Source organism: Clostridioides sp. ES-S-0054-01 (assembly GCA_021561035.1).
Taxonomy (GTDB): Bacteria; Bacillota; Clostridia; order Peptostreptococcales; family Peptostreptococcaceae; genus Clostridioides.
In genome coordinates this window covers 57,672-152,500 of the sequence record CP067346.1, presented here as the reverse complement: position 1 = coordinate 152,500, position 94,829 = coordinate 57,672, and the positions used below count along the sequence as shown (strand labels likewise).

The window sequence follows — 94,829 nt, the reverse complement described above, 5'->3', positions numbered from 1 at the left end:
CGATTTTCATCCTTGCTCGACCTGTATGTCTTGCAATCAAGCTCTCTTTTGCCTTTACACTCTACGTACGATTTCCGACCGTACTGAGAGAACCTTTGAGCGCCTCCGTTACCTTTTGGGAGGCGACCGCCCCAGTCAAACTGCCCACCTGACAGTGTCCCAAGACCAGATTCATGGCCTATGGTTAGAGTCCCAGTACTACAAGGGTGGTATCCCAAGGATGGCTCCGCCAAAACTGGCGTCCTGGTTTCAAAGCCTCCCACCTATCCTGTACATGTAGTACCAAGACCCAATGTCAAGCTACAGTAAAGCTCCATGGGGTCTTTCCGTCCTGTCGCAGGTATCCGGCATCTTCACCGGAATTACAATTTCACCGAGTCTGTTGTTGAGACAGTGCCCAAATCGTTACGCCTTTCGTGCGGGTCGGAACTTACCCGACAAGGAATTTCGCTACCTTAGGACCGTTATAGTTACGGCCGCCGTTTACTGGGGCTTAAGTTCACTGCTTCGATTGCTCTAACAGATCCCCTTAACCTTCCAGCACCGGGCAGGCGTCAGCTCCTATACATCGTCTTGCGACTTAGCAGAAACCTATGTTTTTGGTAAACAGTCGCTTGGGCCTATTCTCTGCGGCCACCGGATGGTGGCACCCCTTATCCCTAAGTTACGGGGTCATTTTGCCGAGTTCCTTAACAACAGTTCTCTCGCTGGCCTTAGGATACTCTCCTCACCCACCTGTGTCGGTTTGCGGTACGGGTACCTTTAACCTCGATAGAGACTTTTCTTGACAGTGTGAAATCAGCTACTTCGCTACTAAATTTCGCTCCCCATCACATCCCAGCATTATCAAAGCGGATTTACCTACTCTGACTGCCTCAATGCTTGGGCACACATAACCAACAGTGTGCTTAGCTTATCCTACTGTGTCATCCCATCTCTCAAACGGTTATCGGTAGTACAGGAATATCAACCTGTTGTCCATCACCTACGCCTTTCGGCCTCAGCTTAGGTCCCGACTAACCCAGGGCGGACGAACCTTCCCCTGGAAACCTTGGGTTTACGGCCTGTGGGATTCTCACCCACATCTCGCTACTCATGCCAACATTCTCACTCCCATACTGTCCACATGTCCTTACGGTCATGCTTCAACCCGTATGGGAAGCTCCCCTACCCATCATAATGATGCCGTAGCTTCGGTAGTAAGTTTTAGCCCCGGAAATCTTCGGCGCAGGATCACTCGACCAGTGAGCTATTACGCACTCTTTGAATGAGTGGCTGCTTCTAAGCCAACATCCTGGTTGTCTGTGCAATCCCACATCCTTTACCACTTAACTTACATTTAGGGACCTTAGCTGACGATCTGGGCTGTTGCCCTTTCGACTATGAATCTTATCACCCACAGTCTGACTCCCAAGTATAAGATGACGGCATTCGGAGTTTGATAGTCTTCGGTAGGTGCAATACCCCCTAGGACATTCAGTGCTCTACCTCCGTATCTCTCACCTTGAGGCTAGCCCTAAAGCTATTTCGGGGAGAACCAGCTATCTCCGGGCTCGATTGGAATTTCACCGCTACCCACAAGTCATCCCCGAGCTTTTCAACGCTCGTGGGTTCGGACCTCCACGAAATTTTACTTTCGCTTCATCCTGCTCATGGGTAGGTCGCCCGGTTTCGGGTCTACGTCAAGTAACTGAACGCTCAGTTAAAACTCGCTTTCGCTACGGCTCCACACCTTAAGTGCTTAACCTTGCTACTTAACGTAACTCGTTGGCCCGTTCTACAAAAAGTACGCGGTCACACAAGAAATGTGCTTCCACAGCTTGTAAGTGCAGGGTTTCAGGTTCTATTTCACTCCCCTCCCGGGGTTCTTTTCACCTTTCCCTCACGGTACTATACGCTATCGGTCACTAGGTAGTATTTAGCCTTGGAGGGTGGTCCCTCCTGCTTCCCACAGGGTTTCACGTGTCCCGTGGTACTCTGGATCATATCTGAAGTCTTCTCGTTTAACATACAGGACTATTACCTTCTGTGGTGGGTCTTTCCAAACCTCTTCAATTACGATACCTCTTCGTTATGATATGTCCACAACCCCAATAAAGAAAACTTTATTGGTTTGGGCTAATCCGCGTTCGCTCGCCACTACTTACGGAATCGAATTTCTTTCTCTTCCTTCAGGTACTTAGATGTTTCAGTTCCCTGAGTTCCCCTCATTAAGCTATGTATTCACTCAATGATACTTAGACATTACTCTAAGTGAGTTTCCTCATTCGGAAATCTTCGGATCAAAGTTTACGTGCAACTCCCCGAAGCTTATCGCAGCTTATCACGTCCTTCATCGGCTCCTAGTGCCAAGGCATCCGCCCTGCACCCTTAATAACTTGACCAGTTAAAAAGGTTTGATAGATTAAAGTCTATCAACTTGATAATTTTAAAAAGTTATCAGCTTTATATATTACAAATTAGATGTCATATCACTAAATATATATGCAGTTTTCAAAGTGCTAAAGCACAGCGTCAACGAACAAATCCCGTTGCTTAAAGTGCTAACGCACGTCGCCAACAAACAAACTTCACATGCGTTCAGTTTATTCTGTTGCTTAAAGTGCTAACGCACAAAGCTTGTATAAAGTTAAGCTATAAGTGCATGTAAGAGGCTACTAGATAAATCAAAGATTTAGGTAATATACTCTTAAATGGTGGAGATGAGGAGAGTCGAACTCCTGACCCCTTGCTTGCAAGGCAAGTGCTCTCCCAACTGAGCTACACCCCCATATATGAAGTTCATAAAGAACTCTCAAAATTAAACAGTAGGTAATTCTCCTTAGAAAGGAGGTGATCCAGCCGCACCTTCCGATACGGCTACCTTGTTACGACTTCACCCCAGTTATTGATTCCACCTTCGACGACTTCTTCCAAAAGGTTAGATAATCGGCTTCGGGCGTCTCCAACTCCCGTGGTGTGACGGGCGGTGTGTACAAGACCCGGGAACGCATTCACCGCAGCATTCTGATCTGCGATTACTAGTAACTCCAGCTTCATGTAGGCGAGTTTCAGCCTACAATCCGAACTGAGAGTAGCTTTAAGGGATTAGCTCCACCTTACGGCTTGGCAACCCTCTGTACTACCCATTGTAGCACGTGTGTAGCCCTAAGCATAAGGGGCATGATGATTTGACGTCATCCCCACCTTCCTCCAGGTTATCCCTGGCAGTCTCTCTAGAGTGCCCAACTTAATGATGGCAACTAAAGACAAGGGTTGCGCTCGTTGCGGGACTTAACCCAACATCTCACGACACGAGCTGACGACAACCATGCACCACCTGTCACCAATGTCCCCGAAGGGAACTCTCCGATTAAGGAGATGTCATTGGGATGTCAAGCTTAGGTAAGGTTCTTCGCGTTGCTTCGAATTAAACCACATGCTCCGCTACTTGTGCGGGTCCCCGTCAATTCCTTTGAGTTTCACTCTTGCGAGCGTACTTCCCAGGCGGAGTACTTAATGCGTTAGCTGCGGCACCGAAGGGGGTAACCCCCGACACCTAGTACTCATCGTTTACAGCGTGGACTACCAGGGTATCTAATCCTGTTTGCTCCCCACGCTTTCGTGCCTCAGCGTCAGTTACAGTCCAGAGAGCCGCCTTCGCAACTGGTGTTCCTCCTAATATCTACGCATTTCACCGCTACACTAGGAATTCCACTCTCCTCTCCTGCACTCAAGTCTCCCAGTTTCAAGAGCTTACTACGGTTGAGCCGTAGCCTTTCACTCCTGACTTGAAAGACCGCCTACGCACCCTTTACGCCCAGTAAATCCGGATAACGCTAGCCCCCTACGTATTACCGCGGCTGCTGGCACGTAGTTAGCCGGGGCTTCCTCCTCAAGTACCGTCATTATCTTCCTTGAGGACAGAGTTTTACGACCCGAAGGCCTTCATCACTCACGCGGCGTTGCTGCATCAGGCTTTCGCCCATTGTGCAATATTCCCCACTGCTGCCTCCCGTAGGAGTTTGGACCGTGTCTCAGTTCCAATGTGGCCGATCACCCTCTCAGGTCGGCTACTGATCGTCGCCTTGGTAAGCCGTTACCTTACCAACTAGCTAATCAGACGCGGGTCCATCCTGTACTGGCTCACCTTTGATATTCAAGAGATGCCTCTTAAATATGTTATCCCGTATTAGCATACCTTTCGGTATGTTATCCGTGTGTACAGGGTAGGTTACCCACGCGTTACTCACCCGTCCGCCGCTCTTTACCTAAGTAAATCGCTCAACTTGCATGTGTTAGGCACGCCGCCAGCGTTCATCCTGAGCCAGGATCAAACTCTCAAATAAAAGTTTATCAGGCTCAGATACTATTGTTATCAAAATATCTGGCTTTATGGTTTGTTTCTTGTTTATAAATTAACCTACTGTTTAATTTTCAAAGTTCTTTATGCTTTATGTGTTTGCCCTTTTCTTGAGGACAAGTATTACTATACCAACTTTTTCTTTTAGAGTCAACAACTTTTTTAATATTTTTTATTTTTAAATGTTCCACTCATCTATACATTTATAATATTATCCACATTATAAACAGCTGGTTCATATTGTTTTAACTTATTACATTAAATATTATCCACATTATAAACATATTTATCCACAAATTACAAAGTTTAATATTTTTTTACAAAGATAGATATTACATAATTATGACTTATTTATCTAATTTGTATTATAAAATTTGTTTATATGTTAAATTAACACTTATGTATTTATTTAAAACACCTATTTTAAATCTTTTATATTTTTTAGACTACTTAATATCAACATCTATAATAATAGATTAATGAACTTTCTAAATTACTTATCAGTATTTTATATATTTATCCAAATATTTATATTATAATAATTAAAAATTTTTCTAAGTCAATTGGATACTTGTTTCCTAGCAAAGAATCAATTAGATAATATCTGATATATCCTTTAGAAGCCATATAAAACAACCTAAACTATAAAAGACTTAAGTTCAAATATACAATAAGTGTTTTAGTTTAATTGTTATATTTTATATTTAGAAATTTGAAATATCGCATAAAAATAGACGAAAGTAAATATATCCTTATATTTACTCCCATCTACTTATCTGCTTATTCTGCTATAGATAAATCATCCTTCATATATTGCCCAACTAAAAATACTTTTTTATATTTCAAACTTTTTTGAACATCAATTATCCTTTGATTTGATGAACCTCTAAATTTTAAACTTATATCTTTTTTTTCAGCCATAAATTTGCCATCTACTAAAACATCAATTTGTTTTAGTAAATTTAAACTTTTAAAATACGTGCTATTTTTTTTATCTAACAGTTGTTCAAATGTAAACCCAGTATATGACCATACATCCAATCCATTTCTTTTAGCCTCTCTTGCTATTTCTTCTAATGGTTCTGGCTGTAAAAATGGTTCTCCTCCTGATAATGTAATGCCCCTTTGTAATTTCAATGACTTTACCTTATTTATAATTTCTTCTGTATCCATATAAAATCCCCCACATAAATCATGTGTCTGAGGATTATGGCATTCTTTACAATTATGAATACATCCTTGAGTCCATATTACCATTCTTAATCCTGGTCCATCAACTATACTGTCATAACTTATAGTAGATGACATTCTTATTTTCATAACTTATTCCCCCAAATAAAACTATCTATGTTTTACTCTATCTCTTACTTCTGCTTTTTTGGCATTATTAAATCGATCAACTGTACCAACTAAGTATCCTGTTATTCTTCTTATTCTTTCAAATTTGATATCACTTTCATCTTCATTTCTTCCACATACAGGACATATATTACTTGTTATTACACCTGAAAAGCCACATATTGGATCTCTATCTACAGGATGATTTATACTTCCATATCCTATACCCAAATCCTTCATAGCTTTTATAACAGTTTCAAAAGCTTCTAGATTGTCAGATGGATCTCCATCTAGCTCTACATATGTTATATGACCTGCATTAGTCAATTCATGGTATGGAGCTTCTACCTCAATTTTATCATATGCACTTATATTATAATAAACTGGTACATGGAATGAATTAGTATAATATTCTTTATCTGTAATACCTTTGATTTCTCCATAGACTTTTTTATCTATTTTAGTAAATCTACCTGAAAGACCTTCTGCTGGAGTACCCATTAAAGAAAAATTTAATTTGTATTTGTCTGTTGCTTCATCCATTTTATCTCTCATATGTGACACTATTTTTAATCCTAACTCTTGAGCTTCTTTACTTTCTCCATGATGTTTACCTATAAGAGCAATAAGACACTCTGCTAAACCTATAAATCCAATTGTCAATGTTCCTTGTTTTATTACTTCTTTTAATGTATCTTCTGGTCCTAAATCATCAGAACCTTTCCATACGCTTTGCCCCATCAAGAATGGGAAGTTCTTCATCTTTTTATTTCCTTGAACCTCAAGACGCTCTAATAATTGTTCTATAATTAAGTTTATCTTCTCATCTAATTCTTCAAAAAAATCATTTAAATTAGCTTTTTCACTATTTACAATACCATGTTTTATACCCAATCTTGGTAAGTTTACTGTAGTGAAAGATATATTTCCTCTACCACTAACTGTTTCTGAACCACACACATTACTAAGTACTCTTGTTCTACAACCCATATATGTAGCTTCTGTATCTGGTTCACCTTTTTTATAATATTTTGCATTAAAAGGCGCATCTAAAAAACTAAAATTAGGGAATAGTCTTTTAGCTGATACTCTGCATGATAATTTAAATAAATCATAATTAGGATCTTCAGGATTTAAATTTATACCTTCTTTGACCTTAAATATTAAAATTGGAAAAATTGGTGTCTCTCCATTACCTAAACCTCTTTCTTGAGATAATAGAAGATTCTTAGTCACCATTCTTCCTTCTTCAGAAGTATCTGTTCCGAAGTTTACACTTGAGAATGGTACCTGTGCACCTGCTCTAGAATGCATTGTGTTTAGATTGTGTATAAATGCTTCCATAGATTGATATGTTTTTTTGTCAGTTTCTCTATATGATTCCTCAAATGCAAATTTTTGCATGTTATTTACAAGTTCCTCATCTATATCAAAAGTCTGTATTAATTTCTCTTTTTCTAAATTTAGATATAATTCATCTCTCTTAAGACCAACCTTTTGATTTGTTTCTTTCTCTGTATTATATACTATGTTCTTTATTGCATCATTATTTTCAATTCCTTTAAATAACTTCAACGCTTTAGCTAAATTTCCTATGTAGAATTTCTTAAATGTCTTATATACACCTTCAGCCAATCCATAATCGAAAAATGGTATACTTTGACCTCCATGTTGATCATTTTGATTGCTCTGTATAGCAATTGCAGCTAATGCTCCATAACTTATTATGTCTTGTGGTTCTCTTAAAAAACCATGTCCTGTTGAAAATCCACCATTAAATAGTTTTTTAACATCTATTTGACAGCAAGTTAATGTTCCCATATTTAAAAAGTCCATATCATGTATGTGTATATCTCCATTATCATGAGCAAAAGAATGTTCTGGTTTTAATATATGAGTCTTACAAAATTCTTTAGATACAGTACTTCCATATTGTAACATAGTTCCCATGGCTGTATTGCCATTAATATTTGCATTTTCTCTTTTTATATCAGCATCTTCTGCATCCTCAAAAGTAATTTCCTCTATTGCCTTCATCAATCTTGTTTTTGAATTTCTTATTCTACTTCTTTCAGTTCTGTATATTATATATTCTTCGCTAGTTTTTGCATGGCCAGTTTCTATAAGAACCTTAACTACAGAATCTTGAATATCTTCAACACTTGGAACTGATTCTGAGTATTTATGATTTAAAAATTTTATTACTTCTTGAGTTAATTGCTCAGATAATTTATAATCAGGTACTATTCCTTCCCTTTCTGCAACATTCGTCGCTGCTAAAAATATAGCTCTTGTTATTCTATCTTCATTAAATGGGATTACTCTTCCATCTCTTTTTTTTACGAATTCAACCAATTAAAAAAACCTCCTATTACTATATATTGTATTTTGTTAATCTACATACCACTATATGTAGTATATTAAGTCTAAAAAAATCCCCTTCAACTAAGTTAAAGGGATTATCTTAATAATTGCTATATTAAGATTACCAAATTTGTACATAATAGTCAAACTTACGCAAATCATTGCAAATACTATGTGGATATTTTGAACAGTAGCGTTTCTAACAACTCTAAGAGTCAAAAACTTTTTCTCTTTTTTTTACACTAATTTTAGGCAAAAACCATATATTTTTATATATATTAATGTATATATCTACAAATTTCCTTATGTAAATTCTTTGAAATTGTCGTATAATATAAATAATAATTTAAAAGGAGGCATTTTATGTTATCAAAAAGACTAAACTTTATAACACCATCCTACACAATAGGTATTAGTTCTAAAGTTAAAGAAATGGAAAATAACGGAATTAAAGTAATAAATCTTAGTATAGGAGAACCTGATTTTAATGTACCTAATAACGCAAAATCTTACGGTATTGATTCTTTAAATAAAGATTGCACTAAATATGATTTAGTTCCAGGATTAAAAATACTTAGAGAGGAAATATGTAAAAAACTTATTGAAGAAAATAATTGTAACTATTCAATAGACGAAATAGTTGTATCAAGTGGAGCAAAAAACTCAATAACAAATACTTTACTAGCTTTAACAGATGAAGGAGATGAAGTATTATTACCAAAACCTTATTGGGTTAGTTATCCTGAAATGGTTAAGTTGGTTAATGCTGTTCCAGTTTTCATTGATACGAAAAAAGAAAATGGATTCAAGTTAACAAAAGAAGAGCTTGAAAAATCTATAACAGATAAAACAAAACTTCTTATAATAAACAACCCTTCAAATCCTACTGGTAGTGTTTATACAAAAGATGAATTAATAGAAATAGCAGATGTATGTATACAAAATAAAATATATATTTTAGCAGATGAAATATATGAAAAAATATGCTATGATAAAGAGTTTACATCAATTGCATCCTTAAGCAAAGAAGCTAAAGATATAACAATAACTATAAATGGTTTTTCTAAGTCAGCTGCAATGACTGGATTAAGATTAGGATATACTGCATCTAATAAAACGATTGCTAAAGCAATGAGTTCTATACAAGGACATCTCATATCTCACCCAAGTTTGACAGCACAATACATAGCATATGGAGCCTTAAAAGATTGCTCAACTGACATAGACAATATGGTTAAAACCTATAAATCTAGAAGAGATTTAATTAAATCAAAACTAGACTCTATAGAGAATGTAGGATACGTAAATCCAAATGGTGCATTCTATGCATTTATAGACCTTTCTAAAGTATCTGAGAAATTTGAATATAAAGATAGTTTTTCTATAAAATTCTGTAATCAGTTTTTAGAAGAATATAATGTTGCAGTTGTTCCTGGTATAGCATTTGGTATGGATAAATATATTCGTATATCTTATGCTTGCAGTGAAAATACTTTCTTATCTGGATTAGATAAATTAAAAGAATTTGTATATAAAATAATGGCATAATAAGAATTTAGATTAAATAGTGCTTGGATATAATGTATTAATGATAGTTAACATATCAAGTAAGTATATAAGATATATTCAATAACTTAATTAAAGTACTAAATAAAAAATAAAAGACTTACTGATTTTTAAATCTATAAGTCTTTTATTTTATCCATTAAAATATTAAACTAAACTACATAAGTTAAATTCTAAATTTATAATAACAAAAAAAATTACGTGGCTACGTCCTACTCTCCCAGGTAGTTTCCCACCAAGTACCATCAGCGCTAGAGAGCTTAACTTCTGTGTTCGGAATGGGAACAGGTGTATCCTCTCTGCTATTGTAACCACATAATCTTTATGCTTAATATTTCTATTAAGTTTTAGTAAGTTTTTAGAATCTAGTAATACTAGTTTCTTTAGAGTTAACACTCTAAAAACTACATATATACCTTAATTAATGAACATCAAATAAATATTGGTCAAGTCCTCGACCTATTAGTATCGATAAGCTAAATACATTGCTGCACTTACACTTTCGACCTATCAACCAGATAGTCTTTCTGGGGTCTTACCCTTGTGGTGGGAAATCTTATCTTGAAGTTGGCTTCGCGCTTAGATGCTTTCAGCGCTTATCCATTCCGTACATAGCTACCCAGCCATGCCCTTGGCAGGACAACTGGTACACCAGAGGTACGTCCATCCCGGTCCTCTCGTACTAAGGACAGGTCTTCTCAAATTTCCTACGCCTGCGACGGATAGGGACCGAACTGTCTCACGACGTTCTGAACCCAGCTCGCGTACCACTTTAATGGGCGAACAGCCCAACCCTTGGGACCTACTACAGCCCCAGGATGTGATGAGCCGACATCGAGGTGCCAAACCTCCCCGTCGATGTGGACTCTTGGGGGAGATAAGCCTGTTATCCCCAGGGTAGCTTTTATCCGTTGAGCGATGGCCCTTCCACGCAGAACCACCGGATCACTAAGTCCGATTTTCATCCTTGCTCGACCTGTATGTCTTGCAATCAAGCTCTCTTTTGCCTTTACACTCTACGTACGATTTCCGACCGTACTGAGAGAACCTTTGAGCGCCTCCGTTACCTTTTGGGAGGCGACCGCCCCAGTCAAACTGCCCACCTGACAGTGTCCCAAGACCAGATTCATGGCCTATGGTTAGAGTCCCAGTACTACAAGGGTGGTATCCCAAGGATGGCTCCGCCAAAACTGGCGTCCTGGTTTCAAAGCCTCCCACCTATCCTGTACATGTAGTACCAAGACCCAATGTCAAGCTACAGTAAAGCTCCATGGGGTCTTTCCGTCCTGTCGCAGGTATCCGGCATCTTCACCGGAATTACAATTTCACCGAGTCTGTTGTTGAGACAGTGCCCAAATCGTTACGCCTTTCGTGCGGGTCGGAACTTACCCGACAAGGAATTTCGCTACCTTAGGACCGTTATAGTTACGGCCGCCGTTTACTGGGGCTTAAGTTCACTGCTTCGATTGCTCTAACAGATCCCCTTAACCTTCCAGCACCGGGCAGGCGTCAGCTCCTATACATCGTCTTGCGACTTAGCAGAAACCTATGTTTTTGGTAAACAGTCGCTTGGGCCTATTCTCTGCGGCCACCGGATGGTGGCACCCCTTATCCCTAAGTTACGGGGTCATTTTGCCGAGTTCCTTAACAACAGTTCTCTCGCTGGCCTTAGGATACTCTCCTCACCCACCTGTGTCGGTTTGCGGTACGGGTACCTTTAACCTCGATAGAGACTTTTCTTGACAGTGTGAAATCAGCTACTTCGCTACTAAATTTCGCTCCCCATCACATCCCAGCATTATCAAAGCGGATTTACCTACTCTGACTGCCTCAATGCTTGGGCACACATAACCAACAGTGTGCTTAGCTTATCCTACTGTGTCATCCCATCTCTCAAACGGTTATCGGTAGTACAGGAATATCAACCTGTTGTCCATCACCTACGCCTTTCGGCCTCAGCTTAGGTCCCGACTAACCCAGGGCGGACGAACCTTCCCCTGGAAACCTTGGGTTTACGGCCTGTGGGATTCTCACCCACATCTCGCTACTCATGCCAACATTCTCACTCCCATACTGTCCACATGTCCTTACGGTCATGCTTCAACCCGTATGGGAAGCTCCCCTACCCATCATAATGATGCCGTAGCTTCGGTAGTAAGTTTTAGCCCCGGAAATCTTCGGCGCAGGATCACTCGACCAGTGAGCTATTACGCACTCTTTGAATGAGTGGCTGCTTCTAAGCCAACATCCTGGTTGTCTGTGCAATCCCACATCCTTTACCACTTAACTTACATTTAGGGACCTTAGCTGACGATCTGGGCTGTTGCCCTTTCGACTATGAATCTTATCACCCACAGTCTGACTCCCAAGTATAAGATGACGGCATTCGGAGTTTGATAGTCTTCGGTAGGTGCAATACCCCCTAGGACATTCAGTGCTCTACCTCCGTATCTCTCACCTTGAGGCTAGCCCTAAAGCTATTTCGGGGAGAACCAGCTATCTCCGGGCTCGATTGGAATTTCACCGCTACCCACAAGTCATCCCCGAGCTTTTCAACGCTCGTGGGTTCGGACCTCCACGAAATTTTACTTTCGCTTCATCCTGCTCATGGGTAGGTCGCCCGGTTTCGGGTCTACGTCAAGTAACTGAACGCTCAGTTAAAACTCGCTTTCGCTACGGCTCCACACCTTAAGTGCTTAACCTTGCTACTTAACGTAACTCGTTGGCCCGTTCTACAAAAAGTACGCGGTCACACAAGAAATGTGCTTCCACAGCTTGTAAGTGCAGGGTTTCAGGTTCTATTTCACTCCCCTCCCGGGGTTCTTTTCACCTTTCCCTCACGGTACTATACGCTATCGGTCACTAGGTAGTATTTAGCCTTGGAGGGTGGTCCCTCCTGCTTCCCACAGGGTTTCACGTGTCCCGTGGTACTCTGGATCATATCTGAAGTCTTCTCGTTTAACATACAGGACTATTACCTTCTGTGGTGGGTCTTTCCAAACCTCTTCAATTACGATACCTCTTCGTTATGATATGTCCGCAACCCCAATAAAGAAAACTTTATTGGTTTGGGCTAATCCGCGTTCGCTCGCCGCTACTTACGGAATCGAATTTCTTTCTCTTCCTTCAGGTACTTAGATGTTTCAGTTCCCTGAGTTCCCCTCATTAAGCTATGTATTCACTCAATGATACTTAGACATTACTCTAAGTGAGTTTCCTCATTCGGAAATCTTCGGATCAAAGTTTACGTGCAACTCCCCGAAGCTTATCGCAGCTTATCACGTCCTTCATCGGCTCCTAGTGCCAAGGCATCCGCCCTGCACCCTTAATAACTTGACCAGTTAAAAAGGTTTGATAGATTAAAGTCTATCAACTTGATAATTTTAAAAAGTTATCAGCTTTATATATTACAAATTAGATGTCATATCACTAAATATATATGCAGTTTTCAAAGTGCTAAAGCACAGCGTCAACGAACAAATCCCGTTGCTTAAAGTGCTAACGCACGTCGCCAACAAACAAACTTCACATGCGTTCAGTTTATTCTGTTGCTTAAAGTGCTAACGCACAAAGCTTGTATAAAGTTAAGCTATAAGTGCATGTAAGAGGCTACTAGATAAATCAAAGATTTAGGTAATATACTCTTAAATGGTGGAGATGAGGAGAGTCGAACTCCTGACCCCTTGCTTGCAAGGCAAGTGCTCTCCCAACTGAGCTACACCCCCATATATGAAGTTCATAAAGAACCCTCAAAATTAAACAGTAGGTAATTCTCCTTAGAAAGGAGGTGATCCAGCCGCACCTTCCGATACGGCTACCTTGTTACGACTTCACCCCAGTTATTGATTCCACCTTCGACGACTTCTTCCAAAAGGTTAGATAATCGGCTTCGGGCGTCTCCAACTCCCGTGGTGTGACGGGCGGTGTGTACAAGACCCGGGAACGCATTCACCGCAGCATTCTGATCTGCGATTACTAGTAACTCCAGCTTCATGTAGGCGAGTTTCAGCCTACAATCCGAACTGAGAGTAGCTTTAAGGGATTAGCTCCACCTTACGGCTTGGCAACCCTCTGTACTACCCATTGTAGCACGTGTGTAGCCCTAAGCATAAGGGGCATGATGATTTGACGTCATCCCCACCTTCCTCCAGGTTATCCCTGGCAGTCTCTCTAGAGTGCCCAACTTAATGATGGCAACTAAAGACAAGGGTTGCGCTCGTTGCGGGACTTAACCCAACATCTCACGACACGAGCTGACGACAACCATGCACCACCTGTCACCAATGTCCCCGAAGGGAACTCTCCGATTAAGGAGATGTCATTGGGATGTCAAGCTTAGGTAAGGTTCTTCGCGTTGCTTCGAATTAAACCACATGCTCCGCTACTTGTGCGGGTCCCCGTCAATTCCTTTGAGTTTCACTCTTGCGAGCGTACTTCCCAGGCGGAGTACTTAATGCGTTAGCTGCGGCACCGAAGGGGGTAACCCCCGACACCTAGTACTCATCGTTTACAGCGTGGACTACCAGGGTATCTAATCCTGTTTGCTCCCCACGCTTTCGTGCCTCAGCGTCAGTTACAGTCCAGAGAGCCGCCTTCGCAACTGGTGTTCCTCCTAATATCTACGCATTTCACCGCTACACTAGGAATTCCACTCTCCTCTCCTGCACTCAAGTCTCCCAGTTTCAAGAGCTTACTACGGTTGAGCCGTAGCCTTTCACTCCTGACTTGAAAGACCGCCTACGCACCCTTTACGCCCAGTAAATCCGGATAACGCTAGCCCCCTACGTATTACCGCGGCTGCTGGCACGTAGTTAGCCGGGGCTTCCTCCTCAAGTACCGTCATTATCTTCCTTGAGGACAGAGTTTTACGACCCGAAGGCCTTCATCACTCACGCGGCGTTGCTGCATCAGGCTTTCGCCCATTGTGCAATATTCCCCACTGCTGCCTCCCGTAGGAGTTTGGACCGTGTCTCAGTTCCAATGTGGCCGATCACCCTCTCAGGTCGGCTACTGATCGTCGCCTTGGTAAGCCGTTACCTTACCAACTAGCTAATCAGACGCGGGTCCATCCTGTACTGGCTCACCTTTGATATTCAAGAGATGCCTCTCAAATATGTTATCCCGTATTAGCATACCTTTCGGTATGTTATCCGTGTGTACAGGGTAGGTTACCCACGCGTTACTCACCCGTCCGCCGCTCTTTACCTAAGTAAATCGCTCAACTTGCATGTGTTAGGCACGCCGCCAGCGTTCATCCTGAGCCAGGATCAAACTCTCAAATAAAAGTTTATCAGGCTCAGATACTATTGTTATCAAAATATCTGGCTTTATGGTTTGTTTCTTAATATAAATTAACCTACTGTTTAATTTTCAAAGTTCTTTATTGATATAGTTAGATGGTAGCGGTAATAGGAGTCGAACCTATGACCTTTCGGGTATGAACCGAACGCTCTAGCCAACTAAGCTATACCGCCGTATTTCTGGTGCCCAGAGGCGGAATCGAACCACCGACACGGGGATTTTCAGTCCCCTGCTCTACCGACTGAGCTATCTGGGCAAATGGTGGGCCTAGCTGGACTCGAACCAGCGACCTCACGCTTATCAGGCGTGCGCTCTAACCACCTGAGCTATAGGCCCTTTTCTTGGTCGAGGTGAAGGGACTCGAACCCCCGGCCCCATGGTCCCAAACCATGTGCGCTACCAAACTGCGCTACACCTCGAAATCTTATTTACTATATTATACTACTCTAAAATTTAATTTTTTTCAAGCCCTTTTTATTTGGCAGGGGTGGAGGGACTCGAACCCACGGCGCACGGTTTTGGAGACCGACGCTCTACCAACTGAGCTACACCCCTATGAAGAATAGTAAACCTTCATGAACTCGAACTCCAGACTTACTGGTTATGAGTTGGGAACTCTAACCAACCTAGCTAAAAATCTAAGTTGGTCGAGGTGAAGGGACTCGAACCCCCGGCCCCATGGTCCCAAACCATGTGCGCTACCAAACTGCGCTACACCTCGTTTTAAATGGCGGAGAAGGAGGGATTCGAACCCTCGCACCGGTTACCCAGCCTAATCCCTTAGCAGGGGATCCTCTTGAGCCACTTGAGTACTTCTCCAAATTAAGTCTTATTTTTTGGCGGAGAGGGTGGGATTCGAACCCACGGCCCCTTTCGAAGTCACTGGTTTTCAAGACCAGCTCCTTAAACCACTCGGACACCTCTCCACTGGTGATCTATCCGCGACTCGAACGCGGGACACCCTGATTAAAAGTCAGGTGCTCTACCGACTGAGCTAATAGACCATACTATTTGGCTGGGGATGCAGGACTCGAACCTACGCATACATGAGTCAAAGTCATGTGCCTTACCGACTTGGCTAATCCCCAATATATATGTGGTGAGCGCACAGGGATTCGAACCCCGGACACACGCCTTAGAAGGGCGTTGCTCTATCCAGCTGAGCTATGCACCCACGCTTTTTTGGAGCGGGTGAAGGGGATCGAACCCTCACAGCTGGCTTGGAAGGCCAGAACTCTACCATTGAGCTACACCCGCATATTTAATTGGTGGAGGATGGTGGATTCGAACCACCGAAGTCGATGACAACAGATTTACAGTCTGCCCCCTTTGGCCGCTCGGGAAATCCTCCGTATTGTTTCATATGGAGCTGGTGATAGAAATCGAACCTACAACCTGCTGATTACAAGTCAGCTGCTCTACCGTTGAGCCACACCAGCATTTTTTAATTTGGCGACCTGGAAGGGGCTCGAACCCTCGACCTCCAGCGTGACAGGCTGGCATTCTAACCAACTGAACTACCAGGCCGCAAATGGTGGGACCAACAGGGCTCGAACCTGTGACCCCCTGCTTGTAAGGCAGGTGCTCTCCCAGCTGAGCTATGATCCCACAAATGGTGACTCGTAGGGGAATTGAACCCCTGTTACCGCCGTGAAAGGGCGGTGTCTTAACCTCTTGACCAACGAGCCATAATGGCTCCAAGGGTGGGGCTCGAACCCACAGCCTACCGGTTAACAGCCGGTTGCTCCACCGTTGAGCTACCTTGGAATATCCAACGTGGCTATGTCCTACTCTTCCAGGCAGTTTCCCACCAAGTACCATCAGCGCTAGAGAACTTAACTTCTGTGTTCGGAATGGGAACAGGTGTATCTTCTCTGCTATTATAACCACATTTTTTTCTTGTTGTTAGGACAAGTATAATATTAACATTTTTTGTCATTTTTATCAACACTTTTTTAAACTTTTTAGAGTTAACACTCTAAAAACTACATATATATCTTAATTAATGAACATCAAATAAATATTGGTCAAGTCCTCGACCTATTAGTATCGATAAGCTAAATACATTGCTGCACTTACACCTTCGACCTATCAACCAGATAGTCTTTCTGGGGTCTTACCCTTGCGGTGGGAAATCTTATCTTGAAGTTGGCTTCGCGCTTAGATGCTTTCAGCGCTTATCCATTCCGTACATAGCTACCCAGCCATGCCCTTGGCAGGACAACTGGTACACCAGAGGTACGTCCATCCCGGTCCTCTCGTACTAAGGACAGGTCTTCTCAAATTTCCTACGCCTGCGACGGATAGGGACCGAACTGTCTCACGACGTTCTGAACCCAGCTCGCGTACCACTTTAATGGGCGAACAGCCCAACCCTTGGGACCTACTACAGCCCCAGGATGTGATGAGCCGACATCGAGGTGCCAAACCTCCCCGTCGATGTGGACTCTTGGGGGAGATAAGCCTGTTATCCCCAGGGTAGCTTTTATCCGTTGAGCGATGGCCCTTCCACGCAGAACCACCGGATCACTAAGTCCGATTTTCATCCTTGCTCGACCTGTATGTCTTGCAATCAAGCTCTCTTTTGCCTTTACACTCTACGTACGATTTCCGACCGTACTGAGAGAACCTTTGAGCGCCTCCGTTACCTTTTGGGAGGCGACCGCCCCAGTCAAACTGCCCACCTGACAGTGTCCCAAGACCAGATTCATGGCCTATGGTTAGAGTCCCAGTACTACAAGGGTGGTATCCCAAGGATGGCTCCGCCAAAACTGGCGTCCTGGTTTCAAAGCCTCCCACCTATCCTGTACATGTAGTACCAAGACCCAATGTCAAGCTACAGTAAAGCTCCATGGGGTCTTTCCGTCCTGTCGCAGGTATCCGGCATCTTCACCGGAATTACAATTTCACCGAGTCTGTTGTTGAGACAGTGCCCAAATCGTTACGCCTTTCGTGCGGGTCGGAACTTACCCGACAAGGAATTTCGCTACCTTAGGACCGTTATAGTTACGGCCGCCGTTTACTGGGGCTTAAGTTCACTGCTTCGATTGCTCTAACAGATCCCCTTAACCTTCCAGCACCGGGCAGGCGTCAGCTCCTATACATCGTCTTGCGACTTAGCAGAAACCTATGTTTTTGGTAAACAGTCGCTTGGGCCTATTCTCTGCGGCCACCGGATGGTGGCACCCCTTATCCCTAAGTTACGGGGTCATTTTGCCGAGTTCCTTAACAACAGTTCTCTCGCTGGCCTTAGGATACTCTCCTCACCCACCTGTGTCGGTTTGCGGTACGGGTACCTTTAACCTCGATAGAGACTTTTCTTGACAGTGTGAAATCAGCTACTTCGCTACTAAATTTCGCTCCCCATCACATCCCAGCATTATCAAAGCGGATTTACCTACTCTGACTGCCTCAATGCTTGGGCACACATAACCAACAGTGTGCTTAGCTTATCCTACTGTGTCATCCCATCTCTCAAACGGTTATCGGTAGTACAGGAATATCAACCTGTTGTCCATCACCTACGCCTTTCGGCCTCAGCTTAGGTCCCGACTAACCCAGGGCGGACGAACCTTCCCCTGGAAACCTTGGGTTTACGGCCTGTGGGATTCTCACCCACATCTCGCTACTCATGCCAACATTCTCACTCCCATACTGTCCACATGTCCTTACGGTCATGCTTCAACCCGTATGGGAAGCTCCCCTACCCATCATAATGATGCCGTAGCTTCGGTAGTAAGTTTTAGCCCCGGAAATCTTCGGCGCAGGATCACTCGACCAGTGAGCTATTACGCACTCTTTGAATGAGTGGCTGCTTCTAAGCCAACATCCTGGTTGTCTGTGCAATCCCACATCCTTTACCACTTAACTTACATTTAGGGACCTTAGCTGACGATCTGGGCTGTTGCCCTTTCGACTATGAATCTTATCACCCACAGTCTGACTCCCAAGTATAAGATGACGGCATTCGGAGTTTGATAGTCTTCGGTAGGTGCAATACCCCCTAGGACATTCAGTGCTCTACCTCCGTATCTCTCACCTTGAGGCTAGCCCTAAAGCTATTTCGGGGAGAACCAGCTATCTCCGGGCTCGATTGGAATTTCACCGCTACCCACAAGTCATCCCCGAGCTTTTCAACGCTCGTGGGTTCGGACCTCCACGAAATTTTACTTTCGCTTCATCCTGCTCATGGGTAGGTCGCCCGGTTTCGGGTCTACGTCAAGTAACTGAACGCTCAGTTAAAACTCGCTTTCGCTACGGCTCCACACCTTAAGTGCTTAACCTTGCTACTTAACGTAACTCGTTGGCCCGTTCTACAAAAAGTACGCGGTCACACAAGAAATGTGCTTCCACAGCTTGTAAGTGCAGGGTTTCAGGTTCTATTTCACTCCCCTCCCGGGGTTCTTTTCACCTTTCCCTCACGGTACTATACGCTATCGGTCACTAGGTAGTATTTAGCCTTGGAGGGTGGTCCCTCCTGCTTCCCACAGGGTTTCACGTGTCCCGTGGTACTCTGGATCATATCTGAAGTCTTCTCGTTTAACATACAGGACTATTACCTTCTGTGGTGGGTCTTTCCAAACCTCTTCAATTACGATACCTCTTCGTTATGATATGTCCACAACCCCAATAAAGAAAACTTTATTGGTTTGGGCTAATCCGCGTTCGCTCGCCACTACTTACGGAATCGAATTTCTTTCTCTTCCTTCAGGTACTTAGATGTTTCAGTTCCCTGAGTTCCCCTCATTAAGCTATGTATTCACTTAATGATACTTAGACATTACTCTAAGTGAGTTTCCTCATTCGGAAATCTTCGGATCAAAGTTTACGTGCAACTCCCCGAAGCTTATCGCAGCTTATCACGTCCTTCATCGGCTCCTAGTGCCAAGGCATCCGCCCTGCACCCTTAATAACTTGACCAGTTAAAAAGGTTTGATAGATTAAATTCTATCAACTTGATAATTTTAAAAAGTTATCAGCTTTATATATTACAAATTAGATGTCATATCACTAAATATATATGCAGTTTTCAAAGTGCTAAAGCACAGCGTCAACGAATAAATTCCGTTACTTGAAGTGCTAACGCACAACGCCAACGAATAAATCCCATTGCTTAAAGTGCTAATGCACGTCGCCAACAAACAAACTTCACATGCGTTCAGTTTATTCTGTTGCTTAAAGTGCTAACGCACAAAGCTTGTATAAAGTTAAGCTATAAGTGCATGTAAGAGGCTACTAGATAAATCAAAGATTTAGGTAATACACTCTTAAATGGTGGAGATGAGGAGAGTCGAACTCCTGACCCCTTGCTTGCAAGGCAAGTGCTCTCCCAACTGAGCTACACCCCCATGTATGAAGTTCATAAAGAACTCTCAAAATTAAACAGTAGGTAATTCTCCTTAGAAAGGAGGTGATCCAGCCGCACCTTCCGATACGGCTACCTTGTTACGACTTCACCCCAGTTATTGATTCCACCTTCGACGACTTCTTCCAAAAGGTTAGATAATCGGCTTCGGGCGTCTCCAACTCCCGTGGTGTGACGGGCGGTGTGTACAAGACCCGGGAACGCATTCACCGCAGCATTCTGATCTGCGATTACTAGTAACTCCAGCTTCATGTAGGCGAGTTTCAGCCTACAATCCGAACTGAGAGTAGCTTTAAGGGATTAGCTCCACCTTACGACTTGGCAACCCTCTGTACTACCCATTGTAGCACGTGTGTAGCCCTAAGCATAAGGGGCATGATGATTTGACGTCATCCCCACCTTCCTCCAGGTTATCCCTGGCAGTCTCTCTAGAGTGCCCAACTTAATGATGGCAACTAAAGACAAGGGTTGCGCTCGTTGCGGGACTTAACCCAACATCTCACGACACGAGCTGACGACAACCATGCACCACCTGTCACCAATGTCCCCGAAGGGAACTCTCCGATTAAGGAGATGTCATTGGGATGTCAAGCTTAGGTAAGGTTCTTCGCGTTGCTTCGAATTAAACCACATGCTCCGCTACTTGTGCGGGTCCCCGTCAATTCCTTTGAGTTTCACTCTTGCGAGCGTACTTCCCAGGCGGAGTACTTAATGCGTTAGCTGCGGCACCGAAGGGGGTAACCCCCGACACCTAGTACTCATCGTTTACAGCGTGGACTACCAGGGTATCTAATCCTGTTTGCTCCCCACGCTTTCGTGCCTCAGCGTCAGTTACAGTCCAGAGAGCCGCCTTCGCAACTGGTGTTCCTCCTAATATCTACGCATTTCACCGCTACACTAGGAATTCCACTCTCCTCTCCTGCACTCAAGTCTCCCAGTTTCAAGAGCTTACTACGGTTGAGCCGTAGCCTTTCACTCCTGACTTGAAAGACCGCCTACGCACCCTTTACGCCCAGTAAATCCGGATAACGCTAGCCCCCTACGTATTACCGCGGCTGCTGGCACGTAGTTAGCCGGGGCTTCCTCCTCAAGTACCGTCATTATCTTCCTTGAGGACAGAGTTTTACGACCCGAAGGCCTTCATCACTCACGCGGCGTTGCTGCATCAGGCTTTCGCCCATTGTGCAATATTCCCCACTGCTGCCTCCCGTAGGAGTTTGGACCGTGTCTCAGTTCCAATGTGGCCGATCACCCTCTCAGGTCGGCTACTGATCGTCGCCTTGGTAAGCCGTTACCTTACCAACTAGCTAATCAGACGCGGGTCCATCCTGTACTGGCTCACCTTTGATATTCAAGAGATGCCTCTCAAATATGTTATCCCGTATTAGCATACCTTTCGGTATGTTATCCGTGTGTACAGGGTAGGTTACCCACGCGTTACTCACCCGTCCGCCGCTCTTTACCTAAGTAAATCGCTCAACTTGCATGTGTTAGGCACGCCGCCAGCGTTCATCCTGAGCCAGGATCAAACTCTCAAATAAAAGTTTATCAGGCTCAGATACTATTGTTATCAAAATATCTGGCTTTATGGTTTGTTTCTTAATATAAATTAACCTACTGTTTAATTTTCAAAGTTCTTTTGTCTTATTTTGGTGCTCCTTTTGGGCACTCATATATAATATCATCTATATCATCCGAAGTCAATAATTTTTTAACTTTTATTTTAAATATTTTTTTGTCAAAACAAAAATAGCCTATATTAATGCATTTTAACCGCTTTAATACAAGCTATTTACATATTCAGACCTATTTTTATAGTTACTTTAACTTAAATATTTTTGTATTCCTATGTAGATTGCCCATGCTATTTTTTCTTGATATGTTTCATCAGTTAAAAGTTTACACTCTTTTTCATTCGATAAAAAACCACATTCTATTAATACTGATGGAATATTATTTTCTTTCAAAAGATATATATCATCTCTTGGTTTAACTTCTCTGTTGTTTGTTTTATCTACCACTCTTTTAAGTTCTTCTTGAATACATTTTGATAATTCTTTACTATCTTGCTTATCTTTAGGATAAAAAGTTTGAGCCCCATAGTATTTTGACTGTTCAAATGCATTGAGATGTATGGAGACAAACATATTGGCATTAGAGCTAGATATTATTTCTTTTCTATTTTTCAAATTCTCATTATATTTTTGTCTTGTAGTTTTATTATTTTCTTCTTTATAAAGGCTACTATCATCCTCTCGAGTTAATATTACAAGACCCCCACTTGATTCTATAAGCTCTCTAAGCTTAAGTGTTATTGCTAGGTTAATATCTTTTTCAGATGTGCTCTTATCCTTATTTAATGCGCCTGGATCAATTCCTCCATGACCAGCATCGAGAATTATAGTTTTGTTTGTTACTGGCATATACTTGATAACATCTTCAGAAATATTTTTAACTTCAAATATAGATACTACTACTAGACATACCATCACAAAACTAAAAATTATATGTTTTATGTACTTTCTCACAACATCACCCTGTATATGTATACTTATAAAAACACTATAATATTCCAGATATTAGTACAAACACTTAAGTTTTCTTTTAATATTTATATATCTTTATTTATTAGTATTAATATATTATTATGTAATGGTGCTATATTCCTCCCCCCTTTTTAATTCACTATGCTTATCTAACATTCAATATTGCATAATAAATTATATTTAGTTTATATTGTAAACTATGATAATGTATATTCAGAATTTATATTTTTATACAAGACTTGCAGATACACCATCTTTTGTAAATCTTCAAACCGTATTTTTATAAAAATTCGGTTTGATTATTGTTAGCATATATTTTTTGTTAAATAGTTAAAATAAAAAAGGATACTCTTCTTACTGAAAAGCATCCTAATAAGATCTTATTATTTTATTATATATCAATAATTAACTTAACCCAACATTTTTAACATACCAATACTTTCTGATTGACAGTAAATAAAGGATTTTGTTTTTCCAAAAAAATAAATAATTATCTTTTTGAGAATTGTGGAGCTCTTCTTGCTGCTTTTAATCCGTATTTCTTTCTTTCCTTCATTCTTGCATCTCTAGTTAAGAAACCTTCTTTCTTTAAAGCAGGTCTTAAATCTAAATCAGCTTTTAATAAAGCTCTAGATATACCATGTCTTATAGCTCCAGCTTGTCCAGTGAATCCTCCACCTTCAACTTTTACTATAACATCATATTTATTTTCATTTCCAGTTAAAACTAATGGTTGTTTAACATCTCTTATTAATGTTTCATAGTTAAAATAATTTTCTAATGCTCTTCCATTTACTAATATATTTCCTTCACCTGCAACTAGTCTTACTCTAGCAACAGAACTTTTTCTTCTTCCAGTTCCATAATATTGAACGTTAGCCATTATAAACTCCTCCTTTCACCTATTAATCTTACTTAAAATTTAAAACTTCTGGATTTTGAGCTGCATGAGTGTGTTCAGCACCTGCGAATACTCTTAATCTAGTCATCATTCTGCTTCTTAATTTGTTTTTAGGTAACATACCACTTACAGCATGTGCTATAACTTCTTCTGGTTTCTTATCCATCATATCTCTGTAAGATATTTCTTTTAATCCACCTACATAACCAGTATGGTATCTGTAATATTTTTGATCTAATTTTTTACCACTTAAAACTATTTTTCCTGCATTTACTACAACAACAAAATCTCCACCATCAACGTGAGGAGTAAATGTTGGTTTATGTTTACCTCTCAATACTGTCGCAATTTCTGTTGCTAAACGACCTAATGTTTTTCCTTCAGCATCAACTAAGTACCATTTTCTTTGTACATCAGCTGGCTTAGCTATATAACTTTTCATAACTGTCCCTCCTTAACTACTTTTCATAAAATTTTTCTACCGTTTATGTCAAGTCCGGGGCAAGTGGACTTATTAACACATTCTCATATATTTTAATACATGTAGCCTGGTGTGTCAAGTTAATAATGAACTTTTTTAAGAAATAATCCTTGTGCTGGAGCTGTATGTCCACACCTTGACCTAGTTTTTGATTGTATTATGTCTAAAAATGGTTCATTAATTCTACCACGACCTATATCAACAAGTGTTCCAACAATAATTCTTACCATGTTGTACAAAAAACCATTACCACTAATCTCCAAAGTAATCAAATCATCTTTTTTATTTATATCAATATCATATATAGTTCTAACTGTATCTCTTACAGATGAACCAGAACTCATAAAACCTTTAAAGTCATGTGTACCTAATAAACTTTTTGATTCCAAACACATTTTATCAAAATCAAGTTTATATTTTACTTGATATGACATATCACTAAGTATTGGATTTCTAAACCTACTATTATATATTAAATATTTATATGTTTTACCCTTTGCACTATATCTTGAATGAAAATTATCATTTACTTCACATGCTTTTATAACCGATATATCTTTTGGTAACTTAGCATTTAACGCCATTGGTATAGTTTCTATACTTATACCTGAACTAAGTATAAAATTTGCAGTTTGCCCAAGAGCATGAACCCCTGAATCAGTTCTACCTGACCCTATGAGTTTGACTTCTTCTTTTGTTATATCATATATAGCTTTTTCAATTGTACCCTGTATTCCTAAAGAATCAGGTTGCTTTTGCCATCCACAATAATTTTTACCATTATATTGGATTGTAATTTTTATATTTCTCATACTTTACCTCATTTATATCTATCTCTTCTTAATTAGATTGCTATAAATCTAGTAGCTATAATTGCACCTAGATAGACCACTTGAAATACACATGCTATATAATCTCCTCTTGCTATAACAGACTCTCTCATTTTAGTTCTATTGTGTCCTCCTCTATAGCATCTGGCTTCCATAGCCATGGCCAATTCATCTGCCCTTCTAAATGCACTCACAAATAAAGGTACCAAAAGTGGTACTAGATTCTTTGCTCTATTTATAAGATTCTTACTTTCAAAATCTGCACCTCTGGACATCTGAGCCTTCATTATTTTGTCTGTCTCATCTAACAATGTAGGAATAAAACGTAAAGCAATTGTCATCATCATTGCAAGTTCATGAACTGGCAAACCAATTTTTTTAAATGGATTCAATAATCTTTCTATTCCATCAGTTAATTCTATTGGTGAAGTTGTTAAAGTAAGTAATGATGTACCAACTACTAAAAATATTAATCTTATAGCCATAAAAATTGCTTGTCTTAAACCTTGTCTTGTAATAGCTAAAAATCCAAATGACCATATCTTATCACCTGGTAAGAAAAAAATATTTATAACAAATGTAAACAGAATAATCCATTTAAGAGGTTTTACACCCTTAACAATATATTTAACTGGTATATTAGCTAACTTTATCATACCTAGTAAACATAATAAAACTATTATATAAGGCCAAAATTTATTTACTACAAATATAGATACCATAAATACAATTGTTGCTACAAGTTTTATCCTTGGATCTAACTTATGAATAGCAGAACTCGTTGGGTAGTATTGCCCTATAGTTATATCTTTTAACATAATCCTCGTCCTCTCACAACTTTTAATATTTCCTGTTTTGCTTCTTCTAAAGTCAATATATCTTCACTGATGTCAAAACCTTTTTGTCTCAATTTCAATGCAAGTTCTAAAACTTGCGGAATATCTAATCCTATCTCTTTCAATTTGCTCGCATTTGATTTAAATACTTCCCTAGGAGACCCCATAAATTCGATTCTTCCATGATTCATAACAATTAAATTTTTGGCTAATTTTGCCATATCATCCATGCTATGTGATGATAGTATTATAGTCATATTATTGTTTTCATGTAAGTTTTTTATTAAACTAAAAATTTCATCTCTTCCACCAGGGTCAAGACCAGCAGTTGGTTCATCCAATATAAGAACTTCTGGATTCATTGCTATAACTCCGGCAATGGCTACTCTACGCTTTTGACCTCCCGATAATTCAAAAGGAGATTTATCTTTAAATTCCTCATAATCAAGTCCTACAGCTTCCATTGATACTTTTACCCTACTATGTATCTCAGACTCCTCTAGGCCCAAATTAGCAGGTCCAAAAGCTATATCTTTATCAATTGTTTCTTCAAATAACTGATATTCTGGATATTGAAATACAACACCTACTCTTTTTCTAATCTCAGTTAGGTTCAAATTTTTATCTGTTATATTAAAATCATTTATAAATATTTCTCCTGAAGAAGGCTTTAATAATCCATTTAAATGTTGTATTAATGTAGATTTTCCTGACCCTGTATGACCTATGAGACCAACAAAATCTCTATCTTTAATCTCAAAAGAAACATCATCAAGTGCCTTACTTGCAAAAGGCATCCCTTCATTATATATATGTGTTAAATTCTTTACTATAATTGACATAATTCCATCACCATCTCATCCACAGTTAATATATCACTGCTAATATTCATACCTTCTTCTATTAATAAACTAGATAACTCTGTCATACAAGGTACATCTAAACCGATTTCCTTTAACATCTTTATTTTACTGAATACTTCTCTAGGAGTTCCCTCTAAGATTTTCTTTCCTTTTTCCATAACTACAACTCTATCAGCCTCTACTGCTTCTTCCATAAAGTGTGTTATATGTATAACAGTTATATTTTCTTCCTTATTAAGTCTTTTTATTGTTTTCATAACTTCTTTTCTTCCAGATGGATCTAGCATTGCTGTTGCTTCATCAAATATTATACATTTAGGCCTCATAGCAATAATTCCTGCTATTGCAACTCTTTGCTTTTGACCACCTGATAACAAGTGAGGTTGTCTACCTCTTAAATCATACATACCTACACTCTTTAAAGACTCATCTACAATTCGTCTTATTTCTTTTGGCTCTATACCCAAGTTCTCCGGACCAAATGCAACATCTTCTTCTACTATAGTGGCAACTATTTGATTATCTGGATTTTGAAATACCATGCCTGCAGTTTGTCTTATATTCCATAATCTTTCTTCTTCTTTAGTATCCATACCATCAATAAGAATATTTCCTTCAGTAGGCATAAGAATAGCATTTAAGTTTTTAGATAAAGTAGACTTACCAGAACCATTATGTCCTATTATCGCAACAAATTCTCCTTTTTTAACATCTAGGCTTAAATTATCTATTGCTTTAAGTTTTGCTTCATCTGTAATATACTCAAACGAAATATTATTTACCTTTACTATATTATCCATTAATTCATACTCCTTTTAATAAGCAATAACTTATAAAAATCATTTTACACATTATTATATCACACCTTAGTCAAAAAAATAAAAAAAAGATTAAGCCATCAAGCCTAATCCTTTCCTTACTATACTAATTCTATAAAAGCCATTTCAGCAGCATCGCCTTTTCTTGGCCCTATTTTTATTATTCTAGTGTATCCACCATTTCTCTCAGCATATTTTGGAGCTAAATCTGTGAATAAGTTATTAACTACTGTTTCATCCATAACATAAGCTAAAACTTGTCTTCTAGCATGAAGATCCCCTCTCTTAGCAAGAGTTATCATCTTTTCAGCCATTCTACGAGTTTCTTTCGCTCTAGTCACTGTAGTTTCTATTCTTCCACTTCTTAGTAAGCAAGTTACTAAGTTTCTTAACATAAGGTTTCTGTGAGCTGTTTCACGTCCTAATTTACGGTACTTAGCCATTCTTATCCCTCCTTTGCTCGCTATTCTTCACTTGGTTTTAATCCCAATCCAAGTTCTTCTAGTTTTTGTATTACCTCTTCTAATGACTTCTTACCTAGGTTTCTAACCTTCATCATATCATCCTCAGATTTATTAGCTAATTCTTCAACTGTATTAATTCCCGCTCTCTTTAAACAGTTATATGATCTAACTGATAAATCTAATTCTTCTATAGTCATTTCAAGAACTTTTTCTTTTTGATCTTCTTCTTTTTCTACCATGATTTCAACACTACTTACATGTTCAGTTAAGTCTATAAATAAATTTAAATGCTCAACTAATACCTTTGCAGCTAATGATATACCCTCTTGAGGATTTATACTACCATTAGTCCAAACTTCTAGTACTAATTTATCATAATCTGTTTTTTGACCCACTCTTGTGTTTTCCACATGATAACTAACTTTCTCAACAGGAGTATATATTGAATCCACAGGTAAAACACCTATTGGAACATTCTCTGTTTTATTTTCTTCAGCAGAAACATAACCTCTACCTTTATCTACAAATATCTCCATATTAAGTTTAGCATTATCATCTAATGTAGCTATTGCTAAATCTTTACTTAATATTTCAACATCTGGAGGACAGATTATATCTGAACCTGTGATAGAGCATGGTCCTTGAGCTTCTATTTTAAGTGTTCTACTTCCTTCACCATCTATAGTTGCTGAAAGTTCTTTTAAAGTTAATATTATCTCAGTAACATCTTCTTTAACACCAGGTATTGTTGAAAATTCATGAAGAACTCCATCTATTTTTATAGCATTTACTGCTACACCTGGTAGTGATGATAATAATATTCTTCTTAATGCGTTACCTATAGTTATTCCATATCCTCTTTCTAGAGGTTCTATAACAAACTTACCATATCTATAGTCTTCGCTAAGCTCAACTATATCTACTTTTGGCTTTTCTATTTCTATCATGGACAAAACCCTCCTTAAAATTCAGTAATCCACTGAGGGTAAACAAAATTTTAAAATAATTTTTAAAAGTGTTCTTATTATTTAGAGTAAAGTTCTATGATTAAGTGTTCTGCTATCTCAAGATCTATATCTTCTCTTGTTGGAACACCAACTACTTTTGCTGTCATTCCTTCTACATTAGCTTCTAACCATTTAGGAGCTATTCTTGAGTTAACTTCTACTAAATTTTTGAATTTTGCAGAAGATCTTGATTTCTCTTTAACTTCTATAACATCTCCAACCTTAACTATTAATGAAGGTATGTCTACTTTATTTCCATTTAAAGTGAAATGACTATGAGTCACTAATTGTCTAGCTTCTTTTCTAGAAGATGCTAGTCCCATTCTGTAAACTACATTATCTAATCTTCTCTCTAATAAACTTAATAAGTTCTCACCTGCTTTACCAGGCATATTTTCAGCACGTTCATATAAATTTCTAAATTGAGTCTCTAAAACTCCATATATTCTTTTAACTTTTTGTTTTTCTCTTAATTGTAATCCATAGTTAGAAACTTTCTTTCTTCCTTGGCCATGTTGACCTGGAGCATAGTTTCTTTTTACTATAGCACATTTATCTGTATAACATCTATCACCTTTAAGGAATAATTTCATTCCCTCTCTACGGCATTGTCTACATGATGCACCTGTATATCTTGCCATTTATCTACACCTCCTATTGTACTCTTATTAATTACACTCTTCTTCTCTTTGGTGGTCTACATCCGTTATGTGGGATTGGAGTAACATCTTTTATCATAGTTACTTCTAGTCCAGTTGCTTGTAAAGCTCTTATTGCAGCTTCTCTTCCTGAACCTGGCCCCTTTACGAATACCTCAACACTTTTTAGTCCGTGTTCCATCGCAGCTTTTGCAGCTGTTTCAGCAGCCATTTGAGATGCAAATGGAGTTGATTTTCTTGATCCTTTGAATCCTAATTGTCCAGAACTTGCCCAAGATATAGCATTTCCGTGAACGTCAGTTAAAGTTATTATTGTATTATTGAAAGTTGATTGTATATGAGCATGACCACGTTCTATATTTTTACGTTCTCTTCTTCTAATACGTGTAACTTTCTTTTTTGGTTTAGCCATTTTCCTTTTCCCTCCTTCATCTAGTTATTATTTATTTATTTTTTCTTTTTACGAGATACTGTTTTTCTAGGACCTTTTCTAGTTCTAGCATTAGTCTTAGTTCTTTGTCCTCTTAATGGAAGACCTTTAGCGTGTCTTATTCCTCTATAACATTTTATATCTCTTAATCTCTTTATGTTTAAAGCAATTTCTCTTCTTAAGTCACCTTCAACTAAGAAATCGTCATCTATAACTTTTCTTAACTCATTAACTTGATCTTCTGATAAATCTTTTATTCTAGTATCTGGATTTATCTCAGCCTTAGCTAATATTTCGTTAGCAGTCGCTTTACCTATACCATATATATAAGTTAAGCCTATCTCCGCTCTTTTTTCTCTAGGTAAATCTACCCCAGCTATTCTTGCCATGATCGCACCTCCTACACATAGTTTTTAGTGTTTAAAACTTCACATCATATGCCAATCCTACGCCAGATTGTTCAACGATTTTAACGTTCTTTTGTTAACATCACAATATAGTATTATACTATAAAATTTAACAAAATGCTAGTAATAATTTCTTATCCTTGCTTTTGCTTATGCTTTGGATTTTCACAGATAACCATTACTTTTCCTTTTCTTTTTATTACTTTACATTTTTCACATATTGGTTTTACTGATGGTCTAACCTTCATTATTAATCCCTCCTTAGACTAAATATTAATATAGTCTACTTCTTACGCCAAGTAATTCTTCCTCTTGTAAGGTCATATGGAGAAAGTTCAACATTCACCTTGTCACCTTCAAGAATTCTTATGAAGTTCATTCTTAGCTTTCCAGAAATGTGGCATAATATCTCATGTCCATTTTCTAGTTTAACTTTGAACATAGCATTAGGTAAAGCTTCTGAAACTGTACCTTCTAATTCTATAACATCTTTTTTGGCCATTAACTAACCAGCCCTCCATTTCAATAAGTTAAATTATCTAATTTAACTTAGTAAGTTCAGCTCTTAAAAAAGAATCTGTAATCTCTTGTCCAGATACTACTCTTTTTCTAACTTCATCATTAATAAAATTATATTTTTTTAAGTGCTTCACTTTCTTTAACTTAGGTTTGTCAAGTTTCCTTTTTTTTCCATCAGCTATTAATACATATTCATTATTAATTATTTTGACTACAAAGAATAAATTTCCTTTATCTCGTCCTAATGAAACTTTAACAACTTGACCTATACTTAAATTATCTGATAGCACTTTTTTCACCTACTTTTTAAATTACAACTTTGTCAATATCAAAGGTTCATGTTCAGTAATTGCTATCGTATGCTCATAATGAGCTGATTTTTTTCCATCTATTGTAACAGTCGTCCACCCATCTGATAGAGTCTTTACATGATAACGACCTGCATTAACCATTGGCTCTATAGCAATAACCATTCCTTCTCTAAGTCTTGGTCCTTTTCCTGGGAGTCCATAATTAGGTACTTGTGGATCCTCATGAAGATTTGCTCCAACTCCATGACCCACTAAATCTCTAACTACTGAGAAACCATGTTTCTCAACGTGTGTTTGTACTGCGTGTGAGATATCTGAAATTCTATATCCTAATTTAGCAAATTTTATTCCTTCATAGAAGCTTTCTCTAGTTACTTCTATCAATTTCCTATCTTCTTCAGATATCATGCCTACCCCGTGAGTTTTCGCAGAATCACCATGATATCCTTTATAATAGGCTCCTATATCCAAACTTACAATATCTCCTTCTTTTAATATAGTTTCTCCTGGAATACCATGTACTACTTCTCTATTGATAGAAGCACATATACTTCCCGGAAAACCTCCATATCCTTTAAAAGAAGGTTCTGCATTGTATTTTCTTATATTCTCTTCAGCTATTTTATCTAATTCTAAGGTAGATATTCCCGGAGAAATAGCTTTTCTTAAAACTTCATGAGTGTCAGCAACTATTTTGCCTGCTTCTCTTAAAAGTTCTATTTCTTTTTTTGATTTCAAGATAATCATTTATTTTCCACTTCCTAAAGCTGCGACAATATCTTCAAACACTTTATCTATTGATTGGTCACCTTTTATATCTGCTATTATACCTTGTTTGCTATAATAATCTACTAAAGGTTTAGTTTCATCTAGATAAACTTGTATTCTCTTAGATACAGTTTCTTCATTATCATCAGCTCTTTGATATAATTCTCCTTGGCATACATCACATATACCTTCTACTTTAGGAGGATTAAACTCAACATGGTAGGTAGCTCCACAAGACTTACATATTCTTCTACCAACTGCCCTAGACACTAGTATGCTCTTATCAACTTCAATATTGACAACTTTATCTAGTGATATACCAGCATTTTTTAAGAATATGTCTAAATGTTCTCCTTGTGCTACATTTCTTGGAAATCCATCTAACATAAATCCATTTTTACAATCTTCTTGAGATATTCTATCAGTAACTAAACCTACAGTTAACTCATCTGGTACTAATAAACCTTGGTCCATGTATTCTTTAGCTTTTTTTCCAAGTTCTGTTCCCTCTTTTATATTCTTTCTGAATATATCTCCTGTTGATATATGAGGTATATTGTATTTTTCTACTATTCCTGCCGCCTGAGTACCTTTACCAGCACCTGGAGGTCCAAGTAATATTATTCTCATATTATCCATCTCCATTTTATTTTAAGAAACCTTGATAGCTTCTCATAACTAAGTTTGACTCTAACTGTCTCTTAAGCTCCAAAGCAACTCCAACAACGATTAGCAATGAAGTCCCAGCTAGACTCATATTTACTTTCATATAATGTGTTGTAAGAGCTGGCACCATAGCAATTATTGCTAAGAAAGTAGCTCCAGCTAAAGTTAATCTAGTTAAAATTCTATTTAAATAATTCATAGTAGGTTCACCTGGTCTTATACCTGGTATAAATCCACCATTATTTTTCATATTTTTAGATATGTCTTCTGTATTAAATGATACAGTTGTATAAAAATATGAGAAGAAAATTATAAGTAGAATCTCAATTGATCTATATGTCCAAAATCCTTGTTCTGTTGCCATACTTAAGTACTTTTGAACAAAAGCCTGAGCATTTGGCCCCATAAACATAGCTATTGTTTGAGGAAAAGCTAAAAGTGAACTTGCAAAAATTATAGGCATAACTCCTGACTGGTTAACTTTCATTGGTATATGAGAACTTTGTCCTCCATACATTTTTCTTCCAACAACTCTTTTAGCATATTGTACAGGTATCTTTCTAGTCGCTTCTTGTATAAATGTAACTCCTGTTACTGTAAGTAATATAACTACAGCTAGAACTACTATAACCCAAGGTGCAACTTCACCAGATTTAACTTGTTGCGCGATTTTAATAACGTCTGTAGGTATTCTTGATATTATACCTGCAAATATTATTACTGAACTACCATTACCGATTCCTTTTTCAGTAATTTTGTCCCCAATCCACATTACTAACATACTTGCTGAAACTAATGTTATTACAACAGTTGTGATAAAAAACACACTATTTGATATTAAAGCACTTCTTACAATTCCTAATGTAATTCCCAAAGCTTGTACAACTGCTAGAGCTAGTGCTGTATATTTAGTGTACTTATTGATTTTTTTCTTTCCTTCTTCACCAGATTTTTGAAGTTCTGCTAAACTTTCAAAACCTACTGTTAGAAGTTGTATTATGATTGATGCAGTGATATATGGACTTATACCTAAAGCAAATAGTGAAAAATTACTAAATGCTCCACCAGTAAACATATTATACAGAGAAAGTAGACTATTGCCGCCTACCATCTTTTGTATAATACTAGTGTCTATGCCTGGAACTGGTATAGTAGTACCTATTCTGAATATCACGATCATCATAAGTGTATACATTACTTTTTTTCTTACTGCTTTAATCTTCCAAGCTTGTTTTAATTTTGACAGCACGCTAATTCACCCCGCCTGTACTGGCTAGGAGATTAGCAGGTTATTATACTAACTCTGCTTTTCCACCAGCTTTTTCTATTTTTTCTTGAGCTGAAGCTGTAAATTTAGCAGCTTTAACAGTTAAAGCTTTCTCTAAATTACCTTCACCTAAGATTTTAACTCCGTCTTTACCTATTTTGCTTATAGTTTTAGTAGATTTTAATAATTCTGCAGTTACTTCTGTTCCATTTTCAAATCTATTTAAAACTTCAACATTAACTTCTGTGTAAACTTTCTTAAATATGTTATTGAAACCTCTCTTAGGAAGTCTTCTAGCTAGTGGCATTTGTCCACCTTCAAATCCTACTCTTACTCCACCACCAGAACGAGACCATTGACCTTTTTGTCCACGTCCTGCAGTTTTACCTTGTCCAGTTGCAGTACCTCTACCTAATCTTCTCTTAGCTCTTACTGCACCTTCAGCAGGTTTTAACTCATGTAACTTCATGGATTGCACCTCCTTGCACTACTTTATAAAAATTATTCAGCTATTTCAGTTACTTCTAATAAGTGACTTACTTTATTTATCATACCTCTTGTTTGAGCATTGTCTTCTTTTACAACAACTTGTTCTCTTTTTCTTAATCCTAACGCTTCAACATTCTTTTTTTGGTTAGGAGTAGTTCCTATAACACTTCTAACTAACTTTATTTGTAATTTAGCCATTTTACACTACCTCCTTACCCTAGAAGTTCTTCAACTTTTTTACCTCTAAGTTTAGCTATATCTTCAACTGTTTTTAGAGAATTAAGTCCTTCTATTGTAGCATTTACCATATTTCTTGGATTGTTAGACCCTAAAGATTTAGCTCTAACGTCTTTTAGTCCAGCTAGCTCAAGTACGGCTCTAGCAGGTCCTCCAGCTATTACTCCTGTACCTTCTACAGCAGGCATTATTAATATATTTCCAGCACCAAAGTGTCCGCGTACTTCGTGAGGAATTGTAGTCCCAACTATTGGCACTACTATTAGATTTTTCTTAGCATCTTCAACTGCTTTTTTTATAGCGTCTGGTACTTCCATTGCTTTCCCAGCACCTATACCAACGTGTCCGTTTTCATCTCCAACAACTACTAATGCTGCAAATCTAAAGTTTCTACCACCTTTTACAACCTTAGTAACACGTCTTACTTCAACAACTTTTTCTTGTAAGTCAAGTTGTCCTGCATCTATCGGCTTACGACGTAGCATGTATTTTTCCCTCCTTCGTATTAGAACTTAAGACCAGCTTCTCTAGCACCTTCAGCTAATTCTTGAATTCTTCCATGATATAAGTATCCACCTCTGTCAAACACAACTTCAGTGATTCCTTTTTCAACAGCTTTTTTAGCAACTAATTCTCCAACTTTCTTAGCTGCTTCCTTGTTTCCTGTATGATTGACAGCACTCTTAACTTCTGCTTCTAAAGAAGATGCAGCAACTAGAGTTACTCTTTTTGTGTCATCTATTATTTGAGCATATATATTGTTAGCACTTCTAAATACACATAATCTTGGTCTTTGAGAAGTACCGCTTATTTTTCTACGAACTCTCTTATGTCTTTGAAGTCTATTAGCATTTTTATCAGCCTTTTTTAACACCTAGCTCACTCCTTTCTAGCGTTTAAGTTTTGGTATTATTTTTTACCAGTTTTTCCTTCTTTACGTCTGATTACTTCATCAACGTATTTTATACCTTTACCTTTGTATGGCTCTGGCTTTCTCCAAGCTCTTATCTTAGCAGCATAGTTACCTACTAATTGCTTGTCTATACCTTTTACTATTAACTCTGTTTGGTTTGGAGCTTCAACAGTTATTCCTTCTGGATCTTCCATCTCAACTGGATGAGAGAAACCTAAGTTCATAACTAATTTCTTTCCTTGTTTTTGAGCTCTATATCCAACACCTTTTAGTTCTAATTTCTTTTCGAAACCAGTATTTACACCTACAACCATATTATCTAATAAAGTTCTAGTTAGTCCGTGTAAAGATCTATGTTTTTTATTATCAGTTGGTCTTTCAACCATTATTGTATTTTCTTCTTTTTTTATGTTTAACTCAGCACTTAATTGTTTAGTTAAAGTTCCTTTTGGACCTTTTACTGTAACTAAATTTCCTTCAGCTATAGTAACTTCAACACCTGCTGGTATTATTATTGGCTTAACACCTATTCTTGACATGGTCGCACCTCCTTACATTGTTCATATTGATTACCAAACGTAGCAGATTACTTCTCCACCAACATTTTCTTTTCTAGCTTGCTTGTCAGTTAATATTCCTTTTGAAGTAGATATAACTGATATTCCTAATCCGTTTAATACTTTTGGTATCTCATGGTTAGCAGCGTAAACTCTCATTCCAGGCTTAGATATTTTCTTAAGACCTGTTATAACTCTCTCGCCTTCTTGTCCGTACTTTAATTGTATTCTTATGATACCTTGTTTTCCATCTTCTATAACATCATAACCTCTTATGAAACCTTCTTCTAATAAGATTCTAGCTAATTCTTTCTTCATATTAGAAGCTGGAACATCTACAGTTTCATGCTTAACAACATTAGCATTTCTTATACGAGTAAGCATATCTGCAATTGGATCTGTCATTGTCATTTTGTTGCCCTCCTTCCATTCTAATCAAGCTTCTACCAGCTTGCTTTTCTAACACCAGGTATTTGACCTTTATAAGCTAATTCTCTAAAGCATATACGGCATATACCAAATTTTTTCAAAACTGAATGCGGTCTTCCGCATATAGTACATCTAGTGTATTCTCTAGTAGCGTACTTTTGCTTTCTTTGTTGTTTAACAACCATCGCTTTTCTAGCCACGGGAATCCCTCCTTTGCTTACTTAGAAAATGGCATTCCTAATAATTTTAATAATTCACGAGCTTCTTCGTCAGTTTTTGCTGTAGTAACAAATATTATATCCATTCCTCTTACTTTATCTATTTTATCATATTCTATTTCAGGGAATATTAATTGTTCTTTAACTCCTAAAGCATAGTTTCCTCTACCATCAAAAGCATTAGGGTTAACTCCTCTAAAGTCTCTAACTCTTGGTAAAGAAACTGAAACTAATTTGTCCATAAAGTAGAACATTTTGTCAGCTCTTAATGTAACTTTTGTTCCTATTGGCATTCCTTCTCTTAATTTGAAGTTAGCAACAGATTTTCTAGCTTTAGTTATAACAGGCTTTTGTCCTGATATTATTTCTAATTCTTCAACGCCTTTTTCTAATCCTTTTGGATTTTCTCTAGCGTCACCTATACCCATGTTAATAACTATTTTATTTAACTTAGGTATCTCCATTACGTTTTTGTATCCAAATTTCTCCATTAAAGCAGGAGCAACTTCTTTCATGTATTTTTCTTGTAATCTAGAAGCCATTTAAGGTCCCTCCTTTCAAGCAATATTTATTATAATTCTTTTCCGCTCTTTGCTGATACTCTTACTTTGTTCCCATCTTTTACTTCATATCTTACTCTAACGCCTTTTCCTGTTTCAGGATCAAATGGCATTACATTAGATATGTGTATTGGGGCTTCTTTATTTATTATTCCACCTTGTTGGTTCATAGCACTTGGTTTTTGATGTTTAGTTATTACATTTACACCTTCAACTAACACTTTGCTAGTTTTAGGATATACCTTTAAAACTGAACCTTTTTTACCTTTATCTTTACCTGCTATAACTACAACAGTGTCACCTTTTTTAACACGCATCATGTCCTATTGCACCTCCTTAATTATAGTACTTCTGGAGCAAGAGAAACTATTTTCATGAATTCATTGTCTCTTAACTCTCTAGCAACAGGCCCGAATATACGAGTTCCTACTGGAGTTTTATCGTCCTTTATTATAACAGCAGCATTTTCATCAAAAGATATATAGCTTCCGTCATTACGTCTTACGCCTTGTTTGCTTCTTACTATAACAGCTTTAACAACCTTACCTTTTTTTACAACTCCACCAGGTGTTGCACTTTTAACAGTAGCAACTATAACGTCGCCTATGTTACCATATCTTCTTTTACTTCCGCCTAGAACACGTATACATAAAAGTTCTTTAGCTCCTGAGTTATCAGCAACTCTTAGACGTGATTCTTGTTGTATCATATCGTAATCCCTCCTTCTTCAAAAACTACTTAACTTTCTCAACAACTTCAACTAGTCTGAATCTCTTATCTTTAGATAATGGTCTAGTTTCCATTATTTTAACTCTATCTCCGATGTTACATATATTCTTTTCATCATGAGCCTTGAATTTCTTAGTTCTCTTAACACGTTTATTATATAGTGGATGACGTACGAATTCTTCAACAGCTACTACTATTGTTTTATCCATCTTATCACTAACAACACGGCCTATTCTAACTTTTCTTCTTCCTCTTTCCATGTTTAAAAAGCCTCCTTTCCAAATTAAGCTCTAGTTTCGTATAACTTTCTTTCAGCAAGAACAGTTTTAACTTTTGCTATATCCTTCTTAACAAACTTTATTCTAGCTGTATTTTCTAATTGACCAGTAGCTAATTGGAATCTTAAGCTAAATAATTCACTTTTGAAGTCGTTTAATTTGTTCATTAGCTCTTCACTTGTTAAATCTCTTAATTCTTTAGCTTTCATCCTATTCACCACCCTTTACTTCTAAATCTTCTTTTTTAACAAATTTACATTTGATTGGTAATTTATGTGCAGCAAGTCTCATAGCTTCTCTTGCTTTATCTTCAGAAACACCTGCTAATTCAAACATAACTCTTCCTGGCTTAACTACAGCTACCCAATATTCTGGAGAACCTTTCCCTGCACCCATACGAGTCTCTGCTGGTTTTCTTGTTACTGGTTTATGAGGGAATATTTTTATCCAAACCTTTCCCCCTCTTTTTATATATCTAGTCATCGCGATTCTGGCAGCTTCTATTTGATTAGAAGTTATCCAAGAAGCTTCTAATGCTACTAATCCAAACTCACCATAAGTAACTTTGTTACCCTTATGAGCTTGCCCAGACATGCTTCCTCTATGAACTCTACGACGCTTTACTCTTTTTGGCATTAACATGAGTATTTTTCCTCCTTCCTTGAACCTAACTATTATTAATTTCCTTTGTTTTCAGTTCTTTGAGGTCTTGATCCACCTTGAGGTCTTTGTCCTCTGTAGTTTCCTCTGTTATCATTTCCTCTTCTATCGTTTCTTCTATTATCTCTCTTGTTGTCTCTTCTATCGTTCTTTCTGCTTTCTTCTCTTGGATTTACACCGTCTCTAGTTGGTAAAACTTCACCATTACATATCCAAACTTTTATACCGATTTTTCCATAAGTTGTATCAGCTTCAGCGAAACCATAATCTATATCTGCTCTTAAAGTTTGTAGTGGCACATTTCCTTCACTATAACCTTCAGTTCTAGCCATTTCAGCTCCACCTAATCTTCCTGAAGCAGAAACTTTTATCCCTTTAGCACCAGATTTCAGCGCTCTTTGTATAGCTTGTTTCATTGCTCTTCTGAAAGCAACCCTTCTCTCTATAGCTAAAGCTATATTTTCAGCTACTAATTGAGCATTTTTATCTGTACTTCTTACTTCTACTATATTAACTATTATAGTTTTCTTTGTCATTTTTTCTAATTCAGCTTTTAATGCTTCGATTCCTGCACCAGCTCTTCCTATAACTACACCCGGCTTAGCAACGTGTAAGTCCATTTTTATTTTGTTAGCTGATCTTTCTATTTCTATCTTAGCAACTCCGGCTGAGTATAATCTTTTCTTTAAGAATTTACGTATATTATGGTCTTCTAATAATAAGTTTCCGAACTCTTTTTTATCAGTAGCAAACCATCTTGAGTCCCAATCTTTTATAACACCGACCCTTAAGCCGTGTGGATTAACCTTTTGACCCATTACTTTCCCTCCTATCTATTAATTATTTTTTCTCTTTAACAACAACCTCTATATGAGAAGTTCTTTTTCTTATTGTAGTTGCACGACCCATAGCTCTAGGCATGAATCTCTTCATTGTTGGTCCTTGATTAGCAACTATTGATGCTATATATAATTTTTCAGTATCCATTTCGTGATTGTTTTCTGCGTTAGCTTTAGCTGATTTTACAACCTTAGCTATTATTGAAGCCGCTCCTCTTGGAGTAAACTTTAATATTGCTAATGCTTCATCAACATTCTTTCCTCTAACAAGGTCACATATTTGGCCTGCTTTTCTTGGTGATACACGTACGTATTTAGCAGTAGCTTTTGCTTCCATTGTTATTCCTCCTTTCTTAGTCATAATTTAATTATTTTCTCTTATTAGATTTTTCGTCATCCTTATGTCCTTTGAAAGTTCTAGTAGGAACGAACTCACCTAATTTGTGTCCAACCATATCTTCTGTTATATATACTGGAACATGTTTTCTTCCATCATGAACAGCTATAGTGTTTTCTACCATTTGTGGAAATACAGTTGAAGATCTTGACCAAGTTTTTATAACTTCTTTATTTCCACTAGCATTCATAGCTTCTATCTTCTTTAAAAGTCTTGCATGGACAAAAGGCCCTTTTTTAGTTGATCTTGACATTTATATTCCTCCTTTCCGAGCAAAAATAAATTTACTACTTAGTTCTTCTTGATACTATTAGTTTATTTGAAGCTTTATTTTTCTTTCTAGTTTTGTATCCAAGAGCTGGTTTACCCCATGGAGTAACAGGAGATGGTCTACCTATTGGAGATCTACCTTCCCCTCCACCGTGTGGATGGTCATTAGGGTTCATTACAGAACCTCTTACAGTAGGTCTTATTCCCATATGTCTTTTTCTTCCTGCTTTACCGATAACTACGTTACCATGCTCTATATTTCCAACTTGTCCTATAGTAGCTTTACAGTTTATACTTACTAGTCTCATCTCACCTGATGGTAATCTTAATAAAGCATTTTTTCCTTCTTTAGCCATTAATTGTGCAGAAACTCCAGCAGATCTAACTAATTGAGCTCCTTTTCCTGGCTTTAATTCTATATTATGGATGATAGTACCAACTGGCATATCTTTTAATGCTAAACAGTTTCCTGGTTTTATATCAGCACCTAATCCTGATAATATAGTATCTCCAACATTAATTCCAACTGGAGCTAATATATATCTTTTTTCACCATCAGCATAGTTTAATAATGCGATATTTGCAGTTCTATTTGGATCATATTCTATAGTAGCAACCTTAGCAGGTATACCATCTTTATCTCTTTTAAAATCTATTATTCTATATTTTCTTTTTTGTCCTCCACCTCTATGACGAACAGTTATTCTACCATGTACGTTTCTACCAGCATTTTTCTTTAAGTTAACTAAAAGAGATTTTTCTGGTTGATTACATGTTATTTCATCAGAAACTAAAACTGTCATTTGTCTTAAGGCAGGAGAAGTTGGTCTAAACTTTTTTATAGCCATCTGTTTTCCCTCCTTCGTTTGTTATAATACTACATTCCTTGGAAGAATTCTATTTCTTTACTATCAGCAGTTAATTTAACTACTGCTTTCTTAAAGCTTGCTGTTCTTCCTTGAGTTCTACCCATTCTTTTAACTTTTCCATCGTAGTTTAAAGTATTTACTTTATCAACACTAACTCCAAATACTTTTTCTACTGCTTTTTTTATTTCAGTTTTGTTCGCATCTTTAGCCACAACAAAAGTGTATTTTTTTTCACCCATTTCAGCCATACTGTGCTCAGTTACAACTGGTCTTATTATTACATCATGTGGATTAGTCATTATGCGTACACCTCCTCCACTTTTTTAACAGCATCTGTAGTTATTATAAATGAATCATACTTTAATATGTCATATACATTCATAGTATTAACTAATGCAGTTTGAACACCTTCTATATTTCTAGCTGATTTTATTACGTTATCGTTTTTGTCAGCTATAACTACTAAAGCTTTTTTAGCAGCATTTATATTGTTTAATATTTGAGCGAATTCTTTAGTTTTAGGAGCATCCATGTTTAATGCATCTAATACTATAACTTCACTATTTTGAACTTTTGAAGATAAAGCACTCTTCATAGCTAATCTTCTTACCTTCTTAGGTAATGTATATTTGTAGCTTCTTGGTTTAGGTGCAAAAGCAACTCCTCCACCTACCCATTGTACAGATCTTGTAGAACCTTGTCTTGCTCTACCTGTTCCTTTTTGTTTCCAAGGTTTTCTTCCGCCACCTCTAACTTCTGCTCTAGTTTTAGCAGATTGAGTTCCTTGTCTCTTATTTGCTAATTGATTTTTTACAACTTCATATAAAACATGTCCATTAACTTCTACGCCAAATATAGAATCTGATAATTCTATTTCTCCAACGTTTTGTCCACTAACATTTAGTACATTTAATTTTGGCATTGTTATTCCTCCTTTCTCTAGGTTAGTCATTATTTAGAAACCTTTATAGCTTCTTTTATAGTTACTACTGAACCTTTAGCTCCTGGTATAGCTCCTTTAACTAATATAAGGTTCTTATCAGCATCTACTTTAACAACCTCTAAGTTTTGAACTGTTACCTTTACGCTTCCCATGTGTCCAGCTAATTTTTTGTTTTTAAATACTCTACCAGGGTAAGAACAAGCTCCCATCGAACCTGGTCTTCTGTGGTATCTAGAACCGTGAGTTTCAGGACCTCTACTTTGTCCATGTCTTTTTATTGGACCTTGGAATCCCTTACCTTTACTTATTCCAGTAACATCTATTTTTGCACCTGCTTCAAATACATCAGCTTTTATTTCTTGTCCTACTGTGTATCCTTCTACAGAATCTACTCTAAATTCTTTTAAATGTTTCTTTAAAACATTAGCAGCAGCTAAATGTCCTTTTTTAGGTTTGTTTAAAGCTTTTTCTTTAGCATCTTCAAAACCTATTTGTATAGCGTTGTATCCATCTTTATCAACTGTTTTTATTTGAGTAACGACCATAGGTCCTGCTTCAACAGCTGTTACAGGTATAACTACACCTTTATCAGTGAATATTTGAGTCATACCAACTTTTTTGCCTAATATTCCTTTCATATTAGCACCTCCTATAATTCTTACAGCGGATTACATCTTTTAGAGTAATCATTCTAAGATAGTTACCTATAGGATAATATCTTAGGGGTTCTTATAATTTTATTTCTATATCTACACCTGCTGGTAAGTCTAATCTCATTAATGAGTCAACTGTCTTAGGTGTTGGATTAGCTATGTCGATTAGTCTTTTATGAGTTCTTATTTCAAATTGTTCTCTAGAGTCTTTGTACTTATGTACAGCTCTTAATATAGTTACAACTTGTTTTTCTGTTGGTAGAGGCACAGGTCCTGAAACTTGTGAACCAGCCTTTTTAGCAGTTTCAACTATTTTCCCTGCTGAAAAATCTAATAATTTGTGATCATATGATTTTAATCTTATTCTTATTTTTTCATTCTTAGCCATTTTGTTTTCCCTCCTTTATCACGTGTTTAATTTTCAAGTTGCGTACAACTAATACCGATACACTGCTCCGGGTGTGTTGTAACTTTCAAATCGATATCAGTTCGTATTTCACTAGGATTTAATTCTTATTTTCTTAATCTCTCAAGCACACTATTATATTTTATATCATATGTTACATTTTTTCAAGTTTTTTTTATATTTTTTTCAAGTTTATTTTCTATTACAACAGCATAACCTCAAACTTGATTGTTAATCTATCTCAAGGCACTAGTTTAGTATATATGCTTTAGTGCTACTTGTCAACAGAAAACAAAAAAGAGAGGTGTTACCCCCTCTTTTTCTATATTAAATCCCTTAGTTTAGAAAAGGATTACTCTATTATTGTAGCAACAACTCCTGAAGCTACTGTTCTTCCACCTTCTCTTATTGAGAATCTTAATCCCTCTTCTACAACTATTGAGTTTATTAAGTCTACTTCCATTGTTACGTTATCTCCTGGCATTACCATCTCTATTCCTTCTGGTAACTTACAAGCTCCTGTTACGTCTGTTGTTCTAAAATAGAATTGTGGTCTATATCCATCAAAGAATGGTGTATGTCTTCCACCCTCTTCTTTTTTAAGTACATATACTTCTGCTGTAAACTTTGTGTGTGCCTTTACTGATCCAGTCTTTGCTAGTACTTGTCCTCTTTCTATTTCGTTTCTTTGTACTCCTCTTAATAATGCTCCTATATTATCACCTGCTTGTGCTTGGTCTAATAATTTTCTGAACATCTCTACTCCTGTTACTACTACTTTTCTTGGCGCTTCTGTTAATCCTACTAATTCTACTTCGTCTTGTACTTTTAGTACTCCTCTTTCCACTCTTCCTGTTGCAACTGTTCCTCTTCCTGTGATTGAGAATACGTCCTCTACTGGCATTAAGAATGGCTTGTCTGTATCTCTCTCTGGTGCTGGGATATACTCATCTATTTGCTCGAATAATTCTACTATCTTATCTCCCCACTCGCTCTTTGGATCTTCTAATGCCATTAATGCTGACCCTCTTACTATTGGAGTGTCATCTCCTGGGAAATCATACTCTGTTAATAAATCTCTTACTTCCATCTCTACTAACTCTAATAACTCTTCGTCATCTACCATATCACATTTGTTTAAGAATACTACTATATATGGTACTCCAACTTGTCTTGATAATAGTATATGCTCTCTTGTTTGTGGCATTGGTCCATCTGTTGCTGAACAAACTAATATTGCTCCATCCATTTGTGCTGCTCCTGTTATCATGTTCTTAACGTAGTCAGCATGTCCTGGGCAGTCAACGTGTGCGTAGTGTCTATTTGGTGTTTCATACTCAACGTGTGCTGTTGATATTGTGATTCCTCTTTCTCTTTCTTCTGGAGCTTTATCTATGTTTGCGAAATCTACTGCTTCTCCTAATTGGTATCTGTCATATAATGTTTTTGTTATTGCTGCTGTTAATGTAGTTTTACCGTGGTCTACGTGTCCTATTGTCCCTATATTAACATGAGGTTTTGTTCTTTCGTATTTAGCTTTAGCCATTTTGAATTTCCTCCCTTTATCTTGTGCAAGATGAGATATATCTCATCTTGCTGATTATTTTTTATATTTATATTATTAATTATTTTTAAATTATTTTCCTTCAGCTATTTTCTTAGCAACTGAAGCTGGAACTTGCTCATAGTGATCGAATATCATTGTATAAGTTGCACGACCTTGTGTTGAAGATCTTAAATCTGTTGAGTATCCAAACATTTCTGAAAGTGGAACGAATGCATTTATAACTTGTGCACCACTTCTAGCTTCCATTCCCTGGATTAAACCTCTTCTTGAGTTCAAGTCACCCATAACATCTCCCATGTAATCTTCTGGAGTAACAACTTCTACTTTGAAGTAAGGCTCTAAAAGAACTGCATTACCTTTCTTCATAGCATCTTTGAATGCCATTGAACCAGCCATTTTGAACGCCATCTCAGAAGAGTCAACCTCATGGTAAGAACCATCATATAACTCAACAGCAACGTCTACAACTGGATATCCAGCAACTATACCAGATTGCATAGCTCCTTGTATACCCATGTCAACTGGACCAACATATTCTTTTGGTACAGATCCACCAACAGTTTTGTTTGTGAACTTGTATCCTTCACCTGGCTCTTGAGGAGCAACTCTAATCTTAACGTGACCGTATTGTCCTCTACCACCTGATTGCTTAGAGTACTTGTATTCAACATCAACTGGTTGAGTTATAGTCTCTCTATATGCAACTTGTGGTGCACCAACTTTAGCTTCTACTTTAAATTCTCTTAATAATCTATCTACTATTATCTCTAAGTGTAACTCACCCATACCAGATATTATAGTTTGTCCTGTTTCTTGGTCAGTCTTAACTGTGAAAGTTGGGTCTTCTTCAGCTAGTTTTTGAAGAGCTATACCCATTTTCTCTTGAGCTGCTTTAGAGCTTGGCTCTATAGCAACAGATATAACTGGCTCAGGGAATTCCATAGATTCAAGTATTATTGGATTAGCAGGGTCACATAATGTGTCTCCAGTAGTAGTATCTTTTAATCCTACTGCTGCTGCTATATCTCCAGCATAAACCTTAGTTATTTCTTCTCTTGTATTGGCATGCATTTGTAATATACGACCAATTCTTTCTCTCTTATTCTTAGTTGCATTTAAAACATAAGAACCAGATTCTAATGTTCCAGAGTAAACTCTGAAGAACGCTAGTTTTCCAACGAATGGGTCAGTCATTATTTTGAATGCTAATGCAGAGAATGGTTCTTCATCAGAAGAATGTCTTTCAGCTTCTTCTCCATCTGCTAATATACCTTTTATAGCTGGTATATCAGTTGGTGCTGGTAAGTAATCTAAAACTGCATCTATTACTAACTGAACACCTTTGTTTCTATAAGCTGTACCACAGAAAACTGGGTTCATTTCACAAGCTATAGTAGCTTTTCTTATAGCAACTTTTAATTCATCTATAGTAAGTTCTTCACCTTCAAGGTATTTCATCATTAATTCTTCATCAGTTTCAGCTACTGACTCAACTAATTTTTCTCTCCACTCAGCAGCTAATTCTTTCATATCTTCTGGTATGTCTGTTTCTTCCATTTCAACACCTAGGTCGTCTTTGTATATAACAGCATCCATTTTTAATAAGTCTATTATACCTATGAATGAATCTTCCTTACCTATTGGTAATTGCATAGGAACTGCATTAGAATTTAATCTAGATTTCATCATACTTACAACATTGTAGAAATCTGCACCTAATATATCCATTTTGTTTACAAAAGCTATTCTAGGTACTCCATAAGTTTCAGCTTGTCTCCATACATTTTCTGATTGAGGCTCAACCCCACCCTTTGCACAGAATACAGCAACTGAACCGTCAAGAACTCTTAGAGATCTTTCAACCTCAACTGTGAAGTCCACGTGTCCAGGAGTATCTATTATGTTTATTCTATGGTCTTTCCATGAAGCAGTAGTAGCGGCAGAAGTTATTGTTATACCTCTTTCCTTCTCTTGCTCCATCCAGTCCATTTGAGAAGCTCCTTCATGAGTTTCTCCTATTTTATGAGTTTGCCCAGTATAAAACAGGATTCTTTCTGTAGTAGTAGTCTTTCCTGCATCTATATGAGCCATGATTCCTATATTCCTAGTTTTTTCCAAAGGAAACTTTCTAGCCATGGTTATCCTCCTTATGATATCCTTAAATTTATAAGATATCTATATATCCTACCATCTGTAATGAGCAAATGCCTTATTAGCTTCTGCCATTTTATGAGTATCTTCTTTTTTCTTAACTGAAGCTCCAGTGTTGTTAGCTGCATCCATTATTTCTTTAGCTAGCTTTTCAACCATTCCTTTTTCTCCACGAGCTCTAGTATATTTCACTAGCCATCTTAAGCCTAATGTTTGTCTTCTTTCAGGTCTAACTTCGATTGGCACTTGGTAGTTTGCTCCACCAACTCTTCTTGCTTTTACTTCTAAAACAGGCATTATATTATCCATTGCTTTATTAAATACTTCTAAAGCTTCTTCTCCTGTCTTTTCAGCAACAATTGCGAAAGCATCATAAACTATTCTTTGAGACTTTCCTTTTTTCCCGTCTACCATCAGATTATTTATTAATTTAGTAACTACCTTACTCCCATACATAGGATCTGGTAAAACTTCTCTTTTTGGAACATTACCTTTTCTTGGCATTTCGCTTCCCTCCTTAATTATTTAACTTAAATCATAGGTACTCGACATAATTCACTTAATGCCGTGATGCCGTAAATATATATATATTTAAAGCACCGAACTATAATCAATCATTAATTGTTTTTACTTTTTAGCTTCTTTAGGTCTCTTCGCACCGTATTTAGATCTTGATTGTCTTCTCTTGTCAACACCTGCTGTATCTAGAGTACCTCTTAGTATATGGTATCTAACCCCTGGAAGGTCTTTTACTCTTCCTCCTCTTATAAGAACAACACTATGCTCTTGTAAGTTATGTCCTTCTCCTGGTATATAAGCAGAAACTTCTATACCATTAGTTAATCTAACTCTGGCAACTTTTCTTAAAGCTGAGTTAGGCTTCTTAGGAGTAACTGTTTTTACTGAAGTACAAACCCCTCTTTTTTGTGGGGCACTAGCGTCAGTTACTTTCTTATTTAAAGAGTTGTAACCTTTTTGTAATGCTGGAGCAGTAGATTTCTTCTCTAGCGCTTTTCTACTTTTACGAACTAATTGGTTAATTGTTGGCATCATCTGCACCTCCTTCCAAATTTTCGATCTTATCAGTGACCGCCAACTACATCAATATGAATATTCATACTGACTGATTGTAACATTCGTTACTTACAATTTAATGTCTATAACACATAAATATGTGATATTAGCACTTTTCTAGCTTGATGCTTTTTAGTTCTCATTTATTGCCATCTAAAAGTCACTAAGAACTTGTTCAAGCCCTTAGTGTACTTTTAAACAACACACTTTACTATTTTAACACCACAAATAATGGTTGTCAAGATTTCTTTACTCTATATACTATTAATCTTCAATTTTTTCAACAGCTATATTTCTATATTTCTTCATTCCTGTTCCTGCTGGTATTAACTTACCTAATATAACATTTTCTTTAAGCCCTATTAAGTGATCTTCTTTACCTTTTATGGCTGCCTCTGTTAATACTCTTGTTGTTTCTTGGAAAGAAGCTGCTGATAAGAATGAATCAGTTGCAAGAGATGCTTTAGTTATACCAAGTAAAACTCTTTTAGCAACTGCTGGTCTTAAACCTTTAGCTATAGCGTCTTTATTACATTCATTGAATGTTAATACATCTTCATATCCACCTGGTAATAAATCTGTATCTCCTGGGTCTTCAACTTTAACTTTAGATAGCATCTGTCTTACTATAACCTCTATATGTTTATCGTTAACGTCAACCCCTTGAAGTCTATACACTCTCTGAACTTCTTTAACTATATATTCTTGAACTCCCTTAACACCATTTACTCTTACTATGTCGTGAGGATTTATAAACCCTTGTGTTAGAGGGTCTCCAGCATCTAACATTTGACCTTGCTTAACTTTTAATCTGGAACCATATGGTATTACATATGTTTGAGTCTCGCCTTCTTCTGGTATTACATTTACTTCTTTTCGCTTTCCAGTTTCATCTATTTCAACTCTACCAGACACTTCAGTTATTACAGCTAATCCTTTTGGTTTTCTTGCTTCAAATAATTCTTCAACCCTTGGAAGACCTTGAGTTATATCAGCTCCTGCAACTCCTCCAGTATGGAATGTACGCATTGTAAGCTGAGTACCCGGTTCACCGATAGATTGAGCTGCTATTATACCAACTGCTTCACCTATATTAACTTCTTTTCCTGTAGCTAAGTTTCTACCATAGCACTTAGAACAAACTCCATGATTAGTTTTACAGTTAAGAACTGTTCTTATTCTAATTTTTTCAATTCCTAAATTTACTATAGTTTCTGCTTCATCTTCTTGTATCATAGCATCAGCTCCAACTATAACTTCACCAGTTTCAGGATTTAATATAGGGTCTATAGTATATCTTCCTACAATTCTATCGTATATCTCTTCTATAACTTCATTTCCTTCTTTTATAGCATAAATTTCTGTAGTATCTTCTGTACCACAGTCTATTTCTCTTACAATAACATCTTGACTTACATCAACAAGTCTTCTTGTTAAGTATCCAGATTCAGCTGTACGTATAGCTGTATCGGCAAGACCTTTTCTAGCACCATGTGAAGATGTAAAGTACTCCAGTACTGATAAACCTTCACGGAAATTAGATTTAACTGGTATCTCAACTGTTTTACCAGATGCATTGGCCATAAGACCACGCATACCTGCTAGCTGTCTAATTTGGTTTTTAGAACCTCTGGCTCCTGAATGTGCCATTATATATATATTGTTTAATCTATCTAGTCCACCCATAAGAGCATCAGTAACTTTATCAGTTGTTTCTGTCCATGTCTCTATAACTTTTTCATATCTCTCTTCATCAGATATTAGACCTCTTCTGTATGCTCTTTCATATTTATCAACTTTTGCTTCTGCATCAGCTATAAATATTTTCTTTTCTTCTGGAACACTCATATCATCAACAGCAACTGTTATACCACCTAATGTAGAGTATTTAAATCCTAAAGATTTTATATAATCTAGTAATTCAGCTGTCTCTGTATTACCATGTTTTCTAAAGCATTTATCTATTATTTTACCAAGAGACTTCTTATCTGCTAAGAAATCAACTTCAAGTGCAAATGGATTTTCTTTTCTATCTACAAAACCTAAGTCTTGAGGTATATTTTCATTAAATATAAATCTACCAACAGTACTTTCAACTAATGAACTTCTTCCATCTTCAAGTGTTACCTTCAATTTTACTAATGCATGTAGATGAACTGACTTATTGTAATAAGCAAGTAATAATTCATTAAAGTCTTTAAATACCATACCTGTTCCTTTAGCCCCATCTTGTGCTTCTATTGTTAGATAATAACAACCTAAAACCATATCCTGAGATGGAGTAGTTATAGGTGAACCATCTTTAGGAGCAAGTATATTATTTACAGAAAGCATTAAGAATCTTGCTTCTGCTTGTGCTTCTACTGATAAAGGTACATGAACTGCCATTTGGTCACCATCAAAGTCTGCGTTGTAAGCTGTACATACAAGAGGATGTAGTTTTATAGCTTTGCCTTCAACTAAGATTGGTTCAAATGCTTGTATACCTAATCTATGCAGAGTTGGCGCACGGTTAAGAAGAACTGGATGACTTTTTATAACATCTTCTAAAACATCCCAAACTTCTGGTTTAACTTTTTCTACTATAGATTTCGCACTTTTTATATTATGTGCATATCCTTCTTTAACTAACTTATCCATAACAAATGGCTTGAATAGCTCCAATGCCATTTTCTTTGGAAGACCACACTGATAGAATTTAAGTTCTGGTCCAACAACTATAACAGAACGTCCTGAGTAGTCAACACGCTTACCAAGTAAGTTTTGACGGAAACGACCTTGTTTACCTTTTAGCATATCTGATAAAGATTTAAGTGGTCTATTTCCAGGTCCTGTTACAGGTCTACCTCTTCTACCATTATCTATTAATGCATCAACGGCTTCTTGAAGCATTCTTTTTTCATTTCTTACAATTATATCTGGAGCTCCAAGCTCTAATAATCTTTTAAGTCTATTATTTCTATTTATAACTCTTCTATATAAATCATTTAGGTCTGAAGTCGCAAATCTTCCACCATCAAGTTGTACCATTGGTCTTAAGTCTGGTGGTATTACTGGTATAGCGTCTAAAATCATCCATTCTGGTTTGTTGCCAGACTTTTTAAATGCTTCCACAACTTCTAATCTTCTTATTGTTCTAACTTTCTTTTGTCCTGTACTATCTTTTAACTCTGCTCTTAAGTCTTTACTTTGTTGTTCTAAGTCTATATTTTGTAGTAATGTCTTTACAGCTTCAGCACCCATTCCTACAGTAAAAGTATATCCATACTTTTCAAGAGCAGTTCTGTATTCTTTTTCTGTAAGTAGTTGTTTTTCATTCAATCCAGTTTCTCCTGGATCAACTACTACATATGAGGCAAAGTATAATATTTTTTCTAATGATCTTGGTGACATATCAAGTAAAAGTCCCATTCTACTTGGTATACCTTTGAAGTACCAGATGTGAGACATAGGAGCAGCTAGCTCTATATGTCCCATTCTTTCTCTTCTTACTTTTGATTTAGTTACTTCTACTCCACATCTATCACAAACTACACCTTTATATCTAACTCTTCTATATTTACCACAGTGACACTCCCAGTCTTTTTGTGGTCCAAATATTCTTTCACAGAAAAGACCATCTTTTTCTGGTTTTAAAGTACGGTAATTTATAGTTTCTGGCTTTTTAACTTCTCCTCTAGACCATTGTCTTATTTTTTCTGGAGAAGCCAATGCTATTTTTATCGACTCGAAATTGTTTAATTCAAACAAGGAGTTCTCTCCCTTCTATTTGAGATTTACATTAATTAAATTTATATATCAAAGTCATCACTTTCAAAATCTATTTCTTCTTCAAATAAATCATCCTCAGTGAATTCTTCTAAATTCTCTATATCCTCATCTTCTGCATTTTCCGCAAAATCATCTTCAATTTCTTCTATTATGTTACTTTCTTCAACTTCTCCCATGTGATTTACAACATCTAGCTCAAATTCACCTATTGTATCATCTTCATCCACAGATTCTCTTACTTCTATTTCTTGGTCTTCATCTGTCAATACTTTTACATCTAAGCATAAACTTTGAAGTTCTTTTATAAGAACCTTAAATGATTCTGGGATTCCTGGTTCAGGTATGTTTTCACCTTTAACTATAGCTTCATAAGTTCTAACACGACCTACAACATCATCAGACTTAACAGTAAGTATCTCTTGAAGTATGTGAGCAGCTCCATATGCTTCTAGAGCCCAAACCTCCATCTCTCCAAATCTTTGTCCACCAAATTGTGCTTTACCACCTAGTGGCTGTTGGGTAACTAATGAGTATGGTCCAGTACTTCTTGCATGTAGTTTTTCATCTACTAAGTGATGTAGTTTCAAGTAATACATATATCCAACAGTTATTCTGTTGTCAAAAGACTCACCTGTTCTACCATCATATAAAGTTAATTTACCATCTCTAGGATACCCAGCTTCCTCAAGAGCATCCATTATATCATACTCATTAGCACCATCGAATACTGATGTTGCTACATACCATCCTAATGTCTTAGCAGCAAGTCCTAAATGAACTTCTAGAACCTGACCTATGTTCATACGTGATGGTATACCTTGTGGGTTAAGTATTATGTCTAGTGGTGTTCCATTTTCCATGAATGGCATATCTTCTTCAGGTAATACTCTTGAGATAACCCCCTTATTACCATGACGACCAGCCATTTTATCTCCAACTTTTATTTTTCTCTTCTTAGCTATATAACATCTTACTAATTCATTTACTCCTGGAGATAAGTCATCTCCATTTTCTCTAGTAAATACTTTTACATCAACTATTATACCAGATTCACCATGAGGTACTTTAAGTGAAGTATCTCTAACTTCTCTAGCCTTTTCTCCAAATATTGCACGAAGTAATCTTTCCTCCGCAGTAAGTTCAGTTTCTCCTTTTGGAGTTACTTTACCAACTAGTATATCACCTGAGTCTACTTCTGCACCTATTCTTATTATACCTCTGTCATCTAAGTTCTTAATTGCACTATCTCCAACATTAGGTATATCTCTAGTTATTTCCTCTGGTCCTAGTTTTGTATCTCTAGCTTCACATTCATATTCTTCTATATGAATTGTTGATAATCTATCTTCTTTAACTAATCTTTCATTTATTAATATGGCATCCTCGTAGTTATAACCTTCCCAAGTCATAAATGCTATAAGGCAGTTTCTTCCAAGTGCAACTTCTCCTAAATCAGTTGCTGGACCGTCTGCTATAACATCACCTTTCATTATCTGGTCACCTTTATTTATTATAGGTGTTTGATTTATACAAGTACCTGAGTTTGAACGTTTAAACTTAAGTAGATTATATCTATCTCTGTTTCCATCTTCTCTTTTTATTATTATTTCATCTGCTGTTACTCTTTCTGCTATACCAGAATTTCTAGCAACAACAACTGCTCCAGAGTCTTTTGCAGCTCTATATTCTATACCAGTTCCTATAATTGGTGCTTCTCTTCTAACTAGAGGCACTGCCTGACGTTGCATGTTTGCTCCCATAAGGGCACGGTTGGCATCATCATTTTCTAGGAAAGGTATCATAGCAGTGGCAACAGATACAACCTGCTTAGGAGATATATCCATGTAATCTACTCTACTTTCAGGAACCATTTCAACAGCACCATTTACAGTTCTACAAACAACTCTATGGTTTACGAATTTACCGTCTTCTGTTAATGGCTCATTTGCCTGAGCTCTTACGAATAAATCTTCCTCGTCAGCAGTTAAATAATGTATTTCATCAGTAACTGTTGATGTTTCTTTATCAAATTTTCTATATGGTGATTCTATAAATCCAAATTCATTTATCTTTGCATAAGTTCCTAGAGAGTTTATAAGACCTATATTTGGTCCCTCTGGAGTCTCTATTGGACACATTCTACCATAGTGTGAATGGTGAACGTCACGCACTTCGAATCCAGCTCTTTCTCTTGAAAGACCTCCAGGTCCAAGGGCTGATAATCTTCTCTTATGTGTTAACTCAGATAGAGGATTTGTTTGATCCATGAACTGAGATAACTGAGAACTCCCAAAGAATTCTTTTATTGCAGCTGAAACTGGTCTTATATTAACTAACGCTTGAGGCGTTATAGCTTCCATATCTTGAACTGTCATTCTTTCTTTTATAACTCTTTCCATTCTTGAAAGACCAATTCTAACTTGATTTTGTAGTAATTCACCTACAGATCTTATTCTTCTATTTCCTAGGTGATCTATATCATCAATATTTCCTATATTATAGAATATATTAAACTCATAACTTATTGAAGCTATTATATCATCTAATAATATATGTTTTGGTATAAGTTCTTTAATTCTTGATTTTATAGCTTCTTTTATTTCTTCTTCATCACTATATCCATCTAAAATTTCTTTTAAGGTTGGATAATGTACTTTTTCTTTTATGTTTAAATCATCTATGTCAAAATCAATGTGAGACTTAATATCTACAAAATTATTTCCTATAACTCTAACTTTCTTATCATCATCCATTAGTAGATTTACTACATTTATACCTGCATTTTGTATATCTTTAGCTACCTCATAACTTATTTTTTCTCCAGCTTTTACAAATACCTCACCAGTTTCTGGGTTTATTATGTCTTCTGCTGAAATTTTATTCATTATTCTATAACATAAAGCAAGTTTCTTATTGAATTTATATCTACCAACTTTTGCTAAGTCATATCTTTTTGGGTCAAAGAATAAAGCATTTAGTAAAGATGATGCACTTTCTACAGTAGGAGGTTCACCTGGTCTTAATTTTTTGTATATCTCTACAAGACCTTCTTCTACTGTCTTAGTATTATCCTTTTCTAATGTAGCAGATAATCTCTCATCTTCTCCTAAAAGGTCAATTATCTCTGCATCTGTTCCTATTCCTAAAGCTCTAAGTAAAACTGTAACTGGTTGTTTTCTTGTTCTATCAACTCTTACAGATATTACATCATTAGAATCTGTTTCATATTCTAACCATGCTCCTCTATTAGGAATTACAGTAGATGAAATTAATCTCTTACCTGTTTTATCTCTTTCTTCCGCATAGTAAACACCAGGAGATCTAACTAATTGACTTACTATAACTCTTTCTGCCCCATTTATAACGAAAGTTCCTCTTTCTGTCATTAAAGGGAAGTCACCCATAAATACTTCTTGTTCTTTTATCTCACCTGTTTCTTTATTTATAAGTCTTACCTTAACTTTTAGAGGTGCACAATATGTAGCATCTCTCTCTTTACACTCTTCTATATCGTACTTTGGTTTATCATCTAAAGAATAGTCCACAAATTCCAATATAAGATTACCAGTATAATCCTCTATTGGTGAAATATCATCAAACACTTCTTTTAAACCTTCTTTTAAAAACCACTCATAGGAATCTACTTGAATTTCTATAAGATTTGGCACATCAGCTATTTCCTTAATTTTAGAAAAGCTCATTCTAGTTCTTTTACCTATCGTGACAGGATGTGGCATTCACTTTTCACCTCTCAATAATTAAAAATAAAACAATAGTTCATTCTAACGCATCTAATAATTTTAGCATAATGTCAAGTATTTTTCAATATATTTTTTATCTTATATGTAAACTATGCATTATTTTTGATTTTTTGTAAATTATTTTAAGCATATATTATGTATTATGTACAATTTTCTGATTTAAAATCCATATTTTTCATTTATAGGTCTAATTTTCTATGCTAAATTATGTACCAATAACATCCCCCTATTTAATTATAATTCCATAAGAAAACACTTGTAAACAATTACATTTATACAAAAATCTATTAAATAACCAAAATAAAGACCATAAATAAATTTAACTGGTGATTTTAAGCCTTAAACTTTTTCCAGTATAAATTATATCTATGGTCTTTATAAGATAGAATTCCTACTATAACTAATACATAAATTTTAATTACATATTAGTAACTTAATTATCTTAATATATTATCTGCAAATTGTGGAGTAGGTAAACCAAATCCTCCTGCAACCTCAAGTAAATCTCCTGTTATAAATGATGAATCATCACTAGCATAAAATAAAACTGCTTTTGCTATATCATCTGGTTTTCCTATACGATTTAAGGGAACATGCTTTAAAAATTCTTTTATGAATTCTGGTGACATATTATCTAGTGCAGCCTTAGTTGCAATAAGACCTGGAAGTACAGCATTACATCTAACATTATCTTTTGCATATTGTGTCGCTATGTTTTGAGTTAATGAATTAATTGATGCTTTTGATACACAGTAAGCTATTCTAGATAAATCAGGTAACACTGAACCTATACTTGATATATTTACTATACTGCCTTTTCCATTCTTTATCATATGAGGAATCGCTGCTTTACATGGTAAATACACACTTTTTAAATTAGTATTTACTGTATCAAAAAAATTATCTGTATCTCCAGTCAAAAGGTCTTTATCAAGAGAAGGGTTTGTTGAACCAAAATTGTTTACAAGTATGTCTATCTTACCTTCTTTTTTAACTACAGCTTCTATCATTGAAGTAAAAGTTTCTTCTTCACGAGCATTAAAGTAAACAAACTTAGCACAACCGCCTTCTGAACTTATCTTATTTATAACTTCAGTAGCTAATTCTTCTGAACGAGCTGCTAAATATACAATTGCTCCATTCTTTGCCAATATCTCTGCGGAAGCTAATCCAATACCTTTTGTTGCTGCAGTGACTACTGCAATTTTTCCTTGTAATTTTTTCATTATTAATTCCTCCTTAAATACGTCCTCTAGTCTACAAATTTCGATTATTCTAAATATCTAACTCATTTTAAAATTTATATTTGTTAATTAATTATTTATTACATATTATTTATAAAATATTTTTGTGTTTTTTTAAATAATATGTAATTTTTTACAGTGTCATTTAATTATATACCTTATATATACGTTACAATAATTGTTTATATTTTAATTTAATAACAATATTAAATTAAAATATCATTACATAGTATATGATACCCTTAATTTAATACTATTATATAAATTTTTTTCATTTTATAAAAATATTTTATTTATAACTCCAAATAAATTCTATAATTCTTTGCAAATAAAAAAGATACCCAATGGGTATCTTTTTAAAGAAACTACTTAACTTCTACTTTAGCTCCAGCAGCTTCTAATTTTTCTTTTATTTGATCAGCTTCTTCTTTAGAAGCTCCTTCTTTAACTGTCTTAGGAGCATTGTCAACTACTTCTTTAGCTTCTTTTAATCCTAATCCTGTTATTTCTCTAACTGCTTTTATAACTCCAACTTTTGAAGAACCAACGTCAGTTAATACTACATCAAACTCAGTTTTTTCTTCAGCAGCTGGTCCACCAGCAGCTGCACCAGCTACCATTACTGGAGCTGAAGCTGATACACCGAATTTTTCTTCAGCAGCTTTAACTAATTCATTTAATTCTAAAACTTTCATATTTTCTATAGCTTCTAATATTTGTTCTATTGTCATTTTTAGCACCTCCGAATTTTATTTCAAATTAATATTTATAATTTTTTAGTTAAGCAATTAAGCTTCTTCTTGACCTTCTGCCTTTTTCGCTATTGCATCTATTAAGTATGCGAAGTTTGATACTGGAGCTTTTAAGCTACCAAGTAATTTAGCGATAAGAACTTCTCTTGATGGTATGTTAGCCATTTCAACAATTTTAGACTCATCGTAGAATGCACCTTCCACAATACCCATCTTTAATTTCATTTTTGGATGAGAATCCATGAATCCTTTTAATATTCTAGCTGGAGCAACTGGATCATCATATCCAAATGCTATGGCATTAGTTCCAACTAATAATTCATCATTAAATTGCTCTATACCAACTTCTTTAGCTGCTCTTCTAACTAAAGTATTTTTATATACTTTGTAATCTACACCAGCTTCTCTCATTTGTTTTCTTAACTCAGTTACTTCTTCAACTGTTAATCCTTTGTAATCTACAACAACAGCAGCAGAAGATTTTTGTAACTTTTCAACTATCTCAGAAACAACTTCTGATTTAATTTCTATAGCTTTTCTCATATAGACGTGCACCTCCTTCACCAAATAGGCTTAGTATTTACCGCAACATTATAAAAAGCTTTTGTTGCCAAAAGTAGACATCAAAAGCTTTAGTAATCTCAATTTATCTAAAACCTCGGCGGGATATTAAGCTTTCGCACCCACTATCTACGGCAAATCTATTCTTTTTTACATTGACAAGTGATATAATAACATTTTTGTCAACCTGTGTCAACAGTTTTATTATTCAGCTGTTCTTGCTGGGTTTATTTTAACTCCAGGTCCCATTGAAGAAGCTACTGTTATACTTCTTAAATATTGTCCTTTAGCAGCAGCTGGTTTAGCTTTTATTATAGCATCCATTAATGCAGTAAAGTTTTCAGTTAATTTCTCTCCACCAAATGATACTTTTCCTACTGGAACGTGTATTATGTTAGTTTTGTCTAATCTGTATTCAACTTTACCAGCTTTTATTTCATCTATAGCTTTAGCTACATCAAATGTAACTGTTCCTGATTTAGGGTTTGGCATTAAACCTTTAGGTCCTAATACTCTACCTAATCTACCTACTACACCCATCATGTCTGGAGTAGCAACTACTATATCAAATTCAAACCAGTTTTCACCTTGTATTTTTTGAACTAATTCTTCAGCTCCTACAAAGTCAGCACCAGCTTGTTCAGCTTCTTTAGCTTTTTCACCTTTAGCAAAAACTAAAACTCTTTTAGTTTTACCAGTTCCATGAGGTAATACAACTGCACCTCTTACTTGTTGATCAGCATGTCTTGAGTCAACACCTAATTTAATGTGTGCTTCTACTGTCTCATCAAATTTAGCTCCAGCTATGTCTGAAACTAATGTTAATGCTTCTGATGCATCATAGAATTTAGTTCTATCTACTTTTTGTAATGCACCTGCATATCTTTTACCTTTTTTAGCCATTTTATTTTCCTCCTCGTGGTTAATTTCGGCTTTTCGCCTCCCACTTTATAAAAAAAAGTGTATCTTTTAATTAATCTTCGATTACAACACCCATACTTCTAGCAGTACCAGCTATCATACTCATAGCAGCTTCTACTGATGCAGCATTTAAGTCAGGCATCTTTAATTCAGCTATTTCTCTTACTTGAGCTGAAGTCATTTTAGCAACTTTCTTCTTGTTTGGTTCTCCAGAACCTGATTTTAAGTTTAATGCTTTTTTAATTAAAACTGCAGCTGGTGGAGTTTTTGTTATAAAACTGAATGATCTATCTTGATATACAGTTATAACAACTGGTATTATCATTCCAGCTTGATCTGCAGTTTTAGCATTAAATTCTTTTGTAAATCCCATTATATTAACACCATGTTGTCCTAATGCTGGTCCAACTGGTGGCGCTGGAGTAGCCTTTCCTGCAGGTATTTGTAATTTTATTTGACCTATAACTTTTTTAGCCATTTTGAGCGCACCTCCTCAGATTTTTCTATAATATAGTATTAGATTTTTTCTATACCTTCAAGCTCTATTACAAATAGAGTCCTTTTACCAAATGCATTTATGCACACTTTGACTTCTCTATTTTCTAAGTCAATTTCTTCTATGTTACCTATTTGTCCACTAAATGGTCCTTGAGATACTTTTACTGTATCTCCTATTTCAAAATCAATATCACTATTTACTACCTTAGGGTCTGTTGTATCTATACCCATAGATTTGACTTCATCTTCACTTAATGGTACTGGTTTTGAACCAGGTCCAACGAAACCTGTAACTCCCTTAGTATTTCTTACTACATACCAAGATTCATCAGTTATTATCATTTTAACCAAAACATAGCTTGGATAAACTTTACGTTGTCTAGTTTTTTCTTTTCCAGTTTTAGTAGTTTCCACTACTTCTTCTGTTGGAACAACTACTTGTCTTATGCAGTCTTCCATACCTCTTGTTTTAACTGCTTTCTCAATTGTAGCTTTAACTTTATTTTCATGTCCCGAATAAGTATGAACTACATACCAACTTGCTTCTTGTAATTCTGACATTTAACTTACCTCTTTTCGTCTATTTTAGTAATAACGCTAGTGCACCAGATAATATAGTGTCTATACCCCATACTAATATAGTGCATGAAATAACTACAGTTAAAACTATACTTGTGTTTTTAAACAGTTCCTTTTTTGTCGGCCATGTAACTCTTTTTAATTCTTGTTTAGTTTCTTTTAAGTATCCAAATAAACTAAACCTTTTTTTAGTTTTTGCACCGTCATTTTTTTGGGCAGCCATTCCATACTCACATCCTTATAAAAAACTATTTTGTTTCTTTATGAGTTGTATGCTTTTTACAGAATCTACAATATTTTTGTAATTCTATTCTGTCTGGATTATTTTTCTTATTCTTAGTAGTGTTGTAGTTTCTTTGCTTACACTCTGTACATGCTAAAGTTACTTTAACTCTCATCTGATACACCTCCAACTTTGTAATACAATAATGTATATTGTTAATATATATGAATATAATATCTTTAAAATATGTATTTATTAAAAATCTACAGTATTCAAGATATTATTAACTTCCTATAATCATTACCTTGTATAAGTTATCACAAAATCCTATGCTGTGTCAATGTTTTTGTATTTCTATGTTAAAAAAAGAGGAGCATAACCCCTCTTTTTGTTATTCCTTTTAATCCATCAGTTTAGTAAAGAATTACTCTATTATTGTAGCAACAACTCCTGAAGCTACTGTTCTTCCACCTTCTCTTATTGAGAATCTTAATCCCTCTTCTACAACTATTGAGTTTATTAAGTCTACTTCCATTGTTACGTTATCTCCTGGCATTACCATCTCTATTCCTTCTGGTAACTTACAAGCTCCTGTTACGTCTGTTGTTCTAAAATAGAATTGTGGTCTATATCCATCAAAGAATGGTGTATGTCTTCCACCCTCTTCTTTTTTAAGTACATATACTTCTGCTGTAAACTTTGTGTGTGCCTTTACTGATCCAGTCTTTGCTAGTACTTGTCCTCTTTCTATTTCGTTTCTTTGTACTCCTCTTAATAATGCTCCTATATTATCACCTGCTTGTGCTTGGTCTAATAATTTTCTGAACATCTCTACTCCTGTTACTACTACTTTTCTTGGCGCTTCTGTTAATCCTACTAATTCTACTTCGTCTTGTACTTTTAGTACTCCTCTTTCCACTCTTCCTGTTGCAACTGTTCCTCTTCCTGTGATTGAGAATACGTCCTCTACTGGCATTAAGAATGGCTTGTCTGTATCTCTCTCTGGTGCTGGGATATACTCATCTATTTGCTCGAATAATTCTACTATCTTATCTCCCCACTCGCTCTTTGGATCTTCTAATGCCATTAATGCTGACCCTCTTACTATTGGAGTGTCATCTCCTGGGAAATCATACTCTGTTAATAAATCTCTTACTTCCATCTCTACTAACTCTAATAACTCTTCGTCATCTACCATATCACATTTGTTTAAGAATACTACTATATATGGTACTCCAACTTGTCTTGATAATAGTATATGCTCTCTTGTTTGTGGCATTGGTCCATCTGTTGCTGAACAAACTAATATTGCTCCATCCATTTGTGCTGCTCCTGTTATCATGTTCTTAACGTAGTCAGCATGTCCTGGGCAGTCAACGTGTGCGTAGTGTCTATTTGGTGTTTCATACTCAACGTGTGCTGTTGATATTGTGATTCCTCTTTCTCTTTCTTCTGGAGCTTTATCTATGTTTGCGAAATCTACTGCTTCTCCTAATTGGTATCTGTCATATAATGTTTTTGTTATTGCTGCTGTTAATGTAGTTTTACCGTGGTCTACGTGTCCTATTGTCCCTATATTAACATGAGGTTTTGTTCTTTCGTATTTAGCTTTAGCCATTTTGAATTTCCTCCCTTATCTTTCGATATAAATTAATTTTGCTCACAATAAGCTTATGGTAAGTATTTTACTATTAATCATTTCTGTTTTCAAGATGTTTTTCTAATTTTCTCTTAACCCTTTGTAAAGCGTTATCTATTGACTTTACATCTCTTTTAAGCTTGTCTGCTATAAACTGGTATGACTTTCCATTTAAATATAATTCTAGGACTTCTAATTCCAAGTCACTTAACAATTCGTTCATCTTTGATTCTATATTTTTTAACTCTTCTTTACTAATTATAAGCTCTTCTGGATCTGTTACTATACTTGTAGCTATAATATCTAAAAGTGTTCTGTCTGACTCTTCATCATATATTGGTTTGTTCAAAGAAACATATGAATTTAAAGGTATATGTTTTTGTCTTGTTGCAGTTTTTATAGCAGTTATTATTTGTCTTGTTATACATATCTCTGCAAAACATTTAAATGAATTTGTCTTGCTTCCATCAAAATCTCTAACTGCCTTATAAAGGCCTATCATTCCTTCTTGTATTATATCTTCTTTATCTGCTCCAATTAAAAAATATGACTTTGCTTTTGCCTTTACAAAATTTCTGTATTTGGTAATAATATACTCTAGTGCTATTTTATCCCCTTCACTTGCTCTTAGTACAATGTTATACTCATCCTGCTGACAATTGTCCACTAACTCATAACTTTTTTCTTTTGCTACCAACATGTAAATCTCCCCCATATATAAAACAAATTTATAGGTATATTATAGTCTAAAGAAGCTAGTAATTTCAACGCTTTCTACGAATGTTCTCAAGTTTCGACAATGTTTCTTTATCTAACCTTTCCTCCAACCAATTTCGCTGAATTTTTTTCCTCAAATCGATATTTTTTTCCTTCATTTTATTCTTGGAACGTTCTAGCTCTAACTTTAATTCTCTTGCAGACATTCTAGTAGCACCTTTTCCTAAAATCATTTGTTGTTCTGCATAGTCATTAGTAGCTACTTTTACATCATCATACTTTGATAAAGAAGTTATAAACTTTTCTATATAACTATCTGCTGTTTGATGTTCTCGTGTATAAACTATTGTTATGTGTTTTCTTTTCTCAACTTTTTCTCGTGAGTTTTTAACATTATAAGCATCAAAAACTATTATAGTCTTGTAACCCATAAACTCAGAAAATTCTATAATATCATCAATAAGCTTTTCTCGAGAATCTTCTAAGTCCTCTTTAGCCAGTTCTTTCAAATTATCCCACGCATTTATAATATTGTAGCCATCTATTATTAAGTAATGATTTATATTTTTTTTCATGCCTATTTACTTTTATCCAATCTCTGTCTGAATATCTCATATAAAAGTATTCCACCTGCTACAGACGCATTTAAAGATGTAACATTACCTATCATTGGCATTTTTACTATAAAGTCACAGTTTTGTTTAACCAATCTAGATATTCCAAAACCTTCACTTCCAATTACCACACCAAGAGGGCCAGTAAGATTTTGTTTATAAAAAGTTTCTCCATCCATATCAGCAGCAGCAATCCACAGCCCTTCATCCTTGAGTTTTTTTATTGTATTAACTATATTGGTTACCTTGCAAACTGGCATATACTCTACTGCTCCAGCAGATGCTTTAGCAACTACAGGGGTTATGTGTACAGACCTTCTCTTTGGAATAATAACTCCATGTGCCCCTACTGCATCTGCTGTCCTTATTATTGAACCTAGATTATGTGGATCTGTTATTTCATCTAGTATAATGAAAAATGGTTCTTCATCTTTATTTTTTGCTAAGTCTATTAACTCATCTAATTCATAATACTTATACTCACTTGCATAAGCTATTACACCTTGATGTGAATGACTTGTACTTACTTCATCTAACTTATGTTTATCAACATACTGGATAATTATGTTCTTCTCTTTAGCCATTCCTATTATTTTCTTAATTGACCCTTCTTTAGCTGAATTTGCAATTAATATTTTATCTATTTCTCTGTCACTTTTCATTGCTTCTATTACTGGATTTCTTCCTTCTATACTTGCCAAACTATTCACCTCCTACAAGGCCTTAAATTTTTCTCTGACTTGAACTATATCTCCACAAGTCATAGTTCCTTCTGGACAACTTCCATTTACACAACTTGGTCCAGTCTTTTTAAATAATACAGGAGCAACCTTTTTAACCTCTCTTAACATCTCTACAGCTAAATTTCTTATTTCCCACTGTGCTCTTTCACAGCATCTATGTTCAAAGAAATTAAATAAACTTCTAGCATTTATAGTAAATACCATTTTTGTTTCACATGCATTTGGAAATACATATCTAGCATCTTCTATTGCTTTCTTTTCAGCTTGTCTTTTTGCTGTTTTCTCATTTTTACCATTTTTTATTAGGTCATTATAATGATTTTCAAACAATATATCAACTAGCTTATCATAATTCTCTTGGTCTTTTTTCATTGAGCTTATAAATAACTCTTTTGCCTTTTCTATTTTTTCTATTTCTGGAGGAATTATGTACTCAAATTGCTCTAATTTAACATATCTTTGACTTTGTTGTGAAAAACTAGCTATACGATGTCTAACAATTTGATGTGAACAAGCTCTTGAAATACCCTCTATTGAAAATGTAAATGAAGCATGTTCTAATATTGACCCATGACCTATACTTAATAACATATTTAAAAATTTCTCTATACTTTCATCTGTTAAATCTTTTTCTATTTCGTCTGTCCCAACTGGTGAATAACATAGCTTAGCTGCCATAGCTATTACTTTTTCTGGTTCAGGTGTATGTGATATTAATTTTACTTTCATAAATTCTTATCCTTTCTTAACACTAATTTATATATATTTATTATACATTAGTTATAAAAAAGGTGTTGCCTTATTACTTATTATTAAGACAACACCCTTATATTTACAAATCTCTTTCAATAATTTTGATTCCTTTATTGATAATATCTTGAAGTCTCTCTATTTCATTATTTAAATACAAATATCCAACCAAAGCCTCAAATCCAGTTGCATGTTTGTAGTCTATAATATCTGCATTTTTAGGAGAAGTATTTGATTTTTGATTTCTTCCCCTTTTATAAATTTTACTCTCTTCCTCGGTTAATTCAGTTTCAATTTCATGAATTATTGTTGCTTGAGCCTTAGCTTTTACATACTTTATGGCTAATTTATGCAAATCATTAACTTTTCTTTGTGTATTCTGTCTAATCAAATGTTCTCTTATATATTTTTCATAAACTGTATCACCTAAGTATGCTAAAACTAGTGGTGATATAGTAACTAATTCAGTTTTTTCCATTTTTATATCCTTTTCCACTTAACACCTTGTCTTGTGTCTTCCAATACGATTCCCATATCTAATAATTGTTGTCTTATATCATCTGCTAATTGGAATTCTTTATTTTTCTTTGCATCAGTTCTTTTTTGTATCAATTCTTCAATATCCTTATCTAATGCAGTATCCTTTTTCTTATTTACAATATTTAATACTCCTGTAAGTTCATTAAATTCATCTAAACATTTCTTGGCAAACTCTAAAGAAGAATTTTCATCTACATTAGAATTTATTAGTTTAGCTAACTCAAAGATAACACTCACTGCGTCTGCTGTATTAACATCATCATCCATAGCATCTATAAATCTTTGTTTAAAGTTATCTAATTCTTTAACAAGTTCTACTTCTTTTTCTGTTAAAGAAGATTCTTTTAGGTTACTTAGTGTGAATTCTAATTTTTCTTTAGTATTATACAATCTTTCAAGACCAGCTTTAGCTTGATTTAGCATTTCATCACTAAAGTTTACTGGATTTCTATAATGTGCTGATAGCATGAAAAATCTTACTATCTCTAAATCATACAATTTTGATATATCTCTTACCGTAAAGAAATTACCTTTTGACTTACTCATCTTTTCATCATTTATATTTATATATCCATTGTGCATCCAATATTTTGAGAATGTTTTTCCGCTTCTAGCTTCACTTTGCGCTATTTCGTTTTCATGGTGTGGGAATGTTAAATCTTGACCACCTGCATGTATATCAATTGTCTCACCTAAATATCTCTTAGACATAACAGAGCATTCTATATGCCATCCAGGTCTACCTTCTCCCCAAGGGCTATCCCACCCTGGCTCACCTTCTTTTTTTGCTTTCCAAAGAACAAAATCCATAGGATGTCTTTTTTGGTCATTTACTTCAATTCTAGCTCCTGCTTCTAAATCTTCTTGTTTTTGACCTGAAAACTTTCCATATCCTTCAAACTTATTTGTATCAAAATATACATCACCATTTACTGCATATGCATATCCCTTATCTTCTAATTCTTTTATAAAATCTATAATCTGTTGTATATTATCTGTAACCTGAGGGTGAACAGTAGCTCTTTTAATTCCTAGCCCATCACAATCTACAAAATATTCTTTTATATACTTAGTAGCAACTTCTTCTGGAGATATTCCTTCTTCATGGCTTCTATTTATAATTTTATCATCAACATCGGTAAAGTTTTGTACATAAGTTACATCATATCCTCTATACTCTAAATATCTTCTTAGAGTATCAAATATTATAAATGGTCTTGCATTACCCATGTGTATATAGTTATAAACTGTTGGACCACACACATACATTTTTACCTTTCCTTCTTCTAATGGAACAAATTCTTCTTTTGTTCTAGTCAATGTATTATAAACTTTCACACTCATCACCTCACTATATTTTTATAAATTATTTTCTTAACATTATATATTATAGCTGAAAATTGCAATAAATAATAGTACTACTATCATTTTTCGTACTATCTTTCAAACTACATAATAATACTACTGTTACTATTCTCTATTGTTCTTCTAAAAATATCTTTTTTTGAGAAGAGCATTTTTCAAAAGTTTCTTCTGTAATCATTTTTTCATCTTTTAATTTTTCTAAAATTGTAACATATTCTAAGCATAGCTCCTTTAATTCCTTTTTAACATCATCAATATTACTATACATAGTAATTACCCCCTTAATAATTAAATCAAACTAAAATAATAGATTTCCTTCTTTCTATGCTTAATATTTTATTAGTTTATTATTCATATTTTACTTATATTTTTGCTTTGCTTTTTATATATTAAATTTATTCCCCTAAATACCTTCATTTTCTTAAGCAGATATTTTCACCAAATACTAACACAAAAAAAGTCCGCTTCTAAATTAGCGGACTTTTATGACTATAATATATTATTTTTTACATAAGCTATTCTATTTAAGCAAGTTTCTTTTCCTAAAACTTCCATTACTTTTGGCAAATCTGGACCATGCATTTGCCCTGTCAAAATTATTCTTGAACCCATAAATAAATTTTTTCCTTTTATTTTGTACTCTTTTTGTATTTCTTTAAGCATGGCTTGAACGAACTCAGCATTTAATACCTCTGCTTTTTCTATTTTTTCTCCCAAAGCATCTATTAAAGTAGGTATGTGCTCCAATTTTAAGAATTCACTTCCTTCTTCAGTCTCTACCTCTATTTTATCTCCAAAGAATATACTTGCATGTTCAGTAACTTCTTTTACATATTGTAATTTTTCTTTAAGTACTGATATCATACTTTTTAAGAAATCATACTTGCTAGTAGCTTCTCCTTCTGTTATAAATCCATCTTCTATTAAAAATGGTATTGCTAAATCTGTTAGGTAGGCATCATCACCATCTTTTATATAGTGCTGGTTAACCCAGTTTAACTTTTCAGTATCAAATACTCCACCACTTTTAGACACTCTTTCTACAGAGAAAGCTTTTTCTAATTCTTCCATTGTAAACAATTCTTGATTATCTTCTGGGGACCAACCAACTAATGCTACATAGTTTACTAATCCTTCTGGTAAATATCCTTTTTTCTTAAAGTCTTCAACAGCTACATCACCTTGTCTCTTACTTAATTTTTTCTTTTCTTTATTAAGTATATTTGGTAAATGCACAAATACAGGTGCTTTCCATCCAAAAGCTTCATATAAATAAACATGTTTTGGAGTAGATGATACCCACTCTTCTCCTCTTATAACATGTGTGATTTTCATTAAATAGTCATCCACAACTACTGCAAAATGATAAGTTGGAAATCCATCTGTTTTCATTAAGACTTGATCATCTAAATCATTAGTATTAAATTCCATATCTCCTCTAACTAAGTCTGTAAACTTAATTGTATGATTCTCTGGCAATCTTAATCTTATAACATATGGTATTCCTGCTTTTATATTTGCTTCTACTTCTTCTTTAGAAAGATTCTTGCAATGACCATCATATTTAGCCGTTTCTCCTGCTGCTCTTTGAGCATCTCTTACTTCGTCTAGTCTTTCTTTTGTACAGAAGCAGTAATAAGCCTTTCCACTATCTAAAAGTTGTTTTATATACTCTTGGTATATATCTAATCTTTGAGATTGAATATATGGACCATATTCTCCTTTTTGTACTACTTTCCCACTATCATCTAACATAACACCTTCATTATGATTGACACCAGCCCACTTCATAGCATTAAGCATATTCTCTATAGCACCTTCTACTAATCTACTTTGGTCTGTATCCTCTACTCTTAATATATATTCTCCGCCCATTTTTTTTGCAAATAAATAGTTATATAAAGCAGTTCTTAAACTACCTATATGTACAAATCCCGTTGGACTTGGTGCAAACCTTACTCTTACATTCATTTTTACTTCCTCCTGATATTTTATTCAATATAACTATAATATTAAACTAGTACATTGTTTCGCAAGTTTATTTTTAATCAAAGCTAATAATAATATCCTTTTTATTTAAAAATACACATGTTTATTATATCAGAAAATCCTAGTTTTAATTTCATAAATCTTTCTTTTAAGTCATTTATTTTCTAAAAATTAAAAATACTATTTATTACTATTCATTTATATTTATTATTTGATTTATTGGGAATCTATATAACAAATATGTTTCTCTTTCATTAATATTTAATTATTAAAAATAATTCTCTACTATATTCTTTTTATATAATCATCTACAACTTATTTTATAAGACAGCTACAAATACTATTTTTTTGCTCATAAAAATAAAAAACTGGGATAAAGTATTTAACACTTTATATCCCAGTTTTTATTTTAATCTTCTTATTTTAGTAAGCTTTTGCCATTACTACCATACTATCTGCTTCTTTTCCACAGTAAACACACTTGTGACCTAATTTTTCTTGTTCAAAAGGTAAACATCTTATAGTTGCTCCTGTTTCTTCCTTAATCTTAGCTTCACACTCTGCATCCCCACACCACATAGTCTTTATGAATCCTGGCTTTTCTTCTAAAGCTTTTCTAAACTCATCCATATTTTCAACTACAGATGTATTGTCTTCTCTATGTTTTCTTGCTTTTTCAAACATATCATTGTGTATAACATCAAATAAATCATATACAGCATCAGCTAATCCTTCTAAAGGCATAGAATTCTTTTCTAAAGTATCTCTTCTGAATACCATAGCTTGATTGTTTTCTATATCTTTTGGTCCAATTTCAATTCTTACTGGAACACCTTTCATTTCCCACTCATTAAATTTCCATCCAGTTGTATAGTTATCTCTATCATCAACTTCTACAGTTACGCCTTTAGCTTTTAAATCAGCATGTATTTTATCAACTGTTTCCATTACATTTCCTTTTTTAGCAGCTATAGGAACTATAACAACTTGAATTGGAGCTACTCTTGGTGGTAATACTAAACCTCTATTATCACTATGAGTCATTATAAGTCCACCTATAAGTCTTGTAGATGCTCCCCAAGATGTATGATATGGATTAGCTAAGTTTCCTTCTCTATCTGCAAAAGTAATATCAAAAGCCTTAGTAAAGTGTTGACCTAAGAAGTGACTTGTACCTGATTGTAATGCTTTACCATCATGCATCATAGCTTCTATAGTATATGTTCTTTCACCACCTGCAAATTTCTCACTTTCACTTTTTTGACCAGCTATAACTGGCATTGCAAGTAATTCTTCACATAATGCTTTATATACTTCTAATTGTTGTATTGTTTCTTCTTGTGCTTCTTCTGCTGTTTCATGTAATGTATGACCTTCTTGCCATAAAAACTCAGATGTTCTTAGGAAAGGTCTAGTTGATTTTTCCCATCTAACAACTGAGCACCATTGATTATAAAGATATGGTAATTCTCTATATGATTTCAACCATTTAGCATACATTGTACATATTATAGTCTCTGAAGTAGGTCTTACACATAATCTTTCTTCTAATTTTTTATTTCCTCCATGTGTTACCCATGCAACTTCTGGAGCAAAACCTTCAACGTGCTCAGCTTCTTTGTTTAATAAACTTTCTGGTATTAATAATGGGAAATAACAGTTTTTATGTCCAGTTTCTTTAAATTTTTTATCCATAAATTCTTGCATTTTTTCCCATAAAGCATATCCATATGGCTTTACAACCATAAAACCTTTTACTGGCGCATAATCAACTAAGTCAGTCTTAGTTATTACATCTGTATACCATTGTGGGAAATCATCTTCCATTTTTGTTATTTCTTCAACAAATTGCTTTTCATTTTTTGCCATTTTAATTGCCTCCTCATTTATTATGTTTTTATAAAAAAACACCATTTTATATACTTATATAGATAAAATGGTGTTTATAAAGTACAACTCTATTATCTATATAATAGCCTTCTTTAAGTTATTATCTTAATCTAATATTATTTCTTTTATATCAATTATTTCTTTACCTTCTTTATGTCCAAGTTTAAATTCTACTTTACCTTCATTAACATTTTTGACATTTTCATTAATAGATTCCTCCTGAACACTAACTTCCTGAAAATATAAAAAACCTTTCGTCTCTATACAAGTATAGAGACGAAAGGTTTGATTTCCGCGGTACCACTCTAGTTAGCTATATGAATAGCTCTCTTTTGGGAATATAACGGTTCCTACCGTAAAGATTTTTATACCTTTAAGCTAAAAGACAGGTTCAAAGACTTCATCTTGAAAACTTTCACCACCGTTTTCTCTCTGTGAAGATTTCATCATTTTACTATTTCTTTATCATAGCTAGTTTTATATTTATATTAATTTCACTTAAATTCACATATTATAGATATTCTATATAGGCCTATTATTTGATATCCATTAAACTTATTACTAATAATATATTAATTATTCTGACTTGTCAACAATAATAAACAAATACTTTGTGATGCTATACCTTGTTTTGCTCCTGTAAAACCAAGACCTTCTTCTGTAGTTGCCTTTATGTTTATATTATCAATATCCGTATTTAAAGCTTTTGATATGTTTTTTCTCATGCTTTCAATATATGGAGCCATCTTAGGGCTTTGAGCAATTATAGTACTATCTATGTTTCCGATTTTATATCCTTTGCTTACTGTTAGATTATATACATATTCTAATAACTTCATACTATTTGCTCCCTTATATTCTTCATCTGTATCTGGGAAATGCTTCCCTATATCTCCTAAAGCTAAAGCACCTAAAATAGAATCCATTATTGCATGTATCAATACATCAGCATCAGAATGACCTAATAAACCTTTATCATGTGGTATCTCTACTCCACCAATTATAAGTTTTCTACCCTCTGTTAATTTGTGCACATCATATCCTAACCCTATTCTCATATAATTCTCCTTCTACTGTTAACTTCATCCCTTTTTTCCATATTTAATATTTGTTCTGCTATATTTAAATCTTCTGGACTAGTTATTTTTATGTTTTCATAAGAGCCCATTACCATAGTAACACTTTGCCCTATATTTTCCACCAACATTGAATCATCAGTACCATAATAATTGTTCTTATATGCTTGTTCATAAGCATCTATTATGAGATTATATTCAAAGGTTTGAGGAGTTTGGGCTGCCCACAATAAACTTCTTTCTGGAGTTTCTTGTACTGTCCCATCTGACACTATCTTTATAGTATCACTTACTGGAACGCCTACAACCACAGCCTTTTTTTCTTTAGCCATCTTTATAGATTCATTAATTATTCTATGGTCTACAAATGGTCTTGCTCCATCATGGATAAGTACTATATCACAATTTTTATCTAATTTTTTTAAGCCATTATATATTGAATCCTGCCTTTCTTTTCCACCATATGCTATTTTTATATTTTTAAAGTTATACTTATTTATTATATTTTCCTTAAAAAAATCCTCTTCTTCTTTTTTTATACACACCACTATTTCATCTATATTTATATTTTCATAAAAAACTTGAATTGTATGAGCAATAATTTCTTTTTCTCTTAATTTTATGAACTGTTTGTTTATATCTAAGTTCATTCTCCTTCCACTTCCTGCCGCAACAATTATAACACTATACATGGTATCACCTCGTATTTTATTTTTAACCACCATTTATTAAAGTTTTTAATATTTTTTATTTTAACCATCTGATTAATTATATATTAAATTTTCAGTTGTATAAATAGTTAATGTCTATTTGCTAATGAAAAACATGTATATTTATTACAATATATATTGATTTTCAATAGTTTTGTTTTTAATTTTACAATTTTGTAATGCTTATTAATATACAAAAATATTAAAAACCTCTAGTTTGATATAAGATAATTTTATCAAATTAGAGGTTTTATATTAAAATATTAAATTAATTAAATCTATGTAATGTGGATAATTTTCTAAAATACTATCTCTTATTTCTTCTTTAAAGAAATTCAATTCTAACAACTTGTCCATATTAATTACATTATCATCATAAGAAATAAAAAATTTTGATATTTTCCATCTGTTAACATGTATATTTATTCTACTTTCATTATCAAGTGGTAGCACTATTTGAAATTTAGGTGTTTTACCATATGTCCACTCTATCTTTTTATATTTATCTTCTTCTAGATTGTATATACTTTTAATATCTTCTTCATCTAATTCAAGTTCTCTTATATTTTTCATATTAGATTTTAAATATTCAACACAATAATCTAAAAAGTAATTTATATCTTTTTCAAATAAAAATTTAATATTTGTCACTTTACTTGAAACAGATTTAGTTGCATTTGATTCAGTTGATTTATTTGAATTTAGGTATTTAGTCAATTTATTTAAGTCTGAATCATAAAGAAGAGTTCCATGATAAAGAGAATTTTTTCTTTTTATAGACTGTGCTGAGCCTGAAATTTTTTTACCCTTTAAAAATAAATCTTTTCTTTCGGTTATAGATACATCTAACCCTAAGTTTAAGAGCATATCTTGCATAAACTTAGTATGTTCCAAAAAATCTATTTCATGAAGATGTCTATCTTTTTGTATGAATGAGATATTGATATTTCCTAAATCGTGATAAACAGTACCTCCTCCGGATATTCTTCTTAAAATAGGAATTTCCCTCTTTTCAATAACATCATGATGTATTTCCTGATATGGATTTTGATTTTTGCCAATAAAAATAGATTCCTCATTTCTCCATATGATTATAATATCATCATTATATTTCTCATTTAAAAATAGATATTCTTCTAATGCTAAATTAAAGTAAGGATTTGTGCTTTTGTTTAATAAGTAATACATAGAAATATAGACTCCTTTTTTATTTTATCTTATTGTTTATTTTAGACTTAAATAATTTTATATACTATTAGACTTCCTATTTTTTTTAATTATTAAACTTATTATATCATTATAAAACTCCTTAACATTATTGAATATCTATATTTTTACATTAATTTAAAAGTTTTATCTAGCTTACTTATCTTGACCATATACATTAAAAAATACATCTCTAGCTCTTTGAATTTCTTCGTCTGGCAATAATACTGGTGTGCCAATTGATTTTGCCAAGTAATATACTTTTGCTGAATCTTCCAACATTACAGCTGCTGTAAGGGCATGTCCTACAGATGGGCCAACTGCTATTACACCATGATTTGCTAAAAGACACGCTCTTTTGTTTCCAATTGCTTCAACAACACATTTCCCCATTTTGTTAGATGTTGGTGGTGCAAATTTTGCGACAGGTACCGCGCCCCCTACTTCATTTGCAAGAGTTGTACTTGCACATGCTATAGACTCATTTAAAATAGCAAAACAACTTGAGTATGTAGAGTGTGTATGAATTATACTATTTATATCTTCTCTATGTTTATATATATATAAGTGGTCTGGCAAATCCACTGATGCTTTCCATTTTCCATCTACAGTGTTTCCCTCTATATCCACTATAACAATATCACTTGCTATAAGGTTTCTATAGTCCATTCCACTTGGGGTAATTGCTATATATCCAGTTTCTTCATCTCTTCCACTTACATTTCCGCCTGTTAGTGTCACCAACTTATAATTTAAAAGGTCTAAAGATGCCTGTAATACTTCTTTTCTCAATTTCTCCAACAACATTAGTTAAATCCTCCAATCTATATATAGACACAACTTTTATATCTCTTAGTTGCACCTTATCATTTAGATACTATCTCTAATTTTATTTAAAAATTCCAAAAACTCAACATAAAACGTAAGATTACATTTTATTAATAGAAATCAATCCACTTCCATTTTAAAATTTTTACTTTTATACTCCTTTATTATCTAATCTCTTATTTCTAAATTTTAATGATTCTGGGTATAAACATTCCTCTAATGCAACAAAATAATTGTATAATTCTACATTGTTACTAAACATATTTGTTTTTATCCAATACCTACCTTTAAAAAGGCTTCCATCATTAATTTTTAGATAAAGATTTTTATTATAAAGCTCTCGTATTCTTACTTTTTTGATATCTTTAATTTCATACTTATGTGTAGCAATAAATGAGATAAAATGTATACATTTGTTATCAATAATAATTTCTTTGGGATTACTTGATGATACAAAAGTATTGAGTATCCCATAGGTACAGATAATTATCAATAAACTATATATATTTACACTAAAATTTATATAGTTATTAAACAGTGCATAAATCAATATTAAAATCATAAAAAATCCTGGTACTATCACATTAATTAAGTATCTTATGGAATTATATTTATATTTTTTCATAATCCATACACCCCTAATAAAATTATTTTTATATTTCTTCTTCTAGAGATAGTTTTTTATTTTCACTTATTATCCTATTTCTATTGTAAATAGCCATTCCTAAAGCTATAACTCCAAAAACTACTCCTCCAATAACTTTATAATTCATAATTTTTACAAATATCCAACTTAACGGATTCGCACCATCACAAATACTTGAAATCATAGTTGCTCCTTCAGGCATTTTAAAACTAGCATTTAAAGCCATTTGAGTAAATAATGGAGCTAAATTAGTTGCTATTAATAATCCAGAAGTAATTATAAGTATTCCTATTACTAATGTTCTAAATACATTTCCTTTTGTAATTGGGACAATTAAAACAAGTGCAAACGGAATTACTGCTAAATCTGCAAATGGCAAAACTTTATTTCCTGGTAATATAGCTGCTATGAGTATAGTCAAAGGAACCAATACTAATGCAACTGATAATGTAACAGGATGACCTATCCCTACTGCTGAATCTAAACCTATATAAATCTTACCTCTATTTTTAAATCTCTTCTCAATAAATTCCTGTGCAGCTTCTGATACTGGTAATAATCCTTCCATTAATAGTGCTGCCATCTTTGGAATTAATATTAATACAGCTCCCATAGTTACACCTAATTGTAATATACCTTTTATATCATATTTCGCAGCAATACCAATTATTACACCTATTACAGACCCCATTATTAAAGGTTCTCCAAATAATCCAAACTTTTTCTGCAATGTATCAGCATTTATCTCAATCTTATTTATACCTGGTATTAGGTCTAATAATTTATTTACTACTATAGCAATTGGAACAAATGCCTGCGTAAATCCATGAGGAAGAGATATACCTGGCATCCCTAAATATTCCTCTATACCTGGAGCAGTTAAATCTGCCATTACCAATACAATTACCATATTTGCTACTGCTGCAAATACTCCCCACATTACACTTTGAGTAGCTCCTGCCACCAAAGCTCCTGTAAAAGCAAAATGCCAATAGTCCCATATATCTACATCAACAGTTTGAGTGGTATTAGTAATTAGCATAACTATATTTACCACAAGACCTATTGGAATAATTAAAGCCCCTACTGTTGATGCAAAAGCTATAGCCGATGCTGCTGGCCATCCTACATCTATTATTGATAAACTTAACCCTAAATTCTTAACCATTTGTTGTGTAGCTGGACCTAGGTTATCTGTTAGCAAGGCTATAATAGTATTAAGACCTATAAATCCAACTCCCACGGTTAAACCAGCCCTTAAAGATTTTCCTAGTTTTGTACCTAACATCAAACCAAAAATACATATTATTATCGGCATCATTACTTGCGCGCCTAGACCAACAATGAAATTTAATATCTCCATATAAAGACCCTCCATTATTTAATTTTAAGTCTCTAAAACTTAGAATTTTAGAGACTAAATTCTTTAAAAGTTCTAATTATAATTCTAACTTTTCCAATACATCCTTGATTAATTTATCCATTCCGACACCAGTTAAAAAAGGCAATCCATTTATCACAGGTGTTTTTATACTACTAGATACTTGTGTAGTACAAATTATTAAATCATAGTCAGGTGCTTTTGATGCAACTTCTACTACTTTACATTGTGTAATATTAACCATATCCAATTTACCAATGTCTTGAAGCGCTTTCTTTAATTTGTTTATAGCAATTGTTGAAGTACATACTCCTGTTCCACATGCAACTAATATCTTTTTAGTCACATTACTCACCCCCATTAAAATTATTTTATTTTAAAGACACCTACAGTTGGAAATCTTCAATAACCTCTTCATGTTTTTTAATATACTTTACATTTTTAATTTTTCAGTTTAGAGTTTAATAAATTACTCACACTTTCTTCATTTAAGTCAACAATATTATTTAACATACTCTCATCTTGAAATATAGTCATGAGTTTTTCTAATAATTGCAATTGTTCTTGTGGCTCTTTCACTGCTAACATAAATATAACCTTTACATCAATTTCAGTATCATCTGTACCCATCATTATAAATTTTACAGGTTTATCCAGTATTCCAATTGCTATACCTGGCTCATTTACATGTACTATATCTGTATGTGGTATTGCCACTCCATATATTTCTGTTGGTAACCCTGTAGCATACTTTTTCTCTCTTGATACAACAGCCTGTATGTAGCTTTCTTTTACATACTGTTTATCAAACAAACGTTGTCCCAAAAACTTTAATGCATCTTCATTGTTAGATACTTCTATACCTTTAAAAATTAAATTACTACTAATTATTTGCATTGACTCCATCTAATATCATCTCCCTAATAAAATCTCTATCTTTAATGTTTTTTATCTGCTTAAATTCATCTGTTTCTATAAATGAGAGTAGAGTGTTTAATGGATTAAAACATTTTTGGTCTACAGCTAATAAAAGTATTATTTTTACTTTATTTTTACTCCATATAATAGAATTTTTCAAAATGGCTATACTTATAGCTGGTCTAATTACATCGATTCCATCTGTATGAGGTATTGCTATTCCACCTGATAATTCAGTAGGAAATAGGTTATCTCTTTCCACTACTTTTTTATAGAAATTTTTTGTCACATAACCTTTCTCTCTAAGTCTTTTACTCATATACTTTAGAACTTCTTCTTTTGATTTAACTTGTAAATCTACGAATATATCTTCTTTATGTATTAAATCCGATAATTCATATTTTTTATTTATCTCAAAGATTTGTTTTGTATCAATTAGATTGTTTATTTGATTTAATTTTACTTTATCATTTATATCTACTAGGCTAAAAAAAGGGATGTTTGCTATCTGAGGGTCAATTGTTCCAACTATAGCAATTACATTTTTATCATTACTTATTTGTTTTATCTCTAAATCAAGACTTGGATATTCAATCATACCTATAGGTTCTATATCAACCTTTTCAGTTATACCTCTAATATTTTCCTCTAGGATTTTTTTTATCTTACAAGCTCCTCCTAACCCAGTAATACATAATGTTAAAATTATAGGTTTTCTAGAATCTACTTTTGTATTGTTATATTTGCTAACTTTTTCTTTTACTTGTGGCTCTATACTTTTAACTTCATCAACTATTTCGTCTATTGTTAAATCTGGCAGAACTGCTCTTCGTATAACTTCTATAGAGAGCAATGTGTCAAATCTAGATATTGTCCTTATATTAATCCCAGTCTTTCCAGAGATAATGTCTCCGAAATATGAAAGTGAGCCCATATCTACTAATATAATTACACCTCTACCTTCATCAATATCTTTTATTACTTTAGTAGCTTCTTCAATCATTTCTTCTGGTTTCTTCTCAAATGGCATATCTAAATACCTTGCGTGGTTAATTCCTAATAGTTTATTTGTAACCTCACATACAGAGGATGCCACTCTTCCATGAGCCATAAGAAGTACACCTATCTTTTTTTGTTCAGATATATCTCTTCTACTACTCATTTTAAAATATATTGCTATTATACCTATTTCTTCTTTTGGTAAATTTATATTATACCTTTCCTTTAGATATTGAGCTACCTTTTCTGCTACAGAATATTCTAATGGGTAATTTCCTATTATTTCTTTCAAATGAGCATTTGATATTACTTTCCCCTCTTTTAATCTCTCAAAAGTTGCTTTTAAGTGAACTGCTAAACATAAATGTAAGTTTGGCTCTAATGAACTAAGATATTGTGATGCTATTTTGATTACTTCATAAGTTAGCTCTACTATATATTTTCCAACAATCGGACTTATATCTGGAAGATTATTGCTAATAGAAACTTTTTTAACTTGCTTTATGTATTTTTGAATACAACTTTCTAATTCTCCTCCAACGATTCTATTTATAACATCAAAATCTAAACCTTGTTCTAATAAATCAATATGTCTTCTTTCAGTAAGCTTGTATATTTCATCTGGAAAAGTATATATATCTTCATTTTTCTTTTCTATATCACCTTGAAGATTTGAGTCTATAATTAAGTCTCCATCTACATAATTTTCTATTTTACCTCTACAATTTCTAATTTTCATAAGACCTTGTTTAACATATCCAGGTACATCTGATATGCTTATATTTACTTCTTTCTGTTTGTTTGTAAGTTGGTTTAATAGTCCTCTGGCACAAGCTACTTGAATATCACTTCTAAGTTGACCTACATTACCTATACAATCGTAAAGCATAAGAGCTTTTAATACATCTGATTTTATATGTATGTTTGCTCCCATTCTTTGAGCTTCTATTAAGAAGAAGTTATTTATAATCTCAAATCTTTCATTTAATGGTCTTGCAACTAATTCTGGTATTTCAATTGTCACAGGTATACGTCTTTTAAATGTGTTAAGTAAATGAGAATCTATTGGCTCGGAAGTTGCTGAAATAATCATTACATCTATTTTATTTGTTAGCTTTGTTTCTCCTAACTTTCTGACCATCCCTTTATCAATCAATTGAAATAGTATTTCTTGACCTTCGTGAGGTAATCTATGTATTTCATCTATAAACAATATTCCTCCATCTGCTTTTGATACTAGTCCTTCTTTGGTCTCATCAGCTCCTGTAAAAGCACCTTTAACATGCCCAAATAATTGTGATAACAAAAGCTGTGGATTTTCTGAATAGTCTGCTGCATTAAAAACTATAAATGGTGCATTCTTAGGGAATCTAGATGATTCTACTGCAAATTTATACATACACTCTGCTAACTCACTCTTTCCAACACCAGTTGGTCCCATAATGATAGTATGAAGACCATGAGGTGGATAGAGAATTGCTGCTTTAGCTAGTTTTATAATTGTACTTAAGCTACCAGTACTACCTATCAGCTTATCAAATGCTATATCTGTGTTTTCTCTATTATTGTTTAGTTCTTCTTTTTTATCACCACTTTCTTTATCAAGCTTTAAGTCATCAGAATCTTGAATCTCTTTTAAATACTGTATAACTGTAAATCTTGATACTGTAAACCCAATGCTGTTCAATCTTCTTGTTATATCATTTTTATTTATAGTTTTTTCTTCTTTTAAAATATCTTTTATGGCTTTAATTAAAACAACTTTTCTTCTTTGCCTTGAATCTTCTATTTTTAATTCATTTCTCAAAAAGGTAACATCTTCTCTTCGAATATTTAACATACTTGAAATAGCTTCATCTGTTAAAGGATTTTTTTTATCTTCATTTTCAATTAAGTTTTTTATTCTTTGCCTCATTTATAATTGTTCCCTCCTTAATTATTTATATAGCAACTTATATGCCATATATTGTTTTTTTTGTACCTATTATTGTTGCATAAAGTAATAACATTTAAATCAAGCTATTCTTTTATTGAAATATTAAGAAAATTTTTTTTATATTTTACAAATAATACTTTTTTAAAAACAAAAAAATCTTTTTTTCTAATTACAATTGAAATTATTCTAAAATTAGGCTGTTATTTTATATTACTATCTTTTTTGTATAACAAAAACTACAAAAATTCTATATTCTATATTTTTCCATAAAAAATACCCCTTATTGTGCAAATAAATTATTTGTACAACAAGGGGTATGGCTAAGTAAGTATTTTAAAACTTTATGATATAAGTTCATATTATTAATAATAAACTTACATTAACAATCTATTTTTATATTTATTTTTTAGGTAAATGCAAACATTCTCCATTTACATCTGCCAAAGCTTCCATCAAAGCTTCTGAAGTGCATGGATGACCAAATATCAACTCACTAGCTTCATCAGCAGGTATTTCTAATGCTTTAAATGACGCAGCATGATTTACAAGTTCTGCTACACCACATCCAAACATATGTACACCTAAAATTTCTCCATATTTAGCATCTGCTACTACTTTTACATATCCTTGCTCTTGACCAGAAGCTAAAGCTCTTCCATTTCCAGCAAAGTTAAACTTACCAACTTTTACATTACATTTTTTTCTAGCATCCTCTTCTGTAAGCCCAACTGATGCTACTTCTGGAATTGTATAAATACAACTAGGTAATGCACTTAAATCAACTTCTTCATTCATACCTAAGGCATTTGAAGCTGCTATCTCTCCCATTTTAAAAGCTGCATGAGCTAACATTACACCTCCAGTAACATCACCTACTGCATATATGCTTGGTATACTTGTTTCCATTTTGCTGTTTACAACTATTGAACCTTTATCTATTTTAATATCTAAGTCTTCTATACCAGAAAGATTAGCTTCTCTTCCTATAGCATATAGACATAAATCTGCTTTTATTGACTCTTCATCTTCAATGCACACTAATATTTTATTTCCTTCTTCTTTAAATTCAGAAACTTTCTTTTTAGTTAGTACATTTATACCTTTTTTGCTAAGAGAATATTTTAAAGATTCACTTAATTCTTTATCCATTCTTGGGATTATTCTATCTTCCATTTCTACTATAGTTACTTTAGAGCCTCTTGAATTGAATATCTCTGCAAATTCACAACCAATCACTCCACCACCAATTATCACTAATTCTTCTGGTACTGTTTCTAAGTCTAAAGCTTCTGTACTAGTTATTATTAAATTTGATTCTATTCCTTTTATAGGTAATACCCTTACCTTAGAGCCTGTGGCAATTATTATATTTTCTGTATCTAAAACTTTTCCATCTGATAAGATTACTTTATGCTCTTCTTTAACACTGGCTTTAAGATTAAATACTTCTACATCTCTACTTTTTAATAGTCCACCAACACCAGCTGTAAGTTTTTTAACTACTCTATTTTTATATTTTATAGCCTTCTTGATGTCCTGTTCTTTATCTACAGTTACTTTTACGCCCCTCTTTGATAACTGGTCAATTTCTTCTAATATTTCTGCTGTTTTTATATAAGTCTTTGTAGGAATACAACCTCTATTTAAGCAGGTACCTCCTAATATATTTTCTTCGACTAATGCAACTTTTCCACCTAAAAGAGCTGCTTTTAACGCTGACAAATAGCCTCCAGGTCCTCCGCCTATTACAACTACATCATAATCATGATTACACTCTTTTTTGTTTATTTTTTCTTCTTTAGCTTCTATGTTTTGATTCTCTTCAACTATATCTTCTTTTGACACATTTCCAGATAAATATTTAGCTTTTACTTCCTCTTGATTTTCCCCTTTTTCTGCTATTACACCTATTACTGTAAATACTGGTAATACTTCACCTTCTTCTTTATGTATGATTACAGCAAGTGTACCTTCTCCTTCTGACTCTATCTCCATATTGACTTTATCCGTTGTTATTTCTAATATAGGTTCTCCAACCTTTACTTCTTCGCCTTCTTGTTTTAGCCAAGATACTATAGTACCTTCTTCCATGGCTACTCCTGCTTTTGGCATTATGACTTCTACTGACATAGGCTCTCCTCCTATTTATTTTTCATATATTTTAATTAATCAAATTATATTCACATATAGTTACCTTTAAAAGTAATTCTTAATATATAAAAGCTTTAAATTTACTTAGATAATTATAACTATGTAATCTATTCAAACTATTATATCAGTAACGAAATATCAAAACCTATACAAGCATTGATAAAGGATTTTCTAACAATTCTTTTAAATCTTTTAAGAATTTTGCAGCTACTGTTCCATCTATTACTCTGTGGTCTGATGTCAATGATAAGTTCATTATAGGTTTTATTTTAGGCTCTCCATTTACTGGAACAAACTTATCTTGTGTAGCACCTACCCCTAGGATTGCACTTGAAGGCATATTTATTATAGGTGTAAATGTAGTTATACCATACATTCCGACATTACTTATCGTAAATGTATTACCTTCTTGGTCTGCTGGCATAAGTTTTCCTGTCTTTACTTTTTCGGCAAGTTCTTTGCTTTCTTTAGCGATTTCTTTTAAAGATTTTTTATTTACACTTTTTACTACTGGGACATATAAACCTTCATCTAAACCAACTGCAATAGCTATATTTATATCTTTATACCTAAATATACCCTCATCTGTCCATGCTGAGTTTAAGGCTTGATGATTTGGAAGTATTCTAGACACTGCCATTACTATTAAATCTGTCATAGTTAATTTCACTCCAACTGATTCTTTGACTGTATCTATTAACTTTGCTCTAAGTGACTTCAATTCTGTAGCATCTACCTCTATATTGAATGTAAATACAGGAGCACTGAAGTAACTTTCTGACATTCGCTTTGCTACAGTAGCTCTCATTGGATTTGGTTTTTCAAACTCTCCTTCTACTGTATTAAATACACTTGAATTTTCATTTTTAGACTTTGTCTCTTTGATGTCACTCACTTTAGATGTATTAGTTGATATAATAGTTTCTGGTGCCTTTACTTTTTCTAAATCACATTTTCTTATCTTTCCATTATATCCGGTACCTACAATAGTTTCTAAATCTATGTTTAAATCTTCTGCTATTCTTCTAGCTAAAGGAGTAGTATTTGTTTTGTTGTCTTTTAAATAATTTAACACATCAACTAAATGAATTCTTCCATTTTCTCCACTTCCAATCAGCTTATCTAATTTTATATTGTCTTTTCTCGCTTGATTTCTAGCTGCTGGTGTGGCTTTTACTTTATTTGCCACCATATCTATCCCTCCTTATCTAACAATTAAAGATTTTATTGCTTCTTCTATTTCATCAACTCTTGGGACAACTGCTTTTTCTAACTCTGGATTATATGGTATTGGCACATCTTTTCCACAAATTCTCTTTACTGGAGCATCTAAATAATCAAATGATTCACTTTCTGTTATTAGGGCTGATATTTCTCCACCTAGCCCACCAGTCTTAGCTGCTTCATGGCAAATTAAAACTCTTCCAGTTTTGCATACACTTTTTACTATAGTCTCTTTATCCAATGGATATAAAGTTCTTAAATCTATAATTTCAACATTTATATTTTCTTTTGATAGAGTCTCTGATGCTTCTTCAACACTTTGTAACATCCTTCCATAAGTGATTACTGTAACATCAGTACCCTCTCTTTTAATATCTGCCTTTCCAATTTCAATTACATAATCATCTTCTGGCACAATACCTTTTTTTCTGTATAACAATTTATTCTCAACAAATATGACTGGATTATTGTCTCTTATAGCTGCTTTTAATAACCCTTTAGCATCTGCTGGCGTAGAAGGTGCAACTACTTTTACTCCTGGAACATGACAGAACCAAGCTTCTAAACTTTGTGAATGTTGTTCTGCTGAACCAGTTCCAGAACCACCTGGACATCTAACAACCATTGGAACTTGAGCTTTTCCACCAAACATATATCTCATTTTTGCTGCTTGATTTACAATTGCGTCCATAGAAATTGTTACAAAGTCCATAAACATGACTTCCATAATAGGTCTTAAACCAGTTGCTGCTGCTCCTGCTGCTGCTCCTGCTATAGCTGCTTCTGATATAGGAGTATCCCTTACTCTTTCTGGTCCAAATTCATCTATCATACCAACTGATACACCAAATGCTCCTCCATATATTCCTATATCTTCTCCCATAAATATTACATTTTCATCTCTTCTCATTTCTTCTGACATTGCTTCTTTTATTGCTTGTGCATATGTTAATTCTCTTGTACTCATTTTTATTTTCCTCCTTTACTATTCTTAGTCTGCATATACATCCTCTAATAAAGACTCTATTTTGGGATTTGGACTATTTTGAGCAAACTCTACTGCATCTTCTATTGATTGTTTTGCAAATTCTTGAATTTTATCTAATTCATTTTCGTTAGAGATACTATTTTCAATAAGATAATTTCTTAAAAATTCAATAGGGTCCTTTGCTTTCCATGATTCTATTTCTTCTTTTGTTCTGTACACATTTGCATCTGATTTTGAGTGACCTAACCATCTATAAGTTCTACTCTCAATCAATACAGGTCCTTCTCCTCTTCTGCATTTCTCAGCAGCTTTTTGTACTGTTTCGTATACTTCTATTGGATTGTATCCATCTATTGATATTCCCTCTATTCCATAAGAAACTGCTCTAGTGGCAATACTTTCTATATTCATATGACGTTTTATACTTGTTGACATACCATATAAATTATTCTCACAGTAAAATATTATTGGTAACCTCCATATTGAGGATAAGTTTATTCCTTCATGAAAAGTACCTTCATTTGATGCTCCATCACCAAAACTACATAAAACTATTTTACCTGTTTTTTTATATTGCTGTGTAAGTGCAGCTCCTGGAGCTATTGTAAGACCTCCACCTACAACTCCATTTGCCCCTAAGTTACCTGACTCAATATCTGCTATATGCATTGAGCCTCCTTTTCCCTTGCAAAATCCAGTTTCTTTACCCATAAGTTCAGCCATCATTTTATTTAGGTCTATTCCCATTCCTATAAATTGACTATGTCCTCTATGAGTTAATGATACTAAATCTCCTTTTTCTAAAGCCATTACAGCTGCCACACTTGATGCTTCTTGACCTACAGATAAGTGAGTTGTTCCATGTACCATACCTCTTGCAAAAAACCAACTAACCTTCTCTTCAAATTTTCTAGCCTGATTCATTCTCTTATACATTTCAAGCAATGTTTCTTTTGATATTGACATATACATTCCCTCCTGTTAACTTTTATCTATCTTTCTATTAGTCACAATCTTCTAATAATTTAAGTGCTAAACTGTGATTAATTGCCAAACTATTTATAAACTTTGCTTTTAATGATGCCTTTATTGCTTCTATTTTTTCATCCCCTGAAGCTACACCTATAGTTCTTTTTATCTTTTTTAAATTTTCTAGCTTTACTCCTAATACTCTTTGATTAAATTCAAGTATTGAAGTTTTCCCCTCTTTATCAAAAGCATGCAAACAAATTGCACCTATTGAGTTGTATTTTTTTAAGTCTTCTATATCTTCTTCATTCATATATCCAGAAGCCATTATGGTTGAGTTTAAACTCATAGGATTTCCTATCCCTACGATTGCTATAGTTGTTTTATCTATTAAGTCTAGTACTTCTTTAATTTTTTCATCTTTACAAAGCTTCTCTTTTGTAGACAAGTCAGACATAACAGCTGGAGCATGTAATAGTTTAAAATCACCTCCAAAAGCCCTTGCTAAACTCACTGCTATTTGATTTGCATGAATATCTATTTCATTATCTCCAATCCCACCTAATAGGGGTATGAATGTAACATTTTTACAGTTATTTTTTTCTACATATCTAGGTATTTCTTTTAGTGTCGTTCCTATTGAAACACCTATTATATCATTTTCCTTTACTACTCTAGTTAAATATTCAGATACAGCTCTTGCTAGTTCTTGTTTTTGTGTTAGTGAATCCTGTTTATCATCTACTACTATTACTTCTTTTAATTTATATTTTCTTTCTAGACTTCTCTCTATTTTTTGATAGTCATTTTTCAAAACATCAACTATCTGTATTTTTACTATTCCTTGCTCAAAAGCTTCTTTTAATATTCTTGATATTGTTGGTCTTGATATTCCCAATTGATTTGCTATTTCCTGTTGATTCAAATTATCTTCATAATAAAGTGAACAACACTTCATCATTAATCTTAAGTCTCCAATTTTTTTCATTTTCTTTCCTCCAAAATCAAGCTTTTTTAATTATCTTTACATTTGTTCAATCATTTTACTTAATTTCAGTAACATTATAGAAGGGGTTAATATAAAAAGTCAACTGTTTTTTTGTATAATAAAAAAACGGTGATACTTTTCTTGTACCACCGTGTCCTTAAACAGTTGAAACATTACCACTTAATTCGTATTATATATTATTTCTAATTGCTAAATGTCATCTTCATAAAATCGAAATCAGTGGTCTACTTATAGTTCTTCAAATAATAATAACTTATTAAACCATCTCTAAAAAAACAACAACTTAATCATTTAGAGTTTTCTTATATTTTTATTATTCGTTTTTCTAAAAACTCTTCAATATATAATGAATATATAATAGTTTTTTATAAATAATAATTTACAACAATTCTTGATTAAACTTAAGACTTAATGAAAAATATCTTTACTATTTAGTATTTAATTCATTAAGTATGGTATTATACTCTTTGTCAAGCTTATAAAAAGACATTATTATAGTTTGTAATATTGTTATAAATATAGGTAGGTATATAAAACATACTTTTATTGATAATATAGCTAAATCACTTTGAGTAGCTGATGTACCTACATAACCACCAATTGATAGTACTGCACCTAATATTGCTGAACCTAACCCATTTCCTACTTTAAACCCAAAACTAGATGCACTATTTATAAGTCCCTCTGTTCTATATCCAGTCTTCCATTCTCCATATTCAATAGTATCTGAAACAATAGCAAACATCGTCGCTGCTATTCCAGCACTCCCTATTCCCTTTATAACACTTGCAGATATTATTCCAATATAGTTTTGTCCAGCTATTATAAACATAATATTTGACGATATTAATATTATTGAACCTACTATTAATACATTTCTTTTTCCAAATTTTTTTATAAAAGGAGCAACCATAAACATAGCTATAATTTGAGATATATTTGAGACCATGTTTATAGGACCAAATAATTTTTCATCTCCTAAAATAAACTTTGCATAATATACAGATGAACCACCATTTAGTGCAAATACAATAAATATGCAAACTAAGCATAATGTTATTTGTATCCAGTACTTATTTCTAAATAAAGATTTAATGCCTATTTTAAATGGTATTACTTCATTCTTATCTTGCTTAACTGCTTTTACTCTTTCCTTGGTTCCAGCAAATGTTATAAAAAATACCATTATAGATGCTACTCCAAATACAAAAAAGGTTTTAGTCCATGCTGATAAATTATTTCCAAAGTATTCAACTAAAGGTAATGTAAGCCCATTTATTATTAAAGTACCACAAGTGGCTAATATCATTCTAAATATACTTAATACTCCTCTTTCATACTGGTCTTGAGTTATAAGTGAATTTAGTGTTGCATAAGGTACATTGATTGCTGTATAAATAACAGTAGAAACTAAGTTATATGTAATAAAAATATAAATCAATTTAGAAGTGACACCAAGACTTGATGGAACAGAAAATAATAAGACTGCTGCTAAAGCAAAAGGAATCGACATTCGTAAAATCCATGGTCTAGCCTTACCGTGTTTAGATTTAGTCCTATCTACTATAACTCCCATCGTTAAGTCACTAAATCCATCCAATATTCTAGACACAAGCATAATACTACCTACAGCAGCTGCACTAACATCTGCGTAATTAGTATAATAAAATAATAAAAATGCTGACATTGCTGAGTATATGATGTTACACCCTAAATCTCCACATCCATAAGAAAATCTTTCAAAAAATGAAGTTTTTCCATATTTAACTGTGGTTGTTTTAATATTGATTTCTGTATTCATAATATTATCCTCCTTATCGCAAAGTATTTCTATCAATGCTTATATTTCAGAGCATAAGTTTTACCTTTGCTCTGAAACGTTTAGGGTTATTTTTTATTAATCTACATCCTTTGATTCATCTGCTATATATTCAAAGAAGTCAAAATCAGCATAGTGTTTATGCTTTACACGGTCTGCACAAGTTAATCCTACAAATGTGCCTGTAAATTCTCCATATTTACAGTACTCATCTGAAAACTTAGTTGTGTCAAATATCTTTCCTATTCTTTGATAGTTTTTTTCATCATAACTCCATTCGAAATATAACTTACGACCTTGTATATGCAAACGAAGATATATTGGTATATCTTCTATTGGTGTCCTAGTATTTAAAAACTCCGTTTTCTCCCCATTTTCAAGATGTATTATTGATAGTGCGCTTTGACCCAATGTTTCACTATAGTACTTTCTTAGATTGATATAATTCATATTATCGTAATACATTATCAAACCTGCACTATGCTGATGTACCTCTGGATAAAACTCCATTTTAGTAGTTATTCTTGCATATACTGAAGTTAACTTTCTTGCCAATATGCTCACTCTATTTAATGATGTTCTTGATTCTTGTCCTCTAATCCTTACATATCCTGGTCTAGACTTAACATCTGCAAATGATAATGGTGAAATCCTAGGGGCATAGTATTGTAAACCTAATTCATCTGAATCAAAGTCATCAAAACTTGGTATAGATGAAACTAAATGTTCTTCTAGTTTACTTTCGGATACATATTCTTTTGCCAAATTACTTTCATCTTCCATTCGAAGCCAGTTATCCTCTGTCCATTTCATTTTTTGAATAGCTGTTTCTCTACCTAAAGTACACCTTAACTCTGGTACAAATGGTCTAGATGTTAGATGAACTAAATATACTTCACCTGATTGTGTTTCTATATAGCTTCCATGACCAGATTTTTGAAGTTTTGATTCTGGATTATAGTATTTAGGCTTTAGATGATCAGGGTCATGTCTTTCATAAAAATCGCCTGGAATTGAGGTTACAATTGGATTCATTGAATCTTTTTCATAAGGCCCCCATATATTTTTAGCTCTTCCCATAGTTACCCCATGACCATATCCAGTTCCACCTTCTGCACACATTATATAATAATAATCTCCACGCTTAGTTATATGTGGTGCCTCAATACAGCCTCTATCAGTTCCTCCTGACCATATTCTCTTTGGATATCCTACTATTTCTTTTTTTTCTGTACAGTATTCCACTAAACATATAACACCAGGTTTTTCATATCCTTCTCTAGTCTCCCAGTCTAATGATGAAATCCATTTTTTACCATTATCATCATGAAAAATAGATGCATCAAATCCTGATGAGTGTAAATACACTGGTTCACTCCACTCTCCCTTTATATCTTTTGATGTAATTAAATAGTTATCAACATCAAAATATCTTGCGTTCATAGAGTTCATAATTCCATAAACTATGTAAAATAAATCTTCTTCTTCACAATAAGTCAAACAAGGTGCCCAAATTCCTTTAGACGAGGGAAGCTTCCTTAAATCTATTTTTGTTTCATCTGTTAAAATATGAGTATATAGCTCCCAATTTTTCAAATCTTTAGAATGATAAACAGGTATCCCCGGAAACCATTCAAAAGATGAAACTACAAGATAATAGTCGTCTCCCTTCCTACAAATACAAGGGTCTGGATTAAAGCCTGGAAGTATAGGGTTTTTAATCATATTTTTTCCTCCAATTTTAGTTTAATATTCTATAGGATACCATTCTTGAGCTACACATTTGCCTAGGTCCCAACTATCCCAACCTATCCAGCCTTCTTCATTAACTGTATCTAGTAATAACTTGTAATTCCAATAGTAGTGACCACTTCCATTTCTCCATGCATCAAGCTGTGCTTTTGCTATTTTCCTATATAATTCTCTTTTTTCATCTTTTGATAACTTATCTATGTTTGATTTAATCCCATTTAAAGGCGATTGACCTCCAGCTGTATCTGTACCACAACCATATGAATTAAATAAGCTCCACTCTCCACATATAATAGGAAAATATTTTTGCATTTGTAAAATATCCTTAGCATAATTTTCTTTAATATATTTGACATAACTATCAATATTTTGCTCACATCCATCTGCTTCAGCTAACATCAAATACTGGTGTGTATCTAGAACAACATTTTTAAACTCTTCCTCTCTCATAAAGTCTGCCCATGCTTTTAATTCAAATGCATCATGGAATACTATAACGTTTTCCTCGCTCATATAAGGACGCATTACTTTATATGCTTTTATATAAAAATCACGTAAAAATTCTAATGAATTAGGTTTACTTCTTCTTGCCATCTCTTTATCTACAGCCTTAAATCGTTTCGGAACATTCATTAGGTTCCACATTCTTTCTGTTATGGGTTCATTTAAAATTTGAATTCCATACAATTCACTTCTCATCCCATAACGTTTTGCAAGCCTTTCTAATACATTTAACGTAAATTCTACATATTCTGGATTTTGTGACCAGTTACATACCCCTGATATTCCTCCATTATCAAATCCATTTTGACTTCCTGGAACCGTATGTAAATCTATCAATATACTAAGTCCATACTTATCTGCCCAAACAAATGCTTTATCAAGTTCTTTAACACATCCTATAAATGGTTCGCAATCTCCAAAAATAAAATATGGTACTGGTATACGAACTGAATTAAATCCCATAGATTTAATCGTTGCAAAATCTCTCTCTGTTATATATTCACTACGATGAAGCTTAATTCTAGATTCATATACCTCCCTTGAAAGTTGTCTTGGTAAATAGTATTCATCTTCTGCTTCTGTACCTTCAAATAACCTTGGGGTCATCCATTTTTCTAGAACTAACCAACCTCCTAAGTTTACACCTTTTATATACACATAAAATCCTCCAATCGTATCTTATTTAAATAGGTATATTTTGCACTTATATTAAAATATTTTTTTAGATTATTTTAATATACAGTTATTATATTTGATTTTATTTGTTTTCTTAAGTATGTTTATTGTCTAATTTATTAGTTGATATTATCTTTTTATTATTGAATATTATAAATTTACTAATTATAATATAAAATTATAGGGAGGAGATTATTATGAACAGAAATAATTTTTCACATGAAATAGTTGAACCTATTGATAATTTAGATGTTAATTTTAAACTATTTGATGATAGTGGTAGTTATGTAGCAAATCATTGGCATAATTCATTAGAAATAATTTATATAACTTCTGGTGATTTACAAATTAACATGGAAGGCTACACTTATAATTTAAAAGCTAATGAGTGTATGTTCATTAATTCTGGAGTTATTCATTCAACTAGATGTATTTATGAAAATACCTCTATATTATTGCAAGTACCATTATCTTTTCTAAGTAAATACATTCCTGATTTTAAAAATTGCTATTTTGACTTTAAGGTCAATGTTAATGACAATAACTATAAAAAAAATTCAAATAAAGTTAAACATATATTAGAAAACATGAGAGAAATCAAACTTAGTTCTCCTCCAGCAGCTAATCTACGCTTTACGAGCTTATTATTTGAACTTTTATTTGAATTATATACAAACTTCAAAATAGATATAGGAAATAAAAATATGAGAAATACAGCACTTGACTTATCAAAATTTGAGCCAGTTTTGGAATACACAAAGATTAATTACAAGACTCCTATTTCTATTAACAAAATCGCTAAGGTAGCACACTTACAACCAGAATATTTTTGTAGAAAATTTAAACAGTATATGGGACAGACTTACTTAGAATATTTAAATGATGTACGTATTTCTCATATCTATAAAGACTTAATTAACACAAATGATACCTTGTGTAGTATATTAGAAGCTCATGGATTTACTAATACAAAATTATTTTACAGAATTTTTAAGGAAAAATTTAAGTGTACCCCTAAACATATAAGAAAAAAATCTATCTAAAATATAATATTCTATATTACCTATCTTTGTAATTAAAAAAAGGAGTTGTTCTTAAAATTTGATTAGAAAAAATCAATTTTAAGACAACCCCTTTTTGTATAATAATTTATTTTTATAAACTTTCTTCTTAACTTTATTTTATAAAAATGAAGTTAAATTAATGTGTTCTTTACATAGTATCCATACATGGCTTATTCTTTTAATGCTATCAGATTTATACTTAATATTATCATAGGTACAATTACATAAATAAAGGCTGTAGCTGATGACACAATCCCAGAATCGTTCACTAAAAGAGTTACTAAACATCCTGCTATTGATGCTATAAATCCTTTAAATACAATTGGATATTCATCAAGCAATTGCTTAAAGTATCTAATCTGATTAATCATAAGAACTAAGATTACCCCTATTCCAGTTAGTAGTATATTAACCCATGTACTGGTTTGAGCTAGTTTTAAATTCATTTCTATCTTTCTACTAAATGTTTGTATTATTTCTCCTGGTCCATTAAAGTAAATTTCTTTTACAAACATACCTAAATGTGAATTACTTCCTGAAATCATATCTATTGCTACAAAGACCCCTAATACAAATAATACTGCTATACCTAATAATACAATTTTTTTGAAATCTATCTTTACATTATATATCAATAATATAAATAGTAAAAATGCAACACATTCAGAAATAGCGCTTCCAACATTTGCCCCCATAATTGGAGATGCACTTGTAATTAAGATAGCCAAAGAAAAAACTATTACAGACCATTTTGGTATATTTTTATATGTAAGTAAAATTACAAATGTAAATATTGAACTACCTATTGCCACACCCTGATATTCATTTCCTACTCCATAATATCTAGCTCCAATTATGCAGTCATAACTCATGACATTACTTTTCATTAAATACGAACCAAGTGCAGAATCAATAACCACAATCAATATAGTTAATCCAGTAAAGAACAGCATATTTTTTAAATCATTCTTTATTAAAACTTTACTTATAAGATATATCGTAAGTGTTATTATAATTATTCCTAAAGATATTGCTAATGGTGTTTTGAAATTCATTATTGGGGTTATCATAAATGATAGTGGCATTACTATTCCTATTTTTAAAAGTTCCTTTAATATAAAAAATGTTGTTTCTTTATAATTTTTTGATATATGCTTTCTAAATAAAATTGCAATCATAGCAACTATCCATGACAAAAAAACTATACTTACAAAACCATTAAGTATTGTAGACCTTATGCTTGAAATAGATACTATCTTTTGATATTCATCCATCAAATATTCTTTATTATCATCTCTGCTAATAAGTTCATATTTTCTTCCAACCATATTTTGATTTTTTATATTAAAATTATCTAATATTTCAACTCCCACATCTAGATTTGTTACAATACCCTCTCTTCTGGTAGTTGAAGATGATAATAGACCTTTTCCATCACCATTTAATTTTATTATTGGAGAAAGTCTTCTTTTGTTTTTATAATCTAAGTCACTTGGAAATGCACTTGATATATAAACAGTGTCATTTTCTTCAACCATAGAAAATACATTTTTTAAGTATACATCTATATTTTTTTCTATGCTATTTTTCATGTTAACATATGTTTTTTCGGTTAAATTTGGTTTATATAAATCTAATCTATATGTATCTCCAAGCTCCACAAAAACTACATCATTATTTTTGTAAGCTTCTTTAGTCTCTGTAATCAATTTATTATAATCAGTTGATATTCCATAAGGCATAGATAAATCTTTCTTATTTATATTATCTACGTTTCCATTAGGAATTCTCCCATACTCATCCATTGCAACTAGGCATAAGTTTCTATTTTTTATAAGCTGACCATTTTCAATTATATCTGCATTTCCCAACACAGATACTTTTAACCCATTGTCAGATAAACTTTGACCTAATGACCCTAATACAGAACCGTACTCCCCAAAGTTTAAATTTTCATTTATAGACTTATTTATAGTTAAATTATTTATACCTTTTGCGCTTTTTCCTGTAGCCGATTTAAAAGCTATGTCTCTATCTTTACTTGAACTCTCAAAATTAATATCTTCTTCATTAGCTACATTAGCTCTTCCACCAGCACCCATACTAGCATATGATCGTCTGTCATCATT

General features: G+C 34.0%; 85 protein-coding genes, 21 tRNA genes, 8 rRNA genes and 2 other annotated features (2 of these 116 cut by a window edge). Of the genes, 2 read left to right on the top strand and 112 right to left on the bottom strand.

Features of this window, described 5'->3' with window-relative positions; genetic code table 11:
* The 5 genes from JJC02_01025 to JJC02_01005 all read right to left on the bottom strand — a co-directional run.
* Positions 1 to 2,384, bottom strand: a 23S ribosomal RNA gene (locus JJC02_01025) (it extends 513 nt beyond the left edge of the window).
* 310 nt (positions 2,385 to 2,694) lie between these two features.
* Positions 2,695 to 2,770: transfer RNA gene (locus JJC02_01020), tRNA-Ala, on the bottom strand.
* Between the two features lie 55 nt (positions 2,771 to 2,825).
* Positions 2,826 to 4,328, bottom strand: a 16S ribosomal RNA gene (locus JJC02_01015).
* Together the 16S and 23S rRNA genes with 1 tRNA gene alongside form the textbook arrangement of a ribosomal RNA operon.
* A gap of 794 nt (positions 4,329 to 5,122) precedes the next feature.
* A complete protein-coding gene (gene nrdG / locus JJC02_01010; GenBank protein ID UDN54826.1) occupies positions 5,123 to 5,662 on the bottom strand; it encodes an anaerobic ribonucleoside-triphosphate reductase activating protein in 540 nt (179 codons plus the stop codon).
* A gap of 21 nt (positions 5,663 to 5,683) precedes the next feature.
* A complete protein-coding gene (locus JJC02_01005; protein ID UDN54825.1) occupies positions 5,684 to 8,035 on the bottom strand; it encodes an anaerobic ribonucleoside triphosphate reductase in 2,352 nt (783 codons plus the stop codon).
* A gap of 372 nt (positions 8,036 to 8,407) precedes the next feature.
* Between JJC02_01005 and JJC02_01000 the strand changes: the two genes are divergently transcribed.
* Positions 8,408 to 9,592 carry a pyridoxal phosphate-dependent aminotransferase gene (locus JJC02_01000; GenBank protein ID UDN54824.1) on the top strand — a complete coding sequence of 395 codons (1,185 nt, stop codon included), beginning with the start codon at positions 8,408 to 8,410 and terminating at the stop codon, positions 9,590 to 9,592.
* A 217-nt stretch (positions 9,593 to 9,809) separates the two neighbouring features.
* On the opposite strand, the gene rrf (JJC02_00995) is transcribed toward JJC02_01000, so the two are convergent.
* The 106 genes from rrf (JJC02_00995) to JJC02_00470 form a co-directional block, all read right to left on the bottom strand.
* Positions 9,810 to 9,926: ribosomal RNA gene (rrf, locus tag JJC02_00995) — 5S ribosomal RNA — on the bottom strand.
* Between the two features lie 126 nt (positions 9,927 to 10,052).
* A 23S ribosomal RNA gene (locus tag JJC02_00990) occupies positions 10,053 to 12,949 on the bottom strand.
* Between the two features lie 310 nt (positions 12,950 to 13,259).
* A tRNA-Ala gene (locus JJC02_00985) sits at positions 13,260 to 13,335 on the bottom strand.
* Positions 13,336 to 13,390: 55 nt separating this feature from the next.
* Positions 13,391 to 14,893: ribosomal RNA gene (locus JJC02_00980) — 16S ribosomal RNA — on the bottom strand.
* 114 nt (positions 14,894 to 15,007) lie between these two features.
* Positions 15,008 to 15,084, bottom strand: a tRNA-Met gene (locus JJC02_00975).
* Positions 15,085 to 15,091: 7 nt separating this feature from the next.
* Positions 15,092 to 15,167: transfer RNA gene (locus tag JJC02_00970), tRNA-Phe, on the bottom strand.
* A gap of 3 nt (positions 15,168 to 15,170) precedes the next feature.
* A tRNA-Ile gene (locus JJC02_00965) sits at positions 15,171 to 15,247 on the bottom strand.
* Between the two features lie 6 nt (positions 15,248 to 15,253).
* Positions 15,254 to 15,330: transfer RNA gene (locus JJC02_00960), tRNA-Pro, on the bottom strand.
* Between the two features lie 60 nt (positions 15,331 to 15,390).
* Positions 15,391 to 15,466 (bottom strand) — tRNA-Trp (locus tag JJC02_00955).
* Between the two features lie 89 nt (positions 15,467 to 15,555).
* A tRNA-Pro gene (locus tag JJC02_00950) sits at positions 15,556 to 15,632 on the bottom strand.
* Between the two features lie 7 nt (positions 15,633 to 15,639).
* Positions 15,640 to 15,730 (bottom strand) — tRNA-Ser (locus JJC02_00945).
* Between the two features lie 18 nt (positions 15,731 to 15,748).
* Positions 15,749 to 15,837 (bottom strand) — tRNA-Ser (locus tag JJC02_00940).
* A 2-nt stretch (positions 15,838 to 15,839) separates the two neighbouring features.
* A tRNA-Lys gene (locus JJC02_00935) sits at positions 15,840 to 15,915 on the bottom strand.
* An 8-nt stretch (positions 15,916 to 15,923) separates the two neighbouring features.
* A tRNA-Gln gene (locus tag JJC02_00930) sits at positions 15,924 to 15,999 on the bottom strand.
* 9 nt (positions 16,000 to 16,008) lie between these two features.
* Positions 16,009 to 16,085: transfer RNA gene (locus tag JJC02_00925), tRNA-Arg, on the bottom strand.
* Between the two features lie 9 nt (positions 16,086 to 16,094).
* Positions 16,095 to 16,168: transfer RNA gene (locus JJC02_00920), tRNA-Gly, on the bottom strand.
* Between the two features lie 9 nt (positions 16,169 to 16,177).
* Positions 16,178 to 16,262, bottom strand: a tRNA-Tyr gene (locus tag JJC02_00915).
* A gap of 13 nt (positions 16,263 to 16,275) precedes the next feature.
* Positions 16,276 to 16,350 (bottom strand) — tRNA-Thr (locus JJC02_00910).
* A gap of 11 nt (positions 16,351 to 16,361) precedes the next feature.
* Positions 16,362 to 16,438: transfer RNA gene (locus JJC02_00905), tRNA-Asp, on the bottom strand.
* 5 nt (positions 16,439 to 16,443) lie between these two features.
* Positions 16,444 to 16,519: transfer RNA gene (locus JJC02_00900), tRNA-Val, on the bottom strand.
* Between the two features lie 5 nt (positions 16,520 to 16,524).
* A tRNA-Glu gene (locus JJC02_00895) sits at positions 16,525 to 16,599 on the bottom strand.
* Positions 16,600 to 16,603: 4 nt separating this feature from the next.
* Positions 16,604 to 16,678 (bottom strand) — tRNA-Asn (locus JJC02_00890).
* A gap of 7 nt (positions 16,679 to 16,685) precedes the next feature.
* Positions 16,686 to 16,802 (bottom strand): 5S ribosomal RNA (gene rrf / locus JJC02_00885).
* 132 nt (positions 16,803 to 16,934) lie between these two features.
* Positions 16,935 to 19,831, bottom strand: a 23S ribosomal RNA gene (locus JJC02_00880).
* Positions 19,832 to 20,183: 352 nt separating this feature from the next.
* Positions 20,184 to 20,259, bottom strand: a tRNA-Ala gene (locus JJC02_00875).
* Between the two features lie 55 nt (positions 20,260 to 20,314).
* A 16S ribosomal RNA gene (locus tag JJC02_00870) occupies positions 20,315 to 21,817 on the bottom strand.
* Between the two features lie 282 nt (positions 21,818 to 22,099).
* Positions 22,100 to 22,804 carry an N-acetylmuramoyl-L-alanine amidase CwlD gene (gene cwlD / locus JJC02_00865; GenBank protein UDN54823.1) on the bottom strand — a complete coding sequence of 235 codons (705 nt, stop codon included), beginning with the start codon at positions 22,802 to 22,804 and terminating at the stop codon, positions 22,100 to 22,102.
* Between the two features lie 508 nt (positions 22,805 to 23,312).
* Positions 23,313 to 23,705, bottom strand: coding sequence for a 30S ribosomal protein S9 (rpsI, locus tag JJC02_00860; GenBank protein UDN54822.1), 393 nt, complete (start codon positions 23,703 to 23,705; stop codon positions 23,313 to 23,315).
* A gap of 28 nt (positions 23,706 to 23,733) precedes the next feature.
* The gene (rplM, locus tag JJC02_00855; GenBank protein UDN54821.1) at positions 23,734 to 24,165 is read right to left on the bottom strand and encodes a 50S ribosomal protein L13; all 432 of its coding nucleotides are present in this window, start codon (positions 24,163 to 24,165) and stop codon (positions 23,734 to 23,736) included.
* 119 nt (positions 24,166 to 24,284) lie between these two features.
* On the bottom strand, positions 24,285 to 25,016 hold the full coding sequence (gene truA / locus JJC02_00850) for a tRNA pseudouridine(38-40) synthase TruA (protein UDN54820.1): 732 nt from the start codon (positions 25,014 to 25,016) through the stop codon (positions 24,285 to 24,287).
* A gap of 32 nt (positions 25,017 to 25,048) precedes the next feature.
* Positions 25,049 to 25,852 carry an energy-coupling factor transporter transmembrane protein EcfT gene (locus JJC02_00845; protein UDN54819.1) on the bottom strand — a complete coding sequence of 268 codons (804 nt, stop codon included), beginning with the start codon at positions 25,850 to 25,852 and terminating at the stop codon, positions 25,049 to 25,051.
* On the bottom strand, positions 25,846 to 26,712 hold the full coding sequence (locus JJC02_00840) for an energy-coupling factor transporter ATPase (GenBank protein ID UDN54818.1): 867 nt from the start codon (positions 26,710 to 26,712) through the stop codon (positions 25,846 to 25,848). Before JJC02_00840 ends, JJC02_00845 begins: the two co-directional genes overlap by 7 nt.
* The gene (locus JJC02_00835; GenBank protein UDN54817.1) at positions 26,700 to 27,533 is read right to left on the bottom strand and encodes an energy-coupling factor transporter ATPase; all 834 of its coding nucleotides are present in this window, start codon (positions 27,531 to 27,533) and stop codon (positions 26,700 to 26,702) included. The genes JJC02_00840 and JJC02_00835 overlap by 13 nt, the downstream gene beginning before the upstream one ends.
* A gap of 119 nt (positions 27,534 to 27,652) precedes the next feature.
* Entirely contained in the window at positions 27,653 to 27,994 is a 342-nt protein-coding gene (gene rplQ / locus JJC02_00830) for a 50S ribosomal protein L17 (protein UDN54816.1), read from the bottom strand.
* Between the two features lie 20 nt (positions 27,995 to 28,014).
* On the bottom strand, positions 28,015 to 28,962 hold the full coding sequence (locus JJC02_00825; GenBank protein ID UDN54815.1) for a DNA-directed RNA polymerase subunit alpha: 948 nt from the start codon (positions 28,960 to 28,962) through the stop codon (positions 28,015 to 28,017).
* Between the two features lie 77 nt (positions 28,963 to 29,039).
* The gene (rpsD, locus tag JJC02_00820; protein ID UDN54814.1) at positions 29,040 to 29,663 is read right to left on the bottom strand and encodes a 30S ribosomal protein S4; all 624 of its coding nucleotides are present in this window, start codon (positions 29,661 to 29,663) and stop codon (positions 29,040 to 29,042) included.
* A gap of 31 nt (positions 29,664 to 29,694) precedes the next feature.
* Entirely contained in the window at positions 29,695 to 30,093 is a 399-nt protein-coding gene (gene rpsK / locus JJC02_00815) for a 30S ribosomal protein S11 (protein UDN54813.1), read from the bottom strand.
* A 35-nt stretch (positions 30,094 to 30,128) separates the two neighbouring features.
* Positions 30,129 to 30,500, bottom strand: a complete 372-nt coding sequence (gene rpsM, locus JJC02_00810; protein ID UDN54812.1) for a 30S ribosomal protein S13 — start codon at positions 30,498 to 30,500, stop codon at positions 30,129 to 30,131.
* Positions 30,501 to 30,652: 152 nt separating this feature from the next.
* Positions 30,653 to 30,766 (bottom strand): 50S ribosomal protein L36, encoded by a 114-nt coding sequence (gene rpmJ / locus JJC02_00805; protein ID UDN54811.1) that lies wholly within the window; start codon positions 30,764 to 30,766, stop codon positions 30,653 to 30,655.
* Positions 30,767 to 30,801: 35 nt separating this feature from the next.
* The gene (gene infA, locus JJC02_00800) at positions 30,802 to 31,020 is read right to left on the bottom strand and encodes a translation initiation factor IF-1 (GenBank protein UDN54810.1); all 219 of its coding nucleotides are present in this window, start codon (positions 31,018 to 31,020) and stop codon (positions 30,802 to 30,804) included.
* Positions 31,021 to 31,057: 37 nt separating this feature from the next.
* Entirely contained in the window at positions 31,058 to 31,327 is a 270-nt protein-coding gene (locus tag JJC02_00795) for a KOW domain-containing protein (GenBank protein UDN54809.1), read from the bottom strand.
* 21 nt (positions 31,328 to 31,348) lie between these two features.
* Positions 31,349 to 32,095 carry a type I methionyl aminopeptidase gene (map, locus tag JJC02_00790; GenBank protein UDN54808.1) on the bottom strand — a complete coding sequence of 249 codons (747 nt, stop codon included), beginning with the start codon at positions 32,093 to 32,095 and terminating at the stop codon, positions 31,349 to 31,351.
* Positions 32,096 to 32,746 (bottom strand): adenylate kinase, encoded by a 651-nt coding sequence (locus JJC02_00785; protein UDN54807.1) that lies wholly within the window; start codon positions 32,744 to 32,746, stop codon positions 32,096 to 32,098.
* A gap of 16 nt (positions 32,747 to 32,762) precedes the next feature.
* Complete coding sequence (secY, locus tag JJC02_00780; GenBank protein ID UDN54806.1) at positions 32,763 to 34,031, bottom strand: preprotein translocase subunit SecY; 1,269 nt, start codon at positions 34,029 to 34,031, stop codon at positions 32,763 to 32,765.
* Positions 34,032 to 34,074: 43 nt separating this feature from the next.
* Positions 34,075 to 34,518: a 50S ribosomal protein L15 gene (rplO, locus tag JJC02_00775; GenBank protein ID UDN54805.1), complete on the bottom strand. Its 444-nt coding sequence runs from the start codon at positions 34,516 to 34,518 to the stop codon at positions 34,075 to 34,077.
* 32 nt (positions 34,519 to 34,550) lie between these two features.
* Positions 34,551 to 34,736 (bottom strand): 50S ribosomal protein L30, encoded by a 186-nt coding sequence (gene rpmD, locus JJC02_00770; GenBank protein UDN54804.1) that lies wholly within the window; start codon positions 34,734 to 34,736, stop codon positions 34,551 to 34,553.
* Between the two features lie 14 nt (positions 34,737 to 34,750).
* Positions 34,751 to 35,260, bottom strand: coding sequence for a 30S ribosomal protein S5 (gene rpsE, locus JJC02_00765; protein UDN54803.1), 510 nt, complete (start codon positions 35,258 to 35,260; stop codon positions 34,751 to 34,753).
* A 20-nt stretch (positions 35,261 to 35,280) separates the two neighbouring features.
* Positions 35,281 to 35,649 carry a 50S ribosomal protein L18 gene (gene rplR, locus JJC02_00760; protein UDN54802.1) on the bottom strand — a complete coding sequence of 123 codons (369 nt, stop codon included), beginning with the start codon at positions 35,647 to 35,649 and terminating at the stop codon, positions 35,281 to 35,283.
* A 35-nt stretch (positions 35,650 to 35,684) separates the two neighbouring features.
* Positions 35,685 to 36,227 carry a 50S ribosomal protein L6 gene (gene rplF, locus JJC02_00755; protein UDN54801.1) on the bottom strand — a complete coding sequence of 181 codons (543 nt, stop codon included), beginning with the start codon at positions 36,225 to 36,227 and terminating at the stop codon, positions 35,685 to 35,687.
* Positions 36,228 to 36,257: 30 nt separating this feature from the next.
* Positions 36,258 to 36,656: a 30S ribosomal protein S8 gene (rpsH, locus tag JJC02_00750; protein ID UDN54800.1), complete on the bottom strand. Its 399-nt coding sequence runs from the start codon at positions 36,654 to 36,656 to the stop codon at positions 36,258 to 36,260.
* A 32-nt stretch (positions 36,657 to 36,688) separates the two neighbouring features.
* The gene (locus JJC02_00745) at positions 36,689 to 36,874 is read right to left on the bottom strand and encodes a type Z 30S ribosomal protein S14 (GenBank protein UDN54799.1); all 186 of its coding nucleotides are present in this window, start codon (positions 36,872 to 36,874) and stop codon (positions 36,689 to 36,691) included.
* Between the two features lie 17 nt (positions 36,875 to 36,891).
* Positions 36,892 to 37,434 (bottom strand): 50S ribosomal protein L5, encoded by a 543-nt coding sequence (gene rplE / locus JJC02_00740; GenBank protein ID UDN54798.1) that lies wholly within the window; start codon positions 37,432 to 37,434, stop codon positions 36,892 to 36,894.
* A 29-nt stretch (positions 37,435 to 37,463) separates the two neighbouring features.
* Positions 37,464 to 37,769 (bottom strand): 50S ribosomal protein L24, encoded by a 306-nt coding sequence (rplX, locus tag JJC02_00735; GenBank protein UDN56356.1) that lies wholly within the window; start codon positions 37,767 to 37,769, stop codon positions 37,464 to 37,466.
* Between the two features lie 23 nt (positions 37,770 to 37,792).
* On the bottom strand, positions 37,793 to 38,161 hold the full coding sequence (gene rplN, locus JJC02_00730) for a 50S ribosomal protein L14 (GenBank protein ID UDN54797.1): 369 nt from the start codon (positions 38,159 to 38,161) through the stop codon (positions 37,793 to 37,795).
* 25 nt (positions 38,162 to 38,186) lie between these two features.
* Positions 38,187 to 38,441, bottom strand: coding sequence for a 30S ribosomal protein S17 (rpsQ, locus tag JJC02_00725; protein ID UDN54796.1), 255 nt, complete (start codon positions 38,439 to 38,441; stop codon positions 38,187 to 38,189).
* Between the two features lie 23 nt (positions 38,442 to 38,464).
* Positions 38,465 to 38,668, bottom strand: coding sequence for a 50S ribosomal protein L29 (gene rpmC, locus JJC02_00720; GenBank protein UDN54795.1), 204 nt, complete (start codon positions 38,666 to 38,668; stop codon positions 38,465 to 38,467).
* Between the two features lies 1 nt (position 38,669).
* Complete coding sequence (rplP, locus tag JJC02_00715; GenBank protein ID UDN54794.1) at positions 38,670 to 39,101, bottom strand: 50S ribosomal protein L16; 432 nt, start codon at positions 39,099 to 39,101, stop codon at positions 38,670 to 38,672.
* Positions 39,102 to 39,136: 35 nt separating this feature from the next.
* Positions 39,137 to 39,937 carry a 30S ribosomal protein S3 gene (gene rpsC / locus JJC02_00710; GenBank protein ID UDN54793.1) on the bottom strand — a complete coding sequence of 267 codons (801 nt, stop codon included), beginning with the start codon at positions 39,935 to 39,937 and terminating at the stop codon, positions 39,137 to 39,139.
* Positions 39,938 to 39,959: 22 nt separating this feature from the next.
* Complete coding sequence (gene rplV, locus JJC02_00705; protein ID UDN54792.1) at positions 39,960 to 40,295, bottom strand: 50S ribosomal protein L22; 336 nt, start codon at positions 40,293 to 40,295, stop codon at positions 39,960 to 39,962.
* A 31-nt stretch (positions 40,296 to 40,326) separates the two neighbouring features.
* A complete protein-coding gene (gene rpsS / locus JJC02_00700; GenBank protein ID UDN54791.1) occupies positions 40,327 to 40,608 on the bottom strand; it encodes a 30S ribosomal protein S19 in 282 nt (93 codons plus the stop codon).
* Positions 40,609 to 40,642: 34 nt separating this feature from the next.
* Positions 40,643 to 41,473 (bottom strand): 50S ribosomal protein L2, encoded by an 831-nt coding sequence (rplB, locus tag JJC02_00695; GenBank protein ID UDN54790.1) that lies wholly within the window; start codon positions 41,471 to 41,473, stop codon positions 40,643 to 40,645.
* A 29-nt stretch (positions 41,474 to 41,502) separates the two neighbouring features.
* Entirely contained in the window at positions 41,503 to 41,793 is a 291-nt protein-coding gene (rplW, locus tag JJC02_00690; GenBank protein UDN54789.1) for a 50S ribosomal protein L23, read from the bottom strand.
* Positions 41,793 to 42,416 carry a 50S ribosomal protein L4 gene (gene rplD, locus JJC02_00685; GenBank protein UDN54788.1) on the bottom strand — a complete coding sequence of 208 codons (624 nt, stop codon included), beginning with the start codon at positions 42,414 to 42,416 and terminating at the stop codon, positions 41,793 to 41,795. The genes rplW and rplD overlap by 1 nt, the downstream gene beginning before the upstream one ends.
* 29 nt (positions 42,417 to 42,445) lie before the next feature.
* Complete coding sequence (gene rplC / locus JJC02_00680) at positions 42,446 to 43,075, bottom strand: 50S ribosomal protein L3 (GenBank protein ID UDN54787.1); 630 nt, start codon at positions 43,073 to 43,075, stop codon at positions 42,446 to 42,448.
* Positions 43,076 to 43,166: 91 nt separating this feature from the next.
* Positions 43,167 to 43,478 carry a 30S ribosomal protein S10 gene (gene rpsJ / locus JJC02_00675; GenBank protein UDN54786.1) on the bottom strand — a complete coding sequence of 104 codons (312 nt, stop codon included), beginning with the start codon at positions 43,476 to 43,478 and terminating at the stop codon, positions 43,167 to 43,169.
* A 370-nt stretch (positions 43,479 to 43,848) separates the two neighbouring features.
* Positions 43,849 to 45,042 (bottom strand): elongation factor Tu, encoded by a 1,194-nt coding sequence (gene tuf / locus JJC02_00670; GenBank protein ID UDN54785.1) that lies wholly within the window; start codon positions 45,040 to 45,042, stop codon positions 43,849 to 43,851.
* A gap of 90 nt (positions 45,043 to 45,132) precedes the next feature.
* On the bottom strand, positions 45,133 to 47,199 hold the full coding sequence (fusA, locus tag JJC02_00665; GenBank protein ID UDN54784.1) for an elongation factor G: 2,067 nt from the start codon (positions 47,197 to 47,199) through the stop codon (positions 45,133 to 45,135).
* A 48-nt stretch (positions 47,200 to 47,247) separates the two neighbouring features.
* Complete coding sequence (gene rpsG / locus JJC02_00660; protein ID UDN54783.1) at positions 47,248 to 47,718, bottom strand: 30S ribosomal protein S7; 471 nt, start codon at positions 47,716 to 47,718, stop codon at positions 47,248 to 47,250.
* 123 nt (positions 47,719 to 47,841) lie between these two features.
* Complete coding sequence (gene rpsL, locus JJC02_00655) at positions 47,842 to 48,264, bottom strand: 30S ribosomal protein S12 (GenBank protein UDN56355.1); 423 nt, start codon at positions 48,262 to 48,264, stop codon at positions 47,842 to 47,844.
* Positions 48,265 to 48,552: 288 nt separating this feature from the next.
* A complete protein-coding gene (rpoC, locus tag JJC02_00650) occupies positions 48,553 to 52,038 on the bottom strand; it encodes a DNA-directed RNA polymerase subunit beta' (GenBank protein ID UDN54782.1) in 3,486 nt (1,161 codons plus the stop codon).
* A 41-nt stretch (positions 52,039 to 52,079) separates the two neighbouring features.
* The gene (locus tag JJC02_00645; protein UDN54781.1) at positions 52,080 to 55,796 is read right to left on the bottom strand and encodes a DNA-directed RNA polymerase subunit beta; all 3,717 of its coding nucleotides are present in this window, start codon (positions 55,794 to 55,796) and stop codon (positions 52,080 to 52,082) included.
* Positions 55,797 to 56,257: 461 nt separating this feature from the next.
* The gene (locus JJC02_00640; GenBank protein UDN54780.1) at positions 56,258 to 57,046 is read right to left on the bottom strand and encodes an SDR family oxidoreductase; all 789 of its coding nucleotides are present in this window, start codon (positions 57,044 to 57,046) and stop codon (positions 56,258 to 56,260) included.
* A 383-nt stretch (positions 57,047 to 57,429) separates the two neighbouring features.
* Positions 57,430 to 57,795 carry a 50S ribosomal protein L7/L12 gene (gene rplL / locus JJC02_00635; GenBank protein UDN54779.1) on the bottom strand — a complete coding sequence of 122 codons (366 nt, stop codon included), beginning with the start codon at positions 57,793 to 57,795 and terminating at the stop codon, positions 57,430 to 57,432.
* Between the two features lie 57 nt (positions 57,796 to 57,852).
* Positions 57,853 to 58,359: a 50S ribosomal protein L10 gene (locus tag JJC02_00630; GenBank protein ID UDN54778.1), complete on the bottom strand. Its 507-nt coding sequence runs from the start codon at positions 58,357 to 58,359 to the stop codon at positions 57,853 to 57,855.
* Between the two features lie 42 nt (positions 58,360 to 58,401).
* Positions 58,402 to 58,530, bottom strand: a sequence feature (ribosomal protein L10 leader region).
* 51 nt (positions 58,531 to 58,581) lie between these two features.
* Positions 58,582 to 59,280 carry a 50S ribosomal protein L1 gene (gene rplA, locus JJC02_00625; GenBank protein UDN54777.1) on the bottom strand — a complete coding sequence of 233 codons (699 nt, stop codon included), beginning with the start codon at positions 59,278 to 59,280 and terminating at the stop codon, positions 58,582 to 58,584.
* Between the two features lie 70 nt (positions 59,281 to 59,350).
* A complete protein-coding gene (gene rplK, locus JJC02_00620; protein ID UDN54776.1) occupies positions 59,351 to 59,776 on the bottom strand; it encodes a 50S ribosomal protein L11 in 426 nt (141 codons plus the stop codon).
* Positions 59,777 to 59,814: 38 nt separating this feature from the next.
* A complete protein-coding gene (gene nusG / locus JJC02_00615; protein ID UDN54775.1) occupies positions 59,815 to 60,357 on the bottom strand; it encodes a transcription termination/antitermination factor NusG in 543 nt (180 codons plus the stop codon).
* A gap of 19 nt (positions 60,358 to 60,376) precedes the next feature.
* The gene (gene secE / locus JJC02_00610; protein UDN54774.1) at positions 60,377 to 60,598 is read right to left on the bottom strand and encodes a preprotein translocase subunit SecE; all 222 of its coding nucleotides are present in this window, start codon (positions 60,596 to 60,598) and stop codon (positions 60,377 to 60,379) included.
* Between the two features lie 25 nt (positions 60,599 to 60,623).
* Positions 60,624 to 60,773: a 50S ribosomal protein L33 gene (gene rpmG / locus JJC02_00605; protein ID UDN54773.1), complete on the bottom strand. Its 150-nt coding sequence runs from the start codon at positions 60,771 to 60,773 to the stop codon at positions 60,624 to 60,626.
* A gap of 249 nt (positions 60,774 to 61,022) precedes the next feature.
* Entirely contained in the window at positions 61,023 to 62,216 is a 1,194-nt protein-coding gene (tuf, locus tag JJC02_00600; GenBank protein UDN54772.1) for an elongation factor Tu, read from the bottom strand.
* Positions 62,217 to 62,289: 73 nt separating this feature from the next.
* Complete coding sequence (gene sigH, locus JJC02_00595) at positions 62,290 to 62,937, bottom strand: RNA polymerase sporulation sigma factor SigH (GenBank protein ID UDN54771.1); 648 nt, start codon at positions 62,935 to 62,937, stop codon at positions 62,290 to 62,292.
* Between the two features lie 64 nt (positions 62,938 to 63,001).
* Positions 63,002 to 63,529 (bottom strand): NYN domain-containing protein, encoded by a 528-nt coding sequence (locus JJC02_00590; protein UDN54770.1) that lies wholly within the window; start codon positions 63,527 to 63,529, stop codon positions 63,002 to 63,004.
* A 2-nt stretch (positions 63,530 to 63,531) separates the two neighbouring features.
* Complete coding sequence (gene rlmB / locus JJC02_00585) at positions 63,532 to 64,269, bottom strand: 23S rRNA (guanosine(2251)-2'-O)-methyltransferase RlmB (GenBank protein UDN54769.1); 738 nt, start codon at positions 64,267 to 64,269, stop codon at positions 63,532 to 63,534.
* Positions 64,270 to 64,281: 12 nt separating this feature from the next.
* Positions 64,282 to 65,040: an FAD-dependent thymidylate synthase gene (locus JJC02_00580; GenBank protein UDN54768.1), complete on the bottom strand. Its 759-nt coding sequence runs from the start codon at positions 65,038 to 65,040 to the stop codon at positions 64,282 to 64,284.
* 103 nt (positions 65,041 to 65,143) lie between these two features.
* On the bottom strand, positions 65,144 to 65,557 hold the full coding sequence (locus JJC02_00575; protein UDN54767.1) for a Mini-ribonuclease 3: 414 nt from the start codon (positions 65,555 to 65,557) through the stop codon (positions 65,144 to 65,146).
* Positions 65,542 to 66,939 carry a cysteine--tRNA ligase gene (locus JJC02_00570; GenBank protein UDN54766.1) on the bottom strand — a complete coding sequence of 466 codons (1,398 nt, stop codon included), beginning with the start codon at positions 66,937 to 66,939 and terminating at the stop codon, positions 65,542 to 65,544. Before JJC02_00570 ends, JJC02_00575 begins: the two co-directional genes overlap by 16 nt.
* Before the next feature lie 139 nt (positions 66,940 to 67,078).
* Positions 67,079 to 67,234, bottom strand: a complete 156-nt coding sequence (locus JJC02_00565) for a hypothetical protein (GenBank protein UDN54765.1) — start codon at positions 67,232 to 67,234, stop codon at positions 67,079 to 67,081.
* Positions 67,235 to 67,455: 221 nt separating this feature from the next.
* Complete coding sequence (locus tag JJC02_00560) at positions 67,456 to 68,937, bottom strand: glutamate--tRNA ligase (protein UDN54764.1); 1,482 nt, start codon at positions 68,935 to 68,937, stop codon at positions 67,456 to 67,458.
* A 441-nt stretch (positions 68,938 to 69,378) separates the two neighbouring features.
* On the bottom strand, positions 69,379 to 70,824 hold the full coding sequence (locus tag JJC02_00555; protein ID UDN54763.1) for a proline--tRNA ligase: 1,446 nt from the start codon (positions 70,822 to 70,824) through the stop codon (positions 69,379 to 69,381).
* Between the two features lie 290 nt (positions 70,825 to 71,114).
* Positions 71,115 to 71,323: a binding site (T-box leader), on the bottom strand.
* 94 nt (positions 71,324 to 71,417) lie between these two features.
* Complete coding sequence (locus JJC02_00550; GenBank protein UDN54762.1) at positions 71,418 to 71,903, bottom strand: 2-C-methyl-D-erythritol 2,4-cyclodiphosphate synthase; 486 nt, start codon at positions 71,901 to 71,903, stop codon at positions 71,418 to 71,420.
* The gene (gene ispD / locus JJC02_00545) at positions 71,900 to 72,613 is read right to left on the bottom strand and encodes a 2-C-methyl-D-erythritol 4-phosphate cytidylyltransferase (protein ID UDN54761.1); all 714 of its coding nucleotides are present in this window, start codon (positions 72,611 to 72,613) and stop codon (positions 71,900 to 71,902) included. Before ispD ends, JJC02_00550 begins: the two co-directional genes overlap by 4 nt.
* 273 nt (positions 72,614 to 72,886) lie before the next feature.
* Entirely contained in the window at positions 72,887 to 73,819 is a 933-nt protein-coding gene (locus JJC02_00540; GenBank protein UDN54760.1) for a lipoate--protein ligase, read from the bottom strand.
* Positions 73,820 to 73,993: 174 nt separating this feature from the next.
* Positions 73,994 to 74,644 (bottom strand): class II aldolase/adducin family protein, encoded by a 651-nt coding sequence (locus JJC02_00535; GenBank protein UDN54759.1) that lies wholly within the window; start codon positions 74,642 to 74,644, stop codon positions 73,994 to 73,996.
* Positions 74,645 to 74,816: 172 nt separating this feature from the next.
* On the bottom strand, positions 74,817 to 75,290 hold the full coding sequence (locus tag JJC02_00530) for a hypothetical protein (GenBank protein ID UDN54758.1): 474 nt from the start codon (positions 75,288 to 75,290) through the stop codon (positions 74,817 to 74,819).
* 28 nt (positions 75,291 to 75,318) lie between these two features.
* The gene (locus tag JJC02_00525) at positions 75,319 to 76,689 is read right to left on the bottom strand and encodes a PTS galactitol transporter subunit IIC (GenBank protein UDN54757.1); all 1,371 of its coding nucleotides are present in this window, start codon (positions 76,687 to 76,689) and stop codon (positions 75,319 to 75,321) included.
* Between the two features lie 61 nt (positions 76,690 to 76,750).
* Positions 76,751 to 77,053, bottom strand: a complete 303-nt coding sequence (locus JJC02_00520; protein UDN54756.1) for a PTS sugar transporter subunit IIB — start codon at positions 77,051 to 77,053, stop codon at positions 76,751 to 76,753.
* A gap of 80 nt (positions 77,054 to 77,133) precedes the next feature.
* Positions 77,134 to 77,598 carry a PTS sugar transporter subunit IIA gene (locus JJC02_00515; GenBank protein UDN54755.1) on the bottom strand — a complete coding sequence of 155 codons (465 nt, stop codon included), beginning with the start codon at positions 77,596 to 77,598 and terminating at the stop codon, positions 77,134 to 77,136.
* On the bottom strand, positions 77,576 to 80,524 hold the full coding sequence (locus JJC02_00510; GenBank protein UDN54754.1) for a sigma 54-interacting transcriptional regulator: 2,949 nt from the start codon (positions 80,522 to 80,524) through the stop codon (positions 77,576 to 77,578). Before JJC02_00510 ends, JJC02_00515 begins: the two co-directional genes overlap by 23 nt.
* Positions 80,525 to 80,944: 420 nt before the next feature.
* Entirely contained in the window at positions 80,945 to 82,675 is a 1,731-nt protein-coding gene (gene lpdA, locus JJC02_00505) for a dihydrolipoyl dehydrogenase (GenBank protein ID UDN54753.1), read from the bottom strand.
* A gap of 166 nt (positions 82,676 to 82,841) precedes the next feature.
* Positions 82,842 to 83,888, bottom strand: coding sequence for a 2-oxo acid dehydrogenase subunit E2 (locus JJC02_00500; GenBank protein UDN54752.1), 1,047 nt, complete (start codon positions 83,886 to 83,888; stop codon positions 82,842 to 82,844).
* 12 nt (positions 83,889 to 83,900) lie between these two features.
* Positions 83,901 to 84,887, bottom strand: a complete 987-nt coding sequence (locus JJC02_00495; GenBank protein UDN54751.1) for an alpha-ketoacid dehydrogenase subunit beta — start codon at positions 84,885 to 84,887, stop codon at positions 83,901 to 83,903.
* A 24-nt stretch (positions 84,888 to 84,911) separates the two neighbouring features.
* Positions 84,912 to 85,874: a thiamine pyrophosphate-dependent dehydrogenase E1 component subunit alpha gene (locus tag JJC02_00490; GenBank protein ID UDN54750.1), complete on the bottom strand. Its 963-nt coding sequence runs from the start codon at positions 85,872 to 85,874 to the stop codon at positions 84,912 to 84,914.
* 37 nt (positions 85,875 to 85,911) lie between these two features.
* Positions 85,912 to 86,865 carry a sugar-binding transcriptional regulator gene (locus JJC02_00485; protein ID UDN54749.1) on the bottom strand — a complete coding sequence of 318 codons (954 nt, stop codon included), beginning with the start codon at positions 86,863 to 86,865 and terminating at the stop codon, positions 85,912 to 85,914.
* A 448-nt stretch (positions 86,866 to 87,313) separates the two neighbouring features.
* Positions 87,314 to 88,687: an MFS transporter gene (locus JJC02_00480; protein UDN54748.1), complete on the bottom strand. Its 1,374-nt coding sequence runs from the start codon at positions 88,685 to 88,687 to the stop codon at positions 87,314 to 87,316.
* Between the two features lie 96 nt (positions 88,688 to 88,783).
* Positions 88,784 to 90,430, bottom strand: coding sequence for a glycoside hydrolase family 43 protein (locus JJC02_00475; GenBank protein UDN54747.1), 1,647 nt, complete (start codon positions 90,428 to 90,430; stop codon positions 88,784 to 88,786).
* A gap of 21 nt (positions 90,431 to 90,451) precedes the next feature.
* The gene (locus tag JJC02_00470) at positions 90,452 to 91,618 is read right to left on the bottom strand and encodes a cellulase family glycosylhydrolase (protein ID UDN54746.1); all 1,167 of its coding nucleotides are present in this window, start codon (positions 91,616 to 91,618) and stop codon (positions 90,452 to 90,454) included.
* 215 nt (positions 91,619 to 91,833) lie between these two features.
* Between JJC02_00470 and JJC02_00465 the strand changes: the two genes are divergently transcribed.
* The gene (locus JJC02_00465; GenBank protein ID UDN54745.1) at positions 91,834 to 92,679 is read left to right on the top strand and encodes a helix-turn-helix domain-containing protein; all 846 of its coding nucleotides are present in this window, start codon (positions 91,834 to 91,836) and stop codon (positions 92,677 to 92,679) included.
* Between the two features lie 191 nt (positions 92,680 to 92,870).
* Here JJC02_00465 and JJC02_00460 read toward each other — a convergent pair whose 3' ends face one another.
* A protein-coding gene (locus JJC02_00460; protein ID UDN54744.1) for a hypothetical protein crosses the window boundary here: on the bottom strand, positions 92,871 to 94,829 show its 3' portion. The gene runs 219 nt beyond the window's last position; the window shows 1,959 of its 2,178 coding nt (coding positions 220–2,178); its start codon lies beyond the right edge, outside the window; it ends in the stop codon at positions 92,871 to 92,873.

Bases quoted from the DNA above. Each gene is read 5' to 3' on its own strand.
- nrdG (UDN54826.1), bottom strand. From the start codon at position 5,662: ATGAAAATAAGAATGTCATCTACTATAAGTTATGACAGTATAGTTGAT.
- JJC02_01000 (UDN54824.1), top strand. From the start codon at position 8,408: ATGTTATCAAAAAGACTAAACTTTATAACACCATCCTACACAATAGGT.
- rpsI (UDN54822.1), bottom strand. From the start codon at position 23,705: ATGGCTAACGTTCAATATTATGGAACTGGAAGAAGAAAAAGTTCTGTT.
- rplM (UDN54821.1), bottom strand. From the start codon at position 24,165: ATGAAAAGTTATATAGCTAAGCCAGCTGATGTACAAAGAAAATGGTAC.
- truA (UDN54820.1), bottom strand. From the start codon at position 25,016: ATGAGAAATATAAAAATTACAATCCAATATAATGGTAAAAATTATTGT.
- JJC02_00845 (UDN54819.1), bottom strand. From the start codon at position 25,852: ATGTTAAAAGATATAACTATAGGGCAATACTACCCAACGAGTTCTGCT.
- JJC02_00840 (UDN54818.1), bottom strand. From the start codon at position 26,712: ATGTCAATTATAGTAAAGAATTTAACACATATATATAATGAAGGGATG.
- JJC02_00835 (UDN54817.1), bottom strand. From the start codon at position 27,533: ATGGATAATATAGTAAAGGTAAATAATATTTCGTTTGAGTATATTACA.
- rplQ (UDN54816.1), bottom strand. From the start codon at position 27,994: ATGGCTAAGTACCGTAAATTAGGACGTGAAACAGCTCACAGAAACCTT.
- JJC02_00825 (UDN54815.1), bottom strand. From the start codon at position 28,962: ATGATAGAAATAGAAAAGCCAAAAGTAGATATAGTTGAGCTTAGCGAA.
- rpsD (UDN54814.1), bottom strand. From the start codon at position 29,663: ATGGCAAGATATACAGGTGCATCATGTAGACAATGCCGTAGAGAGGGA.
- rpsK (UDN54813.1), bottom strand. From the start codon at position 30,093: ATGGCTAAACCAAAAAAGAAAGTTACACGTATTAGAAGAAGAGAACGT.
- rpsM (UDN54812.1), bottom strand. From the start codon at position 30,500: ATGGCAAGAATAGCTGGGGTAGATTTACCTAGAGAAAAAAGAGCGGAG.
- rpmJ (UDN54811.1), bottom strand. From the start codon at position 30,766: ATGAAGGTTAGACCATCAGTAAAACCAATATGTGAAAAATGTAAAGTA.
- infA (UDN54810.1), bottom strand. From the start codon at position 31,020: ATGGCCAAAAAAGATGTTATAGAATTAGAAGGTACAGTTTCAGAAGCT.
- map (UDN54808.1), bottom strand. From the start codon at position 32,095: ATGATTATCTTGAAATCAAAAAAAGAAATAGAACTTTTAAGAGAAGCA.
- JJC02_00785 (UDN54807.1), bottom strand. From the start codon at position 32,746: ATGAGAATAATATTACTTGGACCTCCAGGTGCTGGTAAAGGTACTCAG.
- rplO (UDN54805.1), bottom strand. From the start codon at position 34,518: ATGAAGTTACATGAGTTAAAACCTGCTGAAGGTGCAGTAAGAGCTAAG.
- rpmD (UDN54804.1), bottom strand. From the start codon at position 34,736: ATGGCTAAATTACAAATAAAGTTAGTTAGAAGTGTTATAGGAACTACT.
- rpsE (UDN54803.1), bottom strand. From the start codon at position 35,260: ATGCTACGTCGTAAGCCGATAGATGCAGGACAACTTGACTTACAAGAA.
- rplF (UDN54801.1), bottom strand. From the start codon at position 36,227: ATGTCAAGAATAGGTGTTAAGCCAATAATAATACCAGCAGGTGTTGAA.
- rpsH (UDN54800.1), bottom strand. From the start codon at position 36,656: ATGACAATGACAGATCCAATTGCAGATATGCTTACTCGTATAAGAAAT.
- rplE (UDN54798.1), bottom strand. From the start codon at position 37,434: ATGGCTTCTAGATTACAAGAAAAATACATGAAAGAAGTTGCTCCTGCT.
- rplX (UDN56356.1), bottom strand. From the start codon at position 37,769: ATGCGTGTTAAAAAAGGTGACACTGTTGTAGTTATAGCAGGTAAAGAT.
- rplN (UDN54797.1), bottom strand. From the start codon at position 38,161: ATGATACAACAAGAATCACGTCTAAGAGTTGCTGATAACTCAGGAGCT.
- rpsQ (UDN54796.1), bottom strand. From the start codon at position 38,441: ATGGAAAGAGGAAGAAGAAAAGTTAGAATAGGCCGTGTTGTTAGTGAT.
- rpmC (UDN54795.1), bottom strand. From the start codon at position 38,668: ATGAAAGCTAAAGAATTAAGAGATTTAACAAGTGAAGAGCTAATGAAC.
- rplP (UDN54794.1), bottom strand. From the start codon at position 39,101: ATGTTAATGCCAAAAAGAGTAAAGCGTCGTAGAGTTCATAGAGGAAGC.
- rpsC (UDN54793.1), bottom strand. From the start codon at position 39,937: ATGGGTCAAAAGGTTAATCCACACGGCTTAAGGGTCGGTGTTATAAAA.
- rplV (UDN54792.1), bottom strand. From the start codon at position 40,295: ATGGAAGCAAAAGCTACTGCTAAATACGTACGTGTATCACCAAGAAAA.
- rpsS (UDN54791.1), bottom strand. From the start codon at position 40,608: ATGTCAAGATCAACTAAAAAAGGGCCTTTTGTCCATGCAAGACTTTTA.
- rplB (UDN54790.1), bottom strand. From the start codon at position 41,473: ATGGCTATAAAAAAGTTTAGACCAACTTCTCCTGCCTTAAGACAAATG.
- rplW (UDN54789.1), bottom strand. From the start codon at position 41,793: ATGACTAATCCACATGATGTAATAATAAGACCAGTTGTAACTGAGCAC.
- rplD (UDN54788.1), bottom strand. From the start codon at position 42,416: ATGCCAAAATTAAATGTACTAAATGTTAGTGGACAAAACGTTGGAGAA.
- rplC (UDN54787.1), bottom strand. From the start codon at position 43,075: ATGAAAGGAATATTAGGCAAAAAAGTTGGTATGACTCAAATATTCACT.
- rpsJ (UDN54786.1), bottom strand. From the start codon at position 43,478: ATGGCTAAGAATGAAAAAATAAGAATAAGATTAAAATCATATGATCAC.
- tuf (UDN54785.1), bottom strand. From the start codon at position 45,042: ATGGCTAAAGCTAAATACGAAAGAACAAAACCTCATGTTAATATAGGG.
- fusA (UDN54784.1), bottom strand. From the start codon at position 47,199: ATGGCTAGAAAGTTTCCTTTGGAAAAAACTAGGAATATAGGAATCATG.
- rpsG (UDN54783.1), bottom strand. From the start codon at position 47,718: ATGCCAAGAAAAGGTAATGTTCCAAAAAGAGAAGTTTTACCAGATCCT.
- rpsL (UDN56355.1), bottom strand. From the start codon at position 48,264: ATGCCAACAATTAACCAATTAGTTCGTAAAAGTAGAAAAGCGCTAGAG.
- JJC02_00645 (UDN54781.1), bottom strand. From the start codon at position 55,796: ATGCCACATCCTGTCACGATAGGTAAAAGAACTAGAATGAGCTTTTCT.
- JJC02_00640 (UDN54780.1), bottom strand. From the start codon at position 57,046: ATGAAAAAATTACAAGGAAAAATTGCAGTAGTCACTGCAGCAACAAAA.
- rplL (UDN54779.1), bottom strand. From the start codon at position 57,795: ATGACAATAGAACAAATATTAGAAGCTATAGAAAATATGAAAGTTTTA.
- JJC02_00630 (UDN54778.1), bottom strand. From the start codon at position 58,359: ATGAGAAAAGCTATAGAAATTAAATCAGAAGTTGTTTCTGAGATAGTT.
- rplA (UDN54777.1), bottom strand. From the start codon at position 59,280: ATGGCTAAAAAAGGTAAAAGATATGCAGGTGCATTACAAAAAGTAGAT.
- rplK (UDN54776.1), bottom strand. From the start codon at position 59,776: ATGGCTAAAAAAGTTATAGGTCAAATAAAATTACAAATACCTGCAGGA.
- nusG (UDN54775.1), bottom strand. From the start codon at position 60,357: ATGTCAGAATTACAAGAAGCAAGTTGGTATGTAGTTCATACTTATTCG.
- secE (UDN54774.1), bottom strand. From the start codon at position 60,598: ATGGCTGCCCAAAAAAATGACGGTGCAAAAACTAAAAAAAGGTTTAGT.
- rpmG (UDN54773.1), bottom strand. From the start codon at position 60,773: ATGAGAGTTAAAGTAACTTTAGCATGTACAGAGTGTAAGCAAAGAAAC.
- tuf (UDN54772.1), bottom strand. From the start codon at position 62,216: ATGGCTAAAGCTAAATACGAAAGAACAAAACCTCATGTTAATATAGGG.
- sigH (UDN54771.1), bottom strand. From the start codon at position 62,937: ATGTTGGTAGCAAAAGAAAAAAGTTATGAGTTAGTGGACAATTGTCAG.
- JJC02_00590 (UDN54770.1), bottom strand. From the start codon at position 63,529: ATGAAAAAAAATATAAATCATTACTTAATAATAGATGGCTACAATATT.
- JJC02_00580 (UDN54768.1), bottom strand. From the start codon at position 65,040: ATGAAAGTAAAATTAATATCACATACACCTGAACCAGAAAAAGTAATA.
- JJC02_00565 (UDN54765.1), bottom strand. From the start codon at position 67,234: ATGTATAGTAATATTGATGATGTTAAAAAGGAATTAAAGGAGCTATGC.
- JJC02_00560 (UDN54764.1), bottom strand. From the start codon at position 68,937: ATGAATGTAAGAGTAAGGTTTGCACCAAGTCCAACGGGATTTGTACAT.
- JJC02_00555 (UDN54763.1), bottom strand. From the start codon at position 70,824: ATGGCAAAAAATGAAAAGCAATTTGTTGAAGAAATAACAAAAATGGAA.
- JJC02_00550 (UDN54762.1), bottom strand. From the start codon at position 71,903: ATGAGAATAGGGTTAGGATATGATGTGCACAAATTAACAGAGGGTAGA.
- ispD (UDN54761.1), bottom strand. From the start codon at position 72,613: ATGTATAGTGTTATAATTGTTGCGGCAGGAAGTGGAAGGAGAATGAAC.
- JJC02_00540 (UDN54760.1), bottom strand. From the start codon at position 73,819: ATGTATTACTTATTAAACAAAAGCACAAATCCTTACTTTAATTTAGCA.
- JJC02_00535 (UDN54759.1), bottom strand. From the start codon at position 74,644: ATGTTGTTGGAGAAATTGAGAAAAGAAGTATTACAGGCATCTTTAGAC.
- JJC02_00530 (UDN54758.1), bottom strand. From the start codon at position 75,290: ATGAAAAAATATAAATATAATTCCATAAGATACTTAATTAATGTGATA.
- JJC02_00525 (UDN54757.1), bottom strand. From the start codon at position 76,689: ATGGAGGGTCTTTATATGGAGATATTAAATTTCATTGTTGGTCTAGGC.
- JJC02_00520 (UDN54756.1), bottom strand. From the start codon at position 77,053: ATGGGGGTGAGTAATGTGACTAAAAAGATATTAGTTGCATGTGGAACA.
- JJC02_00515 (UDN54755.1), bottom strand. From the start codon at position 77,598: ATGGAGTCAATGCAAATAATTAGTAGTAATTTAATTTTTAAAGGTATA.
- JJC02_00510 (UDN54754.1), bottom strand. From the start codon at position 80,524: ATGAGGCAAAGAATAAAAAACTTAATTGAAAATGAAGATAAAAAAAAT.
- lpdA (UDN54753.1), bottom strand. From the start codon at position 82,675: ATGTCAGTAGAAGTCATAATGCCAAAAGCAGGAGTAGCCATGGAAGAA.
- JJC02_00500 (UDN54752.1), bottom strand. From the start codon at position 83,888: ATGGTGGCAAATAAAGTAAAAGCCACACCAGCAGCTAGAAATCAAGCG.
- JJC02_00495 (UDN54751.1), bottom strand. From the start codon at position 84,887: ATGAGTACAAGAGAATTAACATATGCACAAGCAATAAAAGAAGCAATG.
- JJC02_00490 (UDN54750.1), bottom strand. From the start codon at position 85,874: ATGTCAATATCAAAAGAAACATTGCTTGAAATGTATAAGAGAATGAAT.
- JJC02_00485 (UDN54749.1), bottom strand. From the start codon at position 86,865: ATGAAAAAAATTGGAGACTTAAGATTAATGATGAAGTGTTGTTCACTT.
- JJC02_00480 (UDN54748.1), bottom strand. From the start codon at position 88,687: ATGAATACAGAAATCAATATTAAAACAACCACAGTTAAATATGGAAAA.
- JJC02_00475 (UDN54747.1), bottom strand. From the start codon at position 90,430: ATGATTAAAAACCCTATACTTCCAGGCTTTAATCCAGACCCTTGTATT.
- JJC02_00465 (UDN54745.1), top strand. From the start codon at position 91,834: ATGAACAGAAATAATTTTTCACATGAAATAGTTGAACCTATTGATAAT.